This is a genomic window from Pseudomonas sp. B392_1p (genome assembly GCF_052245235.1).
In the GTDB taxonomy this organism is placed as follows: Bacteria; Pseudomonadota; Gammaproteobacteria; order Pseudomonadales; family Pseudomonadaceae; genus Serpens; species Serpens gallinarum.
In genome coordinates this window covers 1-110848 of record NZ_JBQPXM010000006.1, presented here as the reverse complement: position 1 = coordinate 110848, position 110848 = coordinate 1, and the positions used below count along the sequence as shown (strand labels likewise).

Annotated in this window: 117 protein-coding genes and 2 pseudogenes (1 of these 119 cut by a window edge); 88 read left to right on the top strand and 31 right to left on the bottom strand. The window is 59.9% G+C overall.

Going from position 1 to position 110848, the window contains the following annotated elements; all coding sequences use genetic code 11:
• The 5 genes from fadA to ACTV8E_RS10650 all read left to right on the top strand — a co-directional run.
• Positions 1–337 carry the 3' end of an acetyl-CoA C-acyltransferase FadA gene (gene fadA, locus ACTV8E_RS10670; protein WP_443199489.1) on the top strand. The gene continues 839 nt to the left of window position 1, outside the view, so the window shows 337 of its 1176 coding nt (coding positions 840–1176); its start codon lies beyond the left edge, outside the window; the stop codon is at positions 335–337.
• A gap of 92 nt (positions 338–429) precedes the next feature.
• Complete coding sequence (locus ACTV8E_RS10665; protein ID WP_251835301.1) at positions 430–672, top strand: DUF1653 domain-containing protein; 243 nt, start codon at positions 430–432, stop codon at positions 670–672.
• Between the two features lie 105 nt (positions 673–777).
• Positions 778–3384, top strand: a complete 2607-nt coding sequence (gene topA / locus ACTV8E_RS10660; RefSeq protein ID WP_443199488.1) for a type I DNA topoisomerase — start codon at positions 778–780, stop codon at positions 3382–3384.
• An 81-nt stretch (positions 3385–3465) separates the two neighbouring features.
• Positions 3466–3978: a DUF6586 family protein gene (locus tag ACTV8E_RS10655; protein WP_443199487.1), complete on the top strand. Its 513-nt coding sequence runs from the start codon at positions 3466–3468 to the stop codon at positions 3976–3978.
• 183 nt (positions 3979–4161) lie between these two features.
• Complete coding sequence (locus ACTV8E_RS10650) at positions 4162–4389, top strand: hypothetical protein (RefSeq protein WP_251835304.1); 228 nt, start codon at positions 4162–4164, stop codon at positions 4387–4389.
• Positions 4390–4414: 25 nt separating this feature from the next.
• On the opposite strand, the gene sulA is transcribed toward ACTV8E_RS10650, so the two are convergent.
• Both sulA and lexA read right to left on the bottom strand, forming a co-directional pair.
• The gene (sulA, locus tag ACTV8E_RS10645) at positions 4415–4879 is read right to left on the bottom strand and encodes an SOS-induced cell division inhibitor SulA (protein ID WP_443199486.1); all 465 of its coding nucleotides are present in this window, start codon (positions 4877–4879) and stop codon (positions 4415–4417) included.
• 17 nt (positions 4880–4896) lie between these two features.
• Positions 4897–5508, bottom strand: coding sequence for a transcriptional repressor LexA (gene lexA / locus ACTV8E_RS10640; RefSeq protein ID WP_251835305.1), 612 nt, complete (start codon positions 5506–5508; stop codon positions 4897–4899).
• Positions 5509–5711: 203 nt separating this feature from the next.
• Between lexA and ACTV8E_RS10635 the strand changes: the two genes are divergently transcribed.
• From ACTV8E_RS10635 to nagZ, 3 genes are read left to right on the top strand one after another with little or no spacing between them, the layout of a single operon-like run.
• Positions 5712–6419, top strand: a complete 708-nt coding sequence (locus ACTV8E_RS10635) for a TetR/AcrR family transcriptional regulator (protein ID WP_251835306.1) — start codon at positions 5712–5714, stop codon at positions 6417–6419.
• Between the two features lie 47 nt (positions 6420–6466).
• Positions 6467–6994, top strand: a complete 528-nt coding sequence (locus tag ACTV8E_RS10630) for a L,D-transpeptidase (RefSeq protein ID WP_251835307.1) — start codon at positions 6467–6469, stop codon at positions 6992–6994.
• Between the two features lie 25 nt (positions 6995–7019).
• Positions 7020–8018 carry a beta-N-acetylhexosaminidase gene (gene nagZ, locus ACTV8E_RS10625; protein WP_443199579.1) on the top strand — a complete coding sequence of 333 codons (999 nt, stop codon included), beginning with the start codon at positions 7020–7022 and terminating at the stop codon, positions 8016–8018.
• 66 nt (positions 8019–8084) lie between these two features.
• Here nagZ and ACTV8E_RS10620 read toward each other — a convergent pair whose 3' ends face one another.
• Both ACTV8E_RS10620 and mfd read right to left on the bottom strand, forming a co-directional pair.
• On the bottom strand, positions 8085–8609 hold the full coding sequence (locus ACTV8E_RS10620) for a CsiV family protein (RefSeq protein WP_251835308.1): 525 nt from the start codon (positions 8607–8609) through the stop codon (positions 8085–8087).
• Positions 8610–8621: 12 nt separating this feature from the next.
• On the bottom strand, positions 8622–12062 hold the full coding sequence (mfd, locus tag ACTV8E_RS10615) for a transcription-repair coupling factor (RefSeq protein ID WP_443199485.1): 3441 nt from the start codon (positions 12060–12062) through the stop codon (positions 8622–8624).
• Positions 12063–12210: 148 nt separating this feature from the next.
• On the opposite strand from mfd, the gene ACTV8E_RS10610 reads away from it, so the two are divergent.
• The 10 genes from ACTV8E_RS10610 (at position 12211) to sthA (ending at position 22619) form a co-directional block, all read left to right on the top strand.
• Positions 12211–13677: a glyceraldehyde-3-phosphate dehydrogenase gene (locus ACTV8E_RS10610; RefSeq protein ID WP_251835375.1), complete on the top strand. Its 1467-nt coding sequence runs from the start codon at positions 12211–12213 to the stop codon at positions 13675–13677.
• Between the two features lie 301 nt (positions 13678–13978).
• Positions 13979–15316, top strand: coding sequence for a Na(+)-translocating NADH-quinone reductase subunit A (locus ACTV8E_RS10605; protein WP_443199484.1), 1338 nt, complete (start codon positions 13979–13981; stop codon positions 15314–15316).
• Positions 15317–15318: 2 nt separating this feature from the next.
• Positions 15319–16530 (top strand): NADH:ubiquinone reductase (Na(+)-transporting) subunit B, encoded by a 1212-nt coding sequence (locus ACTV8E_RS10600; protein WP_251835311.1) that lies wholly within the window; start codon positions 15319–15321, stop codon positions 16528–16530.
• Positions 16523–17311 (top strand): Na(+)-translocating NADH-quinone reductase subunit C, encoded by a 789-nt coding sequence (locus ACTV8E_RS10595; protein ID WP_251835312.1) that lies wholly within the window; start codon positions 16523–16525, stop codon positions 17309–17311. Before ACTV8E_RS10600 ends, ACTV8E_RS10595 begins: the two co-directional genes overlap by 8 nt.
• A complete protein-coding gene (locus tag ACTV8E_RS10590; RefSeq protein WP_251835313.1) occupies positions 17308–17982 on the top strand; it encodes an NADH:ubiquinone reductase (Na(+)-transporting) subunit D in 675 nt (224 codons plus the stop codon). Before ACTV8E_RS10595 ends, ACTV8E_RS10590 begins: the two co-directional genes overlap by 4 nt.
• Entirely contained in the window at positions 17982–18590 is a 609-nt protein-coding gene (gene nqrE, locus ACTV8E_RS10585; RefSeq protein ID WP_251835314.1) for an NADH:ubiquinone reductase (Na(+)-transporting) subunit E, read from the top strand. The genes ACTV8E_RS10590 and nqrE overlap by 1 nt, the downstream gene beginning before the upstream one ends.
• 13 nt (positions 18591–18603) lie before the next feature.
• A complete protein-coding gene (gene nqrF / locus ACTV8E_RS10580; protein ID WP_251835315.1) occupies positions 18604–19827 on the top strand; it encodes an NADH:ubiquinone reductase (Na(+)-transporting) subunit F in 1224 nt (407 codons plus the stop codon).
• Between the two features lies 1 nt (position 19828).
• On the top strand, positions 19829–20860 hold the full coding sequence (locus ACTV8E_RS10575; protein ID WP_251835316.1) for an FAD:protein FMN transferase: 1032 nt from the start codon (positions 19829–19831) through the stop codon (positions 20858–20860).
• Positions 20857–21087, top strand: coding sequence for a (Na+)-NQR maturation NqrM (gene nqrM, locus ACTV8E_RS10570; protein ID WP_251835317.1), 231 nt, complete (start codon positions 20857–20859; stop codon positions 21085–21087). Before ACTV8E_RS10575 ends, nqrM begins: the two co-directional genes overlap by 4 nt.
• Positions 21088–21224: 137 nt before the next feature.
• Positions 21225–22619, top strand: coding sequence for a Si-specific NAD(P)(+) transhydrogenase (gene sthA / locus ACTV8E_RS10565; RefSeq protein WP_251835318.1), 1395 nt, complete (start codon positions 21225–21227; stop codon positions 22617–22619).
• 310 nt (positions 22620–22929) lie between these two features.
• On the opposite strand, the gene ACTV8E_RS10560 is transcribed toward sthA, so the two are convergent.
• Positions 22930–23895: an integron integrase gene (locus tag ACTV8E_RS10560; RefSeq protein WP_443199483.1), complete on the bottom strand. Its 966-nt coding sequence runs from the start codon at positions 23893–23895 to the stop codon at positions 22930–22932.
• A gap of 272 nt (positions 23896–24167) precedes the next feature.
• Here ACTV8E_RS10560 and ACTV8E_RS10555 point away from each other — a divergent pair, with 272 nt between their 5' ends.
• The 16 genes from ACTV8E_RS10555 (at position 24168) to ACTV8E_RS10480 (ending at position 33061) form a co-directional block, all read left to right on the top strand.
• Positions 24168–24680 carry a hypothetical protein gene (locus tag ACTV8E_RS10555; protein ID WP_443199482.1) on the top strand — a complete coding sequence of 171 codons (513 nt, stop codon included), beginning with the start codon at positions 24168–24170 and terminating at the stop codon, positions 24678–24680.
• A 110-nt stretch (positions 24681–24790) separates the two neighbouring features.
• On the top strand, positions 24791–25345 hold the full coding sequence (locus tag ACTV8E_RS10550; protein WP_443199481.1) for a hypothetical protein: 555 nt from the start codon (positions 24791–24793) through the stop codon (positions 25343–25345).
• A 73-nt stretch (positions 25346–25418) separates the two neighbouring features.
• Complete coding sequence (locus ACTV8E_RS10545) at positions 25419–25709, top strand: hypothetical protein (protein WP_443199480.1); 291 nt, start codon at positions 25419–25421, stop codon at positions 25707–25709.
• Positions 25710–26004: 295 nt separating this feature from the next.
• Positions 26005–26361: a restriction endonuclease gene (locus tag ACTV8E_RS10540; RefSeq protein ID WP_443199578.1), complete on the top strand. Its 357-nt coding sequence runs from the start codon at positions 26005–26007 to the stop codon at positions 26359–26361.
• Between the two features lie 78 nt (positions 26362–26439).
• A complete protein-coding gene (locus ACTV8E_RS10535; protein WP_443199479.1) occupies positions 26440–27201 on the top strand; it encodes a hypothetical protein in 762 nt (253 codons plus the stop codon).
• An 89-nt stretch (positions 27202–27290) separates the two neighbouring features.
• Positions 27291–27896, top strand: a complete 606-nt coding sequence (locus ACTV8E_RS10530; protein WP_443199478.1) for a hypothetical protein — start codon at positions 27291–27293, stop codon at positions 27894–27896.
• Positions 27897–28006: 110 nt separating this feature from the next.
• The gene (locus ACTV8E_RS10525) at positions 28007–28357 is read left to right on the top strand and encodes a hypothetical protein (RefSeq protein WP_443199477.1); all 351 of its coding nucleotides are present in this window, start codon (positions 28007–28009) and stop codon (positions 28355–28357) included.
• An 88-nt stretch (positions 28358–28445) separates the two neighbouring features.
• Complete coding sequence (locus ACTV8E_RS10520) at positions 28446–28760, top strand: hypothetical protein (RefSeq protein ID WP_443199476.1); 315 nt, start codon at positions 28446–28448, stop codon at positions 28758–28760.
• Positions 28761–28853: 93 nt separating this feature from the next.
• Positions 28854–29246 carry a hypothetical protein gene (locus tag ACTV8E_RS10515; protein ID WP_443199475.1) on the top strand — a complete coding sequence of 131 codons (393 nt, stop codon included), beginning with the start codon at positions 28854–28856 and terminating at the stop codon, positions 29244–29246.
• Between the two features lie 79 nt (positions 29247–29325).
• Positions 29326–29532 (top strand): hypothetical protein, encoded by a 207-nt coding sequence (locus tag ACTV8E_RS10510; protein WP_443199474.1) that lies wholly within the window; start codon positions 29326–29328, stop codon positions 29530–29532.
• Positions 29533–29934: 402 nt separating this feature from the next.
• Positions 29935–30687, top strand: a complete 753-nt coding sequence (locus ACTV8E_RS10505; protein ID WP_443199473.1) for a methyltransferase domain-containing protein — start codon at positions 29935–29937, stop codon at positions 30685–30687.
• 169 nt (positions 30688–30856) lie between these two features.
• Positions 30857–31282: an N-acetyltransferase gene (locus ACTV8E_RS10500; RefSeq protein WP_443199472.1), complete on the top strand. Its 426-nt coding sequence runs from the start codon at positions 30857–30859 to the stop codon at positions 31280–31282.
• A 121-nt stretch (positions 31283–31403) separates the two neighbouring features.
• Positions 31404–31808, top strand: a complete 405-nt coding sequence (locus tag ACTV8E_RS10495) for a DUF2784 domain-containing protein (protein WP_443199471.1) — start codon at positions 31404–31406, stop codon at positions 31806–31808.
• A gap of 126 nt (positions 31809–31934) precedes the next feature.
• Positions 31935–32258 (top strand): cupin domain-containing protein, encoded by a 324-nt coding sequence (locus ACTV8E_RS10490; protein ID WP_443199470.1) that lies wholly within the window; start codon positions 31935–31937, stop codon positions 32256–32258.
• Between the two features lie 38 nt (positions 32259–32296).
• Entirely contained in the window at positions 32297–32737 is a 441-nt protein-coding gene (locus tag ACTV8E_RS10485; protein ID WP_443199469.1) for a DUF1810 domain-containing protein, read from the top strand.
• A gap of 72 nt (positions 32738–32809) precedes the next feature.
• The gene (locus tag ACTV8E_RS10480; RefSeq protein WP_443199468.1) at positions 32810–33061 is read left to right on the top strand and encodes a type II toxin-antitoxin system Phd/YefM family antitoxin; all 252 of its coding nucleotides are present in this window, start codon (positions 32810–32812) and stop codon (positions 33059–33061) included.
• Between the two features lie 429 nt (positions 33062–33490).
• Here the strand turns inward: ACTV8E_RS10480 and ACTV8E_RS10475 are convergent, their stop codons facing one another.
• Genes ACTV8E_RS10475 through ACTV8E_RS10465 form a run of 3 tightly spaced genes read right to left on the bottom strand, consistent with a single transcriptional unit; the run spans position 33491 to position 35124 of the window.
• Complete coding sequence (locus tag ACTV8E_RS10475; RefSeq protein ID WP_251837597.1) at positions 33491–34213, bottom strand: glycerophosphodiester phosphodiesterase; 723 nt, start codon at positions 34211–34213, stop codon at positions 33491–33493.
• 44 nt (positions 34214–34257) lie between these two features.
• The gene (locus ACTV8E_RS10470) at positions 34258–34536 is read right to left on the bottom strand and encodes a phosphodiesterase (protein WP_443199467.1); all 279 of its coding nucleotides are present in this window, start codon (positions 34534–34536) and stop codon (positions 34258–34260) included.
• A gap of 9 nt (positions 34537–34545) precedes the next feature.
• Positions 34546–35124, bottom strand: coding sequence for a PilZ domain-containing protein (locus ACTV8E_RS10465; RefSeq protein WP_251837599.1), 579 nt, complete (start codon positions 35122–35124; stop codon positions 34546–34548).
• A 214-nt stretch (positions 35125–35338) separates the two neighbouring features.
• Here ACTV8E_RS10465 and ACTV8E_RS10460 point away from each other — a divergent pair, with 214 nt between their 5' ends.
• The 11 genes from ACTV8E_RS10460 (at position 35339) to murB (ending at position 45605) form a co-directional block, all read left to right on the top strand.
• Positions 35339–36592 (top strand): lipoprotein-releasing ABC transporter permease subunit, encoded by a 1254-nt coding sequence (locus ACTV8E_RS10460; protein ID WP_443199466.1) that lies wholly within the window; start codon positions 35339–35341, stop codon positions 36590–36592.
• The gene (lolD, locus tag ACTV8E_RS10455; protein ID WP_251837601.1) at positions 36585–37268 is read left to right on the top strand and encodes a lipoprotein-releasing ABC transporter ATP-binding protein LolD; all 684 of its coding nucleotides are present in this window, start codon (positions 36585–36587) and stop codon (positions 37266–37268) included. Before ACTV8E_RS10460 ends, lolD begins: the two co-directional genes overlap by 8 nt.
• A gap of 8 nt (positions 37269–37276) precedes the next feature.
• Positions 37277–38521: a lipoprotein-releasing ABC transporter permease subunit gene (locus ACTV8E_RS10450; protein WP_443199465.1), complete on the top strand. Its 1245-nt coding sequence runs from the start codon at positions 37277–37279 to the stop codon at positions 38519–38521.
• A gap of 227 nt (positions 38522–38748) precedes the next feature.
• A complete protein-coding gene (locus ACTV8E_RS10445) occupies positions 38749–40962 on the top strand; it encodes a DNA internalization-related competence protein ComEC/Rec2 (RefSeq protein WP_443199464.1) in 2214 nt (737 codons plus the stop codon).
• A 70-nt stretch (positions 40963–41032) separates the two neighbouring features.
• On the top strand, positions 41033–41692 hold the full coding sequence (locus tag ACTV8E_RS10440) for a MotA/TolQ/ExbB proton channel family protein (protein ID WP_251837604.1): 660 nt from the start codon (positions 41033–41035) through the stop codon (positions 41690–41692).
• Positions 41689–42120 (top strand): ExbD/TolR family protein, encoded by a 432-nt coding sequence (locus tag ACTV8E_RS10435; protein WP_251837605.1) that lies wholly within the window; start codon positions 41689–41691, stop codon positions 42118–42120. The genes ACTV8E_RS10440 and ACTV8E_RS10435 overlap by 4 nt, the downstream gene beginning before the upstream one ends.
• Positions 42120–43121 carry a tetraacyldisaccharide 4'-kinase gene (gene lpxK / locus ACTV8E_RS10430; RefSeq protein WP_443199463.1) on the top strand — a complete coding sequence of 334 codons (1002 nt, stop codon included), beginning with the start codon at positions 42120–42122 and terminating at the stop codon, positions 43119–43121. The genes ACTV8E_RS10435 and lpxK overlap by 1 nt, the downstream gene beginning before the upstream one ends.
• A 57-nt stretch (positions 43122–43178) precedes the next feature.
• On the top strand, positions 43179–43364 hold the full coding sequence (locus ACTV8E_RS10425) for a Trm112 family protein (RefSeq protein ID WP_251837607.1): 186 nt from the start codon (positions 43179–43181) through the stop codon (positions 43362–43364).
• The gene (gene kdsB / locus ACTV8E_RS10420) at positions 43361–44125 is read left to right on the top strand and encodes a 3-deoxy-manno-octulosonate cytidylyltransferase (protein WP_251837608.1); all 765 of its coding nucleotides are present in this window, start codon (positions 43361–43363) and stop codon (positions 44123–44125) included. The genes ACTV8E_RS10425 and kdsB overlap by 4 nt, the downstream gene beginning before the upstream one ends.
• 2 nt (positions 44126–44127) lie before the next feature.
• Positions 44128–44589, top strand: coding sequence for a low molecular weight protein-tyrosine-phosphatase (locus ACTV8E_RS10415; RefSeq protein ID WP_251837609.1), 462 nt, complete (start codon positions 44128–44130; stop codon positions 44587–44589).
• On the top strand, positions 44586–45605 hold the full coding sequence (gene murB, locus ACTV8E_RS10410) for a UDP-N-acetylmuramate dehydrogenase (RefSeq protein WP_443199462.1): 1020 nt from the start codon (positions 44586–44588) through the stop codon (positions 45603–45605). Before ACTV8E_RS10415 ends, murB begins: the two co-directional genes overlap by 4 nt.
• A 258-nt stretch (positions 45606–45863) precedes the next feature.
• On the opposite strand, the gene rne is transcribed toward murB, so the two are convergent.
• Positions 45864–48923, bottom strand: coding sequence for a ribonuclease E (gene rne / locus ACTV8E_RS10405; RefSeq protein WP_443199461.1), 3060 nt, complete (start codon positions 48921–48923; stop codon positions 45864–45866).
• 564 nt (positions 48924–49487) lie between these two features.
• On the opposite strand from rne, the gene rluC reads away from it, so the two are divergent.
• From rluC to ACTV8E_RS10390, 3 genes are read left to right on the top strand one after another with little or no spacing between them, the layout of a single operon-like run.
• The gene (gene rluC / locus ACTV8E_RS10400; protein ID WP_443199460.1) at positions 49488–50441 is read left to right on the top strand and encodes a 23S rRNA pseudouridine(955/2504/2580) synthase RluC; all 954 of its coding nucleotides are present in this window, start codon (positions 49488–49490) and stop codon (positions 50439–50441) included.
• Positions 50434–51126 (top strand): HAD-IA family hydrolase, encoded by a 693-nt coding sequence (locus tag ACTV8E_RS10395; protein WP_443199459.1) that lies wholly within the window; start codon positions 50434–50436, stop codon positions 51124–51126. Before rluC ends, ACTV8E_RS10395 begins: the two co-directional genes overlap by 8 nt.
• A complete protein-coding gene (locus tag ACTV8E_RS10390) occupies positions 51116–52093 on the top strand; it encodes a S49 family peptidase (RefSeq protein ID WP_251837614.1) in 978 nt (325 codons plus the stop codon). The genes ACTV8E_RS10395 and ACTV8E_RS10390 overlap by 11 nt, the downstream gene beginning before the upstream one ends.
• An 86-nt stretch (positions 52094–52179) precedes the next feature.
• On the opposite strand, the gene ACTV8E_RS10385 is transcribed toward ACTV8E_RS10390, so the two are convergent.
• Positions 52180–52758 (bottom strand): Maf family protein, encoded by a 579-nt coding sequence (locus ACTV8E_RS10385; protein WP_443199458.1) that lies wholly within the window; start codon positions 52756–52758, stop codon positions 52180–52182.
• 107 nt (positions 52759–52865) lie between these two features.
• Between ACTV8E_RS10385 and ACTV8E_RS10380 the strand changes: the two genes are divergently transcribed.
• The 13 genes from ACTV8E_RS10380 to ACTV8E_RS10320 all read left to right on the top strand — a co-directional run bounded on the left by ACTV8E_RS10380 (position 52866) and on the right by ACTV8E_RS10320 (position 62993).
• Positions 52866–53393 (top strand): YceD family protein, encoded by a 528-nt coding sequence (locus tag ACTV8E_RS10380; RefSeq protein ID WP_251837616.1) that lies wholly within the window; start codon positions 52866–52868, stop codon positions 53391–53393.
• A gap of 13 nt (positions 53394–53406) precedes the next feature.
• Positions 53407–53589 (top strand): 50S ribosomal protein L32, encoded by a 183-nt coding sequence (gene rpmF / locus ACTV8E_RS10375; RefSeq protein ID WP_168081858.1) that lies wholly within the window; start codon positions 53407–53409, stop codon positions 53587–53589.
• Positions 53590–53592: 3 nt separating this feature from the next.
• Positions 53593–54603: a phosphate acyltransferase PlsX gene (gene plsX / locus ACTV8E_RS10370; protein ID WP_443199457.1), complete on the top strand. Its 1011-nt coding sequence runs from the start codon at positions 53593–53595 to the stop codon at positions 54601–54603.
• 129 nt (positions 54604–54732) lie between these two features.
• Positions 54733–55671, top strand: coding sequence for an ACP S-malonyltransferase (fabD, locus tag ACTV8E_RS10365; protein WP_273534807.1), 939 nt, complete (start codon positions 54733–54735; stop codon positions 55669–55671).
• Between the two features lie 17 nt (positions 55672–55688).
• Positions 55689–56429 (top strand): 3-oxoacyl-ACP reductase FabG, encoded by a 741-nt coding sequence (gene fabG, locus ACTV8E_RS10360; RefSeq protein WP_251837619.1) that lies wholly within the window; start codon positions 55689–55691, stop codon positions 56427–56429.
• Positions 56430–56611: 182 nt separating this feature from the next.
• Positions 56612–56848, top strand: a complete 237-nt coding sequence (gene acpP, locus ACTV8E_RS10355; RefSeq protein WP_251837620.1) for an acyl carrier protein — start codon at positions 56612–56614, stop codon at positions 56846–56848.
• Between the two features lie 183 nt (positions 56849–57031).
• Entirely contained in the window at positions 57032–58276 is a 1245-nt protein-coding gene (gene fabF / locus ACTV8E_RS10350; RefSeq protein ID WP_273534808.1) for a beta-ketoacyl-ACP synthase II, read from the top strand.
• Complete coding sequence (gene pabC, locus ACTV8E_RS10345) at positions 58276–59094, top strand: aminodeoxychorismate lyase (RefSeq protein WP_443199456.1); 819 nt, start codon at positions 58276–58278, stop codon at positions 59092–59094. The genes fabF and pabC overlap by 1 nt, the downstream gene beginning before the upstream one ends.
• A complete protein-coding gene (mltG, locus tag ACTV8E_RS10340; protein ID WP_251837623.1) occupies positions 59094–60146 on the top strand; it encodes an endolytic transglycosylase MltG in 1053 nt (350 codons plus the stop codon). Before pabC ends, mltG begins: the two co-directional genes overlap by 1 nt.
• On the top strand, positions 60143–60775 hold the full coding sequence (tmk, locus tag ACTV8E_RS10335) for a dTMP kinase (RefSeq protein ID WP_443199455.1): 633 nt from the start codon (positions 60143–60145) through the stop codon (positions 60773–60775). The genes mltG and tmk overlap by 4 nt, the downstream gene beginning before the upstream one ends.
• Positions 60768–61754 (top strand): DNA polymerase III subunit delta', encoded by a 987-nt coding sequence (locus tag ACTV8E_RS10330; protein WP_443199454.1) that lies wholly within the window; start codon positions 60768–60770, stop codon positions 61752–61754. The genes tmk and ACTV8E_RS10330 overlap by 8 nt, the downstream gene beginning before the upstream one ends.
• 33 nt (positions 61755–61787) lie before the next feature.
• The gene (locus ACTV8E_RS10325; RefSeq protein WP_251837626.1) at positions 61788–62144 is read left to right on the top strand and encodes a PilZ domain-containing protein; all 357 of its coding nucleotides are present in this window, start codon (positions 61788–61790) and stop codon (positions 62142–62144) included.
• A 60-nt stretch (positions 62145–62204) separates the two neighbouring features.
• Entirely contained in the window at positions 62205–62993 is a 789-nt protein-coding gene (locus tag ACTV8E_RS10320) for a TatD family hydrolase (protein WP_443199453.1), read from the top strand.
• Between the two features lie 206 nt (positions 62994–63199).
• On the opposite strand, the gene ACTV8E_RS10315 is transcribed toward ACTV8E_RS10320, so the two are convergent.
• Complete coding sequence (locus tag ACTV8E_RS10315) at positions 63200–64333, bottom strand: aminotransferase class V-fold PLP-dependent enzyme (RefSeq protein ID WP_443199452.1); 1134 nt, start codon at positions 64331–64333, stop codon at positions 63200–63202.
• A 74-nt stretch (positions 64334–64407) separates the two neighbouring features.
• On the opposite strand from ACTV8E_RS10315, the gene ACTV8E_RS10310 reads away from it, so the two are divergent.
• The 3 genes from ACTV8E_RS10310 to ACTV8E_RS10300 all read left to right on the top strand — a co-directional run bounded on the left by ACTV8E_RS10310 (position 64408) and on the right by ACTV8E_RS10300 (position 66345).
• Positions 64408–65046 (top strand): TetR/AcrR family transcriptional regulator, encoded by a 639-nt coding sequence (locus tag ACTV8E_RS10310; protein ID WP_251837629.1) that lies wholly within the window; start codon positions 64408–64410, stop codon positions 65044–65046.
• Positions 65047–65166: 120 nt separating this feature from the next.
• Positions 65167–65766 carry a DUF4823 domain-containing protein gene (locus ACTV8E_RS10305; RefSeq protein WP_251837630.1) on the top strand — a complete coding sequence of 200 codons (600 nt, stop codon included), beginning with the start codon at positions 65167–65169 and terminating at the stop codon, positions 65764–65766.
• A gap of 15 nt (positions 65767–65781) precedes the next feature.
• Positions 65782–66345 carry a DUF1285 domain-containing protein gene (locus tag ACTV8E_RS10300; protein WP_251837631.1) on the top strand — a complete coding sequence of 188 codons (564 nt, stop codon included), beginning with the start codon at positions 65782–65784 and terminating at the stop codon, positions 66343–66345.
• A gap of 82 nt (positions 66346–66427) precedes the next feature.
• Here ACTV8E_RS10300 and ACTV8E_RS10295 read toward each other — a convergent pair whose 3' ends face one another.
• From ACTV8E_RS10295 to ACTV8E_RS10280, 4 genes are all read right to left on the bottom strand, one after another.
• Positions 66428–67753, bottom strand: coding sequence for an ATP-binding protein (locus tag ACTV8E_RS10295; RefSeq protein ID WP_443199451.1), 1326 nt, complete (start codon positions 67751–67753; stop codon positions 66428–66430).
• Positions 67750–68418 carry a response regulator transcription factor gene (locus ACTV8E_RS10290; RefSeq protein WP_443199450.1) on the bottom strand — a complete coding sequence of 223 codons (669 nt, stop codon included), beginning with the start codon at positions 68416–68418 and terminating at the stop codon, positions 67750–67752. The genes ACTV8E_RS10295 and ACTV8E_RS10290 overlap by 4 nt, the downstream gene beginning before the upstream one ends.
• Entirely contained in the window at positions 68418–68693 is a 276-nt protein-coding gene (locus tag ACTV8E_RS10285) for a PepSY domain-containing protein (protein ID WP_273535008.1), read from the bottom strand. Before ACTV8E_RS10285 ends, ACTV8E_RS10290 begins: the two co-directional genes overlap by 1 nt.
• A 459-nt stretch (positions 68694–69152) precedes the next feature.
• Positions 69153–70817 carry an electron transfer flavoprotein-ubiquinone oxidoreductase gene (locus ACTV8E_RS10280; RefSeq protein WP_443199449.1) on the bottom strand — a complete coding sequence of 555 codons (1665 nt, stop codon included), beginning with the start codon at positions 70815–70817 and terminating at the stop codon, positions 69153–69155.
• A 325-nt stretch (positions 70818–71142) separates the two neighbouring features.
• On the opposite strand from ACTV8E_RS10280, the gene ACTV8E_RS10275 reads away from it, so the two are divergent.
• From ACTV8E_RS10275 to ACTV8E_RS10260, 4 genes are all read left to right on the top strand, one after another.
• Positions 71143–71892 (top strand): electron transfer flavoprotein subunit beta/FixA family protein, encoded by a 750-nt coding sequence (locus ACTV8E_RS10275; protein ID WP_251837636.1) that lies wholly within the window; start codon positions 71143–71145, stop codon positions 71890–71892.
• Positions 71892–72821, top strand: a complete 930-nt coding sequence (locus ACTV8E_RS10270) for an electron transfer flavoprotein subunit alpha/FixB family protein (protein ID WP_273534817.1) — start codon at positions 71892–71894, stop codon at positions 72819–72821. Before ACTV8E_RS10275 ends, ACTV8E_RS10270 begins: the two co-directional genes overlap by 1 nt.
• A gap of 118 nt (positions 72822–72939) precedes the next feature.
• A complete protein-coding gene (locus ACTV8E_RS10265) occupies positions 72940–73758 on the top strand; it encodes a substrate-binding periplasmic protein (RefSeq protein WP_443199448.1) in 819 nt (272 codons plus the stop codon).
• Positions 73755–74312 carry a hypothetical protein gene (locus tag ACTV8E_RS10260; RefSeq protein WP_443199447.1) on the top strand — a complete coding sequence of 186 codons (558 nt, stop codon included), beginning with the start codon at positions 73755–73757 and terminating at the stop codon, positions 74310–74312. Before ACTV8E_RS10265 ends, ACTV8E_RS10260 begins: the two co-directional genes overlap by 4 nt.
• A 15-nt stretch (positions 74313–74327) precedes the next feature.
• On the opposite strand, the gene ACTV8E_RS10255 is transcribed toward ACTV8E_RS10260, so the two are convergent.
• The gene (locus ACTV8E_RS10255; protein WP_443199446.1) at positions 74328–76157 is read right to left on the bottom strand and encodes a long-chain-acyl-CoA synthetase; all 1830 of its coding nucleotides are present in this window, start codon (positions 76155–76157) and stop codon (positions 74328–74330) included.
• Between the two features lie 300 nt (positions 76158–76457).
• On the opposite strand from ACTV8E_RS10255, the gene ACTV8E_RS10250 reads away from it, so the two are divergent.
• The 3 genes from ACTV8E_RS10250 (at position 76458) to ACTV8E_RS10240 (ending at position 80305) form a co-directional block, all read left to right on the top strand.
• Positions 76458–76898, top strand: a complete 441-nt coding sequence (locus ACTV8E_RS10250) for a c-type cytochrome (protein WP_251837641.1) — start codon at positions 76458–76460, stop codon at positions 76896–76898.
• A gap of 3 nt (positions 76899–76901) precedes the next feature.
• A complete protein-coding gene (locus ACTV8E_RS10245) occupies positions 76902–78326 on the top strand; it encodes a cbb3-type cytochrome c oxidase subunit I (RefSeq protein WP_273534821.1) in 1425 nt (474 codons plus the stop codon).
• Between the two features lie 137 nt (positions 78327–78463).
• Entirely contained in the window at positions 78464–80305 is a 1842-nt protein-coding gene (locus ACTV8E_RS10240; protein ID WP_443199445.1) for a nitric oxide reductase activation protein NorD, read from the top strand.
• Between the two features lie 210 nt (positions 80306–80515).
• Here the strand turns inward: ACTV8E_RS10240 and ACTV8E_RS10235 are convergent, their stop codons facing one another.
• Together ACTV8E_RS10235 and ACTV8E_RS10230 are read right to left on the bottom strand one after the other, a co-directional pair.
• Positions 80516–80707 (bottom strand): hypothetical protein, encoded by a 192-nt coding sequence (locus ACTV8E_RS10235; RefSeq protein WP_251837644.1) that lies wholly within the window; start codon positions 80705–80707, stop codon positions 80516–80518.
• A 63-nt stretch (positions 80708–80770) separates the two neighbouring features.
• Positions 80771–81454, bottom strand: a complete 684-nt coding sequence (locus ACTV8E_RS10230) for a Crp/Fnr family transcriptional regulator (protein ID WP_251837645.1) — start codon at positions 81452–81454, stop codon at positions 80771–80773.
• Between the two features lie 258 nt (positions 81455–81712).
• Here ACTV8E_RS10230 and ACTV8E_RS10225 point away from each other — a divergent pair, with 258 nt between their 5' ends.
• The 5 genes from ACTV8E_RS10225 to ACTV8E_RS10205 all read left to right on the top strand — a co-directional run bounded on the left by ACTV8E_RS10225 (position 81713) and on the right by ACTV8E_RS10205 (position 84294).
• Entirely contained in the window at positions 81713–82426 is a 714-nt protein-coding gene (locus ACTV8E_RS10225; RefSeq protein ID WP_251837646.1) for an FKBP-type peptidyl-prolyl cis-trans isomerase, read from the top strand.
• A 171-nt stretch (positions 82427–82597) separates the two neighbouring features.
• Positions 82598–83050 (top strand): YkvA family protein, encoded by a 453-nt coding sequence (locus ACTV8E_RS10220; protein WP_443199444.1) that lies wholly within the window; start codon positions 82598–82600, stop codon positions 83048–83050.
• A 78-nt stretch (positions 83051–83128) separates the two neighbouring features.
• The gene (locus ACTV8E_RS10215; protein ID WP_251837648.1) at positions 83129–83455 is read left to right on the top strand and encodes a helix-turn-helix domain-containing protein; all 327 of its coding nucleotides are present in this window, start codon (positions 83129–83131) and stop codon (positions 83453–83455) included.
• Positions 83452–83817: a hypothetical protein gene (locus ACTV8E_RS10210; protein WP_251837649.1), complete on the top strand. Its 366-nt coding sequence runs from the start codon at positions 83452–83454 to the stop codon at positions 83815–83817. Before ACTV8E_RS10215 ends, ACTV8E_RS10210 begins: the two co-directional genes overlap by 4 nt.
• 3 nt (positions 83818–83820) lie before the next feature.
• Complete coding sequence (locus ACTV8E_RS10205; protein ID WP_251837650.1) at positions 83821–84294, top strand: tetratricopeptide repeat protein; 474 nt, start codon at positions 83821–83823, stop codon at positions 84292–84294.
• A gap of 94 nt (positions 84295–84388) precedes the next feature.
• Here ACTV8E_RS10205 and ACTV8E_RS10200 read toward each other — a convergent pair.
• The 7 genes and pseudogenes from ACTV8E_RS10200 to minC all read right to left on the bottom strand — a co-directional run.
• Positions 84389–85570: pseudogene (locus ACTV8E_RS10200) on the bottom strand (EAL domain-containing protein); the annotation flags it as partial.
• 170 nt (positions 85571–85740) lie between these two features.
• Complete coding sequence (locus ACTV8E_RS10195) at positions 85741–86583, bottom strand: DMT family transporter (RefSeq protein ID WP_443199443.1); 843 nt, start codon at positions 86581–86583, stop codon at positions 85741–85743.
• A 131-nt stretch (positions 86584–86714) separates the two neighbouring features.
• Positions 86715–88100 carry an adenylate/guanylate cyclase domain-containing protein gene (locus ACTV8E_RS10190; protein ID WP_443199442.1) on the bottom strand — a complete coding sequence of 462 codons (1386 nt, stop codon included), beginning with the start codon at positions 88098–88100 and terminating at the stop codon, positions 86715–86717.
• A 153-nt stretch (positions 88101–88253) separates the two neighbouring features.
• The gene (locus ACTV8E_RS10185) at positions 88254–88889 is read right to left on the bottom strand and encodes an RluA family pseudouridine synthase (protein ID WP_251837653.1); all 636 of its coding nucleotides are present in this window, start codon (positions 88887–88889) and stop codon (positions 88254–88256) included.
• Positions 88890–89034: 145 nt separating this feature from the next.
• Positions 89035–89286: a cell division topological specificity factor MinE gene (gene minE, locus ACTV8E_RS10180; RefSeq protein ID WP_251837654.1), complete on the bottom strand. Its 252-nt coding sequence runs from the start codon at positions 89284–89286 to the stop codon at positions 89035–89037.
• Positions 89283–90098, bottom strand: a complete 816-nt coding sequence (gene minD, locus ACTV8E_RS10175; RefSeq protein WP_251837655.1) for a septum site-determining protein MinD — start codon at positions 90096–90098, stop codon at positions 89283–89285. Before minD ends, minE begins: the two co-directional genes overlap by 4 nt.
• A 92-nt stretch (positions 90099–90190) precedes the next feature.
• Complete coding sequence (gene minC / locus ACTV8E_RS10170) at positions 90191–90910, bottom strand: septum site-determining protein MinC (protein WP_251837656.1); 720 nt, start codon at positions 90908–90910, stop codon at positions 90191–90193.
• Between the two features lie 207 nt (positions 90911–91117).
• On the opposite strand from minC, the gene ACTV8E_RS10165 reads away from it, so the two are divergent.
• Positions 91118–92080, top strand: coding sequence for a lipid A biosynthesis lauroyl acyltransferase (locus ACTV8E_RS10165; RefSeq protein ID WP_443199441.1), 963 nt, complete (start codon positions 91118–91120; stop codon positions 92078–92080).
• Positions 92081–92101: 21 nt separating this feature from the next.
• Here ACTV8E_RS10165 and ACTV8E_RS10160 read toward each other — a convergent pair whose 3' ends face one another.
• Together ACTV8E_RS10160 and ACTV8E_RS10155 are read right to left on the bottom strand one after the other, a co-directional pair.
• Positions 92102–92890 carry an MlaA family lipoprotein gene (locus ACTV8E_RS10160; protein ID WP_443199440.1) on the bottom strand — a complete coding sequence of 263 codons (789 nt, stop codon included), beginning with the start codon at positions 92888–92890 and terminating at the stop codon, positions 92102–92104.
• A gap of 25 nt (positions 92891–92915) precedes the next feature.
• Positions 92916–94214: a serine/threonine protein kinase gene (locus ACTV8E_RS10155; RefSeq protein WP_443199439.1), complete on the bottom strand. Its 1299-nt coding sequence runs from the start codon at positions 94212–94214 to the stop codon at positions 92916–92918.
• A 193-nt stretch (positions 94215–94407) separates the two neighbouring features.
• Between ACTV8E_RS10155 and ACTV8E_RS10150 the strand changes: the two genes are divergently transcribed.
• The gene (locus ACTV8E_RS10150) at positions 94408–94782 is read left to right on the top strand and encodes a hypothetical protein (protein ID WP_251837660.1); all 375 of its coding nucleotides are present in this window, start codon (positions 94408–94410) and stop codon (positions 94780–94782) included.
• Between the two features lie 13 nt (positions 94783–94795).
• Here ACTV8E_RS10150 and ACTV8E_RS10145 read toward each other — a convergent pair whose 3' ends face one another.
• Entirely contained in the window at positions 94796–96247 is a 1452-nt protein-coding gene (locus ACTV8E_RS10145; protein ID WP_273534831.1) for a TrkH family potassium uptake protein, read from the bottom strand.
• A gap of 189 nt (positions 96248–96436) precedes the next feature.
• On the opposite strand from ACTV8E_RS10145, the gene ACTV8E_RS10140 reads away from it, so the two are divergent.
• From ACTV8E_RS10140 to ACTV8E_RS10100, 9 genes are all read left to right on the top strand, one after another.
• Positions 96437–96808, top strand: coding sequence for a YkgJ family cysteine cluster protein (locus ACTV8E_RS10140; protein ID WP_251837662.1), 372 nt, complete (start codon positions 96437–96439; stop codon positions 96806–96808).
• A 99-nt stretch (positions 96809–96907) separates the two neighbouring features.
• Positions 96908–97225, top strand: coding sequence for a hypothetical protein (locus ACTV8E_RS10135; RefSeq protein WP_251837663.1), 318 nt, complete (start codon positions 96908–96910; stop codon positions 97223–97225).
• Between the two features lie 81 nt (positions 97226–97306).
• On the top strand, positions 97307–101395 hold the full coding sequence (gene hrpA / locus ACTV8E_RS10130; RefSeq protein ID WP_443199438.1) for an ATP-dependent RNA helicase HrpA: 4089 nt from the start codon (positions 97307–97309) through the stop codon (positions 101393–101395).
• A gap of 338 nt (positions 101396–101733) precedes the next feature.
• Positions 101734–101979, top strand: a complete 246-nt coding sequence (locus ACTV8E_RS10125; protein WP_251837665.1) for an OadG family protein — start codon at positions 101734–101736, stop codon at positions 101977–101979.
• A gap of 20 nt (positions 101980–101999) precedes the next feature.
• Positions 102000–103787, top strand: a complete 1788-nt coding sequence (oadA, locus tag ACTV8E_RS10120) for a sodium-extruding oxaloacetate decarboxylase subunit alpha (protein ID WP_443199437.1) — start codon at positions 102000–102002, stop codon at positions 103785–103787.
• Between the two features lie 10 nt (positions 103788–103797).
• On the top strand, positions 103798–104934 hold the full coding sequence (locus tag ACTV8E_RS10115; RefSeq protein WP_443199436.1) for a sodium ion-translocating decarboxylase subunit beta: 1137 nt from the start codon (positions 103798–103800) through the stop codon (positions 104932–104934).
• Positions 104935–105255: 321 nt separating this feature from the next.
• On the top strand, positions 105256–105609 hold the full coding sequence (gene csgE, locus ACTV8E_RS10110; protein ID WP_443199577.1) for a curli production assembly/transport protein CsgE: 354 nt from the start codon (positions 105256–105258) through the stop codon (positions 105607–105609).
• Complete coding sequence (locus ACTV8E_RS10105) at positions 105606–106031, top strand: curli assembly protein CsgF (RefSeq protein WP_443199435.1); 426 nt, start codon at positions 105606–105608, stop codon at positions 106029–106031. The genes csgE and ACTV8E_RS10105 overlap by 4 nt, the downstream gene beginning before the upstream one ends.
• Positions 106032–106052: 21 nt before the next feature.
• Entirely contained in the window at positions 106053–106883 is an 831-nt protein-coding gene (locus ACTV8E_RS10100) for a CsgG/HfaB family protein (RefSeq protein ID WP_251837669.1), read from the top strand.
• 99 nt (positions 106884–106982) lie between these two features.
• Here the strand turns inward: ACTV8E_RS10100 and ACTV8E_RS10095 are convergent, their stop codons facing one another.
• Both ACTV8E_RS10095 and ACTV8E_RS10090 read right to left on the bottom strand, forming a co-directional pair.
• Entirely contained in the window at positions 106983–108263 is a 1281-nt protein-coding gene (locus ACTV8E_RS10095) for a hypothetical protein (protein WP_443199434.1), read from the bottom strand.
• Between the two features lie 48 nt (positions 108264–108311).
• Positions 108312–108776, bottom strand: a complete 465-nt coding sequence (locus ACTV8E_RS10090; protein ID WP_443199433.1) for a curlin — start codon at positions 108774–108776, stop codon at positions 108312–108314.
• 200 nt (positions 108777–108976) lie between these two features.
• Here ACTV8E_RS10090 and ACTV8E_RS10085 point away from each other — a divergent pair, with 200 nt between their 5' ends.
• On the top strand, positions 108977–109855 hold the full coding sequence (locus ACTV8E_RS10085) for a pirin family protein (RefSeq protein ID WP_251837672.1): 879 nt from the start codon (positions 108977–108979) through the stop codon (positions 109853–109855).
• A gap of 33 nt (positions 109856–109888) precedes the next feature.
• On the opposite strand, the pseudogene ACTV8E_RS10080 reads toward ACTV8E_RS10085, so the two are convergent.
• Positions 109889–110848, bottom strand: a pseudogene (locus tag ACTV8E_RS10080) (type II secretion system protein GspD); the annotation flags it as partial.

Sequence of the window (110848 nt, the reverse complement as noted above, 5' to 3'; positions counted from 1 at the left end):
CCCGGCGATCATGGGTTACGGCCCGGTGCCGTCCACTCAGAAGGCGCTCAAGCGTGCCGGTCTGACCATGGATGACATCGATCACGTCGAGCTCAACGAAGCTTTCGCGGCCCAAGCGCTGCCGGTCCTCAAAGACCTGAAGCTTCTTGACAAGATAGAGCAGAAGGTCAACCTGAATGGCGGCGCCATTGCTCTGGGCCACCCCTTCGGTTGCTCTGGTGCGCGTATCTCCGGTACTCTGCTTAACGTAATGAAGCAGAACGGCGGTACCCTGGGCGTGTCGACCATGTGCATTGGTCTCGGCCAGGGCATCACCACCGTCTTCGAACGCGTTTAAAGCGCTCGCGGCGGATGACGAAACCGGGGCCTTGTGCCCCGGTTTTCGTTTACAGCAAAAATAATTCCCTACAGGGTTACGAAGGTTTGCCGATGAAGTTAACAGCCGGCCTTTATCGCCATTACAAAGGTCACGAGTATCGCGTTTTCGGTGTTGCTCAGCATTCCGAAAGCGAAGAATGGATGGTGATCTACCAAGCGCTGTACGGTGAATACGGCCTGTGGGTCAGGCCGATGAGCATGTTTTGTGAGACGGTTGAAGTCAACGGCGAGCGTTTGCCACGTTTTGCCTTGATCCAAGCGGAAGAGCCGCAGATCGGCCAGCGCCCGGATTGAAGATTGACGTCAGTCCCTTGACCTCGTATTGATCACCACTATATATAGCGGTGCCGCATAAGTGGCCCGCCCTCCTCTTTATTGAATTCAGGAACTTTCCGATCCATGGGTAAATCGCTGGTCATCGTGGAATCACCGGCCAAGGCCAAGACCATCAACAAGTACCTGGGCAACCAGTACGTGGTGAAGTCGAGCATCGGCCATATCCGTGACCTGCCTACCAGCGGTTCAACGGCTAACAAGGAGCCGGCCAAGCGCGGCAAGGCTGCGGCCGGTGAGGCGCCTGCGCTGTCACCCAAGGAAAAAGCCAAGCGCCAGCTGTTCGCGCGCATGGGAATTGATCCCGAGCAGGGTTGGAAGGCCCGCTATGAAATCCTGCCGGGCAAGGAAAAGGTTGTCGAGGAGTTGCGCCGCCTGGCCAAGGATGCCGACACCATCTATCTCGCAACCGACTTGGATAGAGAGGGGGAGGCGATTGCCTGGCATTTGCGCGAGTCCATCGGTGGCGACGACAGTCGCTACAAGCGCGTGGTGTTCAACGAGATCACCAAAAAGGCTATCCAGGAAGCCTTCTCCCAGCCCGGCGAGCTGGACATCAATCGCGTCAATGCCCAGCAAGCACGCCGCTTCCTCGACCGCGTGGTGGGTTACATGGTCTCGCCACTGCTCTGGTCAAAGATCGCCCGTGGCCTGTCCGCCGGGCGCGTGCAGTCGGTGGCGGTAAAACTGGTGGTTGAACGCGAGCGAGAGATTCGCGCCTTCGTCCCGGAAGAATATTGGGAGGTGCATGCCGATCTGGGCACCGCCAAAAAAGATCAGGTGCGCTTTGAAGTGGTGCGCGAAAAGGGCGACGCCTTCAAGCCGCTCAACGAAACCCATGCCATGGCCGCGCTGGAAAAGCTCAAGGCTTCCAGCTACAGCGTCGTCAAACGCGAGGACAAGCCGACATCAAGTAAGCCGTCGGCGCCGTTCATTACCTCGACCCTGCAGCAGGCAGCAAGCACTCGCCTGGGCTTCGGGGTGAAGAAAACCATGATGATGGCCCAGCGTCTCTACGAGGCGGGTTACATCACCTATATGCGAACCGACTCGACCAATCTCTCGCAGGATGCCGTCGAGATGGTGCGCAGCTTTATCAGCAGCGAGTACGGTGATCAGTACCTGCCGGAAAAAGCCAACGTCTATTCCAGCAAGGAAGGCGCCCAGGAAGCGCACGAAGCCATTCGCCCCTCGGATGTCAATCTGCGCCCGACCCAGTTGTCTGGCCTGGAGCGTGACGCCGAGCGGCTGTATGAATTGATCTGGCGCCAGTTCGTGGCGTGCCAGATGCCGCCGGCTAAGTACCTGTCAACCACCGTCAGCGTTGCTGCAGGTGATTTCGAGCTGCGCGCCAAGGGCCGCATTCTCAAATTCGACGGCTACACCCGTGCGTTGCCGCAACAGAGCAAACCGGGCGAAGACGCAGTGCTGCCGGACATGGCGCAAGGCGAAGCTCTGGCGCTGATCCAGCTCGACCCCAGCCAGCATTTCACCAAGCCGCCGGCACGCTTCTCCGAAGCCAGCCTGGTCAAGGAGTTGGAGAAGCGCGGCATCGGGCGACCGTCCACCTATGCAGCGATCATCTCGACCATTCAGGATCGTGGCTATGTGACGGTGCAGAATCGTCGCTTCTACGCTGAAAAAATGGGCGATATCGTCACCGACCGCCTCGCAGAAAGCTTCTCGGACCTGATGGATTACGGCTTCACCGCCGGTATGGAAGAGCGCCTTGATGACGTCGCCCAGGGCCAGCGCGACTGGAAGGACCTGCTGAACACCTTTTATGGCAAGTTCCGCAAGAATCTCGACGTGGCCGAAGCCAGCGAAGGCGGCATGCGCGCCAATCAGCCGACCCTGACTGATATTCCCTGTAAGGAGTGCGGCCGGCCGATGATGATCCGCACGGCTTCCACGGGCGTGTTCCTGGGCTGCTCCGGTTACAGTCTGCCGCCCAAGGAGCGCTGCAAATCAACCCTCAACCTGGTTCCGGGCGATGAAATCGCGGCGGACGACGAAGGCGAGTCGGAATCACGCGTGCTGCTCGGCAAGCATCGCTGCGCCAAGTGCGGCACGGCGATGGATGCCTATCTGCTGGATGAGAAGCACAAGCTGCACATCTGCGGTAATAATCCAGATTGCTCTGGCTATGAGATCGAAGAGGGCCAGTTCCGCATCAAGGGCTATGAAGGCCCAAGCCTGGAATGCGACAAGTGCGGCAGCGAGATGCAGCTCAAGACCGGGCGTTTCGGCAAATTTTTTGGCTGCACCAACAGCGACTGCAAGAACACGCGCAAGCTGCTGAAAAGCGGCGAGGCGGCGCCGCCCAAGAGCGATCCGATCCCGATGCCGGAGCTCAAGTGCGAAAAGGTCAACGATACGTATGTGCTGCGTGATGGCGCCTCGGGATTGTTCCTGGCCGCCAGCCAGTTCCCCAAGAATCGTGAAACCCGTGCGCCGCGCGTGTTCGAGTTGATTCCGCACAAGACCGAGCTGGATCCGAAATTCCACTACCTGCTGAGCGCGCCGCAGAAGGACCCAGACGGTAATCCGGCAGTGATCCGCTTCAGTCGCAAGACCAAGGAGCAGTATGTGCAGTCCGAGATCGACGGTAAGCCGACGGGCTGGAAGGCGTTCTACGCCGACGGCAAGTGGAAGGTCGAAGACAAGCGCTGATTGCGTGATGAAATGACGAAGGGGGCGGCCAACGAGGTTGCCCCTTTTTTGGTTGTACCAGTCCCTGTGGGAGTCAAAAGCATGGCCCGTGAGCGTTATACCCGAACCAATCAAAAGCTTTATTTTGCGGCGCTGGCGCTAGAGAGCTGGCGCGCCGCGAACCTGTTGAGCGCGGTGAATGCCTCAGGACGGGACCAAGCCGAGCGAGAAGCCGCGCTGTTTCATTTGCATGGCGCCGTACTGGCGCTCTGTCACGAAATTGCCGGTTATTACCGCATGCCCGAAGCTGGGCAGATCGAGGCGTTTCTGGATGCTGCGCGGCTGACTGACAAGCCCAATCCGGAGTTGAGTGAGTTGGCCGAGCTGGCGGGCCGCCAGAATTCCTGGCTTGGCCAATTGCTACGTGCCCACGGTCTGCTGCTGCAGCCACCACGCGAGACGGGCCAGGTCGAACCGGTAACTTCATCGTCGCTGATCACTGCGGTCAATCTGGGCGAAGAGGAGGCGACACTGACCCCGGAGCTCCTGGATATGTGGCGCAGTGAACTCAAAACGCTGGTTCTGCGCTTCAGGGAGGGCTTGAGCGAAAACTGATCCGTCTCGCCTGCAGGTGCTTCAGGCGCGGCGTCAGGGTGTCTGCGGGCCTGCTTCCTGGCGTGGAAATGCTCCTTTGCTAGTCCGAAGCACAATCAGAGGCGACAAAAGGCCAACGGACTCTAGGGCATTGAATTGCGTCGCTGCTACAATGCGCGGCCTTGTGTAGGAATCCGAGAAATTATGTCGACTGCCTTCCTGGAAATCGTTGAACTGTCCGATGGGCGCATTGTTCTGCGTCGTGCGGATGACGAGGAGGCACTGGTGACGCTGGAATTCTCCTCTGATGCCCGCGCCTTTTTGAATGAGCAGCACGTCGAGGTGGCCAAGGCCATGTTGAGTGTCGGCTTGCAGATGGCCGGACGTATGGCCGAAGGTGACTTTCAGGATGCGGAACGCGTTCTGCATTGACTTAGGTGGCTTGGCGTTCCTTCTTTCAATCCAAGCGAATATTCAGACTTTGCGCGCCGCCTTGGTGAGCAGCGCAGGCGAGTAATCGGCACGCGGAAGGCGCAAGGGGCTGTAGCCAACTGATCACGGTGTGGCTTCGCCCCAGGCGCAAGGCTTCGCAGGCAAGGTTCAGAGCGCTTTGTTCGCCCCGTGGTTGCAGCAGCATGATGCGTTCGCGATTAAGTTGAGCATCGCGCAGCCAGGCCGGGCTGATCAATGCTGGCGGCGCAATGAGTGTCAGCCAACGGGCGTCTGCAGCCAGGCTGAGCTCGCGAAAAATGGAGCCCAGCAAGTATCGGCAATGCTGATGCGAGCCGCGTAGCGCTAACTCGCTGAAGGTCTCCGTCGTATCAACGGGCGCAGTGTCGAGCAGGGTTCGACCTGGCGATGCCATCAGTACGGCATCGAACAGGCCGGGTTGGAGGCGTTCTGGCGAATGCGAGTACTGCATGGAAGCTCCTTGCCAAGTTAGCGGCGTATTACGCCGACGCTCAGCCCTTCGATAGTCAGTTGTTGATGCTTCAAGTCGACTTCAATGGGTGCGAAGTCGGGATTTTCAGCCAGCAGCCAAACCTTGCTGCCTTCGCGTTTGAAGCGTTTGACGGTGACTTCATCGTCCAGGCGGGCGACGACGATCTGCCCGTTGCGTGCCTCACGGGTGATGTGCACTGCAAGTAGGTCGCCATCGAAAATGCCGACGTCTTTCATGCTCATGCCATGGACGCGTAACAGATAGTCGGCCCGCGGCTTGAACATGCCGGGGTCAAGTTTGCAGGAGTCTTCGATGTGCTGCTGAGCAAGAATCGGCGCACCGGCAGCGACGCGGCCGATGACCGGAAGGCCGTCATCTTCGCTGGCAATGGCGTCAGATTCCGGGATGCGAATGCCGCGTGAGGCGCCTGGAGTCATCTCGATAGCACCTTTACGTGCGAGGGCTTTCAGGTGCTCTTCGGCAGCGTTGGGAGATTTGAAACCGAGTTTCTGGGCGATTTCTGCACGCGTAGGAGGATAGCCATACTGTTCCAGGCTGTGCTTGATGATGGCCAGGATCTCGGCTTGGCGGGGCGTCAATTTCAGCATGTCCAGACTCTGTCTATTTATCCAGTGACTGGGATTATATACAGTAGTTTGAAGAAGGGGCAATCAATCCTTTGGCTCATACGAAGAGCGCAAAGAAGCGTGATTCGTGATGGTGAAAGAATGGCCGTCTGGAGGCTGTAGCTTGACGTGCCGTAGACGAAAACGTATGTTTCAAACAAGTGTTTGTCAGGTGTAAGTGAGCCATGGCCCAATCTGAAACGGTCGAGCGTATTCTCGATGCGGCAGAACAATTGTTCGCGGAGAAAGGTTTCGCTGAAACATCACTGCGTCTGATTACCAGCAAGGCTGGCGTTAACCTTGCTGCCGTAAATTACCATTTCGGCTCAAAGAAAGCGCTTATTCAAGCCGTCTTTTCGCGTTTCCTCGGCCCTTTTAGTGCCAGCCTGGAGCGCGAGCTGGATCGCCGCCAAGCGAAGCCCGAGCACAAGGCGACCCTCGAAGAGCTGCTGGAAATGCTGCTCGATCAGGCCCTCTCGGTGAAGCCGCGCAGCGGCAACGATCTGTCGATTTTCATGCGCCTGCTTGGCCTGGCCTTCAGTCAGAGCCAGGGGCACCTGCGTAAATACCTCGAAGAGGTCTATGGCAAGGTATTTCGCCGCTACATGCTGCTGGTCAATGAGGCGGCGCCGAAAATTCCGCCGGTGGAGCTTTTCTGGCGCATCCACTTCATGCTCGGCGCGACAGCGTTCAGCATGTCGGGTATCAAGGCCCTGCGCGCCATGGTCGAGAATGACTATGGGGTGCATACCTCGATTGAACAGGTCATGCGGATGATGGTGCCATTCCTTGCGGCAGGCATGCGTGCGGAGACCGGAATCACCGACCCCGCCTTGCTGACGGCGCATCTGCGCCCTCGCCTAAAAACCGGTTCATTAGCGGTCAAGGTCTGAACTCCAGCGATGGGCGTGGCAGGCCTGATCGGCTAAGCTAGCCGCCCATGCGCGCCCTCGACTTCCTACATATTTCACTGGCTGACCAGACCCTTTACGGCTTTGCCGAAGGGGCGCTGTGTTTGCGCCTGCGCGTATCGACTGCGGTCAATGGCCCAGGCGAGCGTTACGGCTCGGGTTGCACACCCCGTGGCCTGCATCAGGTGCGAGCGAAAATCGGCGCAGATCTACCGTTGGGGGCCGTGTTGCGCGGCAGGCGCTGGACGGGTGAAGTCTGGACGCCAGCGTTGCACGCGGCGTCTCCCGGTCGGGATTGGATTCTCTCACGGATCCTCTGGCTCAGCGGCCGTGAGCCGGGCCGCAACCGGTTGGGTGAGGTCGATACCTTTCGCCGCTATATCTATCTGCACGGCACGCCGGACTGCGAACCCATGGGCGTGCCGTTATCCCATGGCTGCGTGCGCCTGCGTAATACCGATTTGCTGGAACTGTTCGGCCGGGTGCCGCTGCATTGTCCGGTGCGTATTGATGAAGCGCCTTGTCCTGACTGGGCGACGGCTGCACTGACTGAATAAAAAAGGATCGCCCATGAGTGTTGCCCTGCAGGGTTCCCTGATGCTGGATATCGCCGGCACCTGGCTGACAACCGAGGACCGGCAATTGCTGCGTCAACCCCAAGTCGGCGGGCTGATCCTGTTTGCCCGCAATATCGAGTCTCCGCGTCAGGTGCGTGAGCTGAGTGCCTCGATTCGCGCCGTGCGTCCTGATCTGTTGTTGGCTGTGGATCAGGAAGGCGGGCGTGTTCAGCGTCTGCGCCGCGATTTCGTGCGGTTGCCGGCGATGGGCGATATTGCCGGGTGCGCCGAAGCAGAATTACTCGCCGAGCAGTGCGGTTGGCTGATGGCTACGGAAGTGCTGGCGGTCGGCCTGGATCTGAGCTTTGCACCGGTGCTGGATCTGGATTGCGGGCGCAGTGGGGTCATCGGCAGCCGTTCTTTCAATGCTGATCCCAAGCGAGCCACCCAGCTGGCAGGCGCCTTTATCCGTGGCATGAACGCTGCCGGCATGGCTGCCACCGGCAAGCATTTTCCGGGACATGGCTGGGCGGAAGCGGACTCACATGTGGCCATCCCAGTTGACGAGCGCAGTCTTGAGCAGATCCGTGCTCAGGATCTGCAGCCGTTCACGAGGCTGGCAGGGCAACTGGCAGCGATCATGCCGGCGCATGTCATTTACCCGCAGGTTGATGAGCGCCCGGCAGGCTTCTCCCGTCGCTGGTTGCAGGACATCCTGCGCGGCGAGCTGGGGTTCAACGGCGTGATTTTCAGCGACGATCTGTCTATGGCCGGTGCCCATGTGGCGGGCGACGCTGCGGCGCGAATCGAGGCAGCCTTGTTGGCCGGCTGCGATATGGGATTGGTGTGCAACGATCGCGCCGCCGCCGAGCTGGCATTGAGCGCGCTGCAGCGACTCAAGGTGCAGGCCCCGACGAATCTGGCACCCATGCGCGGGCGGGGATTTGCCACCACCGAGTATCGCCAGCATCCGCGCTGGCTGGCCGCCGTGACGGCTCTGCGGGCTGCTGATTTGATTTCCTGACGTTCAACCCACTGCATGTTTTGTGCAGCCGCGAGATCATCCCGGGCAACCCGCCGGAACTCCGCATTACTGCAGTGGTGTGACCCGGATGAGCAGCCCCAGGCTGGTGTTGTCGATAAAGGTTAGCTCGCCAGGTTTCAGGCGACGTTTTTGCTGGAGATGCTCGCTTTCCAGGGGATGACCGTCTTCCAGGCGGTTGACCCAGAGGTCAGCCTGCATGTCGATCAAGCGGTCAAACTTGAGGCGCAAGGTGCCTTGTACCGGGAAATGGCCGAACTGCTCGGCACCTTCGCTTAAAGCGACTTTCACGGGCGTTTCACTCAGTGTCTGCTGCCAGGCCTGGTGCAGTAGCACCTGATAGCCGTTGGCGGGGGTCAGTTTGCTGGCTTCGTCATTGAGGTGTTTCGCGCTGAAGCTGTCGCTGGCCTTGGTCGGAGCGCCATTGGCCCAGTCATCCGGCGCCGTCTGTCCGGCAATAATCGGCTCGCCTTGGCGGAACAGGATCGTCTCGATCTGGAAGCGGGCGGTTTCGGCGCCGGCCAGCGGCGAGAGTAGGGCCAGCAGCAGGGCGAAGTGGCGAAGCAGGCGCATGGTGCGAGTCCTTCAAGCAGGTTGGGGGGCGAGGCGCTCCAGCAGCGCCTCCAAGGTGTTGAAGCGGTCTTCCGGGCGTTCCATTGGCACTTGGAATTTGAACAGCGTAGCGCCTTCAAACTTGTAGCGTTTCGGTTGGCTTTGGATCAGCTTGATTAGCGTCAGTGGATCGACGCACGTCGTGGCCGCGAATTCGATGCGTCCGCCCTGTGGCCCCACGTCAATCTTGACGATACCCAACTGCTCGGCTTGCAGTTTGAGCAGCGTCAGGCGTACCAGGTGCTTGGTGGGTTCGGGGAGCAGGCCGAAGCGATCAATCATTTCCACCTGCAGTTCCTTCAGGGCGTCCTCATCCTCGGCCGAGGCGATGCGCTTGTAGAGGATAAGCCGCGCATGGACGTCGGGCAGGTAGTCCTCGGGAATCAGCGCCGGCACGCGAAGGTTGATTTCCGCGCCGCTGGCCAGGGGTTGATCCAGGTTTGGTTGCTCGCCTTTCTGAATCGCCTTGACCGCACGCTCGAGCATTTCCATGTACAGCGTGAAGCCGACAGCCTGGATCTGCCCGCTCTGGCCTTCGCCGAGCAGTTCGCCGGCGCCGCGTATTTCCAGGTCATGAGTGGCCAGCACGAAGCCGGCGCCCAGGTCCTGGGCATTGGCAATGGCTTCCAGGCGCTTCTGCGCATCATCGGTCATGGACTTGCGTGTCGGCGTCAGCAGGTAGGCGTAGGCCTGGTGGTGACTGCGTCCGACGCGACCGCGCAGCTGGTGCAGCTGGGCCAGGCCGAATTTGTCGGCGCGCTCAATCAGAATGGTGTTGGCGCTGGGCACGTCGATGCCGGTTTCGATGATGGTCGAGGCCACCAGCACGTTGAAGCGCTTGTGGTAGAAGTCGCTCATCACCTGTTCGAGTTCGCGTTCGCGCAACTGCCCGTGACCAATGCCGATGCGTGCCTCGGGCACTAGTTCGGCCAGCTCGGCGGCACATTTCTCGATGGTTTTCACATCATTGTGCAGGTAGTAGACCTGGCCGCCGCGCAGCAATTCACGCAGCAGGGCTTCCTTGATTACCGCCGAGTGGCGTTCCATGACGAAGGTGCGCACCGACAGCCGGCGTGCCGGCGGGGTGGCGATGATCGACAGGTCGCGCATACCGGCTACGGCCATGTTCAGGGTGCGCGGAATGGGCGTAGCGGTCAGCGTCAACACGTCCACCTCGCTGCGCAGCGCCTTGAGCTTTTCCTTCTGGCGCACGCCGAAGCGGTGTTCCTCGTCGATGATGACCAGGCCGAGGTTGTTGAATTTGACATCATCCTGCAGCAGCTTGTGAGTGCCGATGACGATGTCCAGTTTGCCGTCGGCCAGCTGTTGCGTAGCGCTTTCCACTTCCTTGGTCGACTTGAAGCGACTCATCACCTCGACCGTCACCGGCCAGTCGGCAAAACGGTCGCGGAAGCTGTTGTAATGCTGCTCGGCCAGCAAGGTGGTGGGCACCAGTACCGCCACTTGCTTGCCGCTGTGCACGGCAATGAACGCGGCGCGCATGGCCACTTCGGTCTTGCCAAAGCCGACGTCGCCGCAAATCAGGCGGTCCATCGGTTGGGCGGAAAGCATGTCGGCGCGCACGGCGTCGATGGCGGTTTGCTGGTCGACGGTTTCCTCGAACGGGAAGGCTGCGCTGAAGGTTTCGTAATCCGCTTGTGGGTCCTTGAACGCAAAGCCTTTGCGCGCGGCGCGGCGGGCATAGATATCCAGCAGTTCGGCGGCGACATCGCGCACCTGTTCGGCGGCCTTGCGTTTGGCCTTTTGCCAGGTTTCCGAGCCGAGACGGTGCAGGGGGGCCAAGGCGTCGTCGCTGCCGGTGTAGCGCGCAATCAGGTGCAGGCTGGACACAGGCACGTAGAGCTTGGCGTCATCGGCGTACTGCAGAGTCAGGAATTCATTGGGCTGGCCGTCGAAATCCAGCGTCATCAAGCCCAGATAGCGACCCACACCATGGTCGAGATGCACCACCGGCGCGCCTTCGCGCAGCTCAGTGAGGTGCTTGATGACGTTCTCGCCGCTGTCACGGGTTTTTTCCCGGCGCCGGCGTTGCATCACGCGCTGGCCGAACAGCGGGCTTTCTGGAATCAGAGCCAGCTCGTCGAGCAGCAGGCCTTCATCGAGCGGGGCGATACAGATGGCCAGCCGAGCGGTGCCGTTGACGAATTCGCTCCAGCCGCCGATTTCCTGAGGTTTTAGCTTGAGGCGGGCAAGCAGCTCCAGCAGTACTTCACGCCGCCCGGCAGATTCGGCGCCGAACAGAATGCGGCCCGGATATTCCTCGATGAAGCGGCGCAGCGCCGCCAACGGCTCGGCGGCCTTGCTTTGCAGTGCCAGGTCCGGCAGCGGCAGCGCGGCGAAGCGTTCACGGCCGACGCCGGGCTTTACATCGTCCTGGCTGACGGTGACCCGTGGCCAGACCTTTAGTCGGGCGAAACAGTCCTCCACCGGCAGGAACAGTTCCGCCGGGGCAAGGATCGGGCGTTCGGGATCGACGCGGCGGTCTTCGTAGCGGTTGCGCACGTCATGCCAGAACTGCTCGGCCGCCTGTTCGACGCCAGGCAGGGAAAACACCTGGGTGTCTTGGGGCAGGTAATCGAACAGCGTGGCGGTTTCGTCGAAAAACAGCGGCAGGTAATACTCAATGCCGGCCGGGGTGATACCGGTAGTCAGATCCTGATAGATCGGGCAGCGGCGAAAATCCACGTCGAAGCGCTCGCGGAAACGGCCGCGGAAATCGCCGATGGTCTTCTTGTCCAGCGGGAACTCGCGGGCCGGCAGCAGGCGAATCGAATCGACCTTGTCCACCGAACGTTGGGTTTCCGGGTCGAAGGTGCGCAGGGTTTCGATCTCGTCATCGAACAAGTCGATGCGGTAGGGCACTTCGCTGCCCATGGGGAACAGGTCCAGTAAGGCGCCGCGCACGGCGAACTCGCCGTGTTCATAAACCGTTTCCACGCGCCGATATCCGGCTGCCTCCAGGCGCACGCGCATTTCGTCGACAATGAGTTTCTGGCCGACATCCAGCACCAGGCTGCGACCGAGCAGAAAATGCGTCGGCGCCAGGCGGTGCAGGGCGGTGTTGATCGGCACCACCAGCACGCCATGATCGATGTCCGGCAGGCGATACAGGCTGGCGATGCGCTGGGAGATGATGTCCTGGTGGGGCGAGAACACATCGTAGGGCAGGGTTTCCCAGTCGGGAAAATGCAGAACCGGCAGGGTTGGCGCGAAGAACGCCAGTTCTTCCTTGAGGCGTTCGGCGCTCTGGCTGTCGGCGGTCACCAGCAGGGTGAAGCGTTTGGCCTGGCTGGCCGCCTCGGCGATGGCCAGTGACAGCGCGGCGCCAGGCAGGTTGCCCCAGTGTTGTTTGCCCGCCGTGGTGGGCAGGGTCGGAAGACGCAATACAGGCACGGGCGGCTCGTGGTGATGACGAAAAGGTGCTGATTGTAACGGGGTGGGCAGAGGCTCGCCAGAAGTGAGGCAGATGCGCGGCGACTGTCTTATGCTTGCCGCATGTGCGCTGCGCGCCGATAATGTAGCCCCTTTTTTCAGCCCCTACATGTGGAAGGTACTGCCCGTGACCCAGAAGCCCGACCAGTGTCTTGGTGAGTGGATCGATCGTGAAGCCCTCGCGGAAGCGATGATTCCGCTGATTGGCCAGCTCTACCGCAACAACAATGTGGTGACTTCGATCTACGGCCGTGGCCTGATCAATCGCTCGGTAATCTCGATTCTCAAGGCTCATCGCTTCGCCCGTCACCGCATGGCCGGTGACGAAGAGCTGTCGGTGCATGACAGCTACACGATCCTCAAGACCATGAGCGAGCTGAGCCTGGGTGCGGCCTCGGTCGACCTGGGCAAGATGGTTTCCAAGTTCAAGACCGACGGCAACGGGCGTGCCCTCGAGCAGTTCGTGCGTGACGAGCTGGAAAGCGTAGCCGGTAAGCAGAGTGTTAATCACGGACAGGGCACGGATGTGGTCCTGTACGGTTTTGGGCGTATCGGTCGTCTGCTGGCGCGGATCCTGATCGAAAAGACGGGCGCGGGCGACGGCTTGCGTCTGCGCGCCATCGTCGTGCGCAAGGGTGCTGATAACGACCTGGTCAAGCGTGCCAGCCTGCTGCGTCGCGATTCGGTGCATGGTCCGTTCGACGGCACCATCACCATCGATGAAGAAAACAGCACCCTGACGGCCAACGGCAACCTGATCCAGATGATCTACTCCAACGATCCGGCATCGGTGGATTACACCCAGTACGGTATCAAAGACGCGCTGCTGGTGGACAATACCGGTAGGTGGCGTGATGCCGAAGGCCTGGCCCAGCACCTGAAGTGCCCGGGCATTGATCGTGTTGTGCTGACGGCGCCCGGCAAGGGCGCGCTGAAGAATATCGTGCATGGCATCAACCATGGCGAGATCACTGCAGACGACAAGATCGTATCCGCGGCGTCCTGCACCACCAACGCCATCGTGCCGGTGCTCAAGGCGGTTAATGATCAGTACGGCATCATCAATGGTCACGTGGAAACCGTTCACTCCTACACCAACGACCAGAACCTGATCGACAACTTCCACAAGGGCAGTCGTCGTGGTCGCAGTGCTGCGCTGAACATGGTCATCACCGAGACCGGTGCTGCGACGGCTGCTGCCAAGGCGCTGCCGGTGCTCAAAGGCAAGCTGACCGGCAACGCCATCCGCGTGCCGACGCCGAACGTGTCCATGGCCATCCTTAACCTGAACCTGGAAAAGGCCACCTCGCGCGAAGAGATCAACGAATACCTGCGCCAGATGGCCATGCACTCGGACCTGCAAAAGCAGATCGACTTCGTGCAGTCCCAGGAAGTGGTGTCCACCGACTTCGTTGGCTCGCGCCATGCGGGTGTGGTCGATGCGGAAGCCACCATCTGTAACGACAACCGCGTTGTGCTGTACGTGTGGTACGACAACGAGTTCGGTTATAGCTGCCAGGTGGTGCGCGTGATGGAAGATATGGCTGGCGTCAATCCGCCGGCGTTTCCACGCTAAGCCATTCGGCTAAGAAAAAAACGGGAGCTTCGGCTCCCGTTTTTCATTGTGGTGTTTGAAAAAAATTGTTGCAAATAGGGGTGGCAGTTAATGGTCATTCAAGGCGCCGACTTGTTTTTGGTCAAAAAAAACAGCGAGTCTTCGGTGGCCACTCAAGGGCCCTAACTCTATAATCGGGCGGATTTTTTACATGGAACCGCGTCACAATGTCGCGTGCAACAAAGGGTCGCTGCATGCAATGCGACCATGGGCTAGTTCGTCGGTTCCGGAACAGCATTCGAATAAGTGATTAGGCAGTCCTATGATCAAAATAAACCATGGGCTTGATTTGCCCATAACGGGTGCACCAACGCAACGTATAGAAGCGGGACGGCTGGTGCGCAGCGTTGCTGTCATAGGGCCCGATTACCCCGGCATGAAGCCGAGCATGGACGTTCAAGTTGGGGATCGGGTCAAACTGGGACAAGTATTGTTCGCCGACAAGAAAACGCCAGGCGTTTTGTTCACCGCGCCGGGTGCTGGGGTGGTCAGTGCCATCCATCGCGGCGAAAAGCGTGTTCTGCAATCGGTGGTCATTGACCTTGAAGGCGATGACGAAATCACGTTTACCCAGTATCCGGCTGCTGAACTGGAAACGTTGAGTGATCAGCAGGTGCGCGAAAACCTGCAGCAGTCCGGCCTGTGGACCGCACTGCGTACGCGTCCGTACAGCAAGGTACCCGCCATTGATGCGGCGCCCAGTTCGATTTTCGTGACCGCCTTGGATACCCATCCGCTGTCGGCCGATCCGCAGGTAGTCATCGCCGAACAGGCGAATGACTTCGAGGCGGGGCTGAAGGTGCTGGCGCGTCTTGCCAAAGTGTTCCTGTGCAAGGCCGAAGGCGTGCAATTGCCCGGCGAAGGCCAGGCCAATGTGCACAGCGAAAGCTTTGCCGGCCCGCATCCGGCCGGTCTGGCCGGTACCCATATCCATTTTCTCGATCCGGTGAGTGCCAGCAAGAGCGTCTGGTCCATCGGGTATCAGGATGTGATTGCCATCGGCAAGCTGTTCACCACAGGACGCCTGTGGGTCGAGCGTATCGTCGCCCTGGGCGGTCCGGTGGTCGAACAGCCGCGTCTGCTACGCACCCGCTTGGGCGCCAATCTCGACGAGCTGAGCGCGGGTGAGCTGCAGCCGGGTAATAACCGCGTGATCTCCGGCTCGGTGTTCGGTGGACGCACCGCCCATGGTGCCTACGCCTTTTTGGGCCGTTATCACGTGCAAGTGTCCTGCTTGCATGAAGGCAAGGAGCGCGAGCTGATGCATTACCTGCGCGCGGGAGTAGAAAAACACTCGGTGTTGAACATTTTCATCTCCAAGCTGATGGGCGCCAAGCAGTTCGCTTTCTCAACCTCCACCAATGGCAGTCCGCGCGCCATGGTGCCGGTTGGAAATTATGAAGAAGTCATGCCGCTGGATATCCTGGCCACTCAGCTGTTGCGCTCGCTGATCGTCGGCGACACCGAAATGGCCCAGAAGCTCGGTTGTCTGGAACTCGATGAAGAAGATCTCGCCTTGTGCAGCTACGTCTGTGCCGGCAAGTATGAATACGGTCCGATCCTGCGGGACAACCTGACCCGCATTGAGATGGAGGGCTGATCATGGGTATTCGCGCATTTCTCGACAAGATCGAGCATAACTTTGAAAAAGGCGGCAAGTACGAGAAGTGGTACGCCCTCTACGAGGCGGTGGACACTTTTCTCTATCGCCCCGGCAGCGTAACCAAGACCACGGCACACGTGCGTGATGGCATCGACCTCAAGCGCATGATGATCACCGTGTGGCTGTGTACCTTCCCGGCGATGTTCTTCGGCATGTGGAATACGGGCTACCAGGCCAACCTGATTTTCGCCCAGAGCCCCGAGCTGCTGGCTGCGCAGGATGGCTGGCGTTTTGGCCTGATCGGTGCCTTGGCTGGATTCGACCCGAACAGCCTGTGGGACAACTTCATCCAGGGCGCCGCCTACTTCCTGCCGATTTACGCGGTGACCTTCATCGTCGGCGGCTTCTGGGAAGTTCTGTTTGCGTCCATCCGTCGTCATGAGGTCAACGAAGGTTTCTTCGTCACCTCGGTGCTCTTCGCCCTGATCCTGCCGGCGAGCATTCCGCTGTGGCAAGTGGCGCTGGGTATCAGCTTCGGTGTGGTACTGGGCAAGGAAGTGTTCGGTGGTACTGGCAAGAACTTCCTGAACCCGGCGCTGACTGGCCGCGCATTTCTGTTCTTCGCCTATCCGGCGCAGATTTCCGGTGATGCGGTCTGGACCGCAGTGGACGGTTTCGCCGGGGCCACAGCGCTGAGCGTCACGGCAGCAGGTGGTATCGAAGGTCTGGTCGCCAGCGGACTGAACTGGATGGATGCCTTCATTGGCACCATGCATGGCTCCATCGGTGAGACCAGCACCCTGGCCATCTTCATCGGCGGCGCGGTATTGCTGCTAACCAAGATCGCCTCCTGGCGCATCGTCGCTGGGGTGATGCTCGGCATGATCGCCCTGAGCAGCCTGTTCAATGTCATCGGTTCCGATACCAACCCGATGTTCTCGACGCCCTGGTATTGGCACATGGTCACCGGCGGCTTTGCCTTCGGCATGATCTTCATGGCCACTGATCCGGTATCGGCCTCGATGACCAACACCGGCAAATGGGTATTCGGTGCTCTGATCGGCGTGATGGTCGTGTTGATCCGTGTGGTCAATCCCGCCTTCCCGGAAGGCATGATGCTGGCGATTCTGTTCGCCAACCTGTGCGCACCGCTGATCGACCATTTTGTGGTGCAGTCCAATATCAAGCGGAGGCTGGCGCGTAATGTCTAGTCAAAAAGAATCGACCTCGCGCACATTGCTTGTGGCGCTACTGGTTTGCCTGGTTTGTTCGGTGTTCGTTGCGGGTGCCGCCGTGGCATTGCGTCCGACGCAGATTGAGAACCGTCAGCTCGATAAGCAGCGCAGCATCTTGGCCATTGCCGGTCTGGGTGAGGCCGGAATGAGCGGCAGCCAGATCAAGGCGCTGTATGCCGAGCGTATCGTGGCGAAAGTCGTCGATCTGCAGACCGGCACTTTCAGCGATGCCCATGATCCGGCCACGTTCGATGCCCTGGTCGCATCCAAGGATCCGGCATTGTCGGACGCGCTGTCGGGCAAAGAGGACATCGCTTCGATCAAGCGTCGCGAGCACTTCACCACCGTCTATATGGTGGAAACCAACGGTGAGCTGGAAACCCTGGTGCTTCCGGTGCGGGGCTACGGCCTGTGGTCGACCCTGCATGGCTTCATGGCGCTCAAGGGCGACTTGAACACAGTGCAAGGTTTTGGCTTCTATCAGCATGCTGAGACGCCGGGTCTGGGCGGCGAAGTCGACAACCCGAAATGGCGCGGGTTGTGGACGGGCAAGCAGCTGTTCGACGCGGATGGCAGTGTTGATATTCAGATCATCAAAGGCAACGTGGACCAGCAGAACCCCGAGGCAGTTCATCAGGTCGATGGCCTGGCCGGGGCGACCCTGACCAGTAACGGCGTGAATAACCTGTTGCATTTCTGGCTCGGCGAAAAGGGCTTTGGTCCGTTCCTCGCCAAGCTGCGCGCTGGGGAGGCGTGAACATGTCGCAACCCACTATCAAAGAAGTCGTTTTCAATCCGATCTTCAACAACAACCCCATTGGGCTGCAGATCCTTGGTATTTGCTCGGCCCTGGCGGTTACCTCGAACCTGAAAACCGCCCTGGTCATGTCGATTGCGCTGACTCTGGTTACCGCGTTTTCGAGCATGTTCATCTCGATGATCCGTAGCCAGATCCCCAGCTCGATCCGCATGATCGTGCAGATGGTGATCATTGCCTCGTTGGTGATCGTGGTGGATCAGGTACTCAAAGCCTATGCCTATGCGCTGAGCAAGCAGCTCTCGGTGTTCGTCGGCCTGATCATCACCAACTGCATCGTGATGGGGCGCGCCGAAGCCTTTGCCATGCAGAATCCGCCCGTGCTGTCGTTTTTTGACGGCATCGGTAACGGTCTGGGTTACAGCATCATGTTGATTGCACTGGGCATCATTCGTGAGCTGTTCGGCTCCGGTACCCTGATGGGCTACGTCATCATCCCGGTGGTCAACGACGGTGGCTGGTATCTGCCCAACGGCATGCTGCTGCTGCCGCCTTCGGCGTTCTTCCTGATCGGTTTGTTCATCTGGGGGCTGCGTAGCTGGAAGCGAGACCAAGTGGAAAAGCCAGACTTCAAGATGGCGCCGCAAGTCTCTAACAAGGAGGCTTACTAATGGAACATTACATCAGCCTGTTCGTGAAGGCCGTATTCGTCGAGAACATGGCCCTGGCGTTCTTCTTGGGCATGTGCACCTTCATCGCCATTTCCAAGAAGGTGGAAACTGCCATCGGGCTGGGCATTGCGGTGGTTGTTGTACAAGCCATCACGGTTCCTGCCAATAACCTGATCTACGCCTACCTGCTCAAGGATGGCGCGCTGGCCTGGGCTGGCCTGCCCGAGGTAGACCTGAGCTTCCTCGGTCTGCTCAGCTACATCGGTGTGATCGCCGCCATCGTGCAGATCATGGAGATGCTGCTCGATAAGTACGTTCCCAGTCTGTACAACGCCCTGGGCGTGTTTCTGCCGCTGATCACGGTTAACTGCGCGATCATGGGCGGCACGCTGTTCATGGTTGAACGTGATTACAACTTCAGCGAAAGCGTGGTGTATGGCTTTGGTTCGGGGATTTCCTGGGCATTGGCCATTGCATTGCTGGCAGGTATCCGCGAGAAACTGAAATACAGTGACGTACCCGGGGGGCTGCAGGGATTGGGTATCACCTTCATCACCATCGGTTTGATGTCGCTGGGTTTCATGTCTTTCTCTGGCGTACAGCTGTAAGGACGGGATAAACATGACTTACGAAATTTTCCTGGCCATCGGCATGTTTACCGCCATCGTGTTGGCCTTGGTGGTAATGATTCTGATCGCACGCGCCAAGCTGGTTTCCAGTGGCGATGTGACGATCGAGATCAACGGCGAGAAGACCATTACGGTCGCTGCGGGCGGCAAGCTGCTGCAAACCCTGGCGGCTAATAATATTTTCCTCTCCTCGGCCTGTGGCGGCGGCGGTACATGCGCGCAGTGCAAATGCATCGTTACAAGTGGCGGTGGGGAGATGCTGCCCACCGAGGAGTCGCACTTCACTCGTCGTGAGGCCGGAGAAGGCTGGCGTCTTTCCTGCCAGGCCCCGGTCAAGCAGAACATGAGGATCGAAGTACCGGAAGAAATCTTCGGTGTGAAAAAGTGGGAATGCACGGTGGAGTCCAACCCCAACGTCGCCACCTTCATCAAAGAGCTGACCCTGCGCCTGCCGGAAGGCGAAGACGTGAACTTCCGCGCCGGCGGTTACGTGCAGCTGGAATGTCCGCCGCATGTGGTCAATTACAAGGATTTCGATATTCAGGAGGAATATCGCGGCGACTGGGACAAGTTCGACATGTGGCGCTACGTGTCCAAGGTTGATGAACCGGTCATCCGGGCCTATTCCATGGCGAACTACCCGGAAGAAAAGGGCATCGTTAAGTTCAATATCCGTATTGCTACGCCGCCCCCCAAGGACGACACCATTCCGCCGGGCGTGATGTCTTCCTACGTCTTCAACCTCAAGCCGGGTGACAAGGTCACCGTGTATGGCCCCTTTGGCGACTTCTTCGCCAAAGAGACAGACGCGGAAATGGTCTTCATCGGCGGCGGGGCCGGTATGGCGCCGATGCGCTCGCATATCATGGATCAGCTGCTGCGCCTGAAATCCACGCGCAAGATCAGCTTCTGGTACGGCGCGCGCTCGTTGCGCGAGGCGTTCTATGTCGACGAGTACGACCAGCTACAGGCCAAGAACGATAACTTCGAATGGCATCTGGCGCTGTCCGACCCGCAAGCGGAAGACAACTGGGACGGCCCGACCGGCTTCATCCACAACGTGCTGTACGAGAACTACCTCAAGAGCCACCCGGCTCCCGAGGATTGCGAGTTCTACATGTGCGGCCCGCCGATGATGAACGCCTCGGTCATCAAGATGCTCACCGACCTGGGCGTCGAACCGGAGAATATCCTGCTCGATGACTTTGGCGGCTAGCATGCGCTTGAGCTTCCTTCGGCCCGTCATGGTTGTCACTTCGGTGGCAGCCCTGGCGGGCTGCTGGTTTTCTGATGAGACACTGGAAACCTTCATGGGCCCGACCATGGGCAGCACCTATACGATCAAGTATGTGCGTGCTGCCGGTGCGCCGGACGTAGTGAAGGCCCAAGCAGAAGTCGAGGCGATTCTGGCCGAGGTCGATCTGCAGATGTCCACCTACCGCAGCGATTCGCTGATTGAAGGCTTCAACCAGGCCGCGGCGGGCTGCCAGCCCATGCCCGAGCCGGTGCTGGAGCTGGTGCGCTACGGCGAACAACTGGCCCGGCGCAGCGAGGGTGCCTTCGACCTGACGATCGAGCCTCTTCTCAATCTTTGGGGATTCGGACCGCAATCACGCGGCCAGCGGATTCCCAGTGCTGACGGATTGACCGCCGTGCGTGCCGAGTATGGCTACCAACGTCTACAGGTTCGTGACGGTCAACTGTGCAAGGATCGTGATGGCATCCAAGTCGATTTCAACAGTATTGCCGCTGGGTATACGGTCGATCGTATCGCCGCGCGTCTGCAGCAGCTGGGGGTGAGCAGCTACCTGGTGGAAGTCACCGGCGAGCTCAAGGCCGAAGGGCGCAAGCCTGACGGTTCGCCCTGGCGGATCGCCATCGAGGCGCCGCAAAGCGAAGGGCGCGTGGCACAGCAGATTATCCAACTGGATGGTCTGGGCGTGTCCACCTCCGGCGATTACCGCAACTATTTCGAGCAGGATGGCCAGCGTTACTCGCACACCCTTGATCCTCGACGTGCCGCGCCGATAAACCATAAGCTCGCGGCTGTCACGGTATTGGATAACTCAGCCATGCAGGCCGATGGCTTGTCTACTGTGTTGATGGTCCTCGGCCCCGAGCAAGGCCTGGCGTTCGCCGAGGCCGAAAAAATCGCGGCGCTGTTTGTCGTACGTGACGAGAATGGCTTCGTCAGCCACAGCACAGCCGCATTCGACGCGTTGTTCCCAACGCAAGGAGAACAGCCATGACCTGGCTCGTGACATTCGCCGTTTTGCTGCTGGTCGTGCTGGGGATGGCCATTGGCGTGATCGCCGGCCGTAAACCCCTCGCCGGATCTTGCGGCGGGATCGCCAACCTGGGGATCGAGAAGGAATGCTCGATCTGCGGCGGCGACCGGCAGAAATGCGAAGAAGTGAATTCCGACACTAGCGTCGACGGTCAGAACCTGGCCTACGACGCGAGCACCAAACGCTGACAGATCAATCTGCCGGCGTGCGCAGCGCCGGCCTTGCCCCCGGCGCGGCCGGGATCGATCCAAGCGGGCCGCCGCGTAGGCACCCGCTTTTGCCGCAGGCGCACGTGATGCCTGTGGCTCGTTCTAAAGGAGTAAACATGGCGGTCTATAACTACGACGTAGTGGTGCTGGGTTCCGGCCCGGCGGGCGAAGGTGCGGCAATCAACGCCGTCAAGGCGGGACGCAAGGTCGCTGTGGTTGATGATCGCCCGCAAGTGGGCGGCAATTGCACTCATTTGGGGACCATTCCCTCCAAGGCGCTGCGTCATTCGGTGCGCCAGATCATGCAGTACAACAACAACCCGCTGTTTCGCCAGATTGGCGATCCGCGCTGGTTCTCATTCCCCGACGTGCTGAAAAGCGCCGAGCGGGTAATCAGCAAGCAGGTCAGCTCGCGCACCGGCTACTACGCCCGCAACCGCATCGACACATACTTCGGCACCGCCAGCTTTGCTGACGAGCGCAGCGTCGAAGTGGTGATGCTCAATGGCGCGGTGGAAAAACTGGTGGCCAAGGACATCGTCATTGCCACGGGTTCGCGCCCTTACCGTCCGGCGGATGTCGACTTCAACCACCCGCGCATCTACGACAGCGACACCATCCTCAGCCTGACCCACACGCCGCGTCGCATCATCATCTATGGCGCTGGGGTGATTGGCACCGAGTACGCCTCGATTTTCAGCGGCCTGGGCGTGCTGGTCGACCTGATCGACAACCGCGACCAGTTGCTCAACTTCCTCGACGATGAAATCTCCGATGCGCTGAGTTATCACCTGCGCACCAATAACGTGATCATTCGTCACAACGAAGAGTACGAGCGCGTCGAAGGCGTGGACAACGGGGTGATCCTGCACCTGAAATCCGGCAAGAAGATCAAGGCCGACGCCTTCTTGTGGAGCAACGGGCGTACCGGCAACACCGACAAACTGGCCCTGGAGAACGTCGGCTTGAAGGCCAATGGCCGTGGTCAGGTACAGGTGGATGAGTATTACCGCACCGCCGTGCCGAACATCTATGCCGCGGGCGATGTGATCGGCTGGCCCAGCCTGGCCAGTGCCGCCTTTGACCAGGGGCGTTCGGCTGCCGGCAGCATCTCTGATAACGACACCTGGCGCTTCGTCGATGACGTGCCGACCGGTATCTACAGTATTCCGGAAATCAGCTCGATTGGTAAAACCGAGCGTGAGCTGACCCAGGCCAAGGTGCCATACGAAGTGGGCAAGGCGTTCTTCAAGGGCATGGCCCGTGCGCAGATTTCCTACGAACCGGTGGGTATGCTGAAGATCCTCTTCCACCGCGAAACCCTGGCAGTGCTCGGTGTGCATTGCTTCGGCTATCAGGCGTCGGAAATCGTCCACATCGGTCAGGCGATCATGAACCAGAAGGGCGAGGCGAATACCATCAAGTATTTCATCAACACCACCTTCAACTATCCGACCATGGCCGAAGCCTACCGCGTCGCCACCTTCGACGGCCTCAACCGGCTTTTTTGAGCGGGTCCGCCCGGTGGCCTGAACCGGGCGGGGAGGACCCATTCAGCAACTCCCGAGCCTGGCGCTGGCCAAATCGGGAAAGTCTGTAATCAGGTAGTTTCTAGGGTAAGTCACAACCAAAACGCCGGGCCTGCATGATCATGCGGCCCGGCGTTTTGGTTTGCGGAGGGTGCTGACGCCCTACGAAGGTCTCCCTGCGTCCGCTTGTCGATGCTGGCACTTCGCCGTAAGCTGCCGAAAAGGCTCACCTGGAGTGGGGCTGATAATAGGGAATCTTCACAGGCTGGAGAGGGCGGTAGCGTGCCCGTACTCAGCCCAGCGGGCTTTGCACACCGGCGAAGCCCTGGCCGAGCACGTGGGTATAGATCTGTGTAGTGCGCACGTCGGCATGGCCAAGCAACGTCTGCACCGTACGAATATCGCTGCCACGGCGCAGCAACTCGGTCGCAAAGGTATGGCGGAACGTATGGCAGCTGGCTGGCTTGCGTACTGAGGATTTGCGCACCGCAAACCTAACCGCCTTTAGTACAGCGGAGATGTGAATATGGTGCCGCACGGCGGTGCCCTCGCTGTTTTGGGATAGCGTCGTGGAAGGAAAGAACCATTGCCATTCGAAGGCGACCGGTGCGCCTGGATATTTGCGCGCCAAGGCAAAAGGCAAGCTGACACCGGCCTTGTAAAAGGACTCGCCGTCCTGCCAAGCCTTCAGCATGCGTTGTTTACGATCCTGCAGAGGCTCAATCAGGGAGGCGGGCAGAAGTGTTGTGCGATCCTTGGCGCCCTTGCCGTCACGAACGGTGAGGATCTGCCGGTCAAAATCCACGTCTTTGATGCGCAGGCGCGTTGCTTCAACAACCCGAAGCCCGGCGCCGTACATCAACGAGGCCAGCAAACGATGTGGCTTACCCAGCAACCCGATGATCTCCATGGCCTCTGCGTGGGTCAGCACTACGGGAATGCGTGGGGGACGCTTGACCCGCACCACCTCGCCTATTTCCCCCAGGGGCTGCTGCAGCACTTTCGCATATAGAAACACCAGCGAATTCAGCGCCAGGTTTTGAGTTGCCGCAGCAACCCTACGGTGGGTCGCCAGCCAGCTAAGGAAAGCATTCACCTGCGCAGCCCCCATCTCCCGAGGGTGGCGCATCCGGTGAAAGCGAATGTAGAAGCGAATCCAGTACCAGTACGCCTGCTCGGTACGGATGCTGTAGTGGTGCAGACGCATCACCGCCTGGAACTGCTCTTGAAGACGCGGTTGGGGAGCTGCCCTGTCCATGATGGCTCCAAAGAAGTAATGGCTGTATTTTTGTACAGTGGTTTAGCTGAGGGTTAGACCGCGGTCAAGCGAATACGGGATGCAGAGGAGGGGTTGGCGGATCTGATTGATTTTCAAGGAGATTTCTTAGGGCCATGGATGGCTGAAGGCGGAGTTATGTAGACCTCCATCGTTATTCGTTACGATGGAGGTCCATCTAATCACTGTTACATGTACATGGAGGAAACGTGCGAAGGAAGTTGATAGGCGAATACGGGTTGTTCGAGTCCAGTGTGGCTGTGCTCTTTTTTGGTTTTTTCTGCTATCTAAATTACCTGTTCTTCAGAGGGGTTTACGATGGTGGAGCAGTAACAGAAGAGATCTACTTCATGATCGTCTTCATGGATCTCATTGGCTTGGTTCTGGTGTCTCTACCGTACCTAACGAAAAAGGCGGAAGGGGTTTCCAATGAGACGTTCAAAATATTTTTAGATCTGCCTGATAAGGACTCAAAATTTACTTTTTCGGCAATTTCAGGATTCCTAAGTGATCAGGCGTTGGCATCTTTTCTGGCAACACTTCTGATTTTTACTGGTAAACAGGTGTTTGAAAGTTTTGGCGGCGTGTTGGCGGCTTTCTACATCGCCGCGTTGTTTATCGCTGCCATCGTGCTGGGCTGTGTATCTTTAATACGATTTATCACCCATTTTACTAAGTGTCATGGCGCTTTCTACGCTCTGGCTGCAATCTTGTCTACTGGGATCATGTTTGCGTTCTTTAATGCGGGCTTAAAGATGGCATCCTGAAAGCATGTAACAAGGCAATCAAATTCGTTCCGGCCTACGGCCTCCACCGGACGCCCTTGTCAGGGCGCCGTTTATTGCTGGCGTTATGTGTCACACAAAATGGAGGGTGTGTGTTTAATTTTTTACTAGGAGCAATCGTTGGATTATTTTTATCCATGGTGATTTTTTCAACACTGACGATATTTGAAGTGAAAATTGACATGTCAGTTGTCACCAATATATTTATTGCCGCCGCAACATTGACCGCCACCTGGATTCATTTTGATTCGCAAAAGAAGCAAAGAATTGATCGAATATGGGAAATGAACAAAGGTGTCCTTCTTGATCTTACGCACTCGCTATCTGAAGCTATCGAAGCCACAGAAACCGAAATCCATAATCGTCACTGCCACCCAGAGGAACAAGTCACATTAAAAAATCATGACTGGAGCAAACTAAAAGAGAAAACAAACTATGTGCTTAATGTTTACGGTCCCCTGATAGGTGCTGAGCTACTAGCCTCACTAAATCATCATAAACAAATTAGCAGCAACATCCATCACCAAGTTTTCTACGAAGATCTAGAAACTGTAACAGCCTATGAAATCATATTAGAAGAACACAGAAAGCTATACGAGCAACTCCTTTTTTTCATATCAAAAATAAGCGGCGTAAGTGCCACATAACAACTGGTTCAACTCGCTCGCTTCGCTCACTGGGACGGGCTAAAGCCCGCCCCTTAACCAAACGTTATACGCCATGAAGATATCCGAGTACGACCTGAAAGAAATACTTCCTAGAGTTCAAGGGCCGCTAAAAGAGCTTTTGGATGTAGAGCTTTCATGTGGTAATTCAGTTGCTGAAATATCAAGCGGCTGGCCTATGAGGGAAGCCAATGTTTGGCTGTCTAAGCGCTTTCATAGGAGCTATCAAGAGCAATATCCGAACCTGAAATATTCATACCTAGGCGACCCGAAGAATTGGATCGAAGAATATATAGATTCCGAGCTTGGTCTTATGGTCGCAGTTTCAGCGTTAGCTGCCGTATAACCATGCGCTCAACATCGTTCGCTCCGCTCACTGGACTCGCAAAAGCTGCGCTTTTGCTCGCCTGTTAGCTAATCGTTAGAAGCACAGGACTTATCGCGTGATCCCACCATCTACACACAGCGAACTTGATATCTCTCCAAAAGAGTTCGAGCTATTCGTAAAAAATTGGAGTTACGAAAGAAGGTGGTGGCTTAACCTCGCTGGAGGTTACTCACGATGCCAAGCTGGAAGCTCACGACTCCACATATCAAATAGATGTGTTAGCTAATTCCAAGCGTTTGGCGGGGCAGAGTTTATTGTTCTCATCGAGTGCAAGAAGTACTCATCGCCAATAGAGAGAGAAACGGTCCAAGTTCTTCATGACAAAGTCAGATCTCTTGGGGCGCACAAGGGAATGCTGTTCACAACCACGGGGTTCCAGTCTGGGGCTATAAAATATGCTAAAGCTCATGGCATAGCCTTAATACGCGTCACAAGCGGCAGCGCATCCTACCAAACTCGCTCAGCAATCCCCGTGGAACCGCCAACTTGGTTAAACCTCCCAAAATTCATGGCGTGGCATATTCATGAGAACGACACTGGCAATATAAACATGAGCGCACTGAAGCTTACGGTTGAGGAGCTTCAGAGAATAGGTGCAATGTGCTCCTAACTAGTAATTCAAGTTGTTCGCTTCGCTCACTCGGGACCGGCTAAATCCGGCCCCTTAACCAAACGTTAAGCACTAAAGATGAAGATGATTGAAGATCAGAAAATTTTAGAAGAAGAGTTCAAAGGCGACTCTGATAGGGCTGCTGCTATAGTTAGTGCATCCTATCTTGATGAAATTCTTAGAGAGATACTTCTTGAGTACTTGGTTGAAGGCACGAACAAGGATGACAAAGAACTTTTCTCGGGAAATGGTCCTTTAAGTACTTTTAGTTCCAGAATTAACTTGTCGTACAGATTCGGAATAATCTCTGAAAACGAACGGAAAATGCTGCATGGTATCCGGGGGATTAGAAACGAGTTTGCTCATAAGCTTGCTGGTGCGTCATTTACCGATGAAAGTATAAGGCAAAGATCTTTGAATCTTTCGGTTCCTCGCGAAATGCTGATGCCTAATGACATTCCGATTCCTAGGTCACATGACGAAAAAGTGCCATTACCTACCATTAAAAAGGCGGATGAGAGTGATCCCCGTGCGATATACCAAGAAGCAGTTACTCATGTCGCGCTTTTACTTCGCGGTAGGCAAGCCTACTGCACACAAAACAAGCTCAAGGGGGTGGAGAACTATAGTAAGGCAACTGACCCGGGGCGAGAAATTCAAAAGATTCATGAGGCATTGTTAGAAAGATATGAGTCATTACTTGATAAGGCCAAAAAGCTTGGAGCAGCTGTAGGCCCAGAGGATGTTGAGGCGCAGCGCCAGCAAGATATACTGTGTAGAGCTAATAAATATTGCCTCGATCAAGCAGATAGAGCACATTCTGAAAAAAGATATGCTTAACAGGGCGCTGCTAGGGACTTACCTGCGCTTCGCTCCGGTAAGCCCCAGAGCGCGGCGTTAGTGGTAACGGCTGACTCATGGATGCGAATATGGATACAGCAGTGAATATTGTTATTTTCATACTGGGAAGTATTTTTTCACTCGCTCTGATTCCCCTTGCCGAAAAGCGCAGAGCAGACTTCCGGGCATCACGACGTCTAGAAGAGATATATATTGAGCTAAGCGATGTGCAGGAAGAGATAACCAGACACATAGAAGCGTTTTTCAGTTTTCTCCATGAAATTCGGGCCCGGTCGAATGGAGAACTCTCCGCAGAACTGCCAATTCCAATACCACAAAATATAGACACCACACTTCTTTTCGATAGTTACAAAGAGTCTGCCATTAAGTTAACCCCGCAGCAGAGGCAGGTGATCAAACGTATTCCAAACAACATTGACTCTATCATGAGCGAAGCCCGGAATGCAGTAGAAGCGGCGAAGAAGTATGAATACTGCGTCCAGTCAATAAAAAACACAGTTAAACTTTCTTGCCATCTAGTGCACCTCATCAATGGAATTTGCAATCAACAGGGTCGCTTTCAAGTGCGTAGTGATATCAACTCAAATTCAGCAGTTATGGCAGTACTGAAGAGCATCGGGTTCAGTAATGAACAAATAGCGCTATCTAGGATAGAAGAGTCCAACTTTAATTAGATGCCATGTAATTTACCACTAACAAACGGTTCAAGTCACTCGCTTCGCTCGCTGGGACGGGCTAAAGCCCGCCCCTTAACCAGACGTTATGCACTACTGAGATGCTGCCCATGCCCAGAGAATATTTTATTATCGTAACGAATGACCAGCACGACATAGTGCGAACTGATGTGCAGCACTTAATAACGAACCGTCCTGATGGAAATATACATCTAGCACCAGAATTCAAATTTGGTTATGCAGGTAGCGGCCCAAACGAACTTGCCGCCAATATACTATGGCTATCAGAAGTCCCAGAAATCGAATGCACTAAACTAGCCTCTAAATTCAGAGATGAAGTAATGCACAAAGAATTAACAGCTGATGGCAAGCTTTACTATTCAGTAATTGAAGAGTGGCTAACTATCAACAAGGTAGAGCGTTCAGCTTTCCATAAAAGCACGCCTCACGTTAATGCATAACAATGCATTCAAGCCACTCGCTGCGCTCGTTGGGACCGGCTAAAGCCGGCCCCTTAATTTAACGTTAGGGTCTAAAGGAGTTTACCCAGTGTCCACCCAATTCCTTTTTAACTCCAGAGGCGAGTGGATCGCCTTTCGTATTGAACAGTTTGTATACAACAAAGAAGCTAAGTGGATAGGCTGGCTTCCATGGGATGATTATGATGTTGTTACAGAAAAAGGCGAATACCTTGGAACCATCCATGATGGTGACCGGCTTTACAAAGTAAGCAATCATCCGTACCGAGGGTATCCAGGCTACCCCGGATATCCTGGATACCCCGGTTATCCGGGCTATCCGGGTTTTGCTGGATATTCTCCGCTCCCATTTGGCACCACAGATGTCAACATTCCCCCAAAATAATGTGCCCACCCTAACTAGTGGTTCAAACCGTTCGCTGCGCTCACTGGGACGGACTAAAGCCCGCCCCTTAACCAAACGTTAGGCCAGCACACAATGAAAACATCGTCATCAGTTCAGAATGATTTCTTCCTTTGGCTTGATGAGGTGCTGAGTAAGGCTCTGCCGAAAAATACCGCCGCATTCCATTTCAACCTCTACGAAGGCTCTGAATCGGTTCATGTTCAGCTTATGGGTACTGACTCATTTGTAGGCATGACTGATTATTGGCCTGGGAATGAAACATTTTCGACAGGAGAGGCAGTTTTCGAAGTTCCGTTCGAGAACGCTGGCAACGAGTGGTCAGAATGGCTTGATTATTTAAAACGACTAGTCTCTGCATATATCATGACAGGCAATAATTCTGTTGTCCTCCGAAGCTCAAAAGGTGTCGGTATTGGATTTGTCGACGGAGATATGTATGTTCTCTGGTCAGAGCCGAAGGCCTAACAACCGGTTCAAATCGTTCGCTGCGCTCACTGGGACGGGCTAAAGCCCGCCCCTTAACCAAACGTTAGGCGGCAGATTAATGTCAGCGCCCGATAACAAGCCTCTCAAGGACGAGGCGATGGCGGACATCCGCGCCGTTGAGGCGGTGCTGCGTCGGTGGGGTCCGATCGGCGTTGAGTCAGGTAGCATGGCGCCAGCCGATGAGTACGACGGCTACGCGCAGTATCTCGTCTCGATGGTCAGGAACGGCGCCACACTCGACGAAGTGACCTCGCGTCTCGAGTAACTTGCTTTGGAGATCATGGACTTAGGCACGAGCTCACAGCAAAGTAGGGAGCGCAGTCGCGGCTTCGCCACTGAGATCATTGGGGCGGTTCAGCCGCCTAATTCAACGTTAGGCCGCAAGAACCTAGAGAAGGGGCGATCTTTGTAGTCGATAGGGAAGTGGCGCGTCTGATGAAGGCGGGGCCTGCAGTAGAGCCCGCGTCTATTAACGGAGTTTGCTCTGTCCCCCAGGCTTGGAGTCATGGCCTCGGTGAGGTCGTTGAACCGCTCAGGACCCTAGACAAGTTCATGACCCAGGCTCGTTGCGCACTGCCTGGGCTACCAATCTATTCGCACCGAAGAGCTAGGGCGTCGCTCACGTCCGACGGTCTTCGGTTTATCACTCGCCTAATGGGAGATCCTGTTGCTTACTGATTTTTACGACAGTATTTATGACTCCGATCACGATGCAGCCGGCGCGCTGAGGCTGGACGCGCCGTTCGCGCCGTCAGGGGAAAGACAAGCCACGAAGATGCTGGAGCTCGCCGGCGTCGGCGAGGACGACTTGCTTTACGATCTCGGCTGCGGCGACGGGCAGATCATCGTCATCGCCGCGCGCGACTTCGGCGCCAGAGCCGTCGGCGTCGAGCTGGACCCGCAGCGCCTGGAGGAGGCCCGCCAGCACGCCAGGTGGAATGGCGTCAGACACAAGCTGACCCTGCTCGAGGAGAACCTGTTCACCGTCGATATCAGCAAGGCCACCGTGGTCACGTTGTACCTGCTGCCGGAGATCAATCTCACGCTGCGTCCGCGCCTGCTGCGCGAGCTTGCGCCTGGAACGCGCATCGTCTCCCACGCCTTCGACATGGGCGAGTGGAAACCTGACGAGGTCGTCGACGGCCGGGGCGCCAAATTTTTCCTGTGGATCGTGCCGGCCGCCGTCGCCGGCACCTGGCAGTGGAAGACGCCGGGCGGCCGGATCTGCCGCGTGGAGCTGGAGCAGGAATATCAGCAGGTTAGCGGCCGAGCCTGGATAGACGAGCAGCCGGCGCGGCTGCAGTCGGCTCGGCTGGTAGGCACGCGACTGGAGCTAACGATCCAGGCCGAGGACGCCGCCTCTCCGCAAAGCTTCGTCAGCCACTTCATTGACGGCCGGCTGGTGCCGAGAGCAGGTTAATGCGGCACCGGGCGGTTCGCCGAGGTGTCGGCGATGCCGCTCAGGATAAGAACAGGATCGGTGGCCCGCGCAAAGGTGGCGGCGAGCCCACCGGTTCTAACGCGCCACCCAAGCCGACGCGTACTCGGCGCGGCTTAGCGGCACGTTACGAGTACTCGGGGGTAACCAAATGATTCGCGCTTATCGGGCAGCCGATATTGATCAAGTTTTGGCAATCTGGCTGTCAGCATCAATTAAAGCCCATGACTTCATCGAATCTGCGTTTTGGAAATCGAAGATTAGCGAGATGCGTGATGTATACATCCCGTCATCGGAGACGCTTGTGTATGAAGCTGACGGAGCAGTCGTTGGGTTTTATAGCCTATATGAGAACAATCTTGCTGCGATCTTTGTTGCACCGGGCTCGCAGGGCAAGGGGTTAGGCTCAGTCTTGCTTGATGATGCTAAGAGTAGGCGAAAGAACTTACAGCTCGCTGTTTACAAAGAAAATACTCCGAGCATTAAGTTCTATGAAAAACACGGATTCACTTTACTTGGAGAGAAATTTGATGAGCACACAGGGCACCCTGAGCTCATCATGGAGTATCACTCGTAACAAGGCGCGGAAGTGCGCGGCCGTTGGTCGCCGGACCCTCGTAAACTCGCGCCGCTGTGCTTTGCATTAGCCGGCACAGTTCTCACCATGAAGCGCTCCTGCCCCTCGCGAGGTAAGCGTTATGCCGTACCAGCTTCTTGCCGACGCGGTGCTCGTTCTGCATTTCGGCGTCGTCTTGTTCGTCATCGGCGGTTTGGTTGTCGTCGTTACGGGCAACTGGCTTGAGTGGCGGTGGGTAAACGGATGGTGGTTCCGGTTGGCACACCTGGTGGCCATTGGGGTTGTGGTTGCGCAGGCTTTGCTCGGGCGGCTCTGCCCGCTCACGACCCTTGAGTCCTGGCTGAGAGTACAGGCCGGCCAACCCAGCTACACGAAAAGCTTCATCGAACACTGGCTGCAGCGCATTATTTTTTACGAGGCGCCGTTTTGGGTATTCGCCTTGGCATATACGCTGTTCGCAGCGCTCGTCATTGCCGCGTGGTGGTACTTCCCGCCAACCCGCAGGCGTCATCGCGACCGCGAGTAGGTCATGAGGTCGCTAGAATGTGTCGATAGAGCCGTTCTGGCAGAGCTTTTTTAAATACATCCAACGACGCCTTGTTTGGCCCGGCGTAATTCAAACCTTAGGCGCCATGCCGGAGTTCCCGCAATCATGCAGATGGGCAACCTGTTCACCGATGCAATGGCTCCGCTGAAGGGGGAGCGCTTCGACGCGCTGCTGACCCACAGGAACCTTATTGTGGAGCGCATCGTCAGCTCGGCGGACACGGCTCCGACGGAGTACGTGCAGGACCAGGATGAGTGGGTTGTGTTGCTTCGGGGCGAGGCGACCCTTGAGATCGCAGGCCGCTCCGTTGAGCTGCATTCGGGTGACTATGTGTTCTTGCCCGCCGGCACGTGCCATGTTGTTCGACGAGTCACAGACGGGGCTCTATGGCTGGCGGTGCATCTGTTTCCATCGCCAGCGCAAGGCTGAGAGGGTGCCTGATTCGGGTGTTGTCCACTGGAGGTCACATGAAGAGCGATGAGTTCAATTTAGCGCGGTTCATGGAGGCTCAAGAGACTTCATATGCCGCTGCAATAGCCGAACTGCGTTCCGGCAGAAAAAAGACGCACTGGATCTGGTTTGTCTTTCCGCAGCTTAAGGGGCTTGGGAGCAGCTTCAACTCCGAGCACTACGGTTTAAGCGGGTTGGCCGAGGCTCGCGCCTATCTTGCGCATCCGGACCTGGGGCCGCGACTTCGTGAAGCCACCGCCGCCATGCTTGCGCATCAGTCCAAAGGCGCCAGCGCGGTGCTGGGCGAACTTGATGCATTGAAGTTCCGGTCCTGCCTTACTTTGTTCTCACTTGCTGATCCCGCAGATCACGTATTTGGCGATGCGCTTGATAGCTTATTTGGTGGGGAACGCGATACGCGGACACTCAGACTGCTGGAGGCGCAGGGCGAGGTCTGATTGTGGTGTTGTACCGACCAACTTCAGACGAGGTTCCGAATGTATCAGTTTTTGTTCGCTTCAGGAGGCGCCATGAAAGTCGAGCTTATGAGCAATCTAAAGCGTCAAGCCACGAAGATTCTGGCAGAGCTGAAAGTGACAAAGGAACCGGTACTCATCACCGAGCACGGTAAACCATCCGCCTATCTGGTCGATGTGCAGCATTACGAGTTTATGCAGCGCCGACTTGAGCTGCTTGAGGGGCTGTCACGAGGGGAGCGTGCTGCACATGAGGGAAGAACGTACAGCCAAAGTGAGGCCAGGGAGAAACGAGCAGTTGGCTGAGATAGTGTGGGCGGAGCCGGCTCTTCCAGCTCCGTCGGAAGCTCCGGGTGCGCATGCTAAAAAGCTGTTAGCCAGACGCGACACATGCGTTTGCCGGTTCGAGGCGTCAAAGCCCAGCAGTGCGCTTTGGCGTTTGATATATAGCAACGACGAGCACCCTGCCAACAACGTTTGGGCCATGGCGAGGCTGGGATTGTTGGAGGTTCTATGGCGGGTTGCCCGGGTAACTCCGCATTCCCACATAACATCCTGCGACGGGCGAGGCCGCCCTACGTCGGGGTTTCGCAGGGCTGGGATTGTTGGAGGTTCTATGGCGGGCTGCCCGAGTAACTCCGCATTCCCACATAGCATTCTGCAGCGGGCGAGGCCGCCCTACGTCGGGGTCACATAGGGCTGAGATTGCCGGGGCGGCGGGCTGCCAGGGAAGCGCTAGGGCTTGCCCAGGGTTTCCACGGCCAGGCCGGGGAAGTCGGTGATGATGCTGTCCACGCCAAAGTCGGCGAGGCGGCGCATCAGGGCCGGTTCGTTGACTGTCCACACCGACACGTGCAGGCCTTGCTGCTGCGCTTTGTGCAGGCGTTCCGGGGTGCACAGCGTCCAGTTCAGAGCGAGCAGGTTGCAGCCGTACTGGCGGGCAACCTTAAGTGGGTCGAGCCAGGCGTATTCCGCCACCAGCCCGCGTGACAGTTCCGGGGCGCGGCGCATCAGTGCGCGCAGTACTTCGCGAGAGCTTGAGGTGACGGTGATCTTGTCCTGCAGGCCGTAGTGCTCGGCCAAACCCTTGATGGCCATGACCATGCGCGCGGCGCGAACCCGCGAGGCGCTTTTCACCTCCAGTTGCCAGTGCTCGAACGGGCAGTGCTCGAACAGGTCTGCCAGGCGTGGAATCGGCGTGGGTTGCGGCCAGCCGGGTCCGCCTTGGCGCGCGTCGTAGGCGTGCAACACCTCGGCGTCGTGCTCGACGACTTTGCCGCGGCGTCCGGTGGTGCGTTTCAGGGTCGGGTCGTGGATCACCATCAACTCGCCGTCCCGGGACAGGTGCAGGTCCAGCTCGCAGCGGGTTACGCCGTGCTCCAGGCACTTCTGGAAACTGGCCAGGGTGTTTTCCGGGGCTTCGCCCTTGGCGCCGCGATGGCCGTAGATCAACGTCATGCTGGATCCTTCAGTACAGACCTGCAGGACCATCAAGTGGCCTGCTAGGGACGTGGTTGGTGGTGCTGCACACTGTCGATGACCCGGTCCGTTTCGAAATACACGGAGAAACCAGGGTAATCCCAGCGGCTGATGGGGGGTTGGCCGACAGCTGGGTGTTGCTGCTCAGGCTGTCCGAAGCGTTGCTTGACGCTGTGTTGCGTTTCGCCCTGCTTGGGCAGTGGCTGGGCGGCGGTGCCTTGCTGGCCAACCGGTACGCTCAAAGTATCGGCCAGACTGGGCAGGGGCAAAAGCAGGGCAAGCAGGAAAAAGAGGCGGGTCATGCGAAAGTCTCATGGCTGTTCGGAGAGTTCGCGGGCCTGACGACGGGCCAGGGCCTGCTTTTGCAGGATATGCCGGGCCAGTAATTGGCGCTGTGCGTCGGTCAACGCTTCGAACTGCGCACCGATCTCGTATTGGCCATTTTCCTGTAATTGGCAGTGGACCACCCGTGCCCTGAGCAATAAACCCAAGGCTTGGGGCATCAACAGCATGCGCAATGCCAGTTGGGTGTCGCCGGCCAGTGCCTGTTCATGGGTAAAACTGATCCCGTCTTCGCTGAGCATCACCGTCTGCACGTCGCCGAATTCGCCACACACCTGCTGGGCCATGGCCTGGGCGATGAGGTCGACACGCTTGTTGAGCAGCCGCAGGAAGGCGCCCAGGTTGCGGTTCTGGTCGTCGATCTGGCGCAGCAGGTGCTGGGTCTCGTAATCCATCAAGCCCAGCTCGCCCAGCAGGCCGAACAGGGCGGAGTCATCGTGCAGCGGTTGCTGCGTCTCGCTCTGCTCGGCTGAGAGCGGGGTGATTTGCAATGCGACCCGATCTTCGATGCGGTAGTATTCGCGGCGTTCTGCGTCTTGAGTGGGCATGGCGATCCAATAGCAATAAGCGTGAGACGAGTGTAAATCGCACGGTTCAGGCTTGCCAGGCAGACGCGTTTTTCAATGGCTGGTCGCACCGCAATTCGGCGTTGCAGCCAGACATCCTGTAGATTGTCCAGCTTCGTCCGTTTGACTGGAGCCCCTGCGGGCTGCATCAGGCGGCCTGCAATGGATGTTCCTTTTTTCAGCGAACCCGCCCGGCATGTTCAGACCTCTTTCCTTCTATATCGGCACGCGGTACACGCGGGCCAGACGCCGCAGCCACTTTGTTTCGTTCATCTCCCTGACCTCCATGCTCGGCCTCGCGCTCGGCGTGCTGGTGATGATTGTGGTGCTGTCGGTAATGAATGGCTTCGACCATGAGATGCGCCATCGCGTGCTGGGCATGGTGCCCCACGCCAGCCTGGAAACAGGCCAGGCCCTGAATGACTGGCCGCAACTGGCGAGCCAACTGGACGACCAGCCGCAGGTACTGGCGGTGGCCCCCTACACGCAAATGCAGGGGTTGCTGACGCACCAGGGCCAGGTGCAGAAGGTGTTGATCAATGCCGTCGATCCGCGCCTGGAGTCGCAGGTGTCGATCATCGATCAGTTCTTTTTGCCGGGACAGGGCAGTCTCGATGCGCTCAAGCCGGGCGAATTCGGCATCGTTATTGGCGACCGTGCGGCGAAGAAGTTTGGCGTGGGCCTGGGCGACAAGTTGACCTTCGTGGCGCCGGAAGTGGCGGTGACGCCGGCCGGCATGTTCCCGCGCATGAAACGCTTCACGGTGGTTGGCATCTTCCATGTGGGTGCCGGTGAAATCGATGGCTTTGTGGCCATGACCCATATCGAGGATGCGGCACGTCTGAAACGCTGGCGCACCGATCAGGTACAGGGGCTGCGTCTCAAGCTCGATGATCTATTCCAGGCGCCGCGTCTGGCCTGGTCATTGGCCATGCAGTTGGGCGATGACTTCTACGCCCAGGACTGGACCCGCACCCACGGCAATCTGTACCAAGCGATCCGTATGGAAAAGGCGATCATTGGCCTGCTGTTGCTGCTGATTGTTGCGGTGGCGGCGTTCAACATCATTTCCACTCTGGTGATGGTGGTCACCGACAAGAAATCCGATATCGCCATTTTGCGCACCCTGGGCGCGACGCCCGGTCAGATCATGGCGATTTTCATGGTGCAGGGCACGGTGATCGGCGTGGTCGGCACCTTGATCGGCGCGTTGCTGGGCATTTTCGCTGCGCTGAATATCAGCAGCTGGATTGCCGCTCTGGAGCGCCTGATGGGGCACAAATTTCTCAGTGCCGAGGTGTACTTCATCGATTACCTGCCATCCCAGTTGCTGGCCGCCGATGTGGTGCTGGTCTGCGCCTCGGCGTTGATCCTGAGTTTCCTCGCCACCCTTTATCCTGCCTGGCGTGCGGCGCGCACCCAGCCTGCGGAGGCTTTGCGTTATGAGTGAGAAGGCAGTCCTGAGTTGCCGCAACCTGGGCAAGCGTTACGAGGAAGGTCCGCAATCGGTCGAGGTGTTGGCCGATGTGCAACTGGAGCTGCATCCGGGCGAGCGTATCGCCATCGTCGGCAGCTCCGGTTCGGGCAAGAGCACCTTGCTCAACCTGCTTGGCGGCCTGGATACGCCCAGCCATGGCAGTGTCTGGCTGGCCGGCGAAGAGCTTTCGGCGCTGGGTGAAAAGGCGCGTGGGCTGTTGCGCAACCGGGCGCTGGGATTCGTGTACCAGTTTCACCATTTGCTGCCCGAGTTCACCGCCCTGGAAAACGTCTGCATGCCGCTGTTGATCGGTTCTACGCCGATCCCCGAAGCGCGCCAGCGCGCCAGTGCGCTGCTGGAGCGGGTCGGCCTCGGGCATAGACTCAGCCATAAACCGTCCGAGCTGTCCGGCGGCGAACGCCAGCGTGTGGCCATTGCCCGGGCGCTGATCAACCAGCCGGCCTTGGTGTTGCTCGACGAGCCCACCGGCAACCTCGACCATCACACTGCCCAGGGCATTCAGGAATTGATGCTGGAGCTGAGCAGCTCGCTGCGTACCGCGTTCCTGATCGTCACCCACGACATGCAACTGGCGCGGCAGATGGATCGGGTGCTGCGCCTGGACGACGGCCGCCTGGTGGCGGAGTAAGGGCGACCATGTTCAGACCTCTACCGCTGTTCATCGGCACCCGCTACACGCGGGCCAAACGCCGTAATCACTACATTTCCTTTATTTCGCTGACCTCGATGATCGGCCTGGCGCTCGGCGTGCTGGCAATGATCGTGGTGCTGTCGGTCATGAACGGCTTCCAGAAGGAAATGAGCGGGCGCATTCTCGGCATGGTGCCCCATGCCGCGCTGTCGGCCGAGCAGCCGCTGAACGACTGGCAGACGGTTGCCGAGCAGGTGTTGCAGCATCCCGAGGTCAACGCGGCAGTACCGCTGAGCGAGCTGGAGGGCATGCTCACCTACAAGGGCGCCATGCAGCCGATTCAGATCAATGGCATCGACCCGGCGCTGGAGCCGCAGGTGTCGATCATCGGCGCGCACATGGTGCGCGGACGCCTGACGGATCTGCAGCCGGGCGAGTTCGGGGTGGTGCTGGGTGAGCTGTCCGCGCGGCGTTTCGGTGTGCGAGTCGGCGACAAGCTGACGCTGATCGTGCCGGAAGCCACGAACTCCGCTTCGGGTATCACGCCGCGCATGCAGCGCCTCAATGTGGTGGGCATCTTCAAGGTCGGCGCCGAGCTGGATGGCTCGTTGGCGCTGATCCACATCGCCGATGCCGGCACGATTCTCAAGTTGCAGCCGGGCCAGGTGCAGAGCGTGCGTATCGCCGTGAACGACCTGTACCTGGCGCCGCAGATCTCCACGGCGTTGGCGACCTCGCTGGGCGCAGGCTATCGCGCCACCGACTGGACCCACACTCAGGGCAGCCTGTTCAGCGCGATGCAGATGGAAAAGACCATGATTGGCCTGTTGTTGCTGCTGATCATCGCGGTGGCGGCGTTCAATATCATCGCCACGCTGATCATGGTGGTGGCTGACAAGCGCACCGATATCGCTATCTTGCGCACCTTGGGCGCCACGCCCGGGCAGATCATGGCCACCTTCATGGTTCAGGGCACGGTGATTGGCATTATCGGCACGGTGATCGGCGCGGTGTTGGGCGTGCTGGCGGCGCTGAATGTCAGTGAGTTGGTGGGATGGGTGGAGCGTCTGAGCGGCCAGCAGATTCTCAGTTCGGACATCTATTACGTCAGTTACCTGCCCTCCGACCTGCAAGCGCTGGACGTAGTGCTGATCTGCACCGCAGCGCTGATCCTGAGTTTCCTGGCTACCCTGTACCCAGCCTGGCGCGCGGCACGTACCCAGCCGGCCGAGGCCTTGCGCTACGAATAAGCGCCAGACGCGGGCCGCGTAGGGCGGCCCGCCGTTAAGCAATAAGACCCACGGAATCCGTAGGGCGGCCTCGCCCGTCGCACGGTGTCGAGGTCGTTGGCGCGGTGATTTTCGGGCAGCCCGCCGTTTTTTGCATCGCCCGAACTGTAGTCATAACCGCTTCGAACACTTGAGCCGGCCGCAGGACGCCGCCGGCGTTGGCGGAGTCATCATGCATGCGCACAGGGATGCTTGCGCTCGCTCTGGGTCTGCTGACCCTGCGTTTTCTTCCGGCATTGCCGGACGCGTCCTGGTTGCTTGCCGGATTCGTCCTCGGGCTGCTGCTGTTACCCTTTCGCAGTTATCCGCTGGGGCTGTTCTGCCTTGGACTGGTGTGGGCCTGCTGGTCGGCGCAGTGGGCGCTCGATGACCGCCTGGCGCCCGCTTTCGATGGCCGCACATTGTGGCTGGAAGGACAGGTGGTCGGGCTGCCTGAACACCGGGATGGCGTGGTGCGTTTCGAGTTGCGCGACGCGGTTTCCCGGCGCGGCGCGTTGCCCAGCCGGCTGCGTCTGGCCTGGCATGGCGGCCCGCCTGTACAGGCCGGCGAGCGCTGGCGGCTGGCGGTCAATCTCAAGCGTCCCCATAGCCTGGTCAATCCCCACGGATTCGATTACGAGGCTTGGCTGTTGGCCAAACGCATCGGTGCGACGGGTTCGGTCAAGGCGGGCGAGCGCCAAGCGGTTACCCAAGGCCTGAGCGCCTGGCGCGACAGCTTGCGCCAACGTCTGCTGGCGATGCCGGCTTTCGGACGCGAAGGTGGACTGGTCGCTTTGGTGCTGGGCGATGGTTCTGGGTTGACGCATACCGATTGGGGCCTGCTACGCGACACCGGCACGGTGCATTTGATGGTGATCTCCGGCCAGCATATTGGCCTGCTGGCGATGCTGGTTTACGGCCTGGTTGCTGGGCTTGCGCGCAGGGGGCTCTGGCCGCGAGCGCTGCCCTGGCTGCCGTGGGCGTGCGGCCTGGCCCTGGCCGCGGCGCTGTTGTACGGGCTGCTGGCCGGGTTTGAAGTGCCGGTGCGGCGCGCCTGTGTGATGCTGGCCGTGGTGCTGCTCTGGCGCCTGCGTTTTCGACACCTAGGTTTCTGGTCGCCCTTGCTGGCGGCGTTGGTGATCGTCCTGCTCGCCGAACCGCTGGCCAGTCTGCAAGCGGGCTTCTGGTTGTCCTTTGCTGCCGTGGCGGTGTTGATCCTGGTGTTCAGTGGCCGCCTGGGTGCCTGGAGTGCCTGGCGCACTCTGGGCCGGGCGCAGTGGACCGTGGCCATCGGCCTGTTGCCGGTACTGCTGGCGCTGAGCCTGCCGGTGAGTGCCAGCGGGCCGCTGGCCAATCTGATCGCCGTGCCCTGGGTAAGCCTGGCGGTGGTGCCCCTGGCCTTGCTCGCGACCCTGCTGTTGCCGCTGCCCTTCGTGGCGGAAGGGCTGTGGTGGCTGGCCGGGGGATTATTGGAATTGCTGCTCGTAATCCTGGCCGTGATTGCCGAGTGGCTGCCGGCCTGGCTGGGCAGGTATGTTCCGGTGTGGGCCTGGTTGCTCGGTGTCTTGGGCGCAACGTTGCTACTCCTGCCGGGCGCCGTCCCGCTGCGTTGGCTCGGCATCCCCTTGCTACTGGTGCTGATCGCTCCGCCGCGTGACGAGGTGCCGGCAGGGCGTGCCCATGTCTGGTTGCTGGATGTCGGTCAGGGGCTGTCCGTGCTGGTGCGCACGCGCGAGCATGCCTTGCTGTATGACACCGGTGCGCGCTTCGGTGATTTCGATCTGGGCGAGCGCGTGGTCGTGCCCTCGTTGCGCACATTAGGCATCCAGCGCCTGGATGCACTGCTGCTCAGCCATGCCGATAACGATCATGCCGGCGGCGCACAGGCGGTGATCGACGGGGTGCCGGTGGACAAGGTGCTCAGTGGCGAATCCCACAACCTGCCGGCAGCGTTGCAGGCTGGGCCTTGTCAGAGCGGCGAAACCTGGAACTGGGATGGCGTGCGGTTTCGGCTGTGGCGTTGGCCGCAAGCGCACTCGGGCAATGCCGCCTCTTGTGTGCTGATGGTCGAAGCCGGTGGCGAGCGCCTGTTGTTAACCGGCGATATCGACGCGCGGGTGGAGGCTGCGTTGCTCGCTTCAGACTGGGCCCCGCGCGCCGAGTGGTTGCTGGCGCCCCATCATGGCAGCCGGTTCTCATCCAGCGTGCGTTTCATCCAGGGCGTGGCACCCACCGCGGTGCTATTTGCGCGGGGCGCCCATAACGCCTTCGGGCATCCTCATCCGTCAGTCGTAGAGCGTTACCGGCAACACGACGTGCAGATCCACGACACTGCTCTCGAGGGTGCTCTGCGCATTGAGCTAGGCGCGTTTGCGCCGCCGCGAGCATTGCGACAGGAAGCGCGTTTCTGGCGGGAAAAATGAGAAGCTCGGCGGTCGGCGTGACCGTGTCCCTATGCTAGAGTGAGCCACTTTTTTGGAGGGGATCGCCACCGTGTGGGAGTTGGTAAAGTCAGGCGGCTGGATCATGCTGCCGATCATTCTGTGTTCCGTGATGGCCGTGGCCATTATCATCGAGCGGTTCTGGACGCTGCGGCCGAGCCGCGTCACGCCTCCCCATCTGCTCGGGCTGGTCTGGCGCTGGATCAAGGAAAAAAAGCTGACCAGCGAACGTCTCAAGGAACTGCGCGCCCACTCGCCGCTGGGCGTGATCCTCGCTGCCGGACTGGCCAACTCCAAGCATGGCCGCGAGATCATGAAGGAATGCATTGAGGAAGCCGCAGCGCGGGTCGTTCATGATTTGGAACGCTACCTCAATGCCCTGGGCACTATCGCCGGTATCGCACCCTTGCTGGGCTTGCTCGGCACGGTACTGGGCATGATTGAAATCTTCAGCTCGTTCATGGGTTCGGGCATGGCCAACGCCCCGCAGCTGGCGGGCGGTATCGCCAAGGCCTTGATCACCACGGCGGCCGGCCTGATCGTCGCGATCCCGGCGCTGTTCTTCCACCGTTTCCTGCAGCGTCGCGTTGATGAGCTGGTGATGGGCATGGAACAGGAAGCCATCAAGCTGGTGGAGGTGGTGCAGGGCGACCGTAATGTCGACCTGGCCGAGACGCCTGCTTCCAGCAAGCGCGAGGTTAAAAAGGCGTGAAGTTCCGGCGCAAACGACAGGATAACGTCGAGATCGGCCTGGCGCCGCTGATCGACGTGGTATTCATCCTGCTGCTGTTTTTTGTTGTCACTACGACCTTCACCCGCGAGACGCAGCTGCAGGTTGACTTGCCTGAGGCGGTCAGCGGTACACCGCCGCCAGCGTCCGAGCTCAAGCCCCTAGAAGTGGTGATTGGCGCCGACGGCAGCTTTTCGGTGAATGGCCAGGCGCTGGTGAAAAACGACCTGAACAGTCTGATGACATCGCTGCAGCGGGAATCCGAAGGGGATAGCAGCTTGCCGCTGACCATCAGTGCGGACAGCAAGACACCGCACCAGGCGGTGATCACCGCCATGGACGCGGCCGGTAAGCTGGGCTTTGCCCACCTGCGCATCACCACTGTCGAGGCCCAGGCGGAACCGCGCTGATGGCGCTGGCGGATCGACTGCTCTCGGCCTGGTACCGAGGGCATCCCGGCCTGGCGCTGCTGCGTCCCCTGGAGGCGCTGTATCGCCGTGTGGTGGAGCGCAAGCGGGCCGCCTTCCTGGCCGGTGAGGGCGAGATCTACCGCTCGCCAGTGCCGGTCATCGTGGTGGGCAACATCACCGTGGGCGGCACGGGCAAGACGCCAATGATTCTCTGGCTGATCGACCATTGCCGCGCGCGCGGCCTGCGTGTCGGTGTGGTCAGTCGCGGCTACGGTGCCAAGCCGCCCAGTTGGCCATGGCGTGTCACCGCCGAGCAGCCGGCTAGTGAAGCCGGAGACGAGCCGTCCCTGATTGTCCGGCGTACCGGCGTGCCGCTGGTGATCGACCCGGATCGTCCGCGCGCGGTGCGTGCGTTGCTGGAGCAGGAGGCGCTGGATGTCATTCTCTGTGACGATGGCTTGCAGCACTATCGCCTGGCCCGAGACCTTGAACTGGTGCTGATCGATGCGGCCCGTGGCCTGGGCAATCGGCGCTGCCTGCCCGCGGGCCCGCTGCGCGAGCCGGTCGAACGTCTGGCCAGCGTCGATGCGCTGCTTTACAACGGGGCCGTGGCGGATGAGCCGGACGGCTACGCCTTTACCCTGACTCCGACCGAGCTGGTGCGTGTGGCCAATGGCGAACGGCGACCCTTGAACCATTTTCCAGCCGGGCAAGCCCTGCATGCGGTGGCCGGCATCGGCAACCCGCAACGTTTCTTCGCCACCCTCGAAGCGCTAAACTGGCGGCCGATTCCGCATGCCTTCGCCGACCATGCGCAGTACAGCGCCGAGCAGTTACGATTCAGCCCGTCGTTGCCGCTGCTGATGACCGAAAAAGATGCGGTCAAATGCCGTGACTTTGCCGCCGACGACTGGTGGTACCTGGCCGTCGATGTTAAGCCTTCACCGGCCTTCGTCGACTGGTTCGATGAGCAACTGGCACGCCTGCTACCCGACCGCTGAGGCGCTACGCACAAGGCTGGCGGGCGGTGGCTTTTCCCTGTTCTTGAGGATTTCCCGATGGACCCGAAACTGCTCGATATCCTGGCCTGCCCCGTGTGCAAGGGCCCACTGCAGCTCAGCACTGACAAGACCGAACTGATCAGCAAGGGCGCCGGGCTTGCCTACCCAATTCGCGACGGCATTCCGGTCATGCTGGAAAGCGAAGCCCGCACCCTCACCGTCGACGAGCGTCTGGATAAATGAGCCAGGCCTATACCGTCGTCATTCCCGCCCGCTATGCCTCCAGCCGCCTGCCTGGCAAGCCGCTGCAAGACATCGCCGGCAAGCCGATGATCCAGCACGTCTGGGAACAGGCCAGCAAAAGTACCGCGCAGCAAGTGGTCGTGGCGACTGACGATGCGCGTATCGTGGCGGCCTGTGAAGGGTTTGGCGCCCAGGTGGTGATGACCCGCGCCGACCATAACTCAGGCACCGATCGCCTGGCCGAAGTGGCCAGCCAGTTGGGCTTGGCCGCCGATGCCATTGTGGTCAACGTGCAGGGTGACGAGCCGCTGATTCCGCCGGCGATCATTGATCAGGTGGCACGCAATCTGGCGGCTCATCCGCAGGCTGGCATCGCCACTCTGGCCGAGCCGATCAGCGACATCGAGGCGCTGTTTAATCCCAACGTGGTCAAAGTGGTCAGCGACAAAACCGGCCTGGCCCTGACCTTTTCCCGCGCACCGATTGCCTGGGCACGTGATGCCTTTGCGCAGAGCCGCGAAACGTTACCGGCCAATGTGCCCTGGCGTCGACACATCGGTATTTATGCCTACCGTGCGGGTTTTCTGCAGGATTTCGTCGCCTGGGGCCCATGCTGGCTGGAAGACACAGAGTGCCTGGAGCAATTGCGTGCCCTTTGGCATGGCGTGCGCATCCATGTCGACGATGCGCTGGAAGCGCCGCCCGCGGGCGTGGATACCGCTGAAGATCTGGAGCGCGTGCGGCGCATTCTGGGAGCGTGATAATGAAGGTCTTGTTTGTCTGCATGGGTAATATCTGCCGCTCGCCAACCGCCGAAGGCGTGTTTCGTCATCGCGTGCGTGCAGCGGGACTGGAATCGCGCATCGTCATCGACTCGGCCGGTACCGAGGAGTGGCATGCTGGCAAGGCGCCGGATCGACGCTCCAGTCAGGCTGCCGCGCGGCGCGGCTATGACCTCACCGCCCAGCGGGCACGTCAGGTGGAGGCAGAGGATTTTCAGCGCTTCGACCTGATTCTGGCCATGGACCATGACAACTTGATACGCCTGCGCGCGGCGCGGCCTGAGCAAGCCAGTGCCGAGATGGACCTGCTGCTGCGCCGCTACGGCCTGGGCGAAATCGTCCCCGATCCCTATTACGGGGGCGACGAGGGGTTTGAGCATGTTCTTGATCTGCTTGAGCAGGCCGCCGATGCCTTGCTCGACGAAATCAAGGGGCGGCTGTGAGTCTACTGCTCAAGGAGCATCTGTCTCTCAAACCTTTCAATACCTTTGGCGTGGATGTCTGCGCGCAGTTGTTCGCCGAGGCCCATGACGAAGCGCACGTGCGCGAAGCGCTAGCACTGGCCGCGCAGCGCGCACTGCCGCTGTTGGTCATTGGCGGTGGCAGCAACTTGCTGCTAACCAAGGATGTAGAAGCGCTGGTGCTGCGCATGGCCAGTCTTGGCCGACGCATATTGAGTGATGATGACCAGCGCGTGGTGGTCGAAGCCGAAGCCGGTGAGCCCTGGCATCCCTTCGTCCTATGGACACTGGAGCAGGGCTTGGTCGGCCTGGAAAACCTCAGCTTGATCCCTGGCACGGTGGGCGCTGCGCCGATGCAGAACATCGGTGCCTACGGGGTGGAGATCAAGGATGTGTTCGCCGGCTTGACTGCGCTTGACCGAGAAACCGGCGAGGTGCGCGACTTTGCCTTGGAAGACTGCGCATTCGGCTATCGCGACAGCCTGTTCAAGCAACAGCCTGGCCGCTGGCTGATCCTGCGGGTGCGCTTTGTTCTTCAGCGTCACTCAACCCTGCACCTGGACTACGGCCCGATTCGTCAGCGACTGGAGGCGCAAGGGGTCCAGGCGCCTACGGCGCTGGATGTCAGCCGGGCGGTATGTGAAATACGCAGTGAAAAACTGCCCGATCCGGCGCGTCTGGGCAATGCCGGCAGCTTTTTCAAGAATCCTCTGGTGGCGGCTTCCCTGGCCGAACGACTACGCGCTGAGCATCCCGATCTGGTGGCTTATCCGGCTGCGAATGAGCAAGTGAAGCTGGCGGCCGGCTGGTTGATCGAACGAGCTGGCTGGAAGGGGTTTCGCGACGGTGACGCCGGTGTCCATGCACACCAAGCGCTGGTGCTGGTCAATTATGGTCAAGCCACCGGTAGTCAATTGCTGAGCCTGGCACGGCGCATACAGGCGGATATCACTACGAAATTCGGCGTGACACTGGAAATCGAGCCGAACGTTCTTTGAGCGTGGGGCGACGCCGTGGTTGCGGAGGTTAACAGCAGAGTAGGGCACCGTCGCTCACTCCAGGCAGCAGGGCTCAAAGCACAAGGTTGAGCGGGCACCCCGCCGGCGGCGTTAGCTTCATGGTGGGTTGCCCGGGCGATTTCGTATTCCCTTCCCTACACCGCGGTGTTGTTTCGAAAAAAGTGGCGCGTGCTGATTGATCTCCGCCCAATAAAAAGGGGATGCCACTGGCATCCCCTTTTTATTTCAGCCTAAGAATCAGGCCTGCGGCTTGGCGGTCTCGTCGGTTTCTGGCGACTTGTCTACCTCTGGCGCGTCCTGTGCTTCAACGATTGTCTCGGCTTCGGCTTCGGCTTCGGCTTCGGCTTCGGCTTCCTGGGCCTGGCTCTCAACTGTTTTGGCGACGGGCTCGACCGTTTCGTTCAAGGCAGTTTCAGCTTGCTGAATCACCGGTGCTTCAGCAACCACTGGCTCAGCCGGAGCCGGAGCCGGAGCCGGAGCTTCGCTTGCAGCCGCAGCTTCAGTCTCGGCAGCTTCGCGAGCCAGACGTTCGGCTTCGCGCTGACGGCGACGCACTTCACGCGGGTCGTTGGGCGCACGGCCGCTGGTGACCGGAGCGGGTGTAACGACCGGAGCTTCCACTGCAGGCGTCGGGGCTGGTTCAACCACTTCGCTGACAGCAGGTGTTTCGGCTTCGACAGCGACAGGTGCAGGTGTCGGAGCAGGAGCAGCTTCGGCAACCGGCTCGACAGCGGCGGGAGGAGTGACCTCTGCCGGGGCGGCAGGTTGCTCGATGCTGATTTCAGGCTCGGCGGCCGCAACCTTGCTATCGCTCAGGCTGGCGCCGTTATCGCTGGACTGTTCGGCAGCTGGCATTTCACCGCTCGGTGTCAGCTCGGCAACAGCGACCACATCTGGGGTAGCTTCGACGGCCTGGTTGGCCAGTGCTCCGGCAACAGCGGCAGCGGCAATCATGGCACCTTCGCTCGGTGCGTTTTCGCTGCTTTCCTGGCCTTCGCTGGTCTCGATCAGGTTGCCGTTGGCATCACGCTGACGCTCGCGACGGTTGCTGCGACGACGCTGGCCACGGGAGCGGCGACGAGGACGCTCGCCATCCTGACCATCCTGCTGATCTTCGAATTGCTCTTCGGTATTCAGTACTTCTTCGTCGACCTGCTCGACCGGAGCGCTGCGTGGCTTGCGCTCTTCGCGCGGCTGACGCTCTTCACGAGCGGGGCGCTCGCGGCGCGGCTCTTGAGTGTCGCGTGCTTCACGTGGCTGGCGCTCTTCACGCGGCTCACGGGCTGGACGCTCTTCGCGTGCGCGCTCCTCGCGGGGCTGGCGGTCTTCGCGCGGCTGACGTTCTTCACGGGCCGGGCGCTCGCGACGCTGCTGCTCTTGAGTGTCGCGTGCTTCACGTGGCTGGCGCTCTTCACGCGGCTCACGGGCTGGACGCTCCTCGCGTGGCTTGCGCTCCTCGTCGCGGCGGTTGTTGGTGTCGCGGCCATCACGGCGGCGGTTTTGCTGGCGGCCGGTGCGGCGCTCATCATTGCTGCGCTGCGGGCGTGCGTTAGTGGTTTTTTCGACCGGCTTGGCTGGCTCTTCCTTGCTGGCGAACAGACCGACCAGTGATTTGACCAGGCCCTTGAACAGGCTCGGTGCCGGGGCGCTAACCGGCGCCAGCGATGCAGCGGGGGCGGCATCAACGTGTTCGGGAGCTGGGCGATTACGGCTGACGGTTTTCACCGCAGCTTCCTGGCGGACCAACGATCGGGTGGCGCTGACCGGCTGGACTTCCTCGGCTTCGCTCGGAGCCATTTCGTAGCTGGACTGGCCAGCAAGCAGCTCCGGGCTGTCGTCGCGCAGGCGGATCACCTCGAAGTGCGGGGTCTCCAGGTGCGCGTCAGGCAGGATGTAGATGCGCGTACGGGTGCGCAGTTCGGTCTTGGTGATGGCATTGCGCTTCTCGTTGAGCAGGAAGGCGGCGACCTGGAAGGGAACACGGGCGCGTACTTCGGCGGTGCGGTCCTTCAGCGCTTCTTCTTCGATCAGGCGCAGGATGGCCAGCGAGAGGGATTCGACGTCACGGATGACGCCCTGGCCGTTACAGCGCGGGCAGACGATGCCGCTGGTTTCGCCCAGAGACGGACGCAGACGCTGACGGGACATTTCCAGCAGGCCGAAACGCGAAATGCGGCCGACTTGGACACGAGCGCGGTCGGCTTCCAGAGCTTCGCGAACCTTGTCTTCGACGGCGCGCTGATTTTTCGCCGGCGTCATATCAATGAAGTCGATGACGATCAGACCGCCAATATCACGCAGACGCAGCTGGCGGGCGATTTCCTCAGCCGCTTCCAGGTTGGTCTGCAGGGCGGTTTCTTCGATATCGCCGCCTTTCGTGGCGCGCGCCGAGTTGATGTCGATGGACACCAGGGCTTCGGTCGGATCGATGAAAATGGAGCCGCCCGACGGCAGCTTCACTTCGCGCTGGAAGGCAGTTTCGATTTGGCTTTCGATCTGGAAGCGGTTGAACAGCGGCACGCTGTCTTGGTACAGCTTGATCTTGCTGGCGTACTGCGGCATGACCTGCTGGATGAAGCTCAGTGCTTCTTCCTGGGCCTCGACGCTGTCGATCAGGACTTCGCCGATGTCTTGGCGCAGGTAGTCACGGATCGCGCGGATGATGACATTGCTTTCCTGGTAGATCAGGAAGGGGGCAGCGCGATCCTGGGAGGCATCCTTGATGGCAGCCCACAGTTGGGCCAGGTAGTCCAGGTCCCACTGCAGTTCTTCGCTGGAGCGACCCAGGCCGGCGGTGCGCACGATCAGGCCCATGTCGGCCGGCGCGTTCAGGCCGTTGAGTGCTTCGCGCAGTTCATTGCGCTCTTCGCCTTCGATGCGGCGCGAGATGCCGCCGGCGCGGGGGTTGTTGGGCATCAGCACCAGGTAGCGGCCGGCCAGGCTGATAAAGGTGGTCAGCGCTGCGCCTTTGTTGCCGCGCTCTTCTTTCTCGACCTGGATGATGACTTCCTGACCTTCCTTCAGGACGTCCTTGATGTTGACGCGACCTTCCGGAGCCTTGCTGAAGTATTCGCGAGAGATTTCCTTGAGCGGCAGAAAGCCGTGGCGTTCGGCGCCGAAATCCACGAAGGCAGCTTCGAGACTCGGCTCGACACGGGTGATGCGGCCCTTATAGATGTTGGCCTTTTTCTGTTCGCGCGCTCCCGATTCGATATCGAGGTCGAACAGGCGCTGGCCGTCAACCAGTGCGACACGCAACTCTTCGGGTTGGGTCGCGTTAATCAGCATTCTTTTCATGTAGTACCGTTGGGTTTCCAGGCGGAGGGAAACGGCAATCGGCACACACGACTCTCACGGTCGGTGTCGGCGCGTATCAGCAGTGGTGTAAACACTGCAGTGTCCAGCGAGTACCAACCAGTAGGGTCGGGCTCGCGACGACGTCTCCTGCTACAGCTGTAATTGCAGAAGTACTAACTCAGGAGGAGGAATCAACCAGAACGGAAGTGGACGAGAAGCGTCTGTAAAAGCCTGATGCTACACAGTCCGATGGTTGTGCATCTCCACCCACACGTATCCTTTGAAAATCGGGTGCCGCTTACAGAATCCGTAGCGGGTTGTCATTTATCGCGTCCGTAACGTTGGCGGGCGCGCGTCATGGTTCAAGGCTTGGGTTTTAGAGCTTTTCGCGTTCGTGCTGCGATTGGCTCGATGGACGGCCTGACGTCCCGAAAAAAGTTGCTCAAGTGCTGAAGCGGCATTCTTTGCTTCGCTCCCTGACTTGACCGCTTTTGGCGGCGTTCGCGACTATAACAGCTCCCTATTGGTGCTTCAATTGCATTAAAAATTGCTATCATGGCGCCGATGAATACTTCTCTCCCTCCGACTTCCGGCGTTCAGTTGCTCGAAGTCGCGCCGGACCTTGCCGGCCAACGCATCGATAACTTCCTTCGCGCTCAGCTGAAGGGGGTCCCCAAGACATTGATCTATCGCATTTTGCGTAAAGGCGAAGTGCGCGTGAACAAGGGCCGAATCAAGCCTGAATACAAATTGCAGGCTGGCGACATCGTCCGTGTTCCGCCGCTGCGTCTGGCCGAGCGCGACGAGCCGGAGCCTCTGGCGCAGGGGTTGCTGGAGCGCCTTGAGGCTGCAGTTGTCTATGAAGACAAGGCACTGATCGTGCTGAACAAGCCTGCCGGTATCGCCGTGCATGGCGGCAGTGGCCTCAATTACGGTGTGATCGAAGCCTTTCGCCAGATGCGTCCGGATGCCAAGGATATCGAGCTGGTGCATCGCCTGGATCGGGATACCTCGGGCCTGCTGATGATTGCCAAAAAGCGCAGCATGCTGCGGCATCTGCACGAGGCGTTGCGTGGGGATGGGGTGGACAAGCGCTATATGGCCCTGGTGCGCGGTAACTGGCCTGCTGCGAAAAAGAGAGTCAGTGCACCGTTGTTGAAAAATACCCTGCGTTCCGGTGAGCGCATGGTTGAAGTGAATCCCGAGGGCAAGGACGCGCTGACCGAGTTCAAGGTACTGCGCCGCTTCGGTGAGTTCGCCACGCTGATCGAGGCCAGTCCGATCACCGGGCGTACTCATCAGATCCGTGTCCATGCGCTGCATGCCGGGCACGCGATTGCTGGAGATTCCAAGTATGGTGATGAAGACTTCACCCGGGAAATTCGTGAGCTGGGCGGCAAGCGGCTGTTCCTGCATGCCTATGCCTTGCGGATCACCTTGCCGGACGGCGCCGCGCTGAGCCTGGAGGCGCCTGTCGATGCCATGTGGGCGAAGGCGCTGGAGCGTCTCGGTGCCTGACTACGAGTTGTTGGTGTTCGATTGGGACGGCACGCTGGTGGATTCGGTGGCGCGCATTGTCGAATCGGTGCGCGTCGCGGCCGATGTGTGCGGTTTGCAACAGCTCGATGAGGCGCCGATCAGGGGCATCATTGGTCTTGGTTTGCCCGAAGCGATTGCGACGCTGTATCCGGAGTCGGCTGACGGGCAGATGATTGAGCGCTTTCGCACGATCTATGCTGAGCATTATGTAGCGCTGGAAGCGGAGCCTACGGCGTTGTTTCCGGGTGTGGCGGACGGTCTTGAGGCGCTACGCGTAGCGGGCTATCGGTTGGCGGTTGCCACCGGTAAAAGCCGCCGCGGCCTGCAGCGGGTTTTGGCCGGGCGGGGATGGGACAGTTATTTTGAAATCACCCGTTGCGCTGATGAAACGGCCAGCAAGCCCGATCCGCTGATGCTGCGGGAAATTCTCGAATACTGCAGTGTGTCACCGCAGCGTGCCCTGATGATCGGAGATTCTTCCTTTGATTTGCAAATGGCTCGGCACGCCGGCATGGATTCGGTTGCGGTGGGCTATGGTGCTCAATCTTTGCAATGCTTGCAGGCGTTTGAGCCTCGATGGGCAATCATGAGTTTTGCCGAGTTGCTTGACTGGCTGTTGCCGGTTGGCCCGGCGTTGACTGAGGTGGGTGTGTATGGCGGATGAATGGAAAGCGCCCGACGAAAAGGCTGATGACAAAAGCTGGAAGTTGCTGGAAAAAGCCGTGCTGGCCGGTGTGCAGGAGCAGCGTCGATCGCGGCGCTGGGGCATCTTTTTCAAGTCGCTGACTTTTTTGTATCTGTTCGGGGCTTTGGCATTGTTTTCGCCTTTGCTGGATCGCCAAAAAGGAGCGGTGGGCGGAGGTGCTCACACTGCGTTGATCGAAGTGCGCGGCATGATCGCGGATCAGGAAAATGCCAGTGCGGATAATCTTGTCGGCAGCCTGCGGGCAGCTTTCAAGGATGCGGGCACCCGTGGGGTGATCATGCGCATTAACAGTCCGGGTGGCAGTCCGGTGCAGTCGGGCTATGTCTATGACGAAATTCGCCGCTTGCGAGGCGAGTACCCAAATATCAAGCTGTATGCCGTGATCACCGATCTTGGGGCTTCTGGTGCGTATTACATCGCCAGCGCTGCCGATGAAATCTATGCCGACAAATCCAGCCTGGTGGGTTCCATTGGGGTGACGGCGGCGGGCTTCGGCTTCGTGGGGGTCATGGAAAAGCTGGGTGTTGATCGCCGCTTGTATACCGCAGGCGAGCACAAGGCGTTCCTGGATCCGTTCCAGCCCGCCAAGCCGGAAGAAACCGCCTTTTGGCAGGAGGTGCTGCAAACTACGCACCGTCAGTTCATTGAGAGTGTGAAGCAAGGGCGCGGCGAGCGTCTGAAGGATGAGGAGCATCCAGAACTGTTTTCCGGTCTGGTGTGGTCCGGAGAGCAGGCGGTGGAGCTGGGGTTGGTGGATGGTCTGGCGAGCAGCAGCCAGATCGCCCGAGAGGTGATTGGCGAAGAGCGAATCGTTGACTTCACACTCCAAGAAACTGCGTTCGATCGCTTCGCCAAGAAATTGGGTGCGGGCGTGGCTGAGCACGTGGCGCTGTGGATGGGTTTTCAGGGGCCCGTGCTTAGGTAGTCGCCGCGGATTGAATGCTCGCGGGGTGGGTGTGAGTCGCGCCGACCCCGCGTCTGGTTTTCCTATTCCTGGTTCGAGCTCGTATCTCAGGGGAGCTCTACTCCTTCCTTTAATAGCATGTCCACCAGGCGGATCAGCGGCAGGCCGACAAGGCTGGTGCTGTCACTTCCTTCGGTGCTGCGGAACAGGCTAATACCCAAGCCTTCGGCCTTGAAGCTTCCAGCGCAGTCGTAGGGTTGCTCGATTTGCAGGTACCGTTCGATGCGCTGTTCGTCCAGTTCGCGAAAATGCACGGTGAACGGTACGCAGTCGACCTGGCAGTGGCCGTTGCTGCTGTTTAATAAGCACAGGCCGGTCAAAAAGGTCAGGCTGCGATTGCTGGAGTTGAGCAGTTGCTGGCGGGCGCTCTCGAAGTGATGGGGTTTGCCAATGATTTGTCCATCCAGAACGGCAACCTGGTCGGAGCCTATGATCAGGTGGGCGGGATGACTGAGGGCCAGGGCTCTGGCCTTTTGTTCCGCCAGGCGCTGGACCAGTTGCGGGGGGTTTTCCCCAGGCAGGGGTTTTTCGTCGATATCCGGACTGGCGCTGGTGAACGGCAGTCGCAGGCGCGAGAGCAGTTCGCGGCGATAGGACGAGCTGGAAGCAAGCAGCAACGGCAGCATGAGCTTCTCCTTATATAAAGGAGGCGAAGTCTAGCGATTGAGCGGGATCGCGCACAGGCCGAATATCCTTTGACAGGGGCAGGGTAGATCCCTAGAATCTCGCGCCTATGTTGAATGGACCGATTCCACCTCACGTTGACCCACGCAAACTGGCTGATCGCGGCGCTACCCTTGAGGGTGTGTTACAGATCTCCAGCTTGTCGCGTCTTGCTGCGCAACTGGTTGACGACGTTGGCGAAGTGCACACGAAGCTGATCTTCGAGCGCGACGAACGACGTGTACCCGTCATCCATGGCGAGTTTGACGTCGTGGTCAAAATGATTTGCCAGCGCTGTCTGGAAGTCGCTCACTTGCCGATCCACGGCGAATACAACTATGTCGTGGTGAGGGAAGGGGCTGACGAGCAGTCTGTGCCGAAAGGCTATGATGCGCTGGAGGTGGGGGAGGAGCCCCTGGATCTGCTGACTCTGGTCGAGGATGAGCTGTTGCTTTCCTTGCCTATCGTTCCGGTCCATGACCCAGAAATTTGCCAGCAGCCGGCGGGTCTCGATGAGCCTGAGCCGAGCGAGGACGAGGTTCCACGGTCCAACCCGTTCAGCGTACTGGCGCAGTTAAAGCGTGACCCAAACGTTTAGGAGTTAATAAGTTATGGCTGTTCAGCAGAACAAAAAATCCCGTTCCGCGCGTGACATGCGTCGCTCCCATGATGCTCTGGAGCCCAACGCTCTGTCCGTGGAAAAGACCACTGGTGAAGTTCACCTGCGCCACCACGTTTCGCCGGAAGGCGTGTACCGTGGTCGCAAGGTGATCGACAAGGGCGCTGACGAGTAATCCTTGTCCGCTCCGGTCATCGCGATTGATGCAATGGGTGGGGACTTCGGTCCCCACTGCATTGTTCCGGCCAGCCTTGCTTGTCTGGCGGAAATCCCCTCGCTGCATCTGGCCCTTGTCGGCCAATCTACTCTTATCGAAAAGCTGATCGACCGCCAGCCCGGTGTGGATCGCGCGCGCCTGCAAATCGTGCATGCCTCGGAAGTGGTAGCCATGAGCGACCGTCCAGCCCAGGCCTTGCGCGGCAAGCCGGATGCCTCCATGCGAGTGGCACTGGAGATGGTTCGGCAGGGACGTGCCCAGGCCTGTGTCAGTGCCGGTAACACCGGGGCATTGATGGCCTTGTCGCGCTATGTCCTGAAAACCCTGCCGGGTATCGATCGGCCAGCGATGATGGCTGCGCTGCCCACGCGCGCAGGCAGTTGTCATTTGCTCGATCTGGGTGCCAACGTGGATTGCAACGCCGAGCATCTTTACCAGTTCGCGGTCATGGGTTCCGTGGCGGCTGAGACGTTGGGCGTGCGGCGACCACGTGTGGCCCTGCTGAATGTCGGGACCGAGGAGATCAAGGGTAACCAGCAGGTCAAGTTGGCCGCCAGTTTGTTGCGTCAGGCACCAGGACTGAATTTTATCGGCTTTATCGAGGGTGATGGCGTATACCGTGGCGACGCCGATGTGGTGGTCTGCGACGGTTTCGTCGGCAATATCCTGCTCAAATCCAGTGAAGGGTTGGCGGAAATGGTGGCAGAGAAAATCCGCGACCTGTTTTCACGCAACCTGGCCTCGCGCCTGCTGGGTGCGGTAGCGCTGCCACTGCTGCGCAGTCTGCGCGAAGAGCTCAAGCCGGCCACCCATAACGGCGCCAGTTTTCTGGGGTTGCAGGGGGTGGTGGTGAAGAGTCATGGCGGGGCCGCTGAAGATGCTTTCCAGAGTGCGATCCGTCGGGCGCTGGTGGAAATTCATGAAAATCTGCCGCAACGCCTGCATGGTCGCCTGGAGGACTTGCTGCTATAGCTTCTCTGTTGCCTGCGCGAGCGATGTGACTGCGGCGCACAGGTTGTCATCCAATCCTCAGTTTGTTGCGCCAGGTGTGTAGTGGCGTGATGTGTTTTCTGACGACAAGACCACCAAGGGACCGTTTTCATGTCTGTATCCCCCGCATTCGTCTTTCCCGGGCAAGGCTCGCAATCGCTTGGCATGCTCGCCGAACTGGGCGCTCACCAGCGCTCGGTCCTCGACACCTTCAGTGAAGCCTCTGATGCTCTGGGCTATGACCTCTGGGCGTTGATCCAGAACGGCCCGGTTGAGCAACTGAACCAGACAGACAAGACCCAGCCGGCCATTCTGGCGGCTTCCATCGCCTTGTGGCGCCTGTGGCTGGCTGAAGGTGGTGTGCGCCCGGCTTACGTGGCGGGTCACAGTCTGGGTGAGTACTCGGCGCTGGTGGCTGCCGATAGCTTGCCCCTCGCTGCGGCCGTCAAGCTGGTCGAGCTGCGTGGCCAGCTGATGCAGCAGGCTGTACCGGCCGGGCAGGGCGGCATGGCCGCGATTCTCGGCCTGGAAGACGCTGACGTACTGGCGGCCTGCTCCGAAGCGGCCCAGGGCGATGTGGTCAGTGCGGTGAATTTCAATGCGCCCGGCCAGGTGGTGATCGCCGGTTCCGCTGCCGCTGTCGAGCGTGCCATCGAGGCGTGCAAGGCCCGAGGCGCCAAGCGTGCCATGCCCCTGCCGGTCAGCGTGCCGTCGCATTGTGACCTGATGCGCCCGGCTGCCGAGCGTTTTGCCGAGTCCGTGGCAGCCATCGAGTGGCAGGCGCCCAAGATTGCTCTGGTGCAGAACGTCAGCGCCGCGGTCGTCAATGACCTGGAAACCCTCAAGCGCGACTTGCTGGCGCAGCTTTACAGTCCGGTGCGCTGGGTGGAATCGATGCAGAAGCTGGCCGAGTGCGGTGTCACGGCATTGGTTGAATGTGGGCCAGGCAAGGTTCTGTCTGGGCTGAACAAGCGCTGCGTGAAGGGCATCGATACGTACAATCTGGATACCCCCGAGGCATTTGCAGGCGCTCGCGCCGCGCTGGCCTGAAATTAGGAGAAGTGTTTATGAGTCTGCAAGGTAAGGTTGCCCTGGTGACCGGTGCGAGCCGTGGCATTGGCCAGGCCATCGCCCTTGAGCTGGGTCGTCAGGGTGCCGTGGTGATTGGTACCGCGACGTCTGATTCCGGTGCCGAGCGTATTGCCGAAACTCTCAAGAACAACGGTATCGAAGGTGCCGGCCTGGTGCTTGATGTGAGTAACGATGAGTCGGTTGCCACGACCTTGGCGCATATACAGCAACACCTCGGTCAGCCGCTGATCCTCGTCAATAATGCCGGCATCACCCGCGATAACCTGATGATGCGCATGAAAGACGACGAGTGGTTGGATGTCATCAACACCAACTTGAACAGTATTTACCGTTTGTCCAAGTCCGTATTGCGCGGCATGACCAAGGCGCGCTGGGGTCGTATCATCAACGTCGGCTCGGTGGTCGGCGCAATGGGCAATGCAGGGCAAGTCAATTATGCGGCGGCCAAGGCAGGTGTCGAAGGTTTTGGACGGGCGCTGGCCCGTGAAGTGGGGTCGCGCGCGATTACCGTTAACACGGTCGCGCCGGGTTTCATTGACACGGACATGACCCGCGAATTGCCTGAGGCCCAGCGTGATGCCCTGTTGACCCAGATTCCCCTGGGTCGTCTGGGTCAGGCAGAAGAAATTGCCAAGGTGGTGGCCTTCTTGGCATCGGATGGCGCAGCCTACGTAACTGGGGCTACCATCCCGGTCAATGGTGGAATGTACATGTAATGTGACGCCGCGTTAAATGCGCGTGTCATAACGGCTACCGGATTTTGTAAGAGGCTGAAAGGGAAAGTAAGCAGGGCGTATCTGCCGGCGCTTTCTCTTCAGCTTGAAATAACGAAAACGCTTTCTATACACTTACCCGCAGCCCAGCTGTCTGGATTTTTCCATAGGAGTGAAAACTAGGTATGAGCACCATCGAAGAACGCGTCAAGAAAATCGTTGCTGAGCAACTTGGCGTCAAAGCAGAGGAAGTAACCAACAGCGCTTCCTTCGTCGAAGATCTGGGCGCCGACTCTCTTGACACCGTTGAGCTGGTGATGGCTCTGGAAGAGGAATTCGAGACCGAAATCCCGGACGAGCAAGCTGAAAAAATCACCACTGTCCAGGAAGCCATCGACTACGTTACCGCCCACGCGCAGTAATGTAATCGACGTCTTTTGGACGCAGAGAAGCCGCACTGCCTTAACGGGCGTGCGGCTTTTCTTTGGGGAGTCATCTGCTGTTGTGTAAAGTGGCGCTTCGTTGCCCGGCCCCGGGCTTTATGAGGCGGAAGACAACCAGGCAGGCTCCCGGGTTTATCCGTTAGTGAACAAGAGGACAAAACTGTGTCGCGTAGACGTGTCGTGGTCACCGGTATGGGTATGCTTTCGCCGCTGGGCACCGATGTGCCGAGCAGTTGGCAGGGCATTCTGGCTGGCCGCAGCGGCATCGGTCCGCTTGAGCATATGGACCTTTCCGCCTATTCCACCCGCTTTGGTGGTTCGGTCAAGGGGTTCGATGTCGAGGAATATCTCTCGGCCAAGGAAGCCCGAAAACTCGACCTGTTCATTCAATACGGCTTGGCTGCCAGTTTTCAGGCAGTGCGTCATTCCGGCCTGGAGATCACCGACGCCAATCGCGAGCGAGTCGGTGTGGTCATGGGCTCCGGTATCGGTGGCCTGACGAATATCGAGAACAATTGCAAATTACTGTTCGAGCAGGGTCCGCGGCGTATATCGCCATTTTTCGTACCCGGCTCGATCATCAACATGGTGTCCGGTTTTCTGTCGATCCACCTCGGCGCCCAGGGGCCGAACTACGCCATTACCACTGCCTGCACCACAGGCACGCATTCCATCGGCATGGCCGCGCGCAACATCGCTTATGGCGAAGCTGATGTGATGATCGCCGGCGGATCGGAAATGGCCGCCTGTGGCCTGGGTATCGGCGGTTTCGCGGCTGCCCGCGCACTGTCCACTCGCAACGACGATCCGCAGCGTGCCAGCCGCCCGTGGGACAAGAGCCGTGACGGATTCGTACTCTCCGATGGCGCGGGTGCCCTGGTACTCGAAGAGCTGGAGCACGCCAAGGCGCGCGGTGCGACCATCTATGCCGAACTGGTTGGCTTTGGCATGAGTGGCGATGCGTTCCACATGACCTCGCCGCCTGAAGACGGTGCTGGCGCTGCACGCTGCATGACCAATGCGCTGCGCGATGCCGGCTTGAATCCCGACCAGGTGCACTATGTGAATGCCCACGGCACCTCGACCCTGGCCGGCGATCTGGCTGAAGTGCGGGCAATCAAGTCAGTGTTCGGTGAGCATGCCTATCGCTTGGCGGTCAGCTCGACCAAGTCGATGACCGGCCACTTGCTCGGCGCTGCCGGTGCGGTGGAGGCGATCTTCAGCGTGCTGGCGATCCATGAGCAAGTGGCGCCACCGACCATCAACCTCGATGAGGCGGACGAAGGTTGCGATCTGGACTTCGTGCCGGGCGAAGCCCGCTCGATGCCCATCGACGCCGTGGTATCCAACTCCTTTGGGTTTGGCGGCACCAACGGCTCGCTGGTGTTCCGTCGGTTCGCCGATTGATGCTCAGTTGGGTCGATGGCCAACCGGCCGACGGGCTACCGCTCGCCGACCGGGGCCTGGCCTACGGCGATGGATTATTTGAAACCATTGCTGTGCGTCAGGGGCGCCCGACCCTGTTTGAGGCCCATTTGGCCCGTTTGAGCGCCGGCTGCGTGCGTCTGGGCCTTCCCTATGATGAAGAGCTGATCAAAACGGAACTTCAGGCCTTCAGTGCCTTGCTGGGGGAAGGGGTCGCCAAGCTGATTCTGACCCGTGGCGATGGCCGGCGGGGCTATGCGGCCCCCCAACCGGCAACCCCGCGAAGGATCCTGTCGGGCAGCCCGTTACCCTGTTATCCCGAGGCCCATGCCGAACAGGGTGTGCGCCTGTTTCCTTGCGCCACGCGCCTGGCTGAGCAGCCGCTGCTGGCCGGACTCAAGCATCTCAACCGTCTGGAGCAGGTGCTCGCACGCAGCGAGTGGTCTGATGAGCGCTGCGCCGAAGGCCTGATGCGCGACAGTCAGGGCCGAATCATCGAGGCGGTTTTCAGCAACCTGTTTCTGGTCAGCAAAGAAGCGCTGCTGACGCCCAGCCTTGAGCGCTGTGGTGTGGCGGGCGTGATGCGCAGTGTTTTGCTGGAGCAGGCTGCAGCGCTTGGCGTGGCAGTCGCGGTGCGTGATATCTCCTATGCAGAGCTGCTGGCCGCCGACGAAGTATTCGTCTGCAACAGTGTTTATGGCATTTGGCCGGTACGTCATCTGGAACAGCAAAGTTGGCCGGTCGGGCCGGTCACCCGTAAACTGCAGAGCATTGCTCGCACGCTTTTGGAAGTACGATAGTGATACGTAAATTGATGATGCTGCTCAAGGGCGGCCTGCTGCTCGCTGCCTTGCTGGTAGCGTTCGTGTTCTGGCAGCAGCACCAGGCTATCCAGCAACCGTTGCACCTGGACGGTGAGCGCTTGCTGGAGGTGCCGGTGGGGTCGACCCCCGGCGGATTACTGAACCGATTGGAGCGCGAAGGAGTGCTCGAAGGCGCCTTCTGGTTGCGCCAGTATTGGCGCTTCAACCTGGCCGACCAAAGCCTGCACAGCGGCGAGTATCGGATGAGGCCGGGCATGACGGCCCGTGAGCTGCTGGAGCTGTGGATCAAAGGTGAGGTTGTGCAATACAGCCTGACGCTGGTCGAAGGCTGGAATATTCGCCAGGTGCGCACCGCACTGGCCGGCGAGGAAAAACTCAAGCAGACGCTGACGCAACTCAGCGACGAGGACTTGATGCGCGAGCTCGGAGAACCGGGCGTGCACCCCGAAGGACGTTTCTTTCCAGACACCTACCGCTATGTGCGCGGCATGAGTGATCTCGATCTGCTCACTCAAGCCAACAGGCGCCTCAAGCAGGTGCTGGCCGAGGAATGGACGCAACGCGCCGAGGGGCTGCCTTACAAGGACCCCTACCAGGCGCTGATCATGGCGTCGATCATCGAGAAGGAAACCGGTGTGCCGGCAGAGCGCGGCCAGATTGCTGGCGTGTTTGTGCGTCGTCTGTCCAAGGGCATGCGCCTGCAGACTGACCCGACCGTGATCTATGGCATGGGCGAGCTTTACACCGGCAAGATTCGCCGCAGCCACCTGCGTGAAGCGACACCGTACAACACCTATGTGATCAATGGCTTGCCACCGACGCCGATCGCCATGGTCGGACGCGAAGCGATCCATGCCGCCTTGCACCCTGAGGATGGCGACAGTCTGTATTTCGTGGCGCGCGGCGATGGTAGTCATGTGTTCTCGGCCACACTCGAAGCGCATACTCGCGCGGTGCGAGAATTTCAGCTCAAGCGCCGGGCCGACTACCGATCGAGCCCAGCCCCAGTTAGCAAGGACACTCCGTGAGCGGTCTGTTTATCACCTTGGAAGGGCCGGAAGGCGCCGGCAAGAGCACCAACCGCGAGTACCTGGCCGAGCGTCTGCGCAGTGGGGGGTTGCCCGTACTGCTGAGCCGCGAACCGGGCGGCACGCCGCTGGCCGAACGCATTCGCGAACTGCTGCTGGCGCCCAGCGACGAACCGATGGCCAGCGATACTGAGCTGTTATTGATGTTCGCGGCCCGTGCCCAACACTTGCAGCAGGTGATTCGCCCGGCTCTGGCCCAGGGACAGATCGTTATCTGCGACCGCTTTACCGATGCTACCTATGCGTATCAAGGCGGTGGACGGGGTGTAAGCGAGGCGCGTATCGCCCAGCTGGAGACCTTCGTGCAGGGTGATTTGCATCCCGACCTGACCCTGGTGTTCGACTTGCCCGTGGAGGTCGGTCTGGCTCGCGCCGCCGCCCGTGGTCGGCTGGATCGTTTCGAGCAGGAGGGCCGTGGTTTCTTCGAGGCGGTGCGCCAGGCGTACCTGCAGCGTGCCGAATGCCATCCCGAACGTTACCGCATCATCGATGCTTCCCAGCCGCTGGCGGTGGTGCAGCAAACCCTGGATGTATTGGTGCCGCAGGTGCTGGAGCGCGTCCGTGGCTGAGCTGTATCCCTGGCAGGCCGAAGTCTGGCAGCAACTGACCAGCCGAACCCAGCATGCCCATGCCTACCTGCTGCACGGTCCTCAGGGGATTGGCAAGCGCGCGTTGGCCGAGCGTTTCATGGCGTTCCTGCTCTGCCAGCATCCTGTGGCTGGACAGCCCTGTGGCCAATGCAAGGCCTGTCACCTGCTGGCCGCTGGAACCCATCCGGATAATTTCGTTCTCGAACCTGAGGAAGCCGACAAGGCGATCAGGGTCGATCAAGTGCGCCAGTTGGTGGACTTCGTGGTACAGACGGCGCAGCTTGGTGGCCGTAAGGTCCTGCTGCTGGAGCCGGCGGAAGCCATGAACCTGAATGCCGCCAACGCGCTGCTCAAGAGTCTGGAAGAACCCTCCGGCAATACCGTGATGTTGCTGATCAGTCACCTGCCCAGCCGTTTATTGCCGACCATCAAGAGCCGTTGCGTGCAGCAGACCTGCCCGCTTCCGAGCCAGGCACAAAGTCTGGCCTGGCTCGATGAGGCATTGCCGGACGTCACGGCGCCCATTCGCCGTGACTTGCTGGCGCTGGCCGCCGGCTCGCCGCTCAGTGCGCAGCGCCTGCATGCCCAAGGCGTTCTAGAGCAGCGCGCGATGGTGGTCGAGGGTGTAAAAAAACTGATCAAGCGTCAGCAGGGTGCCAGCCAACTGGCCGATGCGTGGAATAGCGTACCGCTGCTGTTGGTGTTCGACTGGTTTTGCGATTGGGCGCAATTGATGCTGCGTTATCAGCTGACCAACGACGAACAGGGGCTGGGCGCGAGCGACATGGCCAAGGTGGTGCAGTACCTGGCCGGCAAGACGCCACAGCCGAAACTGTTGGTCATGCAGGACTGGTTGTTGGCGCAACGCCAGAAGGTGTTGGGTAAAGCCAACCTCAACCGTGCGCTGCTTCTCGAAGCCTTGCTGGTGCAGTGGGCGGCTCTGGTCGAGCGGAGCTAGAATCGGCCACCCATTCGCTCGCTAGGAGTCGTCATGAGCATGCCGCCGAATCTGGGGGCGCGTAACGGCATTCTGTCCCTGACCATCAAGGACAAATCCGTCTTGTACGCCGCCTATATGCCTTTTATCAAAAATGGTGGCTTGTTCATCCCCACCAGCAAGACCTATCAGGTGGGCGATGAGGTGTTCATGCTGCTGAGCCTGATGGACGAGCCGGAAAAACTGCCGGTGGCGGGCAAGGTGGTATGGATCACGCCCAAGGGTGCCCAGGGCAACCGCGCGGCGGGTGTCGGAGTGCAGTTCAACGAAGGCGACAACACCGCGCGCAACAAGATCGAGACCTACCTGGCCGGCGCGCTGAAGTCGGACCGGCCGACGCATACGATGTAAGGCACCCATCGCTTTCGCTACAATGCGCGTCCTTTGTGTCTCGTCGAGTAGCGTTTTCCCATGCTGGTAGATTCCCACTGTCATCTCGATCGTCTGGACCTGACGGCCCATGAGGGTTCCCTCGATGCTGCGCTGGATGCGGCGCGGGCGCGGGGTGTCGGTCATTTTCTGTGCATTGGTATCAGTGCCGACAATGCCGCCACGGTAAAATCTCTGGCGGAGCGCTATGCCGATGTCGACTGCTCCGTGGGTGTGCATCCACTGGATCTGCAAGCCGGGGCGCAGCCCACGCTGGATTGGCTGCTGGGCGAGCTGGAGCATCCCCATGTGGTGGCGATCGGGGAAACCGGGCTGGACTATCACTACCAGCCGGAGAGCGCCGAGGTGCAGCAGGCCTCTTTCCGACTGCACCTGGACGCTGCGCGCATGACCGGCAAGCCGGTCATCGTGCATACCCGAGAAGCCCGCGCCGATACCCTTGAGCTGCTGCGCGAGGCTGCCCTGCCACAGGCGGGTGTATTGCATTGCTTCACCGAAGATTGGGACATGGCCCGGGCGGCCCTGGATCTCGGCTTTTATATTTCGCTCTCGGGGATCGTTACCTTCCGTAATGCCGACGTGCTACGGGATGTGGCCCGTCGCGTGCCGGCCGACCGGCTGCTGGTAGAAACCGACTCGCCCTATCTGGCACCTATTCCCCATCGCGGCAAACCCAACCTGCCGGAATATGTGCGTGACGTGGCGGAGTTCCTCGCGCAGCTGCGCGGCGTTGCTTACGACACCCTGGCGGAACAGACCAGCGAAAATTTTCAGCGCCTGTTTCCCTTGGCGCGTGTCAAGCGTCCATAAAAAAACCCGGTTTCGGGGGAAACCGGGTCAAGACCATTAGGAGTAAAACAAAAAAGGCACGCATTCCAAAGTACCTTCAACCGCTGAGACATTTGGGGGGAAATGCCACAGTGGTGAGGGCAAGTATGGCCAGTACTGCCTGCCTTGCTGATTTACACCGGCTGTTTTTTAAAAGTTTTTGGAATAGATCTTCTGCTTCTAAGACCTTACCCGTCTGCCAGCTGGCTTAGCAGCGTTAGGGTTTCGTCGAGAACCCGATCAGCGGTGTAGAAATGAGGCGACAAGCGGATGCCTGCACCTCGTTGGGCACACACGACCTGCTCGGCGGTCAGCCTTTTGAACAGCTCCGCCTGTTGATGCCCTGCCAGGGTGAAATTCACAATGCCGGCACGGCGCTGCGGATTACGCGGGCTGTGGAGCGTAATTCCTGAGATACGCAGCAGGCCTTCCTGCAGATGAGTTATCCGGTCGTTCAGGGCATGGCTCACGTTGACCATACCAACCTCTTCCAACAATGACAGACTGGCCTCCAGTGCCATGGCGCCGAGCATGTTCGGGCTACCGCATTCGAAACGCCGCGCGCTGCGTGCCGGTTGCCAGTCCTGGCGCAGATAATCGCTGGGGTGCTCGAGCATGTGCCAGCCATATTCATGCAGCTTCAACTGGTCGCGCAAATCGCTACGGCAATAGAAGACGCCCAAGCCTTCCGGGCCCATCAGCCATTTATGGCCATCGGCCATGGCGAAGGCGCAGTGGCTGGCTTGCACATCGAAGGGTAAGGCGCCCAATTGCTGAATGGCATCCACGCACAGCAGCACGCCACGGCTGTCGCAGCCCTGGCCAAGGCGCGGCAGGTCCAAGTGAAGTCCGCTGGCATATTGCACCGAGCTGATCGATAGCAAGCGGGTGCGCGGTCCGCAGGCTGCGAGCAGGGCGGCTTCCGGGTCCGGGCAGTCAAGGCTGACCTGAATAACCTCCACACCTTGAGAAGCCAGTGCCTGCCAGACCACACGGTTGGAAGGAAACTCTTCGTCGCTGATTACCACCTGATCGCCCGGCCGCCAATCGAGGCCGAAGGCCACGAAAGACAAACCTTCCGAGGTGTTCTTCACCAGGGCGATGTCATTTCGGCTGGGCGCATTGAGCAAACGCTGCAGGCGCTCACGCAGACGCGTTTCGACTTGCAGCCAGTCGGGATAGTCCCGGGCACCGAGCTGACAGTTCTGTTGGGCGAACGCCTGCACGGCCAAGGCGGCGCGTTTGGGCCAGGGTGCGACGGCGGCATGGTTCAAATAACGCAGCCCGTCGGGTTGGGGAAATTCTTCTTGCAGATCAAGCATGAGGGTTGCTCCATACAATTTGCTGCGTGTCAGGCATAATAGCCCGCTTCAAATAGAGCTTATCCAGTCCTTTTATGCAGAAAGAACCCCGCAAGGTCCGTGAATTTCGTCGCCGTGAACAGGAAATTCTTGATACAGCCCTCAAGCTGTTTCTCGAACAGGGCGAGGACAGTGTCACCGTGGAAATGATCGCCGATGCCGTGGGTATTGGTAAGGGCACCATCTACAAGCACTTCAAATCCAAGGCCGAGATCTACCTGCGTCTGATGCTCGACTACGAGCGCGATCTCAACGAGTTGCTGATGTCGGACAACGTCGATCGGGACCGCGAAGCCCTGTCGCGAGCCTATTTCGAGTTTCGCATGCGCGACCCGCAACGCTACCGGCTATTTGATCGCCTGGAAGAAAAGGTGGTTAAAGGCCATCAGCTACCCGATATGATCGAGCAGTTGCACGCGATTCGCGCCTCGAACTTCGAGCGCCTGACGCTGCTGATCAAAGGGCGCATCACCGAAGGCAAGCTGGAAGATGTGCCGCCGTACTTTCACTTCTGTGCGGCCTGGGCGCTGGTGCATGGCGCTGTGGCGCTGTATCACTCGCCGTTCTGGAGCAACGTTCTGGAAGACCAGGAAGGCTTCTTCCAATTTCTCATGGATATCGGCGTGCGCATGGGCAACAAGCGCAAGCGCGACCCGGAATCGCCGGCCAGTTAACGACCTTACCGTCATTCTTTACGCGCTGTCCGCTCGACAACATTCCTGCTGGGCATGGCGCGGAAGCTGCATCGTGCCCTTTTTTGCCGGTTTTCCGGCGCCGGCAGTGGAGAGTCGAGTATGCATAGGTGGGTCATGATGTCGGTGCTGGCAATGGCACTGAGTGGCTGCATGAAGGTCAGTGATATGGCGGGTAGCGCTCGTTATCACCTGGGCGACGTCGGGCTGCTGGACCATAGCGAGACACAGCGTGCCAGCTCCCGGCGCCTGCAAGCCGACTCCTTCATCTATATTGCCCAAAGCCCGTTCATGCCGTCGCCAGAACGCCAGCGGGCCAATGCGGTGGCTGAAGAGGCCTACCGCGGCTTTGTCGAATATTTCCCGCTGGTGCGCCATGCCGACGCGCCGATCGGCTTGCAGCAGGCGCGCGTGCAGGCCATGAACAGTGGGGCGCATTACCTGCTGTATGGCCGACTGGCGGCCGCGGATGACCGTATTGGTACGGTGGGCGAGTGGGAGGATCAGGAATCCCTGAGCCGTCTGGGAGTCGACAGCGGTGTGGTGCAGTTGATGCTGCTGGAAACTGCCACGGGATATCTGGTCGATACCGTGCGCATCCGTCCTCGGGGTGGGCTCTTGACGATGTATGGCACCACGCCGGAGGAGCTGCTCGGGGCGCCGCTGCGCCAGTATGCGCGCAATCTTCTGGGGTTGAACTGAGAGAGGAACGTATTGATGCACAAGAGCGGAAAGGCCACTGATCTGCTTGCCCAGTTACCGGCGGGCGAGCAAAAGGGTTTGCCACCCGTTCACCTGTGGAATCCACCGTTCTGTGGCGACCTCGATATGCGCATCGCGCGGGATGGCACCTGGTTTTACCAGGGGACGCCCATTGGCCGTAAGCCGATGGTCCGCTTGTTCTCCACCATCATTCGCCGCGATGGTGACGATTACTTCCTGGTGACGCCAGTGGAGAAGGTCGGCATCCAGGTCGATGACGCGCCTTTCGTGGCCGTGACGCTGCTGGTAGAAGGTTCAGGCGAACAGCAGATCCTGCGCTTCACCACCAACGTCGACGACGAAGTGGTGGCCGGTCCCGAGCATGCCATGCGGGTCGACCTGAATGAGCAGACCGGCGAGCCGTCTCCCTATCTGCATGTGCGGACCAATCTGCACGCGCTGATTCACCGCAATGTGTTCTATCAGCTGGTGGACCTGGCGGTTGAGCATGAGCTCGACGGTCGCCGCTGGCTGGGTGTGTGGAGCAGCGGTGTGTTCTTCCCCATCGGCCCGGTTTGACCGGCTCGCGCCGGCAGCGCCTCCATAGGTGTTGAGCGCGGCGAGACTAATTGCGAGGCGGTGACGACGGCGAATGTGCTCGCTACGCATCGCCCTTCGGTGACGGCAGGCGCAGCACTACCCGCAAGCCGCCCAGCGGGCTGTCCTGAAACGTCAAGTGACCCTGCCAGGCCTCGAGAGTGTCGCGCACGATAGCCAGCCCCAGGCCATGTCCCGGCATTTGTTCATCCAGCCGAGCGCCGCGGCTGAATAATCGCTCACGCTCCGTCTCGGGAATCCCGGGGCCGTCATCATCGAGGGTGATCAACAGTTCAGCCGGTTCCTGGCGAATGGCCAGGCTCACTTGGTTTGTGGCCCATTTACAGGCGTTATCCAGCAGGTTACCGAGCACCTCCAGGACGTCCTCACGCTCCCAGCGCAGGCGCAGGCCTGGCGGTGCGTCATAGCTGAGGTCGCTCACGTGCGGATGCAGCACGCGCAAGGTGGCCAGCAAGGGGGGTAATTCGGCAGCGCAATCGAAATGCGCAGCGGGCAGGACATCCCGGGCCAGCCGCGCGCGGTTCAACTCGCGGACCAGCCGTTGCTGGATCTGCTCCAGTTGATCCTGCAGCTGGGCGCGTAGCTGTGGGTGGGCATCCAGTTCCGAGCGTGACGCCAGGCTGAGCAGAACGGCCAAAGGCGTTTTCAAGGCGTGACCGAGATTGCCCAGCGCATCGCGCGAACGCTTCAGGCTGTTTTCGGTGTGCTCCAGCAGGCGATTGATCTGAGTAACCAGCGGCTCCAGTTCCTGGGGAGCCGATTGCTCCAGGCGCGCGCGTTGTCCTTGTTGCAATTGCTGGACTTGCTGGCGGGCGTCTTCGAGTGGACGCAGCGCGCGGCGAATGTTCAGGCGCTGCAGGAGCAAAATCAGCAGCAAGGCACCGCAGCCCAGCGCGACGATAAGCCCCTGGGCACGTAGCGAGGCTTGAAGGATCGGCGTGTAATCCTGCGCCACGCTGATGCTCACAGGTTGACCAAAACGCTGGAAGTCGGCGCGGTAGATCAGCAGTTGTTGGCCTTCGGGGCCCTTGACCAGGGCTGGGTTGAGCCCGGCGGTGGATGGCTTTTCGAGGGAATAATCCCATGCCGAGCGTGAGCGCCAGAGTTGGTCGCCCAGGTCGATGCGAAAGTAACTGCCGGACCACGGCCGCTGGTAGCGGGGTGACAGGCGCTGTTCGTTGAGTTGCGGGCCATTGGCACCACGATTCACTGCTGACAGCAGAATCTCCGCTTCTTCGCGCAAATTGCCTTGCAGGTAACGACGCAGGCCAAGATCGAACAGCCAGAGGCTGCTCTGCGCGGTGATCACGCCCACCACCAGCAAGATGCCGAACAGTCCCAGACCCAGGCGGCGCTGGATGGATTTCATCCGCTCAGCCCGACGAAGCGATAGCCTTGCCCGCGGCGCGTCTCGATGATGTTCTTGCCCAGCTTGCGGCGCAGGTGATTGACATGCACTTCGATCACATTTGAGTCCGGCTCGTTTTCTCCATCGTAGAGATGCTCGCTGAGGTGTGATTTGGAGAGCAGGCTGTCTGGCTTGAGCATGAAATAGCGCAACAGGCGGAACTCGGCAGCGGTGAGTTCAATGACCTTGCCCCGCGCGCTGACGCATTGTCGCGACTCGTCGAGCTGCAGACCGGCGACCTCCAGTTGAGGGCTGTTGTCCTTACCATGGGCACGGCGCAGCAAGGCCTGCAGACGTAGAAACAGTTCGTCGGGATGAAAGGGTTTGCCCAGATAGTCATCGGCCCCCGCCTTGAGCCCCTCGATGCGCTCCGCCCAGGAATCCCGGGCGGTGAGAATCAGCACCGGTGTGCTCAGTCCCTGAGTGCGCCATTCGCGCAAGACCTCCAGGCCGGGGCGGCCCGGCAGCCCAAGGTCAAGAATGATCAGATCATAGGGTTCGGACAGGCCCTGATAGGCCGCATCGCGACCGTCGGCCAGCCAATCGACGGCATAACCTTGGCGGGTCAGGCCGGCCAGCAATTCGTCCGCCAGTGGAACGTGGTCTTCGACCAGCAAAAGCCGCATCAGTCTTCCTCGTCTTCCAGTATCTGGCCATCGCGCGCATTTATTTTCAGTTCGCGCACGACGCCTTGGGTCGTTACGAGCTCGACTTCATATACCAGAGTGTTTTTTTTCTCTTCCAGTTCGATGTCCAGTAGGCGGGCGCCCGGGTAACGCCGCAAAACCGGATCCAGAAGTTGCTCCAAAGGAAGAATCTGGCCGGACTCGCGCAGCCGTAGGGCCTCATTCTGATGAATGTCTCGCGCCGTGGCTGTACAGCTAAATAGCAAGGCGCACAGTACAGCGTAAAGAGTCCTGGCGTTCCGACGCCGTTTTGCGGAGGCCGGGGGTAGTTGGCCTCGGCAGTGCGAGCGCGGGGCGGGATATTGCCTAGGTGGGCAGATTTTCATTTTGGTCAGGTATCTGTTTGAAAAAAACCGTGGCCGAGGCTGCACGTTACCGCACTGGACTTAAGCAAAGCTGAAATCGAACCAACATGAGTAGCGCACATGGGATCGGCCGGGTAACAACGGTTCCAAAGGCCGCTACAGGCAGCTGGATCAACGGCATCACCAACAGCGCCCATACTTGTATTGCCAGCCTGAGGAAATGGATGGGCATTACCCAAAGCATGTTCCCGCGTGCCGGCTTGTATGACAGCGAGCAGCCGTGCCCGCTGAACGCACTCAGCGGCACAAACGAAACAGGGCGCTTTCCACTGGAAAGCGCCCTGTTTTTTATTGCGGTATGCCGCTACATCACATGTTGGGGTAGTTCGGGCCGCCTGCGCCCTCGGGTGCTACCCAGGTGATGTTCTGCGCCGGGTCCTTGATGTCGCAGGTCTTGCAGTGCACGCAGTTCTGCGCGTTGATCTGGAAGCGCTTGCTGCCATCGTCGTTGCTGACCACTTCATAAACGCCGGCCGGGCAATAGCGTTGCGCAGGTTCGTCGTATTTCGGCAGGTTCTGCTCGATCGGGATGCTCGGGTCGCTCAGCTTCAGGTGAATCGGCTGGTCTTCCTCGTGGTTGGTGTTGGAGAGGAACACCGAGGACAGTTTGTCGAAGCTCAGCTTGCCGTCCGGTTTCGGGTAGGCAATCTTCTGGCTCTCGGCAGCCGGCTTCAGGGTGGCGTAATCCGGTGTGGTGTCACGCAGAGTGAAGGGGATCTTGCCGCCGAACCAGTTCTGGTCCACGTAGTTGAAGGCGCCGCCCAGCAGCGTGCCGTATTTGTGAATCGCCGGGCCGAAGTTGCGGCTGCGGAACAGTTCGTCGTACAGCCAGCTGGCCTTGAAGGCCTCGACATAATTGTCGAGCTTGTCGCCGCCTTCGCGCCCGGCGGCCAGGGCTTCGGCAATCGCATCCGCGGCCAGCATGCCGGATTTCATGGCGGTGTGGCTGCCTTTGATTTTGGCGAAGTTCAGCGTGCCCAGGTCGCAGCCGATCAGCGCGCCGCCGTCGAACACCATCTTCGGCAGCGAGTTCAGGCCGCCCTTGCAGATGGCGCGGGCGCCGTAGGACACGCGCTTGCCACCTTCCAGGTACTGAGCGATCACTGGGTGATGCTTGTAGCGCTGGAACTCGTCAAACGGCGACAGGTGCGGGTTGGAGTAAGACAGATCGACGATCAGGCCGACCACCACCTGGTTGTTTTCCAAGTGATAAAGGAAGGAGCCGCCCGTGTTTTCGCTGCCGACGATATCCAGCGGCCAGCCGGCGGTATGGACCACCAGACCTTGCTGGTGTTTGGCCGGATCGATGTCCCAGATTTCCTTGATGCCGATGCCGTAGTGCTGGGCGTCGGCTTCCGAGTCCAGGTTATAGCGCTTGGTCAGCTGTTTGCCGATATGACCGCGGCAGCCTTCGGCGAACAGTGTGTACTTGGCACGCAGTTCCATGCCGGGGGTGTACATGCCGTCCTTAGGATTGCCTTCACGGTCCACGCCCAAGTCGCCGGTGATGATCCCGCGCACCACGCCGTTTTCGTCGATCAATGCTTCCTGGGCGGCGAAGCCCGGGTAGATCTCAACGCCCAGGTTCTCGGCCTGCTGAGCCAGCCAGCGGCACAGATTGCCCAGGGAAATGATGTAGTTGCCCTCGTTGTGCATGGTCTTCGGCACAAAAAGATTGGGCAGTTTGCTGGCGCTGGTGGCGCTTCTCAGCATATAAATGTCGTCGCGAACGACGGGAGTGTTCAGCGGGGCGCCGAGTTCCTTCCAGTCCGGGAACAGTTCGTTCAGCGCACGCGGCTCGAAGACAGCGCCGGAGAGAATGTGGGCGCCGACTTCGGAACCCTTTTCGACCACGCAAACGCTGATCTCTTGACCAGCTTCGGCGGCCTTCTGTTTCAGTCGGCAAGCGGCGGACAGGCCCGCGGGGCCGGCGCCGACGATGACGACGTCGAATTCCATGTATTCGCGTTCCACAACGTTCTCCTGCTTCTAGGCTCTTTCGGTATTCTGTGAGCTTTTATAAGGGGAACCGGTCAGTTCCGGTCCAGGGTTGGCGCATTATATCCAGACCCTTCGATGGCTCCAATACAAACGTTTGTTTGAATTTCGTCAAGCCCTGATAGAATCGACGTTAGCGGCCTTCCATGCGCTCGTTTCGCGTATTGACCGGATTGGGTGTTGCGGTCAAGATACGGGCGGTTTGCGGTCGCCGTATGGTTCGACAGTCGGTTCCGGCCGACATGCATCACTCGCCAGGCCGCCTGGCGATATTCTTTTCACCGGAGATAACGAGGAATCCATGAAGGTTCTTGTAGCTGTCAAACGAGTGGTCGACTACAACGTCAAGGTTCGCGTCAAGGCGGACAACTCCGGCGTCGATCTCGCCAACGTCAAGATGTCCATGAACCCCTTCTGCGAAATTGCCGTGGAAGAGGCCGTACGTCTGAAAGAAAAAGGCGTCGTTAGCGAAATTGTTGCCGTTTCCGTAGGGCCGACCGCTGCCCAGGAACAACTGCGTACCGCACTGGCGCTGGGCGCCGACCGTGCCATCCTGGTCGAGTCCGCTGATGAACTGAACTCGCTGGCCGTAGCCAAGCTGTTCAAGGCGATTGTCGACAAGGAGCAGCCGCAACTGGTCATCCTTGGCAAGCAGGCCATCGACAGCGACAACAACCAGACCGGCCAGATGCTTGCCGCATTGACCGGTTACGCGCAGGGCACCTTTGCCTCCAAGGTCGAAGTATCTGGCGACAAGGTCAAGGTCGAGCGTGAAATCGATGGGGGTGCACAAACCGTCGAGTTGAGCCTGCCGGCCATTATCACCACCGACCTGCGTCTGAACGAGCCGCGCTACGCGTCGCTGCCGAACATCATGAAGGCCAAGAAGAAGCCGCTGGAGACCCTGACTCCGGACGCCCTGGGCGTATCTACCGCTTCCACCGTGAAGACCCTGAAGGTTGAAGCGCCGGCTGCACGCAGCGCCGGCATCAAGGTCAAGTCCGTGGCTGAACTGGTCGAGAAACTGAAGAACGAGGCGAAGGTTATCTAATGGCTATCCTGGTTATCGCTGAGCACAACAACGCAGCCCTGGCGGCTGCCACCCTGAATACCGTGGCCGCTGCCGCCAAGATCGGTGGCGACATTCACGTGCTGGTCGCTGGCCAGAACGTGGCGGGTGTGGCCGACGCAGCAGCCAAGGTCGCCGGCGTCAGCAAGGTGCTGGTGGCCGACGATGCCGCCTACGCCAATCAACTGCCGGAAAACGTCGCCCCGCTGATCGCCGAGCTGGGCAAGGGCTACAGCCACGTGCTGGCCGCGGCCACCACCAACGGCAAGAACTACCTGCCGCGCGTGGCCGCCCTGCTGGACGTCGATCAGATTTCCGAAATCATCGCAGTGGAAAGCGCCGACACCTTCCAGCGCCCGATCTACGCCGGCAACGCCATTGCCACTGTGCAGTCCTCGGCCGCCGTCAAGGTGATCACCGTGCGTGCCACCGGCTTCGATCCGGTTGCGGCTGAAGGTGGTTCCGCCGCAATCGAGCAGGTCTCGGGCGCAGGCGATGCGGGCAAGTCGGTATTCGTCGGCGAAGAACTGGCCAAGTCCGACCGTCCGGAACTGACCGCTGCCAAGGTCGTCGTCTCCGGCGGGCGTGGCATGCAGAACGGCGACAACTTCCAGTTGCTCTACAGCCTGGCCGACAAGCTGGGTGCCGCTGTCGGTGCTTCCCGCGCTGCGGTGGACGCAGGCTTCGTACCCAACGACATGCAGGTCGGCCAGACCGGCAAGATCGTCGCGCCGCAGCTGTACATCGCCGTGGGTATCTCCGGTGCCATTCAGCACCTGGCGGGCATGAAGGACTCCAAGGTGATCGTGGCGATCAACAAGGATGAAGAAGCACCGATCTTCCAGGTGGCCGACTATGGCCTGGTTGGCGATCTGTTCGAGATCGTTCCGGAGCTGGAAAAGCTGGTCTGATTCGCTGTAATCACAAAAAACCCGCCTAGTGCGGGTTTTTTTGTGGCGGTCGAAAAAGCCTTGTCCGGCAATGTTAAGCTCCGGTGCGGTTTGTTCTTCTTGAGTGGGCGAGACAGTCATGCCAACACATTTATCCGTATGGCTCGGCGCAATTTGCCTGGCGTTGGTGCCTGGCTGGGCGCTGGGTATGGGCTCTTGCGAGCGTATTGTGGCGACTGGCGTAGCGGGCCAGCCTCCTTATCTGTGGCAGGATCCTGACAATCCTGAGCGATTGATCGGGGCCAGTGCAGAGCTGGTGCAGCTGTTGGCGGATGAGCTGGGGCTGAAAGTTGACATCCTCGCCAGCGCGACTGCCCAGCAGGCGGAGCAGGAAGTCATCAGTGGGCGGGTCGATCTACTGATAAACACCCGCTTGAGCGTGCCTCTGCTGGAGCGCATGGACTTCATCCACCCGCCGTTGCATGAGGCACCCAGTGTGGTCTGGGTAGCAAAGGGGCAGCACTTTGGCTATCTGGATCGGGACGATCTGCGGGGTCGCCAGGGAATTCGTCTGGAGGAAGCGCTCAGTCCGCCTTTTGAGCGTTTTGTGCAAGACGAATTGCAGCTGGATACGGTCCCTGAGTTATCGCTGGCCTGGAGCAGGCTACTCGAAGAGCAAGCTGATTTTCTGCTTTATGAGCGCTATCGCGGCCAGGCAGAGGCAGTGCGCCTGGGCTTGACCGATAAGCTGGAAGTACTCGCGCCTGCCGCCGACACCGTTGGTCTGTACCTGGCGCTCTCCCATGCGTCGGTTTGCAACGAGGCGTGGCTGCGCGGTCAATTGGCAAAAAAATTGACGCAGTTGACTGCACAAGGCACCGCGGTGCGTTTGCTCTCGGACAATTCCCAGCGTTGGGCTGATCAGCAGCTTCAGAAGGCTGCCGATGTCAGTCAGTGATAGCTGTCATCTTTTATCGCGTGGTTGCAAGGGAAGTGAAATTCCTGGGATGTGATCCAGTTCGTGATTTCTTGCTCGGCCTGGCACAAAAACTGCCTTTTGCTCTCAACGACGAAACATTGTCAATGAGAGCACCGATGAACCGCCTCCACCGCTTCGCCTTTTTTACCCTGTTGCTGATGGGTTCTGCCGGTTCAGTCAAGGCTGATTACATGCAGTCTGATAACCTGGAACCGCCGGCACGACCAGCCGCAGCGCGACTGTCGTTGTCGAGCCTGTGCGAGGCGATGTTTCGTATTTTGCCGCTGCCCGAATGGCTGACTCGAGCACCCGTCGAACCGGCCCTTCGTCCGGGATCCACACTGGACCTGAGCTTGCCGGTAGAGCCCTGGACCTTGGTGGAACCAGTAGTGGTGCCAACATTTCTACCGCCACTGTTTGGCGAGCCTGAGCCCAGTCAGCTGCGCTTTGGGGGCCGATTGATAACCGGAGAGGCATTCGAAGACCTCGAGGACATCGAAGGCGCTGAAGTCAGCATTTCAATTGTCCATTGATCAATTGTGCATTGATCAGACACGCTGCCTGCCTTGCTGAATCGCCTGGTACACATCCGCTTGTAAAATTTCGTAGGACTCACTGCCCGGTAGCAGCACATACACCGGTCCTTCCACGTGGGCGGGGTCATAGGCCTGGCGCTTGAGATCGGTTTTCTTGTATTTGAAGGTGCCGGTGGTTTCCACTTCATCGAGTAGACGCACGAACAGCGGGATGGCGTAGGAAGGCAGCTTTTCTTGCAGGTGGCTTGCAAGGCCTGTGCAATCCAGCGGTTGGCCTGCATTCAGCCGCAAGGCGGCCATGCCGCAACGGCCCTCGGCGCCGGGTACTTCCACGCCATACACCACCGCTTCTTCAATCCCCGGAAACGCAGCCAGGACATTTTCTACCTCGGTAGTCGATACGTTCTCGCCATGCCAGCGAAACGTATCGCCGAGCCGGTCGACGAACTGCGCGTGCTTGCAGCCGATATCACGCATCAGATCGCCGGTGTTGAACCAGGCATCGCCTTTCTTGAAGACGTTGCGAAAGATCGCCGCTTCGCTTTTGGCCGGGTCGGTATAGCCGTCGAAGGGCCATTTCTTGCTGATTTCACTGAGCAGCAGCCCGGGTTCGCCTTTATCTGCCTTGAGCATGAATCCCTTGCCGTCACGCAGGGGAGCATCCTTGTCCAGGTCGTAACGGACGATGGCATAGGTGGCCGGGGTGAAACCTACGGTGTTGTCGAAATTGAAGACATTGGTAAAGCCGATGTTGCCTTCGCTGGAGGCATAGAACTCGGTAATACGCCGGATACCGAAGCGCTCTTTGAATTCGTTCCAGATCGAAGGGCGTAAACCGTTGCCGATCATGCAGGTCAGGGTGTTGTTGCGCTCCTCCGGGCAGGGCGGCTGGTTGAGCAGGTAGCGGCACAGCTCGCCAATGTAACCAAAGCAGGTGGCCTTGAAAAACTGCACATCCTTCCAGAAGGCGCGCGCGGAAAATTTGCGGCGCAGCGCGATGGCGGCGCCACCGGCCAAGGCCGCGCTCCAGCACACGGTGACCGCGTTGTTGTGGTAACACGGCAGGGTCAGGTAAAGCACATCCTGTTCAGTTAATCCCAGACCGGAATGGCCAAAGCCGCCGTAGGCCTTGATCCATTTGCCATGGCTCATGATCGAGGCTTTGGGCAAGCCGGTGGTGCCTGATGTGTAGATAAAGAAACAGGCATCCTTCATGCGCACCTGGCCGCTGTCGGCAAGATTGCCATCGGCCTCTTGCCGAGCCAGCAGTGCGAGATTCTGCCAGCCTTGCGGAGCTTCGCCAGGCGCGCGCAAGGTGTCACTGTCTGCCAGCCAGTGGCAATGCTCGGCGCTGATGCTCGGCACGCCGCTGCGGACTTCGCGGAAGGCGTCAGTCAGCTCCTCGCCCACCACGCAGTGGCTGGGCTCGACCAGGTTCAGGCTGTGGGAGAGAACATTGCCCCGCTGGGTGGTGTTGAGCAGCGCGCCAATGGCGCCAAGTTTGGCCAGGGCGGCCAGTACGGCGAGTATTTCCAGGCGATTTTCCAACATTACCGCGACCGTGCTGCCATGCCTGACGCCATCGCGTTGCAGTGCACGGGCCAGGCGGTTGGCCCAGGCATTGAACTCGGCGTAGTTGAGGGTGCGCTGGTCATCCATGACGGCCGGGCGTGTGGGGAACCGTTCGGTGCAGAGTTCCAGCGCCCAGGCCAGAGACAGTTTTTTATCGCGATTGGTAATGCGCGTGTAATACAGGCCGCGCAGCAGGCGCGGCATATTGGGAAGGTGCTGGGGCAATTGCCCAAGGAAACGGGCGGGGGAGATCAGATCGGTTTCGGACATGTGCGCGCCTGAGTTGTTGTTATCGGCGGATAGAGTAGGCGCAGCCTAATTCGGCTGCCGCTCTCGGGCTATGACTGCTCCGCACGCCGTGTCAGTCAATTGGGCAAATGTGAGGGGTGTCACGGTTCACTGAGGCGAGCCTCGGACCGAAGCAGCGAGGGACACAATTCAGCCGTCTTTTGCGGCTGCGGCCCGATGTCGCAATATCCCAGCGCTGCGTTCAGGCTTTCTTGATTGCCATCAAGCGGTTTGACGGGGGGCGCTTCTTAGAATGGCCACGCCAAGCCATAGGAGGCGTCCATGTCAGAGACCTTCACAAAAGGCATGGCCCGGAATATCTACTTTGGAGGAAGTGTTTTCTTCATCCTGGTATTCCTGGCCCTGACCTTTCACACCGAAAAACACATACCGGAGCGAACCAACGAATCGGAAATGACCGAGGCAGTGGTGCGCGGCAAGCTGGTCTGGGAGCAAAACAACTGCATTGGTTGCCACACGATTCTCGGCGAAGGCGCGTACTTCGCGCCGGAACTGGCCAACGTGTACAAGCGCCGTGGTGGCGAGGAGGCGTTCAAGCCTTTCCTGCATGCCTGGATGAAAGCCCAGCCGCTGGGCGTGCCGGGCCGTCGCGCAATGCCGCAATTCAACCTGACCGAGCAAGAAGTTGACGATATGGCGGAGTTCCTCAAGTGGACTTCGAAGATCGACAACTTCAATTGGCCACCAAACATAGAGGGCTAAGGGATGAGCATTATGAATCCCCATCTGAAATTCGCCTCGCAGGCGGTGGCCAAGCCGTACTTCGTGTTTGCCCTGATGCTGTTTGCCGGGCAAATCATCTTCGGGCTGATCATGGCCATGCAGTACGTCGTCGGTGACTTCCTGTTCCCGGCGATCCCCTTCAACGTGGCGCGGATGGTGCACACCAACCTGCTGATCGTGTGGATGCTGTTCGGTTTCATGGGCGCTGCGTATTACCTGATTCCGGAAGAGGCCGACCGCGAGCTGCATAGCCCGAAACTGGCCATTCTCCTGTTCTGGGTGTTCGCGACCGCCGGCGTGTTGACCATCCTGGGCTACCTGTTCGTGCCGTATGCGGGCCTGGCCAAGATGACCGGCAACGAGTTGCTGCCGACCATGGGCCGGGAATTCCTCGAGCAGCCGACGATCACCAAGATCGGTATCGTGGTGGTTGCCCTGGGCTTCCTTTACAACATCGGCATGACCCTGCTCAAAGGGCGCAAGACCGCCATCAGCATGGTCATGATGACGGGCTTGATTGGCCTGGCAGTCATGTTCCTGTTCTCCTTCTTCAACCCGGAAAACCTTACCCGCGACAAGTTCTACTGGTGGTGGGTGGTGCATCTGTGGGTGGAAGGCGTGTGGGAACTGATCATGGGTTCGATGCTGGCCTTCGTGCTGATCAAGATCACCGGCGTGGACCGTGAAGTCATCGAGAAATGGCTCTACGTGATCATCGCCATGGCCCTGATCACTGGCATCATCGGTACCGGTCACCACTACTTCTGGATTGGTGCGCCAGGCGTCTGGCTGTGGTTGGGCTCGATCTTCTCGGCCCTGGAACCGCTGCCGTTCTTCGCCATGGTGCTGTTCGCCTTCAACATGGTGAACCGCCGCCGTCGCGAACACCCGAACCGTGCCGCTGCCGTCTGGGCAATGGGCACCACGGTGACTGCCTTCCTGGGGGCTGGTGTGTGGGGCTTCATGCACACCCTGGCGCCGGTGAACTACTACACCCACGGCACCCAGCTCACCGCGGCCCACGGCCACCTGGCGTTCTACGGCGCCTACGCGATGATCATCATGACCATGATCTCCTACGCCATGCCGCGCCTGCGTGGCCTCGGTGAGGCGCCGAGCCCGCGTGCCCAGACTGTGGAACTGTGGGGCTTCTGGCTGATGACCATCTCCATGTTGCTGATCACCCTGCTGCTCACCGCCGCCGGTGTGGTGCAGATCTGGCTGCAACGCCTGCCTGCCGATGGCGCCGCCATGTCGTTCATGAACACCATGGATCAACTGGCCGTGTTCTTCTGGCTGCGCCTGGTAGCCGGTGTGGGCTTTGGTATCGGGCTGATCTGCTACTTCCTGAGCTTCCGCCAGCGTGGCGAAGTGACGGTAAGCGCAGCTGCCAACGCTACCGCGTGAACTACCTGCGGTGAGTCAAAGACGGCCCGGCTGGAATAGCGGGCCGTTGTTGTTTCAAACGATGGAGGCAACTCCATCCACGATTATTCATGCGCCAGGCTCGATACGGAGCCGGGCGATAGACAGAGGAAACCGGCATGGCCTTTAGCGTCGAAGTTGAAGAGTGGGTGGGAGGTGTCTGGCACCGCTTTATCACCCGACGGGCCAGCCCGGATTTTCCCGAGGCGTGCGTCGAACTGAGTGATATGCAGCGTCCGTTGGCGGTCCTGTTTCGCGCGCTGGGCGGCGCCAGCGGAGTGGGCGTCGAGGCCGCCAGCGCCCGTGAGCTGATGTTGCGGCGTAGCCTGCTGCAACAAGTGGCCGGAACCTGCAAGCAACTGCCGGTGGCGTGGTGCGATGCCAACAATCTGCGACTGCCCTCAAGTTTGGCGGTGTATCCCGAGTCGCGACTGAACCAGGAACTTTATCGCTGGCTGGCACTGCTTGCGGCACAGTCCGGCCCGATGCGCCACTGGGCGCACGACAATCAGCGCTGGACGCAGGCCTTGCTGGAGCGCTATCCGGCCATGCGCACGCGTTATCAGCGGCTGGTTGAGGCACACCTGCGGTTGCGTCCCGATCCCGAGCAGCTGCCCAAAGACGAGGCCGCGCTGGAGCGGGCGCTGTGCCAGGCGCTACGTGAGCCTGGCAGTGTCACGCAATGGCCGCGCAGCGAACATGCCCCCTGGCCGCTGCCACTGTGGCTCTATCCGGCAGAAAATCTGGGCGAGCCCCAGGCCGCCGATCTCGGCGAAGAAGACGAAGGCAGTCTGCTGGCGCCGTCCGGGGATCAGAAAAAGCTGCGCAAGCGCGCCACGCGCGTCGAGGAAAATACCGGTAAAGGCGGGCTGTTGTTGTTCCGTCTTGAGAACCTGTTCAGCTGGTCGGAGCATGTGGACCTGGACCGCTGCGGCGACGACAGCGAAGACATGGATGCCGGTCGGGTCGCCGAAGATCTTGACGAGCTAGCCTTGTCGCGCCAGCGCATGCGCAAGGGCGGTGGCCTCAAGCTGCACCTTGATCTGCCCCCGGCCGACGTCGACGATATCCCGCTGGGTGAAGGCCTCAAGCTGCCGGAGTGGGACTACCGCAAACAGTCGCTGCAAAAGGATTACGTCAACCTGCAGATGATGCTGCCACGCGGCTCCGAGCCTGCGCCACTGCCAGCCAAGCTGGCGCCCTTGGCACGCCGACTGCGCCGACAGTTCGAACACCTGCGCAATGACCGCCAATGGTTGCGCCAGCAACCCCAGGGTGCGGAGCTGGACATGCAGGCCTGGCTGGATTTCCACGTCGAGCGACAACACGGACAGTGCGCCGAGCGCGGGCTGTTCATGGAAATGCGCCAAAACCGTCGTGATCTGGCCAGCCTGCTGCTGGCTGACCTGTCGATGTCCACCGACGCCCACCTGGATAACGAGCACAAGGTGATCGACGTGATTATCGACAGTCTCTTGTTGTTCGGCGAATCGCTGTCGGCGGTGGGGGATCAGTTTGCGCTCTATGGTTTCTCCTCGCTGCGCCGTCAGCAGGTGCGCATGCAGGAATTGAAAAGCTTCAAGCAGCGCTACGACGATACGACTCGCGGTCGTATCCAGGCCTTGCGCCCTGGCTATTACACGCGCATGGGCGCGGCTATTCGCCAGGCCACCCAGCTGCTCAGCGAATGCAAGCAGCGTCGCAAATTGCTGCTGCTGGTCACCGATGGCAAGCCCAATGACTTGGATCTCTACGAAGGCCGCTATGGCGTGGAAGACACGCGCCAGGCGGTGTTGGAAGCTCGCCGAGCAGGGTTGCTGCCGTTCTGCATCACCATCGATCAGGAGGCTGGCGATTACCTGCCTTATATGTTCGGCGCCAACGGCTTTACCTTGATCAAGGAACCGCAGCAATTGCCGTTCCGCCTGCCGCAGCTGTACAAGCAACTGACTCAGCCGTGAAAGGCGCAGCGCACTGCGCGTAAATCACTACGCACCGTTGGCGAGCTTCCAGTCTCGCCAACGGCTCGTGGGGCGCGGATGACTGTTGATTAGAGGTGGGGTTAACGCTTCGGCCCAAGCCGAGCCGCGAATAGGGACGTCACGTCAGTTGGGGGATTATGAGCGCACAGCCTCGCTTGAATGGCGGGCTGATCGCAACGGCTCGATGAATCAATGAATCGAGCGTGGCAACCAGAAGAACATCACCACACAAAATGCGGTGAGTCCGATACAGAACCACAGGAAGCGGCGCTGACGGCGCTCTGGTGCCAGGTCTGCGAGGGCGGGCAGCGGCATGCCGCAATTCTCGCATTCATCTGCGCCGGTTGGATTGTCTTGCTGGCAGTACAAGCAGTTGGGCATGGTTCGTCCTCCTGCTTGCAGCGTGGCATATCAGCCGCGGTTTTCTGCTTGATACCGATCAATTCATTCGAACTGTTCGAGGCGCTGACTGTCGAGAATGGTGATTTTGCGGCCTTCCTGACTGATCACGGCTTCGTCGATCAGGCGGCGCATGATGCGCGAAAAGGTTTCCGGCTGAATCGACAGATGCCCCGCGATCAATTGCTTGGCCATCGGTAACTCGAAGCCGTTGTCGCCTTTGGGCATCCGCGATTGCTGGGTCATCAGGTAGCGCACCACACGGTGCGTGGCGTTCTTCAGCGACAGCGTCTCGATTTCATTGATGCGTTGATGCAAGCGTACCGACAGCTTGCCGAGCAGCGCAAACGCCAGGCGGTTGTTGTTCTCCAGCAAGTGCATGTAGGTATTGTTGGAAAAACGATACACCTGGGTCGGGCCCACAGCCTGGGCCGAGGCCACGTAGTTAGGGGTGTCCATCAGCATCATCGCCTCGGCGAACGTCTGGCGGTTGCCGATCACCTCAAAGACCTTTTCCTGACCGTCCGGAGTCAAACGATAAATTTTCACCGCGCCGGAAATCACGAAATAAAACGAATGGGCAGTCTCGCCTTGATGGAACAGCGTATCGCCCTTGTCGAGATTCAGCAGTTGGCTGGTGCCCATCAACTCATCGAGCTGTTCATCGCTGAGAGGTTCGAACAGGTGATGACTGCGAAGAATCTGGTTATGTACGCGATGGAGCACCATGTAGGCAGTTCCCTGGCTAGAGTGACAGCGCAAGCTTAACGCAGACGAAGCGGTGCGGTCACAGGGCGGGGTTGCGTTTCATCACTATCAGGCAAGCATAGTGGCAATATGTCACAGGCTCGTCGGCCGGTTACTGTTCAACTTCTGAACCTTGTCGAGGTTTTGCCAGTCCTATCGCGGTAGCCAGTTTTTAGGGTGGGCTGTTAAGCTCGCCGCTTTATCGCTTGCCCGCAAGGCGCACGAACTTAAGGAAACAGCATGAGACAACATCGGTTGGCGGCGTCCATGGCTCTGGTGGGCCTGGTTTTGGCGGGTTGTGACTCGCAAACCAGCGTCGAGCTGGAAACTCCGGCACAGAAAGCCTCCTACGGCATTGGCCTGAACATGGGCAAAAGCCTGGCTCAGGAAGGCATGGACGATCTGGATTCCAAAGCCGTTGCATTGGGTATCGAAGACGCCATTGGCAAGAAAGAGCAGCGCATCAAGGACGAAGAGCTGATGGAGGCCTTCGCCTCCCTGCAGGAGCGCGCCGAAGAGCGCCTGCTCGCCATGCAGGGTGAGAATGCCGAGGCTGGCAAGAAATTCCTGGAAGAAAATGGCAAGCGCGAAGGCGTGATCACGACTGCTAGCGGCTTGCAATACGAAATCGTCAAGAAAGCCGAAGGTGCGCAACCCAAGGTCGACGATATCGTGACCGTCCACTACGAAGGTCGTCTGACCGATGGCAGCGTGTTCGACAGCTCGATCGAGCGCGGCAGCCCCATTGACCTGCCCGTTGGTGGCGTGATTCCGGGTTGGGTTGAAGGCCTGCAACTGATGCACGTGGGTGAAAAGTTCAAGCTGTATATTCCCAGCGAGCTGGCCTACGGCGAGCAGAGCCCGAGCCCGATGATTCCGCCGAGTTCGGTATTGGTCTTTGATCTGGAGCTGCTGGCCATCAAGGGTGAGCCTGCCGAGAACGAAGCCGAGTAAGCGTTCCGCCATACCGCACTTTGACAACGCCCCGTTCATACGGGGCGTTGTCGTTTTGCTGTACAAGAAACCTGGCGGCGATCAGAGGAGTCTGAACTTCAATAAGAATGTATACAGTTCGCGCAGCATAAACTGAGCTGTGCGCGACTCTGTTACGACCAGGAGATGACCATGAAAATGCCACCCAGCTTCGCCCGTTTTCTGCCGGTGGCTGAGCGAATTTTGGCCCGCCAGCGTTTACCGGCGCTTCTTTTGGCGGTCGCGCGTAAAAGCGGCAAGCGCGGAGGGCGTAAATCCTTCAAGGACAATCTGCAGTTGCTTCAAGCGCTGTGTCTGGCCTGGTGGCGCGGCGAGTACCGGGCAATCAGTGGCAAGGCCTTGCTGGTTGCCGTGGCGGGCCTGGCTTACTTCTTGTCACCCATTGATCTGATTCCGGATTTTATTCTGGGCGTAGGCCTGTTGGACGACGTTGCGGTATTGGCCTGGATCATGCGCACCTGGGATCACGAGCTGGAGGCCTTTAGCCGGTGGCGGGAACGACAGCCGGCCGCGCGCCGTAGCCAGCTGGAACGATTGCCGCAAGAAGATGAGATTCGTGCCCGTTCCGGCCGAGACCCGATGTGAGCGCCTGACGTGGTCAGGCTCACCTGTTAGGATGTGGCTGCTAATGGAATGGCGGTTGTTTAACCAGGAGATTAAGGCATGAACGTACAAGTGATTACCCGTGACGGTGAGCCGGAATATGCCGTGCTGCCTTGGGCGGACTATCAAACCCTGCTGCAAGCGGCGGGTCATACACCTCTAGCGGCAGCAGAGCCACAGGCGGACCAGCGCAGCGCAGTGCCTTTTTCCCGTTTAAGCGAGTTGCGCGAAAAGCAGGGCATGAGCCTGGAGGAGCTGGGGCGCAGTGTGGGCATCAGCCCTTCCTACCTGGAGTTGATTGAGCGCGGCGTGCGTGAGCCGGACACAGCGATTCGCCGCTCCCTGGCGCGAGTGCTGGGCGTGGCCGGCTGGGAGGCCAGCTCATGAAAGTGCGTATCAGCCGACAACACTGGCAGGCATTGCTTGATGAACTGAATTACGCTCGAAGCCAGCGCCACTTGTTGACGTATCGGGCGTTGATCGAGCGTTTGCAACTGCCGGCTCCTGCCATGCAAACGCTGGTGGCTGCGCTGGAGCATCTTGCAGCGCTGGATGCCCGTTCCGAGCAACCCTTGCGCAGCTCGTTGGTCATTAGTCAGGGCGCCAGCCGCTTGCCACGCCCGGGTTTCTTTGAGTGTGTGGTGCGCCTGGGAAGGTTCTCTGGCCCGATCGACGGTATCGCCGCCGCGTCTTGGCATGCGTCCGAAGTGGCCAGGGTTTTCGAGTTCGAGTATCCGCAGGAGTCCTGATATATGGCGTTGTGGTGGCGGTTGCGTGCACGGTTGGGTTACGGGCTGGCGCGCAAGTTGGTGCGTTCGCGCTGGTTGGTCGCCCAGCCGCGGGCCTGGCGCTGGATGGAAGGGCAGTTTTCCCGAATGGCGAACCTGGGGTATGTCCCGGCACAAAGTTTTTACGGCCATCTGCTGATGTTTCGTGGCACAGGTTTTGGCGCCCGGGAAGAAGGTTTGCGCTTGCTGCGCCAAGCTGCTCAAGCCGGCGACAGCAAGGCGGCCTATCAACTTGGCGTAAGCAGTCTGGCTGGAAGCGCCACGCAGGAGCCGGATGGCCAGGAAGCCGCCCGCTGGTGGACACTGGCTGCGCAAGCGGGCCATCCATTGGCTGCGCGCAAACTCGCCGACCTTTACCGTCAGGGCGGGCATGGCCTGAATGCCGATGCCAACTTGGCCGAGCGCTACAGCCGCCGGGCCGCTGAGCTGGGGCTATAAACAGCGCACCGTAAACAGCCCGTAGCATGCTCCCACCCGTGCGTTACAGGAGCTGGTGGGCGCTGGCCGGCGCTGTCTTAATGTTCTTGCTGGTTTTTTGCTCGGTAATCCTGGCGAGCACATCAATGGTGCGGCCCAGGCCCAGGTAGCCGCCATTTCGCGTAATGATGAAATTTTCCTCGATGCGTTGCTCGGCGCGGTGCGTGAGCAGGCGGCTGACCTGTTGCAGCGAACAGCTCTGTTCCACGGCCAGGAAGTCGAGAGTCATCAGACGGCTAATGGGCTTGCGGGCGAACAGGTCCGTGGCGAAGGGTTTACGCAGGGCTTCAGAAAAAACATGACGGTGCACGATGCCGACAGGCCGCTGCGTGTTGTCGAGTATTGCCAAGGAACTGAGACGAGGTTGGCTGCTGAACAGTTCCTGCACCTGGGGAACCGTGGTATCGGCACGCACCGCAGGCTGGTCGATCAACAGCATCGAAAGATCGTCAGCACCGCCCAAGAGCTGTCGATTCAGCGTGACCAGGTAGTGCTGTACGTCGAACTCCGGGCATTCCTGGGGACGACCGAGCAGGTAGCCTTGCAGCAGGTCAACGCCCATCTCCATCAGTGTGGCCAATTCTTCGCTGCGTTCGATACCCTCGGCGATGACTTTGGCGCGTGACGCTCGTGCCATGCTCAGTATGGAGTCGACGAACTCACGTTTGACCGGGTCGCGATCGATACCGTCGATGAAGTGGCGGTCGATTTTCACATAGTCAGGGCGCAGCTCAGACCACATGCGCAGACTCGAGTAGCCAGCGCCCAGGTCATCCAGAGCAATCGAAAAGCCCATGGCACGGTAATGCTGTAGGGCCGTCTGCAGCAGGCCGACGTCAGCGATGGGCATTTGCTCGGTCAATTCGATCACCACACGTTCGGGTGGCAGACCCAGGCGAGCCAGTATCTCCACGGTATGGCCGGGCTGGTGATCAGGCTCGAGCAGCAATTCGGGACATACATTAAGAAACAGCAGGCTGTCCAGATTCAGTGCGCAGAAGCGCTCGCACGCGGTCTTGCGGCACAGGCGCTCCAGCTCGCCTAGCCGCCCGCATTGACGGGCCGCCGAAAACAACGGCAATGGAGCATGCAAAGGGCTAGTCGAAGGGCCCCGAGACAGGGCCTCGTAGCCGTAGATGCGCTGCTCGGAGAGGCTGAGAATAGGCTGGAACAGTGTGTTCAGGTCGCCGTGAGCGAAGATTTTGTCCAGCTCGCTCAACTGCTCGGAGACGGTCATGGTGTATTGCCTGTGAAAGAGAAGCAAAGGCCATGCTGGATGGCCCGGACATTTCACGACATGCATGTGACAGTTTTGTGACGCCACCTAACTTTGAGCAGTACGCTGGTTTGGGGTCGCTGGCTGCAAGGCCACTCGCTGCGGGCGCATAGCAGCGCTGCCAGCCCACCTCAGCGCTTGCGGATGGAAATGAAAATGGCCAAGAGGATCAAGGCCGCACCGCCCGCCATGCGCCAGGTGGGTTGTTCATCGAAAAGCCACCAGGCGAAGCCGATGGCATACACCGGCTCCAGCGAAAAGATCAGGGCGGCGTTGCGCGCTTTCAGCACGCTCAAGCTGGCTACGAAAAGGCTGTGGGCGATGCCGGTGCAGAACACACCGAGAATCAGCAGCCACAGCCAGTCCAACGGGCGAACGTGGGGCAGGGCGCCCCAGGCCAGGGGTAGCAGGCACAGGGCAATGGTCAGGTTTTGACACAAGGCGGCCTGGAAAGGGTTGAGCCCTTTCACCGTGGCCCGGTTGGCCAGGGACAGCAGGGCGAACAGCAGGCCGGAAAAAACCGCCCAGAGCAACCCGCCGGTGGCGTCGCTACCCAGATCGAAGTGGGGAGTAACCAGTACCAGGCCGAGGGTTACCAGGCCCACCATGAACCACTCGCGTAGACGGATGCGTTCGCGAAACAGCAGCCCTTCGAGCAGCACGGTGAAGGCGGGAAAGCTGGCAAAGCCGAGCGTGGCTATAGCGACACCCGAGACTTTTACCGCGTGAAAGAAGGTCAGCCAGTGGCCACCCAGCAACAGGCCGGCCCCGATCAGCATCCAGAGTTGCTTGGCCGTGGGGCGCTGCTCGCCGGCCCGCAGCCGAGCGAAGGGTGCCAGGCTGAGTACCGCAAACAGGGCTCGACCAAAGACAATCACCAAGGGGGCGGCCAGCGCCAGTTTGCCGAAGACCCCGGTCAGCCCGAACGCCAGGGCGCCGATATGCAATCCCAACAGGGCTTGGCGAGGGGTCATGAAAACTCCAAAACAGGCAAGACTTGAAAAAAAGTGGATGATGCGACCTGGTCGCTAGGAAAAAAAGAATTGAAATTCTGACCCGTCGCTCCTGCGCGCGGGGAAGAGCAGGCGAATTACAGGTGCGGTAATTAAAGAATGACCTTGTCGCGAAGCTTTTCCGCAGCCTGATGAAGCGCGACGATGACGCGGTCCTTGTCGAAGTTCTGAATGCCGTTGGTGTCCAGATACATGGAGAAGCCCGGCAATTCATGCTCGATGAAGCTGGAAGTAGAGCCCAGGTCGCGGCGCAAGTCGACCACCTGATAGATCTGTACCGGTCGCGTAAACCCCTTGACGGCGATTTGTCCCTTGTCGCGGCACATGACCACGTCCTTCACCAGCGAATAAGTCTCGTGGGAAATCAGGATTTCACCCGTGTCAGCGGCGCTTTCCAGGCGGCTGGCCAGGTTCACTTCGCGGCCAATGATGGTGTAGTCCATGCGGGTTTCGGCACCGAAATTACCCACCGTGCAGTAACCGGTGTTCAAACCCATGCGGATTTCCAGCGGCTTGGTGATGCCCTGGGCGCGCCATTGCTGGCGCAGCACTTTCATGTGCTTGCGCATGGCAATGGCCATGGAGACGGCTGCCAAGGCATCTTTCTTTGCGCCCTCGGTGTTTGGGTCGCCAAAGAACACCATCACGCAGTCGCCCACGAACTTGTCGATGGTGCCGCCATGCTTGAGCGCTAGCTTGGACATTTCGTTTAGGTAGGTGTTGAGCAGGTCGGTCAGAGCTTCGGCTTCAAGCTCTTCGGATAATTCGGTGAAGCCCTTGATGTCGGAGAAAAATACGGTGAGTTTTTTGCGCTGGGTTTCCAGGCGTACGCTGCGTTTGCCGTTGAAGATCGACTCCCAGAGTTGCGGCGACAGGTATTTGGCCAGGCTGTGGGCCAGGCGCGATGTCTTCTCCTGTTCATGCCGTATTTCGATGCGCGCCTTGTGCAGGCTCAGGCTCTGTTGGTGGACGAAATAAGCAGAGATGCAGATGTACAAGGCACTGAACAGAATGCTCACCAGGGCTACCTGGTCAGGCGTTTCAAATTGCAGATGCGGGGGGAAGGCCAGGCTGAACAACAGGGCCGAGCTGATCATGGCCAGCAGCGCCACGCTGAAAGCACGCAAGCCGCCTCCTACCAGCGCGCTGAACACCAGGATCAATACCAGCATCAAGCTGGGCACTACGCAAAAGCCGATCAAGACGATGCCAATACCCATCTGCACGGCGTCGATCAGCAACAACGACAAGTTGGTTTTCTGCGGAAACTTGCGTTGCAAGGGGCGGCATAACAGGTGAATGACCTGGGGGTACAACAGGGCGTAGGGCACGACCCACAGGATATCGGTCTGAAAATGCTCAGCATGAGTACCGGCCGCCACCGTGGCCGCTGCCACGATATAGGCCAACACCCGGGAATAGTAATCGCGCAATGGCTGCACGAACTGACGGTATTGGACGGGAGTAGACGTCTTCATGACTGCAACAAATCCCTATGTATACTTGACGCCTCTGCCGGGCGATTGAAAGGCAGCATGGTCGCTGACCTATGGATCATAACCAAGTCGGGTTTGTGCGACCAGTCAAAAAAATACTGTGATGAAAGGACGTTTTATTGGCGATGGGAGCCTCTAGAACGGCGCTGGGCTTTCAAAGCGCAGCCGCTCTCCGCTCACTGGGTGTGTCACCGTCAGCATGCTGGCATGCAGGCACAGGCGCTTGTAGGCGGCCAGCGCTTGTTCGTGCGCGTACAGGCCGTCGCCCAGCAGTGGGTGACCGATACTCAGCATGTGCACGCGCAATTGGTGTGAACGGCCGGTAATTGGGGTCAATTCGACGCGGCTGTATTGGCCGCAGCGTTGCAGCACACGCCAGAACGTCAGGGCATGGCGTCCCAGCTCATGATCAACCACATGCCGTGGTTTGGTTGGCGGGTCATAGCGCAGCGGCAAATCGATACGACCACTGTCCAGTTCTGGCTCGCCCCAGCAGAGGGCGGTATAGGCTTTTTCGGTCTCACGGTCGTGAAACTGGCGCGACAACTCGCGATGACTGTCAGCGTCGCGGGCCAATACGATCAGGCCAGAGGTTTCCCAGTCCAGGCGGTGCACGATTCGGGCTTCCGGATAACCATTCTCTTGCAGGCGAGTCACCAGACAGTCGCGGTTGTCCTCGGCGCGGCCGGGTACGGAGAGCAATAAGGTGGGTTTGTTGATGACCAGGAGCGCGTCATCCTGGTGAACGATTTCGATCTGCGACAGGGGCATTTGGGAGGTCCGTAAAACAGGCCGGTGAAAAACGCAGCACGGCATCGCGCAAAGGTCATTCAGCGGTTTTTAGTAACGCAAACGGCGACTGTGCAAGCGGCTGTGGGCAGCCACTTGCGCAATCGCCGTGCGGGATAATGCGGGATCAGCGATCAGGCAACGAAATGTTCACTTCCAGAATGGAGCAATTATCATGATCCTCCAGGGAAATTTGCACTTGATCGTCAGTGATATTCACGTATTTACGTACTACTGCAATCAGTTCTTTATGCAGTGAGGGCAAGTAATCAGGACGGCTGCGTTGGCCTCGTTCATGGGCCACGATGATCTGCAGGCGTTCCTTGGCGATCGAGGCCGTGTCTTTCTTGCGTTCGCGAAGCATGTCAAAAAAGCTCATTCGCGGCCTCCAAACAGGCGTTGCAGGAATCCTTTCTTCTGCACATCGATAAAACGATGCGTCACTTCCTTGCCCAGCAGGCGGTCCACTGCATCGCTATAGGCCTGGCCGGCGTCGCTGTGTTCGTCGAGGATGACCGGAACGCCCTGGTTGGAGGCCTTGAGCACCGAGATCGACTCGGGAATTACACCCAGCAGGCGAATGGCGAGGATTTCCTCGACATCATCGACGCCGAGCATTTCACCCTTAGTAACGCGCTCGGGGTTGTAGCGCGCCAGTAACAGGTGCTCCTTGATCGGCTCCTCGCCCTGCTCCGCGCGGCGTGACTTGCTGGCTAGCAGGCCGAGCATGCGGTCCGAGTCGCGCACCGACGAGACTTCCGGGTTGGTTACCACGATAGCCTCGTCGGCGTAATACATGGCCAGGTGCGCACCCTTCTCAATACCGGCCGGCGAGTCGCAAATCACATATTCGAAGGTCTTCGACAGCTCTTCGATGACCTTACCAACGCCTTCCAGGGTCAGGGCATCCTTGTCACGGGTCTGGCTGGCGGCCAGGATGTAAAGATTGTCCAGCCGCTTATCCTTGATCAGGGCTTGATTCAAGGTGGCGTCGCCATTGATTACGTTGACGAAGTCGTACACGACGCGACGCTCGCAACCCATGACCAGATCGAGATTGCGCAGGCCGATGTCGAAGTCGACGATGACGGTTTTATGCCCGCGCAGGGCGAGTCCGGTACCGAGGGCAGCGCTGGAAGTGGTTTTGCCAACGCCTCCCTTGCCGGAAGTAATAACGAGGATCTTGGCCAAGATGATGTACCCCTAATAATAAGAAAACGGGAACGTAGAAAAAGTAGTACGGTTCCCTTTCCGGTCCCTGCAGGCAAGGCGGAAAGTATCTGTCAAAGGCGTGTCACGTTCAATGAATCCCCCAGCAGACTGACTTGCACGCTTTGTCCCCATAACGGGTCCCGGCGCAAGTCTTCGGCAACCTTGTAATGGCCCGCTATCGAGACCAGTTCGGCACTCAATTGACGACAAAATATCCGTGCGCGCCCGTCTCCCTTGATCCCCGCGAGCGCTCGCCCGCGCAAGGGTCCGTAAACATGGATATTGCCGTCTGAGAGAAGTTCCGCTCCTGGACTCACCGGGCCTAGCACAATGAGATCACAACCTTGTGCGTAGATCTGTTGACCACCGCGCACTGGCTTACTGATGATTTTGCTGGGGCGTGCCGGTTCGGCTTCGGCCTTTTTCCTGACGGGCAGTTCGATGATGCGTTCCTTGGCTCCGGAAGGAGGCAGGACGGGCAGGTCGAGGACGTCAGCCAGCGCCAGATCGGCAGGACGCTGACTGCGTATGGCGAGTGTGCTCAAGCCATATTTATGGCATAGTGCCATTACTTTTTTCAGCTCTACCGGACCCGCATCGTCCGCGAGCTTATCCAGCGTCAGGATGAGTGGAGTGTTGCAGAAGAAATTGGGCGCCTTGGCAACCTTGTCCGCCAGTTGCCGATCGAGCCGTTCCAGATCGTTGTGAGTGAGTTCCAGTAAAGTGATTGCCAGCATGCTGCCCTTGAGCTGGAACACGGGGTCTTGCTCAGTTGCTTCGGCTGCGCTCATGGTGTGCCCGCTTCACGATAAATGCCGGGATTTATAGCCGGAAACGTGACCATATGCTAGGCAGAAGTGCGCATTATCAGACGCTCGCATTCTGTGCTTCCCGCCTTTTCCGCATCGCTTGCCATAACTCATCCTCATTAAGCGGTGCCGCCTGGCGCTGTGTTTGTCGGTAGAATGGCGAACCTTCCACGATATTCGAGCTTATGCATGGAACGTCCCCGTTTTCGTTTGTACTTTCTACACCCTCGTTTCTGGCCGCTGTGGTTGGGGATCGGCGTGCTTTGGCTGGTGGCGCAGCTGCCTTACCCAGTACTGCTGAGGCTGGGGCGTGCGCTGGGAACCTTCATGCGCTGGTTCGCCAGTGAGCGGCGTGAAATCGTCGCACGCAATCTGGAGTTGTGCTTCCCACAGTTGTCGGCAGCGGAGCGGGCGCGACTGCTCAAGGATAATTTCGCCTCCAGTGGCATGGCCCTGTTCGAGATGGCGATGAGCTGGTGGTGGCCGCAGGCGCGACTAAAAAAACTGGCTCATATAGAGGGCCTGGAACACCTGCAACGGGCGCAGGCCGAAGGCCAGGGCGTGATTCTCATGGCTGCGCATTTCACCACCCTGGAAATTGGCGCCACGTTGCTGGGCCAGCGGCATACCATCGATGGCATGTACCGCGAACACGCCAATCCGCTGTTCGACTTCATCCAGCGTAACGGACGCGAACGTATCAACCTGGATGCCAGCGCGATCGAGCGCGATGACGTGCGTGGCATGCTCAAAGTGCTGCGTGCCGGTCGGGCCATCTGGTATGCGCCGGATCAGGACTACGGACGCAAGCAAAGTCTCTTCGTGCCGTTGTTTGGTATTCCTGCCGCGACCGTGACGGCGACCACCAAGTTCGCCCGTCTGGGCAAGGCACGTGTGGTGCCCTTCACTCAGCAACGCCTCAAGGATGGCTCGGGCTATCGGTTGGTCATCCATCCGCCACTGGAAAACTTCCCCGGCGTAAGCGAGGAGGCCGACTGCCTGCGTATCAATCAGTGGGTGGAGCAGGTGATCAGTGCCTGTCCCGAGCAATACCTGTGGGCGCATCGGCGCTTCAAGACGCGCCCGAACAAGGATGACCCCAAGCTTTACCCCAAGCGTATCCGACGCCGCAAGCGCACGCCGAGGAACTGAGAGGCGCGCCAGTTGTGGCCCTTAGTCCGCGATCTGCAGTTCGCGGGCCTGGGTATACACGTAGCGGACTTTCTCGTACTCGAAGGGCGAGTTGAGCTGGCCATAGCGAAAGGCTGTGGTATAGCGGGCATCGACGGCCCGCACCAGGTAGATTTCCGGGTTCTGGCTGCTCGCCTCGCTGACGTTGAGAAAGTTGGTCGGGCTTTCCACGCCAAAGTCGACCACGAGCCCGCCGGTATCGCGCAGGTTCGAGGGGCCGAGGAAGGGCAGCACCACGTAAGGTCCGTGGGGCACGCCATAACTGCCGAGGGTCTGGCCGAAGTCTTCTTTCAGCTTGGGCAGGCCCATGCGCGTGGCGGGGTCCCAGAGGCCGAATACTCCGAACGTGGTGTTGAACAACAGGCGCGCGGTGACCTGCATCGAGCGCTGGCCCTTGAGCTGCAGCACATTGTTGAACAGGTTGCCAATATCGTCGAGGTTGCTGAAGAAGTTGCTCACCCCGTTGCGCACGACCCGCGGCGTGACGCTCTGGTAGCCGCGCACCACAGGCAGAAACACCCACTCGTCGAAGCGATGATTGAAGTGATACACGCGCCGGTTCCACGGCTCCCAAGGGTCGTAGATGGCGAGGGCGGCCAGCGTGGATATCTCGAATTCACGTTGATCCAGGCCAGGATTGAATTTCAGGTGTTCCAGTGGCCGGGTGAAGCCATCGTCATCGACGGTCTGCGCTGCGAGCGGCAGGGACAGCGACAGCAGCAGGGCTAAGCTCAAACCGTTCGGGCTCGGTCGCACAGGCAATCGGATCATGGGTTCTGAGTCCTTGGGCCGTGCCCTAGTGATGGAAGAAGTGGAGCATGGCCTGGGTATTGACCTTGTAATTCAGGTTGCCGCAATGCCCGCCAAGGGGATAGACGGTGAGCCGCGAGCCAAAGGTGCGGCGCAAAAAACCAAGGTCGCCAGGCCCGAGGATGATGTCGTCGGCGTTGTGCATCACGGCAATCTTGTCGCTGCTCTGCAAGTAATCCTGCAGGGCGTACAGGCTCACCGCATCGACCATCTGCTGCAAACTGCCGCCATTGAAGCGGGTGCGCCACATCGGGATCAACTGCTCGGTCATGTAGCAGTCGAAGTCGCAGAGCAGGGCCCGGCGAAAGAAGCGGGTGATGTCGGTGCTTTCGGTGATCGGGTAATCGGGCGGGGTAATCAGGCCACGGCGATTGATCAGGTCCGAGGTGAAGACGATGTCGGCCGAAGAAAAACGGAACGTCGCGCCGATCAGCATGGCCATTTCTTCATTGCTCAGTCGCTGGCGTGACAGCTGAAAGTCATAGAGCAGCGCCTCGTTCAGATCGATATGGCCTTTTTGCTGAAAGTAGCGTGTGAGCTTGCTGAGCATCGACTCGTAGAACGTGGCGGCGTTGGTCACGTTCTCCACCTGGGTTTGCACCAGCATGTCGAGATTGCGCACCGAGGTATACAGATTGACCGGCGGATTGAGCAGCAATACGCGCTTGAAGTTGAAGGCGCGACGGGTCTCGTCCAGGTGACTGACAAACGCCGCATGCAGGCCGCCGAGGCTGTAGCCGGTGAGGTGGTATTCCGTCACCGCTAGCCTGGGGTGGCGAGCCTTGATCGTCTGCATGACGCGGTACAGGTCATCGGCATCCTCGCTGGTAAGTCCCGGTGTGGCATAGCGCGAGGCGCCGGCCATGAAGTCATAGCTGGTCGGCGAAGACAGTTGCACGACATGGAAGCCACCCTGATAGAACACGTTCTTTAGCAATTCCATGTTGCCGGCGGCGTAATGCGCACCGGTGCCGGCAATGATGAAAATCAGCGGTGCCGGCTGCGGCTGCACTGCCAGGCGATAGCGCAGTTTTTTTACCGCCCAGAAATTGTCCGGCAATTCGTACTCGCGATCTGGGCGCACCGTGATGCTGTAGTCCTTCTGATCAATCTCATCGTCTTCGAGCAGACTTGGGCGCAGCTCCGGGGGGGTGCCGGCAATGGTCGCCTCGAACGGATTACGCAGGGGGAAACCGTATTCCTGCATCGGTATATCCACCGCCATCGACGCCGTACTGGTCAAAAGGCAGCCCAGCAGGGCTATCAGGCGGAGAAAATACGGCATGGGTTGGTCTCTTGCTGGCGGGTGGGGCGCTGTTCGGATGTATGACCACGCCTGAGGGGGCAAAGTGCTGGCAGTCACCGGAGTATGCCGTTGACTGCGCGAACCAGCCACGGCCTGGTCAGACAGGGTGTCTACGCTGGGCGAATCGGTTGGGCTCTTTGGTTCGGAGTGTGACTGCCTTGAGGAGATTGAAATGCGTCGTGGTTCGCCCTTGCTGGTGATGTTGCTTGCGTTGCCACTGTGGCTGTTGGCGTTGTATGGGTTGCGCTTCATCTTTCTCGAGGACAGCCGCTGGGTCGGCCTGTGTGCCGAGACGTCAGGTGATTGGCAATGTCAGTTGCGCTCCTGGCTTGGCTGGCTGATCCATTTTAGTGTGTTGGCCTGGGCGGCCTTGCTGGCGGCGCTGCCGGCATTCTGGCTTGCCGGTCGGGTCGGTGCGCGGCTGGCGTTGGTAGGATTGCTACTCGGGCTGGCGGCTTTGGTCCTGTACAGCGCTACGCTGGGTGCTTTTGCCGTGGTGATCGCCAGCCTGCGCCTGGTCAGGGCGAGCCCCAGCGAGAGCAACTAACAGTCGCCTTTGTTCAATGCCGCCAGAACGAGCGGGTCATCAGCACCAGTACGGTAATGATTTCCAGGCGGCCGAGCAGCATGCCGATGGCCAGCAGCCATTTGGCCATGTCCGGCAAGGTGGAGAAATTACCGGCAGGGCCAATGATCGGGCCCAGGCCCGGACCGACGTTGCACACCGCGGTGGCGGCGCCGGTCAGCGCCGTCAGCGGATCAAGGCCAAGCAGGGCCAGGCCCAGGGCGATGAAGCCGATGGTAATGGTGAAGAAGAACGAGAAGGTCAAGATCGAGCGAACGATTTCCTCGTCCAGATTGTGGCCGTTGTACTGCTGCTTGATCACCGCGCGCGGATGGACCAATTGCTGCAAGTTGGCCTTGAGCAATGAATAGGCCACCTGGAAACGGAAAATCTTCAAGCCGCCACTGGTGGAGCCGGAGCAGCCGCCGATAAAGGTCAGGTAGAAAAACACCATGACCGCGAAGCCGCCCCATTGGGTGTAGTCGCCCAAGGCATAGCCGGTGGTGCTGACAATCGACACCACGTTGACCGTGGCGATACGCAGCGCATCGATGAAGGCGTAGTCCGAGTTCAACCATAACCACAGGCTGAACGGCAGGCTGACCCCGGCCAGGACCAGCAGAAAGCCCCGCACCTGCTGGTCGCGAATCAGCGCCCGGTAGTTACCCCGCACTGTCGATACGTAGAGCACGAAAGGCAGGCTGCCGAGCACCATCAGCACCACCGCCACCCAATGGGTCGCTTTGGGGAATGTGGCCAGTGAAGCGTCCGAGGTGGAAAAGCCGGCAGTCGACACCGAGGTCATCGCGTGGTTGACGGCATCGAACCAGCCCATGCCAGTCAGGTGGAACGCCAGCGTGCCCAGCAGGGTGAACAGCACGTAGATCGCCACGAAATACTTGGCCACCATGTGGGAGCGCGGCATGACCTTTTCCGACCAGTCTGAGGATTCGGTCTGGAACAGGCGCATACCACCCACGCGCAGCAGCGGCAGGATCGCAACCGCCATGGCGATAAAGCCGATGCCACCCAGCCACTGCAGCAGCGAGCGCCAAAGCAGCAGGCCCGGTGAGCTTGCATCCAGATCGGAAAGTACCGTGGCGCCCGTCGTGGTAATGCCGGACATGCTTTCAAAAAAAGCATCCGTAAAACTGAGGTTGCGGATCAGCACCAGGGGCAGCGCGGCGAAAAGGCCCACCACCAACCAGCTCGAGGTGGTCAACAGGTACATGTCCCGAGGGCGCAAGTGCGCGTTCTGCGGCCGTCCGGGCAGGGTCAGTGCCAGGCCGACGACAAAGGTGATCAGGCTGGACCAGAGAAACGCGCCGATGTCTTCATGGTGGCCGTACCAGAGCATGGCAACCATGGGCAGCAGCATGCTGGCGGCCAGGGTGATCAGGAAGAGACCGAGAATGAAGCCAATGATGCGCAGGGTCGACAGGGCCATGGAGGCGGCTCGGACTCAAGAAGATGAAAGGGCGCCATTCTACTCGGGGCCGGCGCGCTGTAAACCGCGGGCCTGCAGGGCGTATGGCTCGGACTTAGTGAATTTTTTTTCGTGCCCCCCTTCACAGGAAAACGCGGATGTTGGAAATTATCCGGCGCCGGCCAGTGTCGGTTTCTGAGTCTAAATCTCATGTCCCAAGATAACCCGTGTCTCGCGTGCGGTGCCTGCTGCGCGTATTTTCGTGTCTCGTTTTACTGGGGCGAATGTCGCTCCGCCGGCGGTATTGTCCCGGATGACCGGGTCATACAGATTTCCCCACACCATGCCGCGATGATCGGTACGGACAGCAAGCCGGCTCGTTGTGTTGCCCTGCTGGGCGAGGTGGGCTCTGGCGTGCGTTGTTCCATGTATGAGCAGCGTTCCAGCCCGTGCCGCGAGTTTGCTGCATCCTGGGAGAACGGCGAGCACAACCCGCGCTGCGACGCCGCCCGTGCCGCCCATGGCCTGCCGCCGCTCACGCCACCGCTGCAACCGCATGTATCGCCAGACCGGGTCGCTTGATTTGTTGGGCCTTACGGCAGCGGCTGGGGGAAATTAAGCAAAAGGCGATCTTTTGCGCGAATCAGGGTCCGATAATCAACAGACCTTGGGGAGAGCCGCATGAAAGGTGCCGAAGCCTACGTCAATGATCAGTGGAACACCTGCGGGCTGGCAGAACTGCCCCAAGGAGCCGAGGCGCAGCGCATCAGCCTGCACTTCATCGTGCCGCGTGACGCGCAATTCACGGCGCTGCTGAACCATATCAGCACCGTGGCCCAGCGGCGGTTGTGCGAAGCCTACCCAGGCCGCGCGGTGCATGCCGAACCGGTAGCCGGCTCGGTGGTTGGCGACGGCACTGGAGACGGTATCACCCTGGTTTTCCACGTTGCGCCGCAGCCTGGCCAGGCTGTTGAGCAGACACCGGCAGGGGAGCGCTGATCAGCGCATCAGGGGCAGGCTGCGCCCCTGGCGGCGAAATCTGCGACAATCGCGCCCCTCCGATTTAACCGCGATTGCCTGATGACCGACGCCACCCCCGCCATTGGTACCTTGCTGAACACCCTTGACCAAGCCTTCATGGCGGACCGCCATCGCCTGCGACGCCAACTGCTCGACCTGCAGAAAAAAGGTGATGAGGCGAAGCTGGCGCAATGGCTGGAGCGTTTCCAGGCATCCGTGGCCAAGGTCGAGACGCGCTGCATGAGCGTGCCGTCGATCCGCTACGACGATCAATTGCCCATCGCCGCCAAGCGCGATGAGATTAAGGCGGCACTGGAAAAACACCAGGTGCTGATCATTGCCGGCGAAACCGGCTCGGGCAAGACCACCCAGTTGCCGAAGATCTGCCTGGAGATCGGCCGCGGCGTGCATGGCCTGATCGGTCATACCCAGCCGCGCCGGCTGGCGGCGCGCAGCGTGGCGACCCGCGTAGCGGAAGAAATCGGCACGCCGTTGGGCGAGCTGGTCGGCTACCAGGTGCGCTTTGAAGATCAAAGCACCGATCGCACGCTGATCAAGCTGATGACCGACGGCATCTTGCTGGCTGAAACCCAGCACGACCGCTTCCTGGAAAAATACGACACGCTGATCGTCGACGAGGCCCACGAACGCAGCCTGAACATCGACTTTCTGCTCGGCTACCTGAAAAAACTGCTGCCACGCCGCCCCGAGCTGAAAGTCATCATCACCTCGGCGACCATCGATCTAGAACGTTTCAGCGAGCATTTCAACGGGGCGCCCATCATCGAAGTCTCCGGGCGAACCTATCCGGTGGAAACCTGGTACCGGCCCTTGACTGCCGAAACCGATGAAGACGGCAACCGCGTCGAGGACGACCTCAGCGTTGATCAGGGCATCCTCGCCGCGCTGGCCGAGATCGAGGTCCATGAAAAATCCATCGGCAAGCGTCCCGGCGATGTGTTGGTGTTTTTGCCCGGCGAACGGGAGATCCGCGACGCCGCCGAGGTGCTGCGCAAGGCCAACCTGCGTTTCACCGAAGTCCTGCCGCTGTACGCACGGCTGAGCCCGGCTGAGCAGCAGCGCATCTTCCGGCCGGCCGCCGGGCGCAAGATCGTGTTAGCCACCAACGTCGCGGAAACCTCGCTGACCGTGCCAGGCATCCGCTACGTGATCGACTCCGGCACCGCGCGCATCAGCCGTTACAGCTATCGCGCCAAGGTGCAGCGTCTGCCCATCGAGGCGGTGTCCCAGGCCAGCGCCAATCAGCGCAAGGGCCGCTGCGGACGCGTCGAGCCGGGCATCTGCATTCGCCTGTACAGCGAGGAAGATTTCCTCGGTCGCCCGGAATTTACCGACCCGGAAATCCTGCGCACCAACCTGGCCGCCGTCATCCTGCAGATGCTGCACCTGCGCCTGGGAGATATCGCTGACTTCCCCTTTATCGAGGCGCCGGACGGCAAGGCGATCAGCGACGGCTTCAACCTGCTGCAGGAACTCTCAGCAGTCAGCCGCGAAAACCAGCTGACCCCGTTGGGCCGTCAGTTGGCGCGCATCCCCATCGACCCGCGCCTGGGCCGAATGCTGTTGGAAGCCGCGCAGCAGGGCAGCCTCGACGAGGTGTTGGTCGTCGCCAGTGCGCTGTCGGTGCAGGATGTGCGCGAACGCCCTTCCGACCGGCAGCAGGCCGCCGACCAGGCCCATGCGCAGTGGAAGGACGTGGATTCGGATTTCGCCGCGCTGATCAACCTGTGGCGCGGCTTTGAGGAACAGCGCCAGGCCCTCGGCTCCAGCGCCCTGCGCAGCTGGTGCCGCAGAAATTTCCTGAATTACCTGCGCCTGCGCGAATGGCGCGATGCCCATCGCCAGCTCACCTTAATCTGTCGCGAACTGCAGCTCTCCAGCAGCCCGAAAGGTGGCAGCAGCGGACTGGCTCGCGATCAGCGTGCTGCGATTGGGCCTCAGGGCCGTAGGGTGGATGGCCACCCCGTAAAAAGTGGCAAAGCCACCGAACCCGTTGTGCCCACCACCGACACCCGGGTCAACGCCATTGCCCGCCAGCAGGCCGAAGCCAGCGAGGCCGCGCAGAAGGCCAGAAACTACGCCGCCGTGCACAAGGCGATTCTGGCAGGCCTGCTTAGCCAGATCGGCCAGAAAACCGAAGACGGCGATTTTCTCGGCGCCCGCCAGCGGCGCTTCTGGGTACACCCTTCCAGCGTGCTCGGTCGCAAGAAACCGCAATGGCTGATGGCCGCCGAACTGGTGGAAACCACCAAGCTGTTTGCGCGCATGGTGGCCAAGATAGAGCCGGATTGGATCGAACCGCTGGCGGGCCACCTGATCAAGAAAAACCACTTCGAGCCGCACTGGGAGAAGAAGCGCGGCCAGGTGGTGGCGTTCGAACAGGTCACTCTGTACGGGCTGATCGTGGTGGGCAAGCGTCCGGTGCATTACGGACCCATCGACCCACCGGCGGCCCGTGAGTTGTTCATCCGCGAGGGTCTGGTACGGGGTGAAATCAACAGCCGCGCCAAGTGCCTGCGCGAGAATCGCGACCTGCTGGAGCTGCTCGACGAACTGGAAGCCAAGGCCCGCCGCCGCGACATTCTCGCCGACGAGGAAACGCTGTTCGCCTACTACGATGCACGCCTGCCGGCGGACATCTACCAGACCGCCACCTTCGAAAGCTGGTACAAGCGCGAGAGCGCTCAGGATCCGCAGCTGCTGGTGATGCGTGAGGAAGACGTCCTGGCCCGCGACGCCAGCGAAATCACCGCCGCCCAGTACCCCGATCTGTTGCGCATCGGCACGCTACAACTGCCGCTCACGTATCACTTCGAGCCTAATCACCCGCGCGACGGTGTGACTTTGCGCGTGCCTGCACCCTTGCTGCCGCAACTGCCCGCCGAACGCCTCGACTGGCTGGTGCCGGGCCTGATCGAAGCCAAGGCCATCGCCTTGGTGCGCGAGCTGCCCAAGGCGATGCGCAAGAATTTTGTGCCGGTGCCGGATTTCGTGCGTGCCGCACTGTCGAAAATCACCTTCGGCGAGGGCTCGCTGCCCGAGGCGCTGGGCCGTGAATTGCTGCGCATGACCGGCGCCCGCGTCTCGGATGAGGCGTGGGCCCATGCGCTCTCCGCTGTGGAAAGCCACCTGCGCATGAACATCGAAGTCGTCGATGGGCGGGGCAAGTTCCTCGGCGAAGGCCGCGACCTGGCCGAACTCACCGCACGCTTCGCCGACGCCAGCCAGGCGGCGCTGGCCATTCCCCAGACCGAAAAGACGCAACGGCCCGTCGAAGCCAAGGCCTTTGCCGAGGTGGCGGAAACTACCCAGCAACGCATCGCCGGCCTGTCGATGACGGTATTCCCGGCGCTGGTGGAAGAGGCTGGGGTGGTCAAGGAAGGGCGTTTCCCCACCCAGGCCGAAGCCGACTACCAGCACCGCCGCGCCTTGCAGCGCCTGCTGCTGCAACAATTGAGCGAACAGGCGAAATTCTTGCGCGGCAAGTTGCCCGGACTGACCGACATGGGCCTGCTGTACCGCGACCTGGGGCGTATTGACGCGCTGGTCGAGGATATTCTGCTGGCCAGTCTGGACGGCTGCATTCTCGAAGGCGTTGCGCCGCTACCCCGCGACGGCGCAGCGCTGGCCACCCTGGCCGAACAAAAGCGCGGCGCCTGGACCGAACACGCCGAGCGCCTGGCTCGTCTCACTCTAGAGATCCTCAAGCTCTGGCACACCCTGCAAAAGCGCTTCAAGGGGCGTATCGATTTGGCCCAGGCGGTGGCGCTCAACGACATCAAGGCGCAGCTGGGCAACCTGGTGTACCCCGGTTTCGTGCGCGACACCTCGCACGAATGGCTCAAGGAATACCCGCGCTACCTCAAGGCCATCGAACAGCGCCTCGACAAGGTGGGCAGCCAGCTACAGCGTGACCGTGTGTGGAGTGGCGAACTGGCTGGCTATTGGGAGCAGTACCAGGCCCGTCTCAAAAAGCATCAGCAGGAAGGCAAGCGCGATGCGAATCTGGTGCTGTACCGCTGGATGCTGGAGGAATACCGCGTCTCGCTGTTCGCCCAACAGTTGGGCACGAAGATGGCGGTGTCGGACAAACGCTTGAGCAAGCAGTGGGCAGCGGTGGAAGGCTGAAACATGACACCGCAGCTGCTTCAGGAGAGATTGCGAGTTGCTGGGTTTAGCGGAGAAACCGCGCATGGGGCGCTGCTGCTGGCTGCGACACGTCGTCGCGGCACCATGGCCTCTGGAGGGCGAAGCGCCTCATTGAGTTTGCCAACCTTCCGTTCGGCAAAACAAAAGACTGCGTTCGGCTCGTCTTTCCCGGCGATAATCATTGACTCGCTTCGATCCGCCTAGGTAGCGTGGGCAGTTGGCCATACTGACTCCGTCACCGACTGTTGCCAAGAACCGAGTCAATCACTCCAAACAATAACGACGGCGCTCCATAGGGGCGCCCTTCGGAGAGTTGCATGCAGACCAGCCAACTTCTGCTCGAAGGCGTAGAGATCATGCTATTTGGCATGGGATCCGTCTTTGTCTTTCTGGTTCTTCTGATTTACTGCATTCGCCTGATGTCATTCCTCACCGCTCGCTTTGTCAGCGAACCGGCGGCGACTCCGGCACCTATTCGGGCGGCTTCCGCTGTCGACGCCGATGCAGACACCCTGGCCGCCATCAAGGCCGCAATCCATCTCCACCGCGCGCGCCGCGCCTGACCCGGGAAAGGGAACATCCAATGACCGTTTCGAACAAGAAGCCGCTCGGCATTACCGACGTGGTGCTGCGTGACGCCCACCAGTCCATCCTGGCCACCCGTGTGCGTCTGGAAGACATGCTGCCGATCGCGCCCAAGCTTGATCAGGTGGGTTTCTGGTCGGTGGAAAGCTGGGGCGGGGCGACCTTTGACGCCTGCATTCGTTACCTGGGTGAAGACCCCTGGGAGCGCATCCGCGAGCTGAAGAAGGCGATGCCCAACACCCGCCAGCAAATGCTGCTGCGTGGCCAGAACCTGCTCGGCTACCGGCACTACGCCGATGACGTGGTGGAAAAGTTCGTCGAGCGCGCCGCGATCAACGGCGTGGACGTGTTTCGCGTATTCGACGCGATGAACGACCCGCGCAACCTGGACACCGCGCTGCGCGCCGTGAAGCGCCAGGGCAAGCACGCCCAGGGCACCATTTCCTACACCACCAGCCCGGTGCATACCCTGCAGATGTGGGTCGACCTGGCCAAGCAGATCGAGGACATGGGCGCCGACTCGGTGGCCATCAAGGACATGGCCGGCATCCTCACCCCGTACCAGGCCTATGAGCTGGTCTCGCGGCTGAAGGCCAGCCTGACTATTCCGGTGCACATGCAGTGTCACGCCACCGCCGGGCTGTCCACTGCGGCCATCCTCAAGGCCGTGGAAGCCGGTATCGACAACGTCGACACGGCCATCTCCTCGCTGTCCATGACCTATGGCCATTCGCCAACCGAGTCGGTGGTGGCGATCTTCCAGGGCACCGAGCGCGACACCGGCCTGAATCTGGAGCTGCTCGAAGAAGTGGCCGCCTACTTCCGCGAGGTGCGCAAGAAATACGCGAAGTTCGAAGGCACCCTGCGCGGCGTCGATTCGCGCATCCTGGTTGCCCAGGTGCCCGGCGGCATGTTGACCAACATGGAAAGCCAGCTCAAGGAGCAGGGTGCGCTGGACAAGTTCGACCAGGTGCTCGAGGAAATCCCGCGTGTGCGCGAGGACCTGGGCTTCATCCCGCTGGTCACCCCCACCTCGCAGATCGTCGGCACCCAGGCGGTGATCAACGTGCTCACCGGCGAGCGTTACAAGTCGATCACCAAGGAAACCGCCGGCGTGCTCAAGGGCGAGTATGGCGCGGCGCCGGCGCCGTTCAATGCCGAATTGCAGACCCGTGTGCTGAACGGTGCCGAGGCCATCACCTGCCGTCCGGCCGACCTGCTGGACGCCGAGATGGACAAGCTGACCGTCGAGCTCCAGGGCATTGCCCGCGAGAAGGGCATCCAGTTGGCCGCCGACGTGATCGACGACGTGCTGACCTACGCGCTGTTTCCACAGATCGGCCTGAAATTCCTCGAGAACCGTGGCAACCCGGCGGCCTTCGAGCCGGTGCCAAACGGCCAGGAGCTGGCAGCACCCCGCGAGGCCGGCAAGCCGGAGGTCTATACCGTGGACGTCAACGGCAAGTCCTTCGTGGTGCAGGTCAACGAGGGCGGCGACATCGAAGGCATCAAGCCGCTCAATGGCGCTGCGGGACAACCGGCCGCAGCGGCCGCCGCTTCGGCGCCGACCTCAGGCGAGCCGCAGCCGGCTCCGCTGGCCGGCAACATCTTCAAGGTGCTGGTGCAGCCTGGGCAGATGGTCCAGGAGGGCGATCTGGTGGTGATTCTCGAGGCCATGAAGATGGAAACCGAGATTCGTGCCTTCAGGGCAGGCACCGTCGCGTCGGTCGACGTTAAAGTCGGTGATGCAGTATCGGTCGGCAATTCCCTGCTGAGCATCGCTTAAGGAGCGTTCCATGGAAAAGTTGCTCACGCTCTGGCAGAGCACCGGCCTGTACCATCTGGAAGCCGGCCAGGCCCTGATGATGGTGGTCTGTTCCGCGCTGATCTACCTGGCGATCCGCAAGGGCTTCGAACCGCTGCTGCTGATTCCCATCGGCTTCGGCGGCATCCTGGCTAATATCCCGGTGGCCAACATGGCCGAGGGGGTCGGCATCCTCAATCTCTTTTATGAGGTGGGCCTGCCGACCAGCGTGTTCCCGCTGCTGATCTTCATGGGTGTTGGCGCCATGACCGATTTCGGTCCTATGCTGGCCAATCCCAAGACGCTGCTGCTCGGCGCCGCCGCACAGTTCGGCATCTTCGGCACACTGCTGGGCGCCCTAGCGCTGACCGCCAGTGGTATCCCCGGTATGGAGTTCACGCTCAAGGAAGCGGCGTCAATCGCCATCATCGGCGGTGCCGATGGCCCCACCTCGATCTTCGTCACCTCCAAACTGGCACCGGACCTGCTTGGCCCGATCGCCGTGGCCGCGTACTCCTACATGGCGCTGGTGCCACTGATCCAGCCGCCGATCATGCGCGCGCTGACCACTCCGGAGGAGCGCGCCATCGTCATGACCCAGCTGCGGCATGTCAGCCAAGTGGAGAAGATCATCTTCCCACTGCTGCTGTGCCTGCTGGTCGGCATGCTGCTGCCGGACGCCGCGCCCCTGATCGGCATGTTCGCCTTCGGCAATCTGCTGCGCGAATGCGGCGTGGTGGATCGCCTGGCGGATACCTCGCGCAATGCGCTGATCAACATCATCACCCTCGCACTGGGCCTGACGGTCGGCTCCAAGCTGTCCGCCGATGCCTTCCTGCAGATGAAGACGCTGGGCATCCTGGCGCTGGGCATGGTGGCCTTCTCGGGCGGTACTGCGGCGGGGATCATCATGGCCAAGATCATGAACCGCTTCAGCACCACCAAGATCAATCCGCTGATCGGTTCGGCCGGTGTCTCGGCGGTGCCTATGGCGGCGCGGGTCTCAAACAAGGTCGGCCTGGAGGCCAACCCGCAGAACTTCCTGCTGATGCATGCCATGGGGCCCAACGTGGCCGGGGTCATCGGCTCGGCTGTGGCGGCGGGGGTGCTGCTCAGCTTCGTCGGCTGATCGGCGTTTGCTTCGTCAGAACCCCGCCTGGTGCGGGGTTCTTTTTTGGCGAGCCCGGTGGGCTGGTCGGTCTCTGCTGCGCACCGAGTCCATCTGGGCCTCACGGGGCGTGCATTCTTCTGTCTGTGTGTTTCTTGTCACATTTTGCGGCCAGTGAAAGCGGATCCCAAAGGCATCGACTAGAGTTCTCACAGCCCTTTTTTAGAGGTCGTGCCATAGAGCCGACTCTCGCGCAGCAGGATGCTGAACGCCGACATGGATGTCTCCCGCGTACTGTCCGAAGTGGTCCGGACCCTCTTGTGCCTGTTGCTGGTCCTGCCGATGGCGCACGCCCGCGCCGGGGATGTCGACGATGAGCTCAAGGGCTTCATCGTCGACCAGACCATCACTCACATCGGCCATTTCTTCTACCGTCACTTTAGCGAACGGCTGCGTGACATCAGCCGCCTGGACTTCAACCTGGTAGTGCGCGAACGACCCTCGGCGCGCTGGGGCAGTCTGGTGTGGGTGGAATACGAGCAGGGTACGGTGTATCGCCGTTTTCTGTCGCCCAATACAGCCGAGCTTCAGGCAGTGGCCTATGCCGCAGCCGATCAGGTCAAGGAGACGGTGACCCGTCGTCGACTGGAAATTCTTCTGCAGGACACCACGGACATGGATCGAGACGAACTATGAAGAGACACTTGATTGCGCGGTCCGCCGCGCTGTGGCTGGCTGGCGGCTTGTTGGGCGTCGTGCAGGCCAGTGAGCTGGTCTATACGCCGATTAACCCCTCGTTCGGAGGCAGCCCCCTGAATGGAGCCTGGTTGCTGGGCAACGCCCAGGCGCAGAACGATCACTCCAGCTCAAGCCCAGGCCTAGGGGCGGGCTATGCCGGTACCACGGCGCTGGAACGCTTCACCAGCCAGCTGGAATCACGGCTGTTGTCGCAATTGATGACCAACATCGAGAGCGGCGAAACCGGCACCCTGACCACCAGTGCGTTCATCATCGAAATTCAGGATAACGCCAATTCAGGCATCCTCAGCATCCTGGTGACCGACCGAAAAACTGGAGAAGTGTCGGAAATTGTTCTTAGTGGCTGGACGCCGAACTGATTGATGGAACAAGGATGTGGAATGAGAACCTTACTAGCAGTAGCACTGGCCTGCGCGTTGTTGCAGGGCTGTTCGTTGCGCGAGCCGATGCCGGCCGAGCTTGATGCGGAAATTCCCACACTCACGCCCAGGGCGTCCACTTATCATGATTTGGTCAACATGCCCAAGCCAAAGGGGCTGGTGGTCACGGCGCTGTACGGCTTCCGCGACCAGACAGGGCAATACAAGCCGACCCCCGCCAGTTCGTTTTCCACCAGCGTGACCCAGGGCGCGGCGAGCATGCTGATGGACGCCCTGCAAGCCAGCGGCTGGTTCATGGTGTTGGAGCGCGAGGGGCTGCAAAACCTGTTGACCGAGCGCAAGATCATCCGCGCCTCGCAACAGAAGAACAACACACCGGCCAACATTCTTGCCGAGTTGCCGCCCCTGCAGGCGGCCAATATCGTGATGGAGGGGGGTATCGTCGCCTTCGACAGCAACGTGCGGACCGGTGGGGAGGGGGCCCGCTACCTCGGGATCGGGGTGTCTAGCGAATACCGCGTCGATCAGGTAACGGTGAGCCTGCGGGCGGTGGACGTGCGCAGCGGACAGGTGCTGGCCAACGTCATGACCAGCAAGACGATCTACTCGGTGGCGCGTAGCGCTGGCGTGTTCAAGTTCATCGAACTCAAGGATCTTCTCGAAGTGGAGGCCGGCTATACAATCAATGAGCCCGCCCAGCTCTGCGTGCTCTCGGCCATCGAAGCAGCTGTTGCACACCTGATCGCCCAAGGCATTGAGCGCAGGTTGTGGCAGGCCGCCGATCAAACGGCGCTGGCGGAGTCCACGCTGGGCAAATACCTGACCCACTAGCTTGAGTGCTGTCCCGCCAAAAGAAAAACCCGGAGCCTGGCTCCGGGTTTTCTTTTTAATGCTGCACGTGCGCAGTCGCAGGCGACTGCGCACTGAAGGTCAACGCTGGGTGGCGATGGCCTGGTTGGCCGTGCCGAACTGATGGATATTGCTGACCTGGTTGTAGCCGGCCTGGGTGATGACCGCATGGTTGAGCGAGCCGGCCTGGCTGACGTAGGCGCTGTTGAAGCCACCGGACTGCACGAGGTCGGCCGTGTTGAGGTGACCGCTCTGGTAGGCGTGGGCGCGGTTGTAGCTGCCGCCCTGATCCAGATTGACAACGTTTTCCGTACCGCTGCTGTTGCCCGCGAAGCTGTTGTAGCTGCCGCGCTGATCGGCGATCAGCAGGTTGTCGCTGCCGTTCTGGTCGAAATACAGCTCGTTGTAGCTGCCGGTCTGGGTCACCAGGCCGCGGTTGAAGTCGCCGTAGGCGCCGACGTTCGCCGTGTTGCCTTGGCCGCTCTGCTCGAGTTCGTGACGGTTGCCTACGCCCTGCTGGGTCAGGGTGGCAGAGAGATTTGCGCCCCGGGTCTGCTGGACGTACAAATTGTTGGCTTCACCGGTCTGCAGGGTGGTGATCCGGCTGTGGTCAGCCTGAAACTGATGGGCGTCGACTACTTGCAGACTGCCGAGCTGCTGCACATCGATCTGGCTGCCAACCTGTTCGATCTGGGAGATGAGCGCTGAGCTGTTCACGCCGTCCTGCAGGGTGGTTATCTGGTTGTTGCCGGTGTCGCCCTGGTAGACACGGATGCTGTGCAGGTTGCCCTGTTGCTGGATCTCGATGACGCCGCCATCGTTCAGGGTCTGGATGGCCGAGGCCTGGTGATGCGCACCTTGCTGGTCGATCAGCGCGCGGTTGTGGCTGCCATGCAGCTCCTGGCGAATGCTGGCATCGTTGAATGCGCCATGCTGGAGAGTGGTCGCGGTGTTATGGGCGCCGCCCAACTGCACAGCGGAACTGTCATGGCCATGGCCCTGCTGGAACTGCCAGATGGTGTTGGCGCGGCCGCCGAACTGGCTGGCGTGGCCGTCATTCTCCTGGCCGTCCTGCACCTGCTTGATCAGGCTGCCGTTGCCGGCCCGGTACTGGTCGGCGTCGAGTCGGTTGTTGGCACCGATCTGTGCCTGGCCGACGGTGCCGGCACTGCCGACTTGTACCGACTGGGCATCGTTGCGAACGCCGGTCTGGCCCTGAACGACGTTAGCGCGCCCACCGAATTGCTGGACGGCTGCGCTGTTCTCCTGACCCGATTGGATTTGCAGGGAAAAATTGTCGGCCAGCACCGGGCTGGCGGCCAGAATCAGCATCGCTGCTGCGAGAGGGGTCTTCCTGAACATATGTTGCCTCCTTGCTGTGGTGGTTACTGCATTTTCTTCTTGTGAGCCTCAGCGCTGACGAACATGGGCGCTCTGCCCGACGCCAACCTGAGTGATCCGGCCGTACAACCCCGAACCGCTCTGCTCGATGCTGGCGGTGTTATGTGCTCCGGACTGGATGATGTCTGCCTGGTTGCCCACGCCGAACTGAACAATGGCCGCCTGGTTGCCATAGCCTTGTTGCCAGATGCTGGCCATCAAGTTGCTTCCCTGTTGCAACAGGTAGGCTTCATGGTGGCTGCCTTGCTGGACAACGCTGCCGAGCAACGACTCTCCCGACTGCTCGATAGCGGCAAGGTTGTAGTGGCCGATCTGGCTGATGTGCAACTGCTGTTCGCCGGGGATGAAAATTCGCGCCTCGTACAGGTCGCTGCCGGCGAGATCGGCGTTGTCCAGCAGATCAAAGGCGGATGCCGCCCCGCAGTGCAGGGTCAGGGCAAGAAGTGCGGCAAAAGGGGCATGTTGGCGTTTCATCCCATATCCTTGGGGCTGTTTAGCGGTCGCTTCCTGCGACTCGCTCTGCATTTCGTTGCCAGAAAACAGCGGATGCTCTGGTATTTGCCAGAGCATGGTTCAGGTTGTACGTTTCGGCAAATCGATGCATGCAAGTGTGCAAAGGCGTCTGGCACCTGTGGTGTATGCGCAAGAGAGCTGAAATTCATTGAGGAAAAGCGATGAGTACCATCGTCCGTATCGCAGCCCGCAGCGCCGACCTCGGCGAGGGCTTGCTCGTTCGCCGCGCGCTGCCCAGTCGCCGGCAGCGCATGGTCGGCGCCTGGTGCTTTCTCGATCATGCCGGCCCGGTTGATTTTGCGCCGGGCCAGGGCATGCATGTCGGCGCCCATCCGCACACGGGGTTGCAAACCTTCACCTGGTTGATCGAGGGCGAAGTCCTGCATCGCGACAGCCTGGGTAACGAGCAGCTCATCCGCCCCGGTGCGGTCAATCTGATGACGGCCGGACGGGGTATCGTGCACACCGAGGATTCAGCCGATGGCCAGCGTCTGCACCTGGCGCAATTGTGGATTGCGCTGCCGCCCGAAGCGCAGGATTGCACGGCGGATTTCGCGCACTACACCGATCTGCCGCATTGGCAGCAGGGCCATGCTCAACTGACTCTGCTGGCGGGCACCTACGGTGAACGCAGCGCCCCGGCCCACGTGTACTCGCCGCTGGTAGGGCTGGACATTCGTTGTGAGGCGGCGACGACAGTCGACCTGCTGCTGGATACTGAATTCGAATATGGGCTGCTGCCGATGAGTGGCGACGTCACCGTGGATGAAGAGTGCGTTCAGGTCGACGAATTCGCCTACTTCAAGCCCGGCCGCGCTCACCTGCGCCTGAGTCTGGCCGCTGGCGCCAAGATACTGCTGCTCGGCGGGCGTCCCTTCGAACAACCGGTGCTGATGTGGTGGAACTTCGTGGGCTTCAGCAAGGCCGCCATTGCCGAGGCGCAACGTCAGTGGGAAAGCAGCGACCCCCGCTTTGCTCCGGTTGGGGCCGGCAGCGCGCCACGCTTGGCGGCACCGCCTTTGCCATGGCGCGATTACTGAGGGGCGAGGTGGGCGGCGGGACCCAGATAACCGCTAGGGTTCGCGCAGATCGACGGCACGAGCGCCCTGGCCGTCGAACAAATGGTTGAGCCGTTCGGGCAGCAGTCTTGCCGCACGGCTTTCATCGCCCAGGATGCGGATATCGCTGTACTTCCTGCCGGATAACACCGCCAGCCCGGCGGCGTCACGGATCACGCTGGGGCGCAGGAACACCATCAGGTTGCGTTTGATATGCGTGTCGGTGGTCGAGCGGAACAGGCGACCCAGCCAGGGAATGTCACCGAGCAGCGGCACCTTGGACACGCTCTGCGTGATGTCGTCCTGGATCAGCCCGCCGAGCACCACCACCTGGCCGTCGTCGGCGAGGATGGTGCTCTTGATCGAGCGCTTGTTGGTGATCAAATCGACCGCGCCAGTGTTCAGGCTGGCGGCGGGGGCGATGGAGGAAATTTCCTGCTCGATTTCCAGGCGCAGGGTGGCACCCTCGTTGATGTGCGGGGTGACTTTGAGGGTCACGCCGATGTCCTGGCGCTCGATGGTGGTGAACGGGTTGCTGGCGCCGTCGCTGGTGGTGGTGTAGGAGCCGGTCTGGAACGGCACGTTCTGGCCGACGAGGATTTCCGCCAGCTGGTTGTCCAGGGTCAGCAGGCTGGGCGTGGACAGCAGGTTGCTCTTGCTGTTGGACGACAGTGCGGTGATCAGCGCGCCGAAGCTGTCGCTGCCGATGCCGATGATGGCGCCATCGGGCAGGCCCGTTTCCGGCACGATGACCTCGTCCTGCAGGTTTTGCAGCACGGTGCCCACCGACAGGCCGGTGCCGTTGAAGTTGATCGCGCCCACGCCGCCGCGACTGCCACGCGCATCGATCGCCCACTGCACGCCGAGGGCGTCGGTGATGTCGCCGGACACCTCGACGATGGCCGCCTCGACCAGCACCTGGGCGCGCGGCACATCGAGCTGGCGGATGATCGACTCGAGCATGCCGATGACGTC

Excerpts from the sequence above, each read along its gene's own strand:
- ACTV8E_RS10500 (WP_443199472.1), top strand. The coding sequence starts at position 30,857 with ATGATTCGCGCTTATCGGGCAGCCGATATTGATCAAGTTTTGGCAATC.
- ACTV8E_RS10655 (WP_443199487.1), top strand. The coding sequence starts at position 3,466 with ATGGCCCGTGAGCGTTATACCCGAACCAATCAAAAGCTTTATTTTGCG.
- rne (WP_443199461.1), bottom strand. The coding sequence starts at position 48,923 with ATGAAAAGAATGCTGATTAACGCGACCCAACCCGAAGAGTTGCGTGTC.
- ACTV8E_RS10380 (WP_251837616.1), top strand. The coding sequence starts at position 52,866 with ATGTTGAATGGACCGATTCCACCTCACGTTGACCCACGCAAACTGGCT.
- ACTV8E_RS10315 (WP_443199452.1), bottom strand. The coding sequence starts at position 64,333 with ATGCTTGATCTGCAAGAAGAATTTCCCCAACCCGACGGGCTGCGTTAT.
- ACTV8E_RS10190 (WP_443199442.1), bottom strand. The coding sequence starts at position 88,100 with ATGAAGACGTCTACTCCCGTCCAATACCGTCAGTTCGTGCAGCCATTG.
- ACTV8E_RS10600 (WP_251835311.1), top strand. The coding sequence starts at position 15,319 with ATGGGTATTCGCGCATTTCTCGACAAGATCGAGCATAACTTTGAAAAA.
- ACTV8E_RS10480 (WP_443199468.1), top strand. The coding sequence starts at position 32,810 with ATGAAAGTCGAGCTTATGAGCAATCTAAAGCGTCAAGCCACGAAGATT.
- ACTV8E_RS10575 (WP_251835316.1), top strand. The coding sequence starts at position 19,829 with ATGCGCTTGAGCTTCCTTCGGCCCGTCATGGTTGTCACTTCGGTGGCA.
- sthA (WP_251835318.1), top strand. The coding sequence starts at position 21,225 with ATGGCGGTCTATAACTACGACGTAGTGGTGCTGGGTTCCGGCCCGGCG.
- ACTV8E_RS10155 (WP_443199439.1), bottom strand. The coding sequence starts at position 94,214 with ATGCCGTATTTTCTCCGCCTGATAGCCCTGCTGGGCTGCCTTTTGACC.
- ACTV8E_RS10630 (WP_251835307.1), top strand. The coding sequence starts at position 6,467 with ATGCGCGCCCTCGACTTCCTACATATTTCACTGGCTGACCAGACCCTT.
- ACTV8E_RS10635 (WP_251835306.1), top strand. The coding sequence starts at position 5,712 with ATGGCCCAATCTGAAACGGTCGAGCGTATTCTCGATGCGGCAGAACAA.
- fabG (WP_251837619.1), top strand. The coding sequence starts at position 55,689 with ATGAGTCTGCAAGGTAAGGTTGCCCTGGTGACCGGTGCGAGCCGTGGC.
- rluC (WP_443199460.1), top strand. The coding sequence starts at position 49,488 with ATGAATACTTCTCTCCCTCCGACTTCCGGCGTTCAGTTGCTCGAAGTC.
- ACTV8E_RS10145 (WP_273534831.1), bottom strand. The coding sequence starts at position 96,247 with ATGGCCCTGTCGACCCTGCGCATCATTGGCTTCATTCTCGGTCTCTTC.
- ACTV8E_RS10665 (WP_251835301.1), top strand. The coding sequence starts at position 430 with ATGAAGTTAACAGCCGGCCTTTATCGCCATTACAAAGGTCACGAGTAT.
- ACTV8E_RS10125 (WP_251837665.1), top strand. The coding sequence starts at position 101,734 with ATGCAGACCAGCCAACTTCTGCTCGAAGGCGTAGAGATCATGCTATTT.
- ACTV8E_RS10415 (WP_251837609.1), top strand. The coding sequence starts at position 44,128 with ATGAAGGTCTTGTTTGTCTGCATGGGTAATATCTGCCGCTCGCCAACC.
- ACTV8E_RS10560 (WP_443199483.1), bottom strand. The coding sequence starts at position 23,895 with ATGGACAGGGCAGCTCCCCAACCGCGTCTTCAAGAGCAGTTCCAGGCG.
- ACTV8E_RS10490 (WP_443199470.1), top strand. The coding sequence starts at position 31,935 with ATGCAGATGGGCAACCTGTTCACCGATGCAATGGCTCCGCTGAAGGGG.
- ACTV8E_RS10275 (WP_251837636.1), top strand. The coding sequence starts at position 71,143 with ATGAAGGTTCTTGTAGCTGTCAAACGAGTGGTCGACTACAACGTCAAG.
- ACTV8E_RS10195 (WP_443199443.1), bottom strand. The coding sequence starts at position 86,583 with ATGACCCCTCGCCAAGCCCTGTTGGGATTGCATATCGGCGCCCTGGCG.
- ACTV8E_RS10300 (WP_251837631.1), top strand. The coding sequence starts at position 65,782 with ATGCACAAGAGCGGAAAGGCCACTGATCTGCTTGCCCAGTTACCGGCG.
- hrpA (WP_443199438.1), top strand. The coding sequence starts at position 97,307 with ATGACCGACGCCACCCCCGCCATTGGTACCTTGCTGAACACCCTTGAC.
- ACTV8E_RS10100 (WP_251837669.1), top strand. The coding sequence starts at position 106,053 with ATGAGAACCTTACTAGCAGTAGCACTGGCCTGCGCGTTGTTGCAGGGC.
- ACTV8E_RS10485 (WP_443199469.1), top strand. The coding sequence starts at position 32,297 with ATGAAGAGCGATGAGTTCAATTTAGCGCGGTTCATGGAGGCTCAAGAG.
- ACTV8E_RS10235 (WP_251837644.1), bottom strand. The coding sequence starts at position 80,707 with ATGCCCAACTGCTTGTACTGCCAGCAAGACAATCCAACCGGCGCAGAT.
- ACTV8E_RS10535 (WP_443199479.1), top strand. The coding sequence starts at position 26,440 with ATGAAGATGATTGAAGATCAGAAAATTTTAGAAGAAGAGTTCAAAGGC.
- ACTV8E_RS10265 (WP_443199448.1), top strand. The coding sequence starts at position 72,940 with ATGCCAACACATTTATCCGTATGGCTCGGCGCAATTTGCCTGGCGTTG.
- ACTV8E_RS10205 (WP_251837650.1), top strand. The coding sequence starts at position 83,821 with ATGGCGTTGTGGTGGCGGTTGCGTGCACGGTTGGGTTACGGGCTGGCG.
- ACTV8E_RS10525 (WP_443199477.1), top strand. The coding sequence starts at position 28,007 with ATGCCCAGAGAATATTTTATTATCGTAACGAATGACCAGCACGACATA.
- acpP (WP_251837620.1), top strand. The coding sequence starts at position 56,612 with ATGAGCACCATCGAAGAACGCGTCAAGAAAATCGTTGCTGAGCAACTT.
- ACTV8E_RS10165 (WP_443199441.1), top strand. The coding sequence starts at position 91,118 with ATGGAACGTCCCCGTTTTCGTTTGTACTTTCTACACCCTCGTTTCTGG.
- ACTV8E_RS10290 (WP_443199450.1), bottom strand. The coding sequence starts at position 68,418 with ATGCGGCTTTTGCTGGTCGAAGACCACGTTCCACTGGCGGACGAATTG.
- ACTV8E_RS10305 (WP_251837630.1), top strand. The coding sequence starts at position 65,167 with ATGCATAGGTGGGTCATGATGTCGGTGCTGGCAATGGCACTGAGTGGC.
- ACTV8E_RS10325 (WP_251837626.1), top strand. The coding sequence starts at position 61,788 with ATGAGCATGCCGCCGAATCTGGGGGCGCGTAACGGCATTCTGTCCCTG.
- ACTV8E_RS10445 (WP_443199464.1), top strand. The coding sequence starts at position 38,749 with ATGCTTGCGCTCGCTCTGGGTCTGCTGACCCTGCGTTTTCTTCCGGCA.
- ACTV8E_RS10255 (WP_443199446.1), bottom strand. The coding sequence starts at position 76,157 with ATGTCCGAAACCGATCTGATCTCCCCCGCCCGTTTCCTTGGGCAATTG.
- ACTV8E_RS10105 (WP_443199435.1), top strand. The coding sequence starts at position 105,606 with ATGAAGAGACACTTGATTGCGCGGTCCGCCGCGCTGTGGCTGGCTGGC.
- rpmF (WP_168081858.1), top strand. The coding sequence starts at position 53,407 with ATGGCTGTTCAGCAGAACAAAAAATCCCGTTCCGCGCGTGACATGCGT.
- ACTV8E_RS10595 (WP_251835312.1), top strand. The coding sequence starts at position 16,523 with ATGTCTAGTCAAAAAGAATCGACCTCGCGCACATTGCTTGTGGCGCTA.
- kdsB (WP_251837608.1), top strand. The coding sequence starts at position 43,361 with ATGAGCCAGGCCTATACCGTCGTCATTCCCGCCCGCTATGCCTCCAGC.
- ACTV8E_RS10090 (WP_443199433.1), bottom strand. The coding sequence starts at position 108,776 with ATGAAACGCCAACATGCCCCTTTTGCCGCACTTCTTGCCCTGACCCTG.
- ACTV8E_RS10310 (WP_251837629.1), top strand. The coding sequence starts at position 64,408 with ATGCAGAAAGAACCCCGCAAGGTCCGTGAATTTCGTCGCCGTGAACAG.
- ACTV8E_RS10620 (WP_251835308.1), bottom strand. The coding sequence starts at position 8,609 with ATGCGCCTGCTTCGCCACTTCGCCCTGCTGCTGGCCCTACTCTCGCCG.
- ACTV8E_RS10450 (WP_443199465.1), top strand. The coding sequence starts at position 37,277 with ATGTTCAGACCTCTACCGCTGTTCATCGGCACCCGCTACACGCGGGCC.
- ACTV8E_RS10605 (WP_443199484.1), top strand. The coding sequence starts at position 13,979 with ATGATCAAAATAAACCATGGGCTTGATTTGCCCATAACGGGTGCACCA.
- ACTV8E_RS10295 (WP_443199451.1), bottom strand. The coding sequence starts at position 67,753 with ATGAAATCCATCCAGCGCCGCCTGGGTCTGGGACTGTTCGGCATCTTG.
- nqrE (WP_251835314.1), top strand. The coding sequence starts at position 17,982 with ATGGAACATTACATCAGCCTGTTCGTGAAGGCCGTATTCGTCGAGAAC.
- minC (WP_251837656.1), bottom strand. The coding sequence starts at position 90,910 with ATGAGCGCAGCCGAAGCAACTGAGCAAGACCCCGTGTTCCAGCTCAAG.
- ACTV8E_RS10270 (WP_273534817.1), top strand. The coding sequence starts at position 71,892 with ATGGCTATCCTGGTTATCGCTGAGCACAACAACGCAGCCCTGGCGGCT.
- ACTV8E_RS10215 (WP_251837648.1), top strand. The coding sequence starts at position 83,129 with ATGAACGTACAAGTGATTACCCGTGACGGTGAGCCGGAATATGCCGTG.
- fabD (WP_273534807.1), top strand. The coding sequence starts at position 54,733 with ATGTCTGTATCCCCCGCATTCGTCTTTCCCGGGCAAGGCTCGCAATCG.
- ACTV8E_RS10495 (WP_443199471.1), top strand. The coding sequence starts at position 31,404 with ATGCCGTACCAGCTTCTTGCCGACGCGGTGCTCGTTCTGCATTTCGGC.
- csgE (WP_443199577.1), top strand. The coding sequence starts at position 105,256 with ATGGCGCACGCCCGCGCCGGGGATGTCGACGATGAGCTCAAGGGCTTC.
- ACTV8E_RS10545 (WP_443199480.1), top strand. The coding sequence starts at position 25,419 with ATGAAGATATCCGAGTACGACCTGAAAGAAATACTTCCTAGAGTTCAA.
- ACTV8E_RS10470 (WP_443199467.1), bottom strand. The coding sequence starts at position 34,536 with ATGACCCGCCTCTTTTTCCTGCTTGCCCTGCTTTTGCCCCTGCCCAGT.
- ACTV8E_RS10210 (WP_251837649.1), top strand. The coding sequence starts at position 83,452 with ATGAAAGTGCGTATCAGCCGACAACACTGGCAGGCATTGCTTGATGAA.
- nqrF (WP_251835315.1), top strand. The coding sequence starts at position 18,604 with ATGACTTACGAAATTTTCCTGGCCATCGGCATGTTTACCGCCATCGTG.
- nqrM (WP_251835317.1), top strand. The coding sequence starts at position 20,857 with ATGACCTGGCTCGTGACATTCGCCGTTTTGCTGCTGGTCGTGCTGGGG.
- ACTV8E_RS10385 (WP_443199458.1), bottom strand. The coding sequence starts at position 52,758 with ATGCTGCCGTTGCTGCTTGCTTCCAGCTCGTCCTATCGCCGCGAACTG.
- ACTV8E_RS10515 (WP_443199475.1), top strand. The coding sequence starts at position 28,854 with ATGAAAACATCGTCATCAGTTCAGAATGATTTCTTCCTTTGGCTTGAT.
- ACTV8E_RS10160 (WP_443199440.1), bottom strand. The coding sequence starts at position 92,890 with ATGATCCGATTGCCTGTGCGACCGAGCCCGAACGGTTTGAGCTTAGCC.
- ACTV8E_RS10185 (WP_251837653.1), bottom strand. The coding sequence starts at position 88,889 with ATGCCCCTGTCGCAGATCGAAATCGTTCACCAGGATGACGCGCTCCTG.
- ACTV8E_RS10220 (WP_443199444.1), top strand. The coding sequence starts at position 82,598 with ATGAAAATGCCACCCAGCTTCGCCCGTTTTCTGCCGGTGGCTGAGCGA.
- oadA (WP_443199437.1), top strand. The coding sequence starts at position 102,000 with ATGACCGTTTCGAACAAGAAGCCGCTCGGCATTACCGACGTGGTGCTG.
- ACTV8E_RS10530 (WP_443199478.1), top strand. The coding sequence starts at position 27,291 with ATGGATACAGCAGTGAATATTGTTATTTTCATACTGGGAAGTATTTTT.
- ACTV8E_RS10510 (WP_443199474.1), top strand. The coding sequence starts at position 29,326 with ATGTCAGCGCCCGATAACAAGCCTCTCAAGGACGAGGCGATGGCGGAC.
- ACTV8E_RS10085 (WP_251837672.1), top strand. The coding sequence starts at position 108,977 with ATGAGTACCATCGTCCGTATCGCAGCCCGCAGCGCCGACCTCGGCGAG.
- ACTV8E_RS10650 (WP_251835304.1), top strand. The coding sequence starts at position 4,162 with ATGTCGACTGCCTTCCTGGAAATCGTTGAACTGTCCGATGGGCGCATT.
- ACTV8E_RS10135 (WP_251837663.1), top strand. The coding sequence starts at position 96,908 with ATGAAAGGTGCCGAAGCCTACGTCAATGATCAGTGGAACACCTGCGGG.
- ACTV8E_RS10475 (WP_251837597.1), bottom strand. The coding sequence starts at position 34,213 with ATGACGTTGATCTACGGCCATCGCGGCGCCAAGGGCGAAGCCCCGGAA.
- ACTV8E_RS10460 (WP_443199466.1), top strand. The coding sequence starts at position 35,339 with ATGTTCAGACCTCTTTCCTTCTATATCGGCACGCGGTACACGCGGGCC.
- ACTV8E_RS10230 (WP_251837645.1), bottom strand. The coding sequence starts at position 81,454 with ATGGTGCTCCATCGCGTACATAACCAGATTCTTCGCAGTCATCACCTG.
- ACTV8E_RS10150 (WP_251837660.1), top strand. The coding sequence starts at position 94,408 with ATGCGTCGTGGTTCGCCCTTGCTGGTGATGTTGCTTGCGTTGCCACTG.
- ACTV8E_RS10320 (WP_443199453.1), top strand. The coding sequence starts at position 62,205 with ATGCTGGTAGATTCCCACTGTCATCTCGATCGTCTGGACCTGACGGCC.
- ACTV8E_RS10390 (WP_251837614.1), top strand. The coding sequence starts at position 51,116 with ATGGCGGATGAATGGAAAGCGCCCGACGAAAAGGCTGATGACAAAAGC.
- ACTV8E_RS10610 (WP_251835375.1), top strand. The coding sequence starts at position 12,211 with ATGTGGAAGGTACTGCCCGTGACCCAGAAGCCCGACCAGTGTCTTGGT.
- ACTV8E_RS10140 (WP_251837662.1), top strand. The coding sequence starts at position 96,437 with ATGTCCCAAGATAACCCGTGTCTCGCGTGCGGTGCCTGCTGCGCGTAT.
- minE (WP_251837654.1), bottom strand. The coding sequence starts at position 89,286 with ATGAGCTTTTTTGACATGCTTCGCGAACGCAAGAAAGACACGGCCTCG.
- topA (WP_443199488.1), top strand. The coding sequence starts at position 778 with ATGGGTAAATCGCTGGTCATCGTGGAATCACCGGCCAAGGCCAAGACC.
- ACTV8E_RS10245 (WP_273534821.1), top strand. The coding sequence starts at position 76,902 with ATGAGCATTATGAATCCCCATCTGAAATTCGCCTCGCAGGCGGTGGCC.
- ACTV8E_RS10425 (WP_251837607.1), top strand. The coding sequence starts at position 43,179 with ATGGACCCGAAACTGCTCGATATCCTGGCCTGCCCCGTGTGCAAGGGC.
- ACTV8E_RS10465 (WP_251837599.1), bottom strand. The coding sequence starts at position 35,124 with ATGCCCACTCAAGACGCAGAACGCCGCGAATACTACCGCATCGAAGAT.
- ACTV8E_RS10095 (WP_443199434.1), bottom strand. The coding sequence starts at position 108,263 with ATGTTCAGGAAGACCCCTCTCGCAGCAGCGATGCTGATTCTGGCCGCC.
- ACTV8E_RS10225 (WP_251837646.1), top strand. The coding sequence starts at position 81,713 with ATGAGACAACATCGGTTGGCGGCGTCCATGGCTCTGGTGGGCCTGGTT.
- ACTV8E_RS10115 (WP_443199436.1), top strand. The coding sequence starts at position 103,798 with ATGGAAAAGTTGCTCACGCTCTGGCAGAGCACCGGCCTGTACCATCTG.
- lolD (WP_251837601.1), top strand. The coding sequence starts at position 36,585 with ATGAGTGAGAAGGCAGTCCTGAGTTGCCGCAACCTGGGCAAGCGTTAC.
- sulA (WP_443199486.1), bottom strand. The coding sequence starts at position 4,879 with ATGCAGTACTCGCATTCGCCAGAACGCCTCCAACCCGGCCTGTTCGAT.
- lpxK (WP_443199463.1), top strand. The coding sequence starts at position 42,120 with ATGGCGCTGGCGGATCGACTGCTCTCGGCCTGGTACCGAGGGCATCCC.
- ACTV8E_RS10240 (WP_443199445.1), top strand. The coding sequence starts at position 78,464 with ATGGCCTTTAGCGTCGAAGTTGAAGAGTGGGTGGGAGGTGTCTGGCAC.
- lexA (WP_251835305.1), bottom strand. The coding sequence starts at position 5,508 with ATGCTGAAATTGACGCCCCGCCAAGCCGAGATCCTGGCCATCATCAAG.
- pabC (WP_443199456.1), top strand. The coding sequence starts at position 58,276 with ATGCTCAGTTGGGTCGATGGCCAACCGGCCGACGGGCTACCGCTCGCC.
- ACTV8E_RS10250 (WP_251837641.1), top strand. The coding sequence starts at position 76,458 with ATGTCAGAGACCTTCACAAAAGGCATGGCCCGGAATATCTACTTTGGA.